This is a genomic window from Parafrigoribacterium soli, from assembly GCF_040227235.1.
In the GTDB taxonomy this organism is placed as follows: Bacteria; Actinomycetota; Actinomycetes; order Actinomycetales; family Microbacteriaceae; genus Parafrigoribacterium_A; species Parafrigoribacterium_A soli.
On record NZ_JBELNZ010000001.1, the window covers coordinates 168,892 to 280,842 of the forward strand.

A 111,951-nucleotide genomic window follows, 5' to 3' on the forward strand; every position below is an offset into this window, starting at 1 on the left:
TCGGCGTCCTCGGGTTCTCGCGAGCGCTCGCCGCGGAGACACGGGGGCAGATCGGCGTCACAACCCTGATTCCCTCCGGAATGCGCACCCGCTTCTTCGACGACCGCCCCGAGAAGTACAAGCCCAGCGACGACTCACGCCTCAACGATCCGGATGCCGTCGCGGCGGCCGTGCTGTTCGCCCTCGCTCAGCCCCGCGGGAGCGAGGTGCGCGAGCTCGTCATCTGTCACGAGGAGGAGGAGTCGTGGCCATGAGTTCCACGACGTCTCCGTAGACCGCCAGGGGCTGCACGTCACTCACGAACGACACGTCGTGTTCGCATCGCTCCGCCGTCCACCCCACCTGCGTGGAATCCCTGCCGCAGATCGGGCAGCTGGTCGTCCAGGAGAGTTGCACGCGGTCGTTGGCGCGACCCAGTGGACCGGCGTTGATCAGGTTTCCGAACCAGTAGATCGCGACGGTCGGCGTGCCCACGGCCTGAGCGAGGTGCCGCGGTCCGCTGTCATTGCCCAGGAAGATGTCCGCGGCCTGCAGCACGGCCGCGAGTTCGCCGAGTCGCAGCCGCCCGGCGAGGGAACGCACTTTTCCGCGCAACCAGGCGGGCAGGAGCGCCCGCGTCTCTTCCACGACGGTGCGCGCCAGCGCGGCATCCGTCGCGTCACCGACGAGCACGACGGTGCAGCCCTCGTCCACGAGTCGCGCGGCGACCTCCGCGAAGTAGATGGCCGGCCAGCGGCGCCTCGGGTCGCTCGCCCCCGGGTGCACGACGATCGTCGGGCTCGACGCCCGCGTGAGCAGCCTCGCCGCGGCCTCCCTGTCCGCCTCGGTCGGCCTGATCGTCGGCGCGAGCGAGACCGGATGCGCCCCGGCAAGCCCGACGATCTCGAGGGCACGCAGCACCTCGCTCTGGTAATAGGCGTACGGCAAGACGCGCTCGAGCGGCGCGGCATCCTGGGTCGCGGCGCCGATGGTGTGGCGCGCGTTCAACCTCAGCAGGAACGGGTTGGAGAACCGTCCCCCGCCGTGCAGCTGGGCCGCAAGGTCGAAAACGCCGTCGAGACGCTCGAAGAAGCGGGCCGTCTCCTCCGGGTCCTCCTCACCCTCGCGTACTCCCTGGCTCGCCGGTACCTCGACCACGTCGACGTCCGGCACCAGGCGCCGGGGCACGAGCTCCGCGTGCAGCGGCGTGCCGAGCAGGGTGATGCGGGCAGCCGGATACGCGGCGGCGAGCGCCTCGATGGCGGGCACGGCGAAGAGGAGATCGCCGAGTCCCCCACCGCGGAGGACCGCGATCTCCTCCACATCATCAAAGAGTTCGCCCACCGGGCCGACTGCCGCCGTCGCGGTCTCGAAAACGTCTGTCATACCCCCACCACTTCCCGTGTTGCGGACCACTCAAACCGAAGCCCAGAGATCGATCAGACTTGGTGTAAGAATTCGGGCAATGGGGTATCGCGTCTGAGTATGACGACGATCACCTCAGACACCGTTTTCGCGATCGATGTCGGCGCGCGCGCCGATGACTCCCTGACCATCCTCGACCCCAGGGATGATGCGGTCGTGGGCTCCCTCGCGATGGCGAGACCCGTAGACATCGATGCGGCGGTCGCGAATGCCCGGGCTGCGTGGGACGCGTGGGCCGCGCTCTCGCCGAGCGAGCGCGCGAGCGCCGTGCGCGGCGCCGCGGAGGCGCTGCGAGAACGAGAGCGAGAGCTCGCGGAACTGAACCAGCGCGAGACCGGACGACCATTCGAGCAGGCGCTCGCCGGCATCCGAGCGGGCGTTGACACGCTCATGCAGGCCGCTGCCGCCGCGCCACACCACACGGGCGCGCTGCTGAGGGGGGCGCCACTCGCCACCGACTACACGATTCCCGAACCGCGCGGCGTCGTCGCGGTGATCACGCCGTGGAATGATCCGGTCGCCGTGGCCTGCGAGGCGATCGGAGCCGCGCTGGCCACCGGCAACACGGTCGTCCACAAACCCAGCGAGCGATGCCCGCACCTCGGCGAAGCGTTCGGTCGAGCCATCGCCGACGCGCTCCCGCCGCACGTCTTCTGCACGGTGACGGGCGACGCGTCCAGGGGCGAACTGCTCGTGTCGGATGCGCGGATCGCCGTCGTCTCGCATGTCGGCTCGACGAGGGCTGGCGACGCGATCGCGCGGGCGGTCGCTCGCACCGGAGCTCACCTGATTCGCGAGAACGGCGGGAACGATGCGCTCATCGTTGATCGCGATGTCGAGCTGCACTGGGCGGCGCAGCAGGCGGCGCTCGGCGCCTTCGCGAACAGCGGCCAGATCTGCACCTCGGTCGAGCGGATCTACGCGCTGCGTGGCATCGCCGCTCCCTTCACGGAGCTTCTCGAGGCCGAGGCCAGACGTCTGCACGCCTCCGGCGAGCTCGGCCCCCTCGTCGACCGGCGGATGCGGGACGCCGTGCACGAGCAGGTGGCTGAGTCGATCGCCATGGGCGCCCTGCTCGTCACCGGCGGAACGGTGCCACAAGGGCCGGGCGCGTACTACCCGCCGACGGTGCTCACCCGGTGCACGAGCGACATGCCCGTGATGCGCGAGGAGACGTTCGGGCCGGTCGCTCCCGTGCAGTTGGTCGGGAGCTTCGAGGAGGCTCTGGACCATGCCGCGGCTGATCGCTACGGCCTCGCCGCGACGGTGCTCACGAGTTCGATGGAGCATGCGCAGCGGGCGATCCGCGCGCTGCCGGTCGGCACGGTGAAGATCAACGCGGTCTTCGGTGGTGCCCCGGGAGGTTCCGCTCAGCCGCGCGCGGCGAGCGGCTCAGGGTTCGGTTACGGGCCCAAGCTGCTCGACGAGATGACGACGACCAAGGTCGTGCACCTGGGCCTCCCCGAGGCGGTGCGGCCGTGACGACTCGGGCACACATCTCGGCCGACCTCCTGGAACAGATCGCGCGAGAGCATCCGACGATCGCGGTGATCGGTGACGTCATGCTCGACGGCTGGTGGATGGGCAGAACCGAACGGATGAGCAGGGAGGCACCCGCTCCGGTCGTCGAGATAGCGGCGCGCGAGATCGCCCCGGGTGGCGCAGCCAACACCGCGATGAACCTGGCCTCGCTCGGCGCACGGGTGCGGATCGTCGGTCTCGTCGGTGACGACGAACCCGGCCGGGACGTCGCCCGGCTGTTGCGCGCCGCGGGCATCGACACCGCCGGCCTGCTCGTCGATCCCTCGATCAGTACCACGACGAAGAACAGGATCGTCAGCGGAGACCAGGTGTTGCTGCGCATCGACGACGTGCCCGCCGAGAAGCGGGATGAGGCGCTCCAGGAGCTGCTCGCAGACGCGGCGCTCACGGCGACCGCGCAGGCCGACGCCGAGATCATCTCCGACTATGGCAGCGGTGCCATCGACGGAATCCTGCGCCAGGCACTGATCGGCAGGCGTTCCCGGCCGCGCCTGACCGTGGTCGACGCCCACGAACTCCGTCATTGGCGGGCACTCGCACCCGACATCGTGACGCCGAACGCCGAGGAGTTCTGCCGGGCCATCTCGGCGGACTTTGCCACAGGGCTGTCCAGGTCGGAGGCAGTGGCAGCGCGGGCAGCGGACCTCCTGGCCGCGACGGGCGCCTCCGCCGCCGCGGTGACTCTCGATCGCGAGGGGGCCGTTCTCGTCGCGGGCGGAGCGGCGCCGTATCGCACCTTCGCACATCCGACCCCAGAGCGGCAGGCGTCGGGCGCGGGCGACACCTTCGTGGCGGCTCTCACGATGGCCAGGCTCGCCGAGCTACCCTTCGAGCCCGCAGCGGAGTTCGCCCAGCTCGCCGCCGACATCGTGGTGCAGCGACGCGGCACAGCGGTCTGCACGCTCGACGACCTTCTCACCCAGCTCGAGCAACCCGTGGTGCCTGCGCTCGATGCGCACGATCTCGCCGAGATGCTCGCGAGGCACAGGAGGGAGGGAGAACGCATCGTCTTCACCAACGGCTGCTTCGACGTTCTTCACCGCGGGCACACCGCCTACCTCAGGCAGGCCAAGCGCCTCGGCGGCGTGCTCGTCGTCGCGGTCAATGACGATGCATCCGTGCGCCGACTGAAGGGGCCCGACCGACCGATCAACCCAGCGCGCGATCGAGCGGCCGTTCTGGCGGCTCTCGAGTGCGTCGACTACGTGACGGTCTTCGACTCGGATACCCCCATCCCGCTCATCACAGCGCTGCAGCCCGATGTCTACGTGAAGGGCGGCGACTACACGCCCGCCATGCTTGAGGAGACGGCCGCGGTGGAGGCGTACGGCGGAGAGGTGCGCATCCTCGACTACGTGCCCGAGCTGTCCACCAGCGCCATCATCGGCAGGATCCGCGACAACGGCAGTGCGAGCGCCAAGGACGTGCCCGCATGAGCACAACCGTCGCCGCCGCGCACGGGAGTCGCCGCTGGTCGGGCGATTGGGCGAGGAGGGAAAGGCAGCGCGCCGTCGTCGACGTGCTCATCCCGACCTCCGGGCGAAGGACCGAGCTGGCCGCGACCCTGTCCGGCCTCGCCGCGCAGGACGATCCCGCCTTCCGCGTGGTCATCAGCGACCAGTCAGAGGATGCGGCGGCGCGCGACGATCCGGTCATCCAGTCGCTGCTGCGCGTGCTCACGGTGCAGGGTCGTGCAGTGGACTACCTGCGCCACGTACAGAGAAGAGGTATCGCCGAAAACAGGCAGTTTCTTCTCGAGCACGCGCGAGCGGACTTCGTGCTGTTCCTCGACGACGACGTGTGGCTCGAGCCCGGGATGCTGGAACGCCTTCATGATGCCATCGAAGAACTCGGCTGCGGTCTCGTGGGGTGCGCCGTGCAGGGGCTCTCGCATCTCGACGATGAGCGGCCGGAGGAACTGCGCACCTTTCGTCCCTGGGACCATCGGGTGCAGCCGGAGCGCATCCGCAGGGGCACCGAGGCCTTCGAACGATGGCCGCTGCACAACGCGGCGAACCTGGTGCACCTCGCCGCGGAACTACACCTGCCGGAGGGCGAATGGTTGCCCTATCACGTGGCCTGGATCGGTGGCTGCACGCTCTACCGGACCACCGCGCTCAGGGATTGTGGAGGCTTCGCGTTCTGGTCCGAACTGCCACCGAGCCACTCCGGCGAGGATGTCGCCGCGCAGTGGAAGGTGATGGAGCGTTACGGGGGCGCCGGCATCCTCCCGAGCGGTGCCGTTCACCTGGAGACTCCGACCACGATCCCCACCCGCGATGTTGACGCCTTCGACGTGCTCTTTCCCTGCTGATCCTGCACCGGATGCACGGCGCGGGTGGTGTGCAGCACCCGGTCGATCTCGAAATGTCAAGTACACTCGCATTCGGATAAATGGGCCGTACGCTTAGCTGGATGGCCCTGTCGGCCCCACTACGCGAAAGAGAAACATGGGCAAGCTTGTCTACGGCGCTGCCGCGGTCGAGGTCGAATTCGACGACCGCGCACTTCTTCACCTTCAGATCGTGATCGCGAACAAGTTGCGCCTCGGTGAGAGCTTCATGTTCAGCTGGCGAGACGACACGTCCATCGGGGACGGCCGGTCGACGGTGTGGATCGACCGGAGCATCCCGCTGCACTTCAAGTTTTACGGCAGCAAGGTGCCCGCCGTGAATCCGGAATGGCTCGAAGCCCTCGGGGCCTCGGCTAACAGCGGCACTGGCCTGCTCTTGACACCCGAGCCGAACGGTCCCGGCTCGTAGCGGTTGGCATCCACCGCTGTAGCAGCGCTAGTTCGGGTATTCGGGCAGCGGCTGGATGTCCGAGGGCATGCCCTTGCCTCCCACGGGAACGAAGGTCGGGATCGGGAACCTCTGCCGCTCCTCCTCGCTGGAGACGCCATCCGCGTAGCCGCTATGCAACTGAGTTGCCGGGCCGAGCAGAATGGTGCGGCTGACGATCTTGCCGTCCTTTTCCAGCACCGGAATCTCGATGCTCACACTGGTGCCCGCACGAATCACGTATTGCGCATAATTGAGGAGTGCGTCCGCAACGGCGCTGCCGGTCAGCAGCACCTCCCCCGCGTAAGTTACACGTCTCATCCACCCAAACTAACGACACTGTGTCAAGGGGCGCCACCCCTTGCGCACACAGGAGGGACGTGTATGAGAAGAGCGGCCCCGCGCTAGACAAACGCTGCCCTCTGCGCCGATTCGCGCGGCCCCCACGCTATTCTGGAGGACACTCGACATCCGAAGGCAGGAATCACATGGGAACAATTTTCTACGGCGACGCGCGGTACCCGGTTCCGGTGGAGGACCGCGCCCTGGCTCACCTGAAAAGTGTGATCGTGGCCAGACTGCGCCGTGGAGAGTCGTGCACCTTCTCGTGGCATCCCGAGGGTCAGGAGCACCGCGAGACCATCTGGCTCGCCCAGTACATCCCGCTCAACTTCGTCTTCGAGACCGCGACTCGTCCGCGTCTGAACCGCAACTGGATCGAGCTCATGATGCAGGCCGCGGCCAGCCCCTCGGGCCTGTATGAGATGCCCGAGCCGCCGGACGACGACGCTCAGGCCTAGTCCGCACCCTGCCGCAGGCTCGACTGTCGGTGGGTGCTCATAGTGTCGTCGTGTCCCATTAGATCGGCCGGCTTCACCAGAGAGACGTTCCATGACCACCTTGGCTTTCGTCGACGACAGTTTCACCCGCACCCCTCTCGTTCGCCCCGGCATCTGCATGCTGCAGGTACACGACGAACTCTGGCGACTCACCAGGCCAGACGGGGATGTGCTCGGCTATATCGAACGCTTCACGGAGCCCCGCGGCGAACGATTCCGCGCCAAGCGGCTGAACTCGCTTCGGCGACGCTTCCTCGTGCTCGGAGAGTTCTGGAGCATCGACGACGCGATCGATTGCTTCCGTTTCAACTGACATAGTTCGAGACTCGCCCCGCTGCTCGCCCTCACTCGGCGACCGCGGGGTTAGTGTGCCCACATGCAGTGGTGGAATAACTTCGTTGACTGGTTCAGTTCTGACGACGGGTGGCGCGTCTTCTCGACCGCGATCCTGCCGTTCATCGCGATCGTCGTGGCGGGCGTCATCGCGGCCGCAATCGGGCGGGCATCCACCCGTCGCGTCATTGCGCTGAGCGATCGAGAGGTGCGGATTGCGGCCGTGACGACGCTGCTCTCGGCGGCACGGCGCGCGTCGATCTGGAACACACTTTCCGCCGGCGAGCAGCCCGCTGCCGACCAGGCTGCGATCGATGCGGAGATCCGCCTGCGCCTGCTCGGAGTGCCCGGGGCGGCCCTCGCTTCGGAGTGGACGGCCCACGAGATCGCCGACATGAAGCGCAATTCCGTGTCGTTCAGCTTCCAGGCCGAGCAGACCCTGCTCGTGGTGCGTGACCGCCTCATCGAGTGGCAGGCGCGCCCGTCGCGGGCCAAACGTCTCTTCAAGAACGACCTCGACACGTGGGCGTACGAGACGTCGCTGAGCGACCAGGATCTCGTCCACCAGCAGAAGGCCTGGTCGGCCCAGCAGACCGCGGCTCCCACCGGCCCGACGGCAACCTCAGCGACCGGCTCTTCGTCCGAGAAGACGTCGAGTTCAAGCGCGCCAACGGCGGCGCCGCGCACCTCACTCGCGCCGTCACTCTCTGAGCCGGAGGTGCGCGCCAGCACGCCATCCGAGCCCGTGCGGGAAGAGTTCGTGTCGCGACCCGTCGCCGCAACCGACGTCAGCAAGCGCATCGCTCCCCCGGAGGAAGACCCGGCTCTCTGAGCCACGGTCTTGGTGCCCCCGGCAGGATTCGAACCTGCGACCAAGAGATGAGAAGCACCGCGAGGTCTCGTGCGTGGTGCCCCCGGCAGGATTCGAACCTGCGACCAAGAGATTAGAAGGCTCCTGCTCTATCCCCTGAGCTACGGAGGCGGGGAAGCGGTTAAGGATACCCCAGGGCCTCGTGTGACCGGCTCAGACAGCCTTGGCGAACGCCGCGAGCACCTGGTTCACGGTGGGCACCCCTTCGGCGCGGAAGACCTCGTCCCCGTCGTCCGTGCAGACGATCACGGTGGGGGTCGATCGGATGCCGGCGCGCTCCGCTTCCTTCGCATCGCGCACGATATCGAGTTCGGCGATCTTCGCGGCGGGCACAAGCCTCGCGGCCTCGGCGAGAGCCGCGCGCGTGATCATGCAGGGTTCACAGAAGGCCGACGCGAAGAAGATTGCTTGCACGATAGGCCTAACCGCTCCCGCCGCCGAAGGATTCCCCTACTGCCTGCCGCCGCGGTCTTCCGGGTCTTCGACGGGCTCGCTGTCGGCAGCGTCGAAGGTGTAGGTCACCTGGTACTGGCCGCCGATTTCGCGCCACTCCCCCGCGTTGTAGTCGATCAGCGTCTCCTTGCCGTCGACAGCGGTGATGACGGTGATCTCGCTGTCCCAGCTGCCGTCCGTGCTGATTCGTGTGTCGGTGCGCCCGTCGTTGGGGCCGCCCTTGTAAAGCACGATGTACTCGTCGCCGCGGGTGAGGGTGGGGGTGTCGTCGCTCATGGTCTCATTCTCGCATTGGATGTCGAGAAGACGCCGACATCGGATACATAACCTAGCTATATAGATTGGTTATATAGTTAAGCAATGGCAAACGTGAACACTCTCATCCACGAGGTCATCGTAGCGGCACATCGACTCACCAGAATCGCGGCCCAGTCCACCGGTAGCACGACGCCCGCGGCCGTGTGGAGCACACTCTCGATCCTCAGCACGGACGGCCCCCTCCGCATAGGCGATCTTGCCAGGGCGGGGCGCGTCAGTCAGCCGAGCATGACGAAGCTGCTGCACCAGCTCGTCGAAGACGAGCTCGTCTATCGAATCGCGGACGTTGACGACTCGCGCGCCTGGCTCATCGACATCGGTCCCAAGGGAATCGCCGCGCTCGAGGCCTGGCGAGTGCGACTCGGCGAGGAGCTCGGGCCGCTCTTCGCAGACCTCAGCCCGGAGGAGACCGCGACCCTGCAAGACGCGGCGCGCATCCTGACCACACGTACGAACACGAACAGGAAGGCGGCCTGATGGCCACGCACGGCACCGAATCGACCGGGAGCATCCTCAAACAGCCGAAACAGGTGTGGGCCGTGGGCTTCGCCTGCGTCATCGCCTTCATGGGCATCGGCCTGGTCGACCCGATCCTCCCGGCGATCGCGGACAAGCTCAACGCAACGCCCACCGAGACGGAGCTGCTCTTTACGAGCTATCTGCTCATCACCGGGCTCGCGATGCTCGTCACCAGCTGGATCTCGAGCCGCATCGGTGCCAAGCGCACGCTGATGATCGGGCTCGCACTCATCGTGATCTTCGCCTTCGCTGCCGCGCTGAGCGGTAACGTCGAGATGATCATCGGCTTCAGAGCCGGATGGGGGCTCGGCAACGCGCTGTTCATCTCGACCGCACTCGCGACGATCGTGGGTGCCGCCAGCGGTGGCACCTCATCCGCGATCATCCTGTATGAGGCGGCTCTAGGCCTCGGCATCGCGATCGGTCCGCTGCTCGGTGGCCTTCTCGGCAGCATCAGTTGGCGCGGACCGTTCTTCGGCACCGCCATCCTCATGGCCATCGGCTTCGTCGCGATCGTCGTGCTGCTAGGCAAGGACGACGCTGCCGAGCGCGTTCCCGTCAAGTTCTCGGCGCCGTTCCGTGCGCTCGGCAACCCGGCCCTCGCCGTGCTTGCCGCGGCCGCGCTGTTCTACAACATCGGTCTCTTCGTGCTGCTGGCGTACACGCCGTTCCCGCTGCACATGAACGCGATCGGGCTCGGGTTCACCTTCTTCGGATGGGGCGTCGCGGTAGCGGTCACGTCGGTCTGGGTCGCTCCCCTGCTCACCGCGGCCATGAAGCGTACGACCGTGCTGGTCGTGGTCCTGCCGCTGCTCGCTCTCGACCTGGTAGCCGCGGGCCTGTTCATCAGTTCACAGCTCGGCCTCGTGATCTCGGTCATCGTGGGAGGCCTGCTGCTCGGCGTGCTCAACACGGTGCTCACCGAGTCCGTGATGGAGGCGACGGACCTGCCGCGCTCGGTGGCGTCATCCGCCTATTCGGCCGTGCGGTTTCTGGGTGGTGCGGCCGCGCCGCCGCTCGCCGCAGAGCTCGCGAAGATCTTCCTGCCGCAGACGCCGTACTACTTCGCCGCCGGATCGGTGCTCGTCGCGACCATCATCGTGCTGTGCGGCGCCAGACTCCTGTCTCGCGTCAACGGCGGTGCTGAGCCCGCGATCGTCGAGGCGGAGGCGATCGGTGTTGGCGATGCGTGACGGCGCCGCGTCGCACGGCGAGGCCCGACGCCGGAGATAGGATCGAAAAATGCCCAACAACACTGACCGTCTCGTCTGGATCGACTGCGAAATGACGGGACTGGATGTGGGGATCGACGAGCTCGTCGAGGTGGCCGTCGTCATCACCGACTTCGAACTGAACATTCTCGATCCGGGATTCGACATCGTCATCAAGCCGGCGCAGGCGGCGATGGACAACATGGGCGAGTTCGTGCGCACGATGCACACCGAGTCCGGTCTTCTCGAGGCGATCCCCGACGGGGTGACTCTGGCCGAGGCGGAAACCGCCGTGCTCGACTACATCAAGACCCTCGTGCCCGGTGAAAAGCAGGCACCACTCGCGGGTAACACGATCGGCACGGATCGCACCTTCCTCGCGAAGTACATGCCGCTCGTCGATGGCCACCTGCACTACCGCAGCGTCGATGTCTCGTCGATCAAGGAACTCTCCCGCCGCTGGTTCCCCCGCGTCTACTTCAACGCCCCGGCGAAGAACGGCGGACACCGGGCCCTCGCGGACATCCTCGAGTCGATCCGCGAACTCGAGTACTACCGCCGCGCCGTGTTCACCGCAGATCCGGGCCCGAGCACGGACCAGGTTCAGGCGATCTCGGCCGAGGTGATCGAGGGATTCGCCAAGCACCTGTGACGCCGCCGCGGGCAGTCACGACAGCGCGGGCACCGCGCCGTGAGAGGGTGACCACAATCACCCTCGGGCTGTATTAGACTCGTCAGGCTGCCTCCTAGAGGTCGGTATGGTGGTCGTAGCTCAGTTGGTAGAGCGCTGGCTTGTGGAGCCGGATGCCGCGGGTTCGAGCCCCGTCGATCACCCCAGTTTTCACCACAGGAATGGCCTCGCTTCGTGCGGGGCCATTTCTCATGTGCGAGCGTCCCGCGCCGAACTCAGGGTCTGCTCGCTCCAGGCCCGGATGGCCTCGACCTGACCGACGGTCGCACGATCAAAGAAAAGGCGACGCACGTTCGTGTCGTGCACGCGAACGGCCGCAGCGGCTATCTCTCTGCCTTCGCGGCTCAGGCTGATGGCGGTTCTGCGACCGGGTGCTCCTGACTCGGCTCGCGAGACGAAGCCGCGTCGCTCCATCCGGCTGAGCAGATGCGAGACGCGGCTCTTCTCCCAGCGGAGAGTCGTGGCGAGATCTCCGACCCGAAGCGTCGCTTCCGGCGCATCCTGCAAAGTGAGAAGGATGCTGAACTCCGCCTTCGACACTCCCACCTCCGCCTGCAGGGAACGGTCGACCTCGGCGGCGAGCGCTCGCTGCGCCTCCATCCAGGTGCGCCACAACTCCCACTCTGATGCGGAAAGTGTGCGCGTCTCGGACATGAGGAGAGTCTAGGCCTGATGAGTTGACACGACAACTCTTGCAACCTAGAGTTGACGCATCAACTCAAGGAAGGCTCCCGTGTCCCCTCGCATCGCAATCATTCTCGGCAGCACTCGGCCCGGGCGTCGTGGCGAGTCGCTCGCCTCCTGGCTCCTGACAGCGGCAAGGAGCCACGGTGGAGCGGACTTCTCGCTCGTGGATCTCGCCGACCATCCGCTCGGCAATCTCGACGAACCGGGCAATCCAGCACACGGTCGCTACTCGCACCAGCACACGCACGACTGGTCGCACCTCATCGACGGCTTCGACGGATTCGTGTTTGTCGTGCCCGAGTACAACCACTCGATTCCCGGGGCGCTGAAGAACGCCCTCGACTACGTGTACCGGGAGTGGAACAACAAGGCTGCGGGCATCGTCAGCTACGGCGGATGGGCGGCGGGGGTGCGCGCCGCGGAGGCGCTTCGACTCATCCTCGCCGAGCTGCAGGTGGCGACCGTGCGGGCCCAGCCGGCGGTCGACACGCACACCGGCTTCGAACCGCAGGGCTTCGTGCCACCCGCGGCATTGCCTGCCGCGGTCGATACGATGCTCGACCAGCTCATCCCGTGGTCTCGCGCCCTCGGCGCGGTGCGGGCGGAGCAGCCCAGCGGATGAGCCACACCGGCCGCCATGTGTCAGGCTGGAGTCATGCCCCAGACTCTCGAGCGCACAGAATTGCGTGAGCAGACGGTCATCGAGACCCCGTGGGTCACGATCGTGTGGAACGACCCGGTCAACCTCATGAACTACGTCTCGTACGTGTTCCGCAGTTACTTCGGCTTCTCCCGCGAGGAGGCCGACCGACGGATGCTGCAGGTGCACAACGACGGACGCTCGGTCGTTGCGACCGGGCCGCGCGAGGAGATGGAACGCCACGTCGAGGCGATGCACGGCTACGGACTGCTCGCGACAGTCGCCAGGGCCGACTCGTGAGGGCATTCCGCCCCGAGCCGGACGGCACGATCTCGGCCGAACTGACCATCGACGAGGTCGCAATTCTTCTCGACCTCGCCTCGCAATTCTCCGAACTGCTGCGCCAGCGCCCCGCGGACGACGCGGCGCTCGACCGCCTGCTCCCCGACGCCTATCCGGATGACGGCGAGGCTTCCGCGGAATTCAGGCGATTCACCGCGGATGGCCTCGTCGATCGCAAACTCGCCACGGCATCCGTGCTGCTCGCGTCGATTCGAGACGCCGTCGCGGAGACGGCGGCGGCGGGAGCCGGGCAGGAGCAGGACACGCTGCTGCGTCTCGACGCGGCAGCCGCGCAGTCCTGGCTGACGGCGATCGGCGACCTGCGGCTGACGATCGCGTCGCGGCTAGGAATCGAAGAGGACGGCGACGCCGGCGATCCAGGCGAGGCGATGACCGAGGTCTACGACTGGCTGGGCTTCGTGCAGGGCTCTCTCGTCGATGCGCTGGATGGTGCATGAGCGTGCACGACGTCGATGCCGAGGAGTTCGAACGGCTCGTGATCGCCGAACTCGACCTGCTGCCCGACGACATGATGGACGGGCTGGAGAACGTGTCGTTCACGGTCGAAGACCTGCCGGACGACGGCAACGAGCACCTGCTCGGGCTCTATCACGGCATCGCGCTCACCGAGCGCGACAACTACGGCTACGGCGAGCTACCCGACCTCATCACGCTCTACCGGGTGCCCCTGCTGGCGGTGAGCCGCGACCTTGAGGAGCTCAAGCGCGAGATACACGTGACCCTCGTGCACGAGATCGGCCACTTCTACGGGCTCGACGACGACGCGCTGCACCATCTCGGCTGGGCCTGAGGCTCACGGTTCCTCGCGCCACACCCTTCGTCGCCGCGTGCGAACTCAGGCGCCGGCGACCGTGCGGCCGTCGACGACGAAGTCGGCGAGAGACCGCGGATGTTCGCGACCGATGAACTCGCGCTCCTGAGCCGCCCAGCGGTCCCAGAACGGCCGGTAGGCCTCTCCGTCGCGGGCAAGCGCACGACGCTTGCGTTCCTGCGAGTCGAGCTCCACCCAGAGAGCGAAACTGGCCAACGCACGATGGGAACGGCTCAGGGCGCCGCAGCCCTCGATGAGCACGGGGCGCGACGCGTCGACCGGGTGCCATTCGGCAGGGGCATCCGCGGTCCAGTCCCAACGCTGCCAGCGCGCCTCTGCGCCGCGCGCGAGCGGCTCGAGCACGTTCTCGCGCAATTGCTCGCTCGCCGCCTCGAGCCCGTCCCAGCCAGGGTAGATGTCCTCCAGGCGCACCAGGGACACCCCGCCCGGATAGGCCGCCGCGATCGCGACGGCGAGCGTCGTCTTGCCCGAGCCGGAGCGGCCGTCGAGCAACACGACGGGGCGGGCGGCGGATGCGGCGATGCGGTGCACGAGCGCGTCGACATCCGCGGGCACGGCATTCGGGTCGGCGTCAGGCAAGCACGAACTCCCAGCTCCCGAGCGAGACCGCGACCGCGATCGCGATCACCGCGATGGCCACACCGATGCCGATCATGAACAGTTCGCGAGCGCCGAAGGGCGACGGGCGGGCCCAACTCCTTGGGATGTCGGAGCCGAAACCCTTCGCCTCCATCGCCGTGGCGAGCTTGCTGCCGCGGCGCACCGCGATGACGAGCAGCGCGAAGGCCTGACCACCGAAGCGGCGTACCCGGCCGCTGTCGCCCACCCCGCGCGCGCGACGCGCGAAGGCGAGCTGCCGCCAGTCCTCGATGAGTACTCCTACGAGGCGCAGCGCGGCAAGGCCGCCGAGGACGAAGCGCGAGGGCAGACGCAGCACCTGGCTCAGCCCATCCGCCAGGTCAGTCGGGTCGGTCGTGGCAAACAGCACGATGCCCGGCAGGCCGATCGCGAGGATGCGCAGCGCGATCGCCACGCCGAGCGTGAGGGAACCGTCGGTCACGCTCACGAAGCCGAGCTGCCACAGGATCGCACCGTCGTCGCGGCCGTACAGCACAGTTGTGATTCCCGCGAGGGGGGCGGCGATCCAGAGCGGTGCGGTGCGCAGGGCCAACGTGCGCAGGCTCAGTCCACCCCAGAACAGCAGAACGGCCTCAAGACCGAGCGCCACCGCCGCCGAAATCCAGTCGATGGAGAGCAGCAGGGCGACGCTCAGGATCACCGCTGCCAGAAGCTTCGCGACGGGATTGATCCTCGCGACCGCAGACGCGGCGATGGTGGGCGTGACCACGCTCATCGGCTGACCACCGCGGCCGTTGCGCCGAGGAACGCCGAGTGCGCCCCGAGTCTCGGTTCGAGACGCAGCTCCACGTCGGCGAGCGCGTCGACGAAGTCGGCATCGTGAGTGACGGCCACGACGGCGCTCCCCGCTTCGAGCAGTTCCGCGAGCAGTGCGACCAGCTCCTGCCAGGTGCGAGAATCCTGCCCGAAGGTGGGCTCGTCGAGCACGAGCACTCGCGGAGCCGTGGCGAGCACGGTGGCCACCGAGAGCCGCCGCTTCTCGCCGCCGGAGAGGGTGAAGGGGTTCGCCCCGGCGAGCGCGTCGAGCCGCAGTCGCGCCAGCAGCCGATCGACCCGCTCGGACACCTCGGCATCGGCGAGCCCCAGGGCTCGCGGGCCTATCGCCAGCTCGGCGCGCACCGTGGCCGCCAAAAACTGGTGCTCGGGGTTCTGGAACACGGTGCCGATGCGGGTGAGCAACTGGCGCGACTTCCACGCGTGCGGGTGCGGTCCCGCGCCGCCGGCGAGCGAGTCACTCGCCTCGACAGAGCCGGATGCCGGCGGCAGCAGTCCCGCGAGCGTGAGAGCGAGGGTGGATTTTCCCGCCCCGTTCACCCCTGTGATCGCGGTGGCGAGCCCAGCGTCGACGGACAGGGCGATGCCCGCGGTCTGGACCTCGGCATCCGGCTGCCTGCGGCGAGCAGGGCGCCCGATGCCGAGGGAGGCCGCGGTGAGGAGGTTGTCACGGGCTGGCGCGGTGCCCGGCACGCGCGAGGGCAGGCGCGGGGGGAACCCGGGCACCCACACCCCGGCGGCGGCGAGCCGCTCCCCCTCGGCGGACAGCACTCTGCCCGTCGGCCCGTCGGCAAGAATGCCGCCGCCGGCGCCCAGCACGATCACACGGTCCACGAGGTCGGCCCACACCGAGACCCGGTGTTCGATCACGACGAGGGTCGTCATCCGGTCCTCGACGGCGCGGGCCACCGAGTCGCGCACCTCCGCGATGCCCTCGGGGTCGAGATTGGCGGTCGGCTCGTCGAGCAGGAGCAGCCCCGGCCGCATCGCGAGCGCGCCCGCGAGGGCGAGGCGCTGCTTCTGGCCGCCGCTCAGCGAGGAACTGGGGTGATCGAGGGGAAGGCCGAGCCCGACAGCGTCGAGAGCGGAGCCGACCCGGCGCCAGATCTCCTCCCGCGGAAGACCGAGGTTCTCGCATCCGAAGGCCACGTCGTCACCGACGCGGGCGAGCACGACCTGCGAGTCCGGGTCCTGCAGCACGAGGCCCGTTCGACCGCGCGCCTCCGCCGGCGGTCGTCCGTCGACCAGAAGTTCGCCCTCCTGGTCTCCGTCGTCGTCTCCGCCGAGTACGCCGGCCAGGGCGCTCAGCAGCGTCGACTTGCCCGCTCCGGATGCGCCGAGCAGCAGCACCCGCTCCCCCGGTTCGATCTCGAAGTCGAGCCCGGAGACGGCGGGTCGCAGCCGCCCAGCGTGGCGCCAGCCCCACCCGCGGGCGCTGACGAGAGCGCCCGCGGAGGGGGAACCGGAAGACGGCACGATCAGACCGCTGCGGTGCTCTCGCGCCCCGCGGCGAATCTACTGAGCGCGCCCGTCTTCGCGAGCCCGCGCACGGCCAGCCAGGAGAGCAACCCCGCGAGGAGGATGCCCGAGACCACCGCCGAGAAGAAGTAGATGAGTTTGAAGCCGAATTCGAGCGCCGCATAGCTCGTGAAGCTCGTGTCGAGGATGCCCACGGCAACCCCGGCGCCCGCGCCCGCGATGAGTGCTGCCCCCAGACGCCAGCTGCCGTAGAGGAAGATCGCGAAGACGAGCTCGGCGCCGAGTCCCTCGATGAAGCCCCAGATCAGGGTCGAGAAGCCCCATTGCGTGCCGATGAGCGCGGAGACGACCGCCGCGACGAGTTCGGTGAAGAGCGCAGCGCCGGGCTTGCGGATGACGAGACCGCCGAGAACGCCCGCGAAGAGCCATCCGCCCGCGAGCAGCCCCTCAAGGCCGGGCGTGAACGAGAGAAGGCCGCTGAGCGGGGTCCAGGCGAGACCCCAGGCCCAGAAGATGATGCCGCTCGCGACGCCGAGCACGCTCGCCACGACGATGTCGACCACCCGCCAGCGGTAGGTCGCGCGTCTCGCGAGAGGGGTTGGCGTTTCGGTGGTTGTGGTTGTGGTTGTCTGCACTTGTCGTGCCCTTTCGGTGAAAGAGGGCACGGGTGCGGGTTGCGACAGGATGTACGCGACCCGGAGAGAATGCCTCCCTGCGCTGGCATGATCCAGATCAGGTTCGACGGTCGAAGCTTGGAGAAGCTTCCTCTCAGCCCGGCTCACCGGACTCCCGTGTTCACTGCCGAGTATAGTCGCGGGCTACTCCACCGGTTCGAGGATGACGACCGGGATCTCGCGATCCGTCTTCAGTTGATAATCCGCGTAATCGGGGTAGATCCCGACCATCTTGTCCCACAGCGCGGGCTTCTCCTCCGCCGTCGCGGTGCGGGCGATCGCCGTCATCACGCGGTCCTTCACCTGGATGCGCACCTCGGGATTCGCCTTCAGGTTGAGGTACCAGATCGGATGCTTCGGGGCGCCGCCCATGGACGCCACGACCAGGTAGTTTCCGTCGACCTCACCGCAGATGAGCGCTGTGCGCTGCCAGAGGCCGGACTTGCGTCCCTTCACCGTGAGGAGCAGCAGCGGGGTTCCGCCACGAAAGTCGGGCTCCTCGCCGTTGGTCTCGAGATAGGCGCTGATCTGTTTCGCCACCCAGGGGGTGGGGCTGTCGATGGGGTTATCCGGGCTGGATCCGGCAGGTTCAGTCATCTTCCCAGCCTAACTTCGTAGTATTGCGCCGGAGGTTCTACCCCCGTAAGGGTGTCAGTTCGACCCTCCCGGACGAGGAGAACGATGGAAACCTGGCCAGGAACCGCCTACCCGCTTGGTGCCACTTTCGATGGCAGCGGCACCAACTTCGCGCTGTTCAGCGAGGCTGCGGAGAGGGTTGAGTTGTGCCTCTTCGACGAAGACCGCACCGAAACCAGGGTGGAACTGCTCGAGGTCGACGCCTTCGTCTGGCACGCCTACCTGCCGCAGGTTCAGCCAGGACAGCGCTACGGCTACCGGGTCTACGGCCCTTACGAGCCCGAGAAGGGCCTGCGCTGCAACCCCAATAAGCTGCTGCTCGACCCCTATGCCAAGGCCACCTGTGGCGATATCGACTGGGAACCGGCGCTGTTCTCCTACAACTTCGGCGATCCGCTCTCCCGCAACGACGAGGACTCCGCCGCGCACATGATGCTCGGGGTCGTGGTGAACCCGTTCTTCGACTGGGCCGGGGACCGGCATCCGCGCGTGCCATACAACGAGAGCGTCATCTACGAGGCGCACGTCAAGGGACTGACCCAGCTACATCCGGATATCCCGGAGGAGCAGCGCGGAAGCTACGCGGGTCTCGCGCATCCGGCCATCGTGGAACACCTGCAACGCATTGGTGCCACGGCGATCGAACTGATGCCGGTGCACCAGTTCGTGCAGGACTCCGGCCTGCTCGAGAAGGGTCTGCGCAACTACTGGGGCTACAACACCATCGGATTCTTCGCGCCGCAGAACAGCTACTCCTCCACCGGCGACCTCGGTCAGCAGGTGCAGGAGTTCAAGGGCATGGTGCGCGCGATGCACAACGCGGGCATCGAGGTCATCCTCGACGTGGTCTACAACCACACCGCCGAGGGTAACCATCTCGGCCCGACGCTGTCGTTCAAGGGGATTGACAACGCCGCCTACTACCGGCTCATGGATGACGACCCGCAGTACTACATGGACTACACGGGCACCGGGAACTCCTTCAACGTGCGGCACCCGCACTCTCTGCAGCTGATCATGGATTCGCTGCGCTACTGGGTCACCGAGATGCACGTCGATGGCTTCCGCTTCGATCTTGCCTCCACCCTCGCCCGCGAGTTCTACGACGTCGACAAGCTGTCGACCTTCTTCGAGCTCGTGCAGCAGGATCCGATCGTCTCGCAGGTCAAGCTCATCGCCGAGCCGTGGGACGTCGGCCCCGGCGGTTACCAGGTCGGAAATTTCCCGCCGCAGTGGACGGAGTGGAACGGAAAGTATCGCGACACCGTGCGCGACTTCTGGCGCGGCGAGCCGGCCACCCTCGACGAGTTCGCGTCACGATTCACCGGATCGGCCGACCTCTACGAGCGGGACGGCAGGCGCCCGGTCGCATCCATCAACTTCGTCACCGCTCACGACGGATTCACCCTCGCCGACCTCGTCTCCTACAACGAGAAGCACAACGAGGCCAACGGCGAAGACAATAACGACGGCGAATCGCACAACCGCTCCTGGAACTCCGGCGTCGAGGGACCCACGGATGACCCTGCCGTGCTCTCCCTGCGCGCCAGGCAGCAGAGAAATTTCCTCGCGACGCTGCTGCTCTCCCAGGGCGTGCCGATGATCCTGCACGGGGACGAGCTCGGCCGCACCCAGCAGGGCAACAACAACACCTACGCACAGGACTCCGAGCTCACCTGGGTGCACTGGGACACGGCTGACCAGCCGCTCATCGAATTCGTCGCGGCGCTCGCGCGACTGCGGCAGGAGCATCCCACCTTCCGCAGGAAGCAGTTCTTCGACGGACGTCCGGTGCGCAGGACAGAGGGCGAACCGCTGCCCGACATCACCTGGTTCACACCGAGTGCCGAGGAGATGGGACCCGAGGATTGGGAGGCCGGCTTCGGCCGCTCGATCGGCGTCTTCCTCGACGGCGAGGGCATCCCCGGCAGGGACGGCCGCGGCGAACGCATCGTCGACGTGAACTTCCTGCTGCTGTTCAACGCGCACGACGACGTGGTCGAGTTCACCCTGCCGCCCGAGGTGTATTCGCCATCGTGGGAGGTCGTGGTGGACACCGCCGGCGTCGCCGCCGATGCGACCCCTCGTGCGGCCGGCGACACGCTGCCGGTTCAGGCGAAGTCGCTCGTCGTGTTGCGCACCTGGGCACGAGTGGAGGCCGAACCCGACCACTCGGTTGCGGCGTCGCTCATCGCACTCGCGAACGGCAGCACCGCTGCCGTTCCGGAGGAGGCCTGATGCGACTCCCCCGCTCCACCTACCGCCTGCAGGTCACGGCCGATTTCGACCTCGGCAAGGTCGCCGATATCGCCGACTACGTGCACCAGCTCGGTGCCGACTGGCTCTACCTGTCGCCGCTGCTCAAGGCTGAGGCGGGTTCGAATCACGGCTATGACGTCATCGACCCGAGCCTCGTCGACCCGGCCAGGGGTGGCCGCGAGGGCCTGGAAACGGTGGCCGCGGCGGCGCGGGAACGCGGGCTCGGCATCCTCATCGACATCGTGCCCAACCACATGGGTGTTGCGAGCGCCGCGGCTAACGCCTGGTGGTGGGACGTGCTCGGCCACGGTCGCGAGTCGCGCTTTGCAGAGGCATTCGACATCGACTGGGAATTCGGGGGCGGCAGGGTGCGCATTCCGGTGCTCGGCAGTGACTCGGGCGAAGAGCTCGACGCGCTCAGCATCGTGGACGGCGAGCTGCGCTACTACGACAACCGCTTCCCCATTGCGCCCGGCACTGCCGACGACGGGGCATCGGCGCGGGACGTGCACGATCGCCAGCACTACGAGCTCGTTGACTGGCGCAGAGCGGATGCCGAGCTCAATTACCGGCGGTTCTTCGCCGTGAACACCCTGGCCGCCATTCGCGTCGAGGTGCCCTGGGTCTTCGACGAGTCGCATGTGGAGATCGCCCGGTGGATCAGGGACGGGCTCGCGGACGGGCTGCGCGTCGACCATCCGGACGGTCTCGCCGACCCCGGTGGCTACCTCGACGCCCTTGCCGAGGCGACGGATGGAACCTTCGTGGTGGTCGAGAAGATCCTCGAGGACGATGAGCGGCTTCCCACCGCTTGGGCGGCAGCGGGCACGACGGGCTACGACGCTCTCGCCGACATCGACCGGCTGTTCGTCGACCCGGCTGGCCAGGCCGGTCTCGATGCTCTCGACGCGCGGCTGCGGGCGAGCGACGAGCCACCCTCGTGGTCCGCGCTCATCCACGACACCAAGCGAGCGGTTGCCGACGGTATCCTGCGCAGCGAGGTTCTGCGCCTCGAGCGCGACCTCGGCGCGAGCGTTTCTGTGGCGAAGGCCGACGCGCACGGTGCCATCTCAAGCACGGCAGACGCCATCGCGGAGCTGCTCGCCTGCTTTCCCGTGTACCGCTCCTACCTCCCGCTCGGGCGCGACAAGCTGACCGAGGCGGCCGAGCTCGCGAAGCAGCACCGGCCGGAGCTCGCCAGCGAGATCGACGCGTTGCTGCCGATTCTCGGTGACCCATCGCAACCGGCGGCCATTCGCTTTCAGCAGACCTCGGGCATGGTCATGGCCAAGGGCGTGGAGGACTGCGCCTTCTACCGCTACACGCGCCTCGGCTCGCTCACCGAGGTGGGCGCGGACCCCGCGGAGTTCTCGATCGAGGTCGACGAGTTTCACCGCCGGCAGGAGCTGCGCCAGGCCGGCTTCCCGGCCTCGCTCACGACGCTCTCCACGCACGACACCAAGCGCGGCGAAGACGTGCGGGCACGCATCAGCGTGCTGAGTGAGATCCCCGAGGAGTGGGATGCCGCACTCATGACGCTGCGCGATATCGCGCCGCTCGGAGACGGCCCGCTCGAGAGCCTGCTCTGGCAGGCGATTCTCGGGGCCTGGCCCGCGAGCCGTGAGCGACTTCACGCCTACGCGGAGAAGGCGGCGAGGGAGGCGGGAGACTCGACCGGCTGGAACGCGCCGGGCGAGGACTTCGAACGCCGGATGCACGCCCTGGTCGACGCCGCATTCGACGAGCCGCGCGTGGCGGAGGTGCTCAACGGGCTGCTCGAGCGCGTGGTCGCGCCCGGGTGGAGCAACTCACTCGCCGCGAAACTCGTGCAGTTGACCGCGCCGGGCATTCCCGACGTCTATCAGGGCAGCGAGCTGTGGGAGCAGTCGCTCGTGGATCCGGACAACCGCAGGACCGTCGACTTCGACCTTCGCAGGCTGTATCTGACCGCGATCGACGAGGGTGATCTGCTGCCGCCGGTGGATGAGACCGGTGCGGCCAAGCTGCTGATCACCTCGCGCGCCCTGCGCCTGCGCCGCGACCGTCAGGAGCTTTTCACGCGTTACGCTGCCCTACCCTCCTTCGGCGAGGCGGCCGGTCATGCCATCGCGTTCGACCGCGGCGACGCCATCACCATCGCCACACGACTGCCGCTCGGCCTCGCGGCCCGGGGCGGATGGGGCGACAGCACGGTGGAAGTCTCAGGCAGGCCGCTGACCGACGTGCTCACCGGGCGCCGCTTCGAGGGTGGAGCGCTACCGCTCGCGGACGTGCTCTCGCGCTACCCCGTCGCGCTCCTCATCCCGAGCACGGAATCGACATGAACGACCCAGGGGGTAATGGCATGGGAACGAACGACACGGGGGTGGATGCGATGAGCATGAACGACACGGACGTGAATGACGCGCACACGAACGGCTTCGAGGTGTGGGCGCCGCGCGCGCGCAAGGTGACGCTGCTCGCGGGCGGACTGCCGCATCCGATGGAGGCCACCGAGGACGGCTGGTGGCGTGCGCAAGCCGCCGGTGACGACTACGGCTTCCTGCTCGATGACGCGGAGAAGCCGGTGCCCGATCCTCGATCGCGGCGGCAGCCGGAGTCGGTGCACGGTCTCTCCCGGATGTTCGACGCGAGCGCGTTCCGGTGGACGGACGGGGACTGGAAGGGACGCCAGCTGGCCGGAGGCGTGATCTACGAACTGCACCTCGGCACCTTCACGCCGGAGGGCACGCTCGACGCCGCCATCGGCAAGCTCGACCACCTCGTGAAGCTCGGTGTCGCCTTCGTGGAACTGCTGCCCGTGAACGCATTCAATGGCACACATAACTGGGGCTACGACGGGGTGCTGTGGTTCGCCGTACACGAGAACTACGGCGGTCCCGAGGCGTACCAGCGCTTCGTCGACGCCTGCCACGCTCGCGGCCTCGCGGTGATCCAGGATGTCGTCTACAACCACCTCGGTCCGAGCGGCAACTACCTCCCGCTCTTCGGTCCGTATCTGCGGGAGGAGAGCTCAAACACCTGGGGCGCCTCCGTCAACCTCGACTCCCCTGAGGTGCGCCGCTACATCCTCGACAACGCGCTCATGTGGATGCGCGACTACCACGTCGACGGATTACGGCTTGACGCGGTTCACGCCTTGGTCGACGAGAGCCCCAAGCACATCCTGCAGGAACTCGCCGAAGAGGCGGATGCGCTGAGCGCCTTCCAGGGGCGCCCGCTCAGCCTCATCGCAGAGTCCGACCTCAACGATCCGAAGCTCGTGACGCCTCGCGAGGCCGGCGGGTACGGCCTCACCGCGCAGTGGAGCGACGACTTCCACCACGCCGTACACGTGGCCGTCACCGGTGAGACGAGCGGGTACTACGCCGACTTCGCGCCGCTCTCCGCGCTCGAGAAGGTGCTCACGCGCGGCTTCTTTCACGACGGCACCTGGTCGAGCTTCCGCGAGCGCGAGCACGGGCATCCGATCGACACGGAGACCATGCCGTCGTGGCGGCTCGTGGTCGCGAATCAGAACCACGACCAGATCGGCAATCGTGCCGCGGGCGACCGACTCACGGCCTCCCTCGACTACGGCCGCCTCGCGATCGCCGCGGTGCTGACGCTCGCTGGGCCGTTCACTCCCATGCTGTTCATGGGCGAGGAATGGGGAGCCTCGAGCCCCTGGCAGTTCTTTACCTCGCACCCCGAGCCGGAGCTCGGCGAGGTCACCGCGAAGGGACGCATCGCGGAGTTCGAGAAGATGGGCTGGGATCCGGCCGTCGTGCCGGACCCTCAGGACGCCGCAACGTTCGAACGGTCGAAACTCGACTGGTCGGAGCTCGAGGCTCCCGATCACGCGAAGCTCCTGGTCCTGTACAAGGCGCTCGCGCAATTGCGCCGCATTCGCCCGGAACTCACGGATCCGCGCTTCGGCCACAACTTCGTCGAGTACGACGCGGATGCCCGCTGGCTCGTGCTGCACCGCGGCGAGGTGTCGATCGTGGTGAACTTCGCCGACGATCCCGCCGCCGTCTCCTGCGCGGGCGCGATACTGCTGGTCACGGATGCCGGGGTCGTAGTGGAGGACGGCACGGTCACCATGCCCGCGCACTCCGCCGCCATTCTCGAGTCCGGTCGCTGAGCTTGTCGAGCGCCCTTCGACAAGCCCAGGTAACGCGGCCTAGTAGTCGATCCGATGCGCGTTCTGCGCGTCTCCGCGCGGCGCCTTGGCCTTGAGCAGCGAGGCGGGACCGAGTGAGCCGCGACCGAACCGCGCGCTGACCGCATCCATGGTGTCTTCGGCCTCTCGCCAGCCGTCGTCGGTCTCCCACAGGCCCAGCTGCTGGCCCGCGGCGGGTGCGAGCTGTTCCATCCGCACGCCGATCAGGCGAATCGGCTCGTCGGAGCCGAGCGCCTGGTAGATGGTGCTGGCCTCCTCGTAGATGCGCCTGCCCAGGTCCGTCGGCTCGGCGAGCGTGCGTGAGCGGGTGATCGTGCGGAAGTCGGAGAAGCGCAGCTTGAGCACGACGGTGCGGCCAACCCAGCCCGCCGTGCGCAGTCGCACCGCCACGGCGTTCGCCTGGCGCAGCAGTTCCCTGCGCAACCGTTCGCCGTCGCGCTCGTCCACCTCGAACGTGACCTCGTGTCCCACGCTCTTCTCCATGACGTCCGTCGTCACGTGCCGAGGGTCGATCCCGTTCGCCAGCTCGTGCAGCTTGCGACCGGAGGCCTCCCCCACGGCGCGCTGCAGCACAGCGAGCGGCGTGGCCGCAATCTCGCCGACCGTGCGTAGTCCCCGTTTGGTCAGCGCCTCCTCCATCGCGGTGCCGACTCCCCACAGCGCACCCACCGGCAACGGGTGCAGGAACGCGAGCGTCTGCTCCTTGGGGATCACGAGCATGCCGTCGGGCTTGGCGCGGCCCGAGGCGAGCTTTGCCACGAACTTGGTCGCGGCGGCACCCACGGAGCAGTTGAGCCTCGTCTCCTCGCGCACCCGGCGTCGCAGCAACTCACCGATCTCGGCTGGAGACCCGAGCAGGCTGCGAGCGCCCGCGACATCGAGGAAGGCCTCGTCGATGCCGAGTCGTTCCACGAGCGGCGTCATGTCGTCGAAGATCGCCATGACCTGATTCGAATAGTGGCGATACTTCTCGAAGTGCGGTTCGAGCACGACCGCCTGCGGGCAGAGCCGCATCGCACGGGAGAGCGGGATCGCCGAACGCACCCCGAACTTCCTGGCCGGATAGTTGGCCGCGGTGACGACGGAGCGCGCAGACCTGCCCGCCACGACCACCGGCACATTCGCGAGCTCAGGGCGGTCGAGAAGTTCGACAGAGGCGAAGAACGCGTCGAGGTCGACGTGCAGGATCGTGGCCGATGAGCTGTCGACGGATGCCGCGCTCACCTGCCGCTGGCTGCCATCCTGTCTGCCCATGCATCGAGGCTAACCCGCGGCACCGACCTCCGGTGCCGGGATTCAGCCGAGCTTCGCGTGCATCCAGGCGAGCGGGTCAACGGCGCGGCCGCCGCCGAGACGAATCTCAAAGTGCAGGTGCGCGCCGGTGCTCGCACCCGTGCTGCCGACGAGGCCGAGCACCTGACCCGCGTCCACCGCGTCGCCGACACGAAGGCGCATGGATCCGGTCTGCATGTGGCCGTACACGCTCGTGACGGCCTGACCGCCGATGATGTGCTGGATCCTCACGTGCACACCGAGCGCCCTGTAGCCGGCGGCGCTGGTCTCGACGACGACCCCGGCCGCGATGGCATGGACCGGTGCACCGTAACCGGCATCGAAGTCGACGCCCTCGTGGTAGCTCGAGCATCCGGAACACGGCGAGACCCGCGGGCCGAAGCCGTCTGCGATGCGGCTGCCGGGATTGACCGGCCATTGCAGGCCCGGAGCCGAGGTGATCGAATATGCGTCACGGCTCACCGCCGCCGCCTCGGCAGCGGCGGGCACCCTGAGGGTCTGCGAGGCGAGCGCGGGAGTACCCTGCGTCTCTTGCCCGTAGGCGGGTGCCGCGTATCCACCGGCAAGCAGCAGCGCCGTCAGGGCGGAACCGAGAGCGACCTTGCGCCGCACCGCTCGCAGCGCGTCGAGCGGACGCGGCAAGCGGAGGCTGCGCGGTGCGCGGCGGCTCTGGGCAGGGAGGATGGCGTCGACGCGTCGACGCGCGTTAATGGTGGCTTGCGGCAAGGGCGGGAATCTCCGATGTCTGTCACACACACCCGGTAGCCGCATGACGGCATACGCACGTCATTGGGTGGGCTCGAATCCGAGCCGCCGCGCCTCTCAGCTGGGGATGTGGCACCCCGACCGTGGCGGAGCACTGAGGACGATCGACTACCCGGTCGGCGGAGTCAACTCGCCCGGGACATAGCTATCGCCTTGTTTCTCTGCGTCCACCCAAGACCATCAACCTTCGGATTCGCTGTGTATCGCCGACGGCCCCGAGTCGGCCGCTCAGCCGAGCAGGGCGGCGATCTTCGCCACGGTGTTGGCGTTCCGCGCCGTGACCGGCGCCGCGAACTGCTTCCAGAACGACTTCGGCACCCTCGACTGCAGGCTGCCCTCCGGGAACCACTGGTAAACCGCGCCGTCGCCGAGCCGCAGCACCTCGGGCAGCAGCGCCTCGGCATCCGGAAGTTCTATGTCTCCGAGCGGCGCGCTGAGAAAGGTCACGAACGACTTGGAACCGTCAGTGGCCACGTCGCCGAGCGGGTCGGCCGCGGCGATCGCCAGAAAGCGGTCGCGGTCGAGCACGAGGACGCTCGATTGCACACCGGTAGCCGCAAACACGGCCGCTTCGATCTCGGATGCCGCGCTCGGCGGCAACGCGCGCTCGGCTTCGAACACCACGTTTCCGCTGCGAAGCAGTGTCGTCACCTCGGAGAACCCGAGCCCGCGGAACACCTCCGCGAGTTCGGCCATCGAGATGGCCTTGGCCGTGCCGACGTTGATGCCGCGAAGGAGCGCCACGTGCTTCATGGCACGAGGCTAGCCGAGCCGCCGCCGTCTCGTCACGCTGGGTGCAGCCAGCTATACCCGGCTCGGGGTGTCAGCGGTAATGACTCCGCCTGACTTGGCTGCTGGGCTGGTGATGATGACCGATGAAACTCGCTCGGAAGGACAAGACCATGACCGTCGACGAACGCACCACTCTCGAACCCCGCTTGCGGCAACGCGGCGTGCGGAGGCTCATCCAGCGCCGCCCCATCGCAAGCTATTTCGTGCTCGCCAACCTGCTCAGCTGGGTCGCCTGGACGCCGTATATCCTGTCGCAGAACGGCCTCGGGGTCTGGGACTACACGTTCCCCAGGATCCTCGGCACCTCCCAGTTGCTTGGCATGCTGCCCGGCGCATACTTCGGGCCGATCACGTCGGCGGTCATCGTCACCGCCATCGCAAGCGGCAGGGCGGGCCTGCGCCAGTGGGGCCGGCGACTGTGGAAGTGGCGGGTCAACTGGCGCTGGTACGCGCTCGCTATCCTCGGCGTTCCCGCCGCCATCACCCTGATCGGTCTCGCCTTCGCTGGCGGCCACGTGCAGGCTCCGTCGCTCATGGTCCTCGCCGCCCTCGTGCCCGGCCTCGTCCTCCAGTTGCTCACCACCGGCATCGCCGAGGAGCCGGGCTGGCGCGACTTCGCCGTGCCGCGACTGCAGGCTCGCTACGGCGCTCTCGCCGGCGCCTTCATCCTCGGACCGCTCTGGGCGCTCTGGCACTTCCCGCTGTTCCTCACCGAGTGGGGCGGATGGCCGCACGCCGACTGGACTCGGCCGCTCACCTTCACGGTGTTCTGCGTGGCCTTCAGCATCATCATGACCTGGGTGTTCAACCGCACGGGTCAGAGCCTGCCGGTCGCGATGCTGTTGCACGTGAGCGTCAACAACTTCATCTCGATCGCGTGGTCAGACATCTTTCCGACCCTCGGTGCCAACGTGGCGCAGTTCGCTCTCATGGTGGGATCGGTGATCATTGCCACCGTCCTGCTCGTCACCACGCGTGGCCGGCTCGGGTACGTTCCCGAGGCACTCCAGTGAATGTTCCCTGATTGCGGCGAGACGGGAATACTCTCCAGGTCTATGCGTTTACATGCACTATGACACAACTCATAGACACTCACCCCGACTACACAATCGGCACCTGGAAGCTCGACCCGGCCCACTCCGAGGTCTCCTTCACCGTCAAGCACATGAAGATCAGCAAGGTGCGCGGCAAGTTCGAGAAGTTCGACGCGACCATCGTGACCGCCGAAGACCCGAAGGACTCCACCATCGAGGCCGTCATCGACGTCGCCTCCGTGAACACCGGCCAGGAGGCACGCGACAACCACCTGCGCACGAGCGACTTCTTCCTCGCAGAGGAGCACCCGCAGCTGACCTTCCGTTCAACCTCGCTCGCGGCCGACGGTGACGACTTCAGCGTCGACGGAAACCTCACCCTGCGCGGCGTGACCCAGCCGGTCACCCTGAAGGGCGAGTTCGGCGGCATCGTGACGGATGGCTACGGCCAGGTTAAAGCCGGCGCGACAGCCTCGACGAAGATCAACCGCCACGACTTCGGCGTGAGCTGGAACGCGGCTCTCGAGGCCGGCGGCTTCACCCTCGGTGATGACGTGACGATCAACCTCGACCTGCAGGTGGTGCTGCAGAAGTAGGCGCACTCAGCGGTGCTGCTCCACCTCGTGCTCCGCGTGCTCGGCGGGCTCGAGCTGGAAGGTCGAGTGGGCGACGTCGAAATGCTCCGCCAGGCAGCCGCACAGCGCATCCAGGATCTCGTCTGTTCGTCCCTCCCGGAACACGGCGGCTTCGACCACGACGTGAGCCGAAAAGACATTCGAGCCCGGCGTGATCGACCAGACGTGCACGTCGTGGAGGGAGACGACCCCCTGCTTGCTCAGCACGTGCGAACGGATGAGGTCGACATCCGTCCCCCTGGGCGCCGCCTGCCCCAGCACCCGCAGCACGTCGCGCAGCAGCATGAGCGCTCGGGGAAGGATGAGCGCCGCGATGGCGAGCGATGCAATCGCATCCGCCAGGTCGAAGCCCGTCAGCAGGATGACGACAGCGGCAACGGCCACGGCGACCGAGCCGAAGAGGTCGCCGAGCACCTCGAGGTACGCGGCGCGCACGTTGATCGACTCCCTTGCGCCGTCGCGCAGCACAAGGAGTGCGGCCACATTGGCGATCGCGCCCACAATCGCGACACCGAGCATCAGGCCGCCCTGCACACCGCCGTGCGGTTCGACGAGGCGCTGAACGGCCTCGACGACGATCGCGATCACCACGACGATAAGGATGACGCCGTTGATCATCGCACTGAGCACCTCGGCGCGACGATGGCCGAACGTGCTGCGGTCGTTTGCCGGGCGCGCTGCCATGAGGGTCGCGACGAGCGCGACGAGAAGGCCGGTGAGATCGGAGAGCATATGGCCGGCGTCCGCGAACAGCGAGAGCGAACCGGAAAGCACGGCTCCGACGACCTCGATGAGGAGAACCGCGCCGACGATACCGATGGCAATGCCGAGCCGCTTGCGATTGCCGACGCCCGCCGCGTGCTCGTGACCGTGCTGCTGTGCGCTCATCGCTCCCTCTCACCTCCACTCTAGGAAACGGTGGGCGCACGGGCCAGTGATCGGCGCAGTTGGTAACGACCACCATTCTCAATGGCCGAAGCATGCACGTCACACGCGGAATCATTTCTGCCTCGCGCGGCTTGACCTCCACGTGCAGAATGGGAGAAACATGGTGACCACCGACGACGAATACGACTGGCTGAGCCTGCAGAAGCAGGCGCACCGCGAGTTCGGGCGTGCCGTCGCGGCGATCACCGACTGGGATGCACCCACGCCGGACGCCGAGTGGAACGTGCGCGATCTCGTGCGCCACGTGGTGCAGGAACAGCAGTGGGTTCCGCAATTGCTCGCCGGGCTCACGGTCCCCCAGGCCAAGAGGCAGCTCGCGCGCCTCGGCGACGACCTGCGCGCCGAGTGGCGCCTCTACTCTCTCGCCGCCACCGCGGCGTGGGACGCGGCGAAGCCGGACACCCTGGTTTCGCTCTCCTATGAGACGGTGCCGGTCACCGAATACCTGCGCGAGCAGACGAGCGATGTCACCATCCATGCGTGGGACCTCGCGCGCGCGACGGGCGCGGATGAGTCGCTCGATCCGCTCCTCGTCGAGGCGGTCTGGACGGTCTTCGAGCCGCAGAAAGAGACCCTCGTGGCGAGCGGGCTCTACGCGAGCCCGGTGCAACTCTCGGGTGATGCCCCGCTGCAGTCGAGACTGCTCGCAATCACCGGACGCGACGACCGCCGATAGCCCGGCTCTACTCGCCCAGCGGCGCCACCACGAGGCTGACACCGAGCACGATCATGGTTGCGGCGATCACTCCGTCGAGGATGCGCCAGGCGAGCGGTTTCGCGAACACTCCGGAGAGCAGCCGCGCGCCGTAGCCCAGGGCGGTGAACCAGATGATGCTGCCGATCCCGGCACCCAGACCGAACCACCAGCGGCCGACATCCCCATGTGTGTTGGCGACGGAACCGAGCAAGAGCACGGTGTCGAGGTAGACGTGCGGGTTCAGCCAGGTGAGCGCGAGCGTGGTGAGCACGATGCTGCGCAGCGCCGACCCGTTGCCGCTCTGCTCGACCTCGAGGCGGCCGCCGAGGAACGCCCGACGAGCAGCGAGCACGCCATAGCCGACGAGGAACGCCGCTCCGAGCCAGCGGATGACCACGAGTGCGGCGGGGAACCGCCCGATCACGAGGCCGATGCCGCTGATCCCCGCGAAGATGAGCACGAGGTCCGACACGGCGCAGATCGAGACGACGGCGAACACGTGCTTCGCGCGGATGCCCTGCCGCAGCACGAATGCGTTCTGCGCGCCGATCGCGACGATGAGCGACAGCCCGAGTCCCAGCCCAGCGGCGAGGGGCAGCAGCACGGTGGCGGGGATGATCACAGCCTCGACGCTACGTCGGGGAGCGTCCTTACTCCAGCTAATGTTTCTACCGCAGCATTAGAATCGCTAATCATGGATCTCAAGTTCGACCAGCTCCGTGCCTTCGTCGCCGTCATCGACAACGGTTCCTTCGAGGGCGCCGCGCGCGAGTTGCGGATCACACCATCCGCCGTCAGCCAGCGGATCAAGGCCCTCGAGACCGGCGTCGGGCGCATCCTCGTGCAGCGCCAGAAGCCTGCGAGTGCGACGGAGTCCGGCGAGGCCGTGCTGCGGCTGGCAAGGCAGCTCGCCCTGCTCGAGAACGACACCATCGCGGCGCTCGACGCGAGCGGTGCGCGCGAGGCCACGAGCATCCCCATCGTCATCAACGCCGATTCGCTCGCAATCTGGGCGCTCCCCGCCCTCGCCGAAGTCTCCGCGAGTCACGGCGCCAGCTTCACGGTGTATCGCGAAGACCAGGACCACTCCACGGAACTGCTGCGCCGCGGCACCGTGATGGCGGCGATCACCTCGATCTCGACGCCGGTGCAGGGCTGCCTGGTGCGCCCCCTCGGGCGCATGCGGTACCGCCCGATGGCCACCCCCGAGTTTGTGGAACGATGGTTTCCGAATGGCGCGACGGCGGAGCGCCTCGCCGTCGCTCCGGTCGTGCTGTTCGATCGCAAAGACGACCTCCAAGACAACTACCTGCGCAGCCGCGGTGCGGCGCTGAACCCGCCACGCACCTACATCCCCGCATCGGCCGAATATGCGAAAGCCGTCGAACTGGGGCTTGGTTGGGGGATGCTGCCCGGCGCGCAGAGCGAGCAGCAGGAATCCGTGGGCAACCTCGTCGTTTTCGACCCCACGGGCATCATCGACGTGCCGCTGTACTGGCAACAGTGGAAGCTGCACTCGCCGCTGCTCACCGCCGTTGCTGACGCGGTTGCACGGGCTGCGGCACGACAACTCAGCTAGTGCTGACAAAGCAAGTGTTCGAAGCTCCGCTCAGTTCCAAGAGCTCCGTAAGCGTTAGTTTCCCAGTTGCGACCTTGTTGCATGGATCTTTTCTTCTCTTGCTGGCCCCGGTTCAACGGGTACCATTCCTTCTACCACCTAGTACCCGAGCAATCCATATATGTGGAGCGGTAGCAGCCTTCATCCGTTCAGCGGAGCACGTCAGCTTGCTTCTCTGGGAAAACAGGAGGGTAACGATGAAATTAGGAAAAGCGACACGACGATTTCTTCTTGGCACGGGGATGGCCGCTGCACTCATCTCCGTTGGCTTGATGATGCCAATGGCCGCCACTGCGGTAGGGGTCTCTATGACGCCCAGCGCAACACTCGCATCAGGTCAAGGCCGTGCTATTCGAGCGGCGTGGGGCGCAAATGCACCATACAAGGTCACCTTCCATTGTAATGTGACCAATTGCACCGATTACGTGACGTCGAGTACAACTTCAACATCCGTATCCCGATACGTAATTCTGTCAACTTGTACAGGAGCAGTCAGAACCTCGCCGATAAGCATCACGGAGACCGGCAGCGGAAGCACCAACGCTTCCACGACGACAACGTGGACGCGGGGTACTGCTTGCTGAGCCGCTCGGCACCGGGCGCGAGACGCTTGGAGCTTAGTCTTACGCCCGGGTCGAACCGCACGGTTCCAGTGCCGGACCGCATCCGGTGATCGGAGCAGTTTCGCGTTGGTGGCGCGCCCGCGCCGATGTCATCGCCACGTTCACGGTTTGTGTCGCGCTCGTCGCTCTAAGCTCACTTGGTGCCAGCGCAACGCTTCGTGTGGATCACGCCCTCGACGCAAACTGGCGCGGGGCGTACGACATTCTCGTCACGCCGCACGGACAGGACTTCGGCGGACAAAGCACCGGTGGCGTCGTTGATTCGAACTTTGTCGCGACAGCAGGCGCGGGTGGTATCTCGCTGGATGAGTTGGCTAAGGTACGCAGGATCGCCAATGTCGACGTGGCTGCTCCCATCGGCAACGTCGGCATTCTGCGGGATCTCGCGATCACACCGTCACTGTACATCTCGGACGACCCCAAAACTGGGCGCACCGACTTACCACCGCGAGCCGAGATGATCCGAGCGACGACGACGCTCACACGCGAGACTTCGACCAGAGTGGAGACGCTGTCGAGGAAGACTGGTCTCGTCGCGCTCGCACGACGCACCTCGGTCAATCCGATGAGCGCCACGGCCTCATCGATGGCGAGCCCGAGCGGCTTTGGCGTACAGACAGATGATTTCAGTTTCCAGGTGCCATTGGGCCAGCTGCCGGCATTTCCCTCGATGGTCATCGCCGTCGACCCGGCAGCGGAGGCAAGGCTGTGGGGCGCTCGCGGCACATTCCTGAAAGCGCTCAGTGCTGCGCCTGCGGATCGAAAAATCCATTCGGCTGCGGCCACTTGGGCGGGCATGATCGATGAGAAGCACTATCCCGTGCAACAAGCGGAGATATCAACGGCGGATAACGACCCTTCGACGGCGAACGGCGAGGTCGTGCCGCTCGTTGTCAACCGGTCGCAGACAGAATCACTCAAACTGAGCGTCACGATCCAGCGTGCCGCGCTACCCGACAACACGCTACCAGCGGATCCTGCGCAGCTCGAGGCTGCGGCGAAGAACGCGACATTCACCCCGTTCGTGACGCTGACAAAGGACGCATCAGCAGTCAGCCAGCCGTTCACAAGCCCGGCACTCGAGGTTCAGTGGCCCGGTTCTCAGCATCCTGTCGGCGACTCTGCCGGTACCTTCTTCTCGACCTCGACTGCGCTCGACCCAATGCTCGTCGGTAGGCCAAGTTACAAGAGGAGTGGCACAACCAGCCAAAACGGCACCCCGAGCTTTCGCCTGGTGCCCCAGGGCAAGATCGGGCCAGACGGGGGCTCTCTCGGAGGAGAGTTCGCGGAAGGCTCCGGTTCCGATCCCAGCGTCGGCGCAACCACAGCGTATCGACTTCCGAAAAAAACACGCGGAACGGGCTTTACGACCGCACTGCCTGCGCCGTTGGGCTCATTTACCGACGCGGAATTGGCAGATGAGGGGGCACAAACGACGTCGTATGCGCCGTCCGGCGTCTACAGCGCGGGCACGACCGTCGTGACCCGTTCCTCACGTCCGGCGATCGCGGACGGCACGACAGTTTCTCCGAACCTTTCCGGGCTCGACTTCATCACCCCCGCCCCCGGGGCGTTCACCGATCTCCAGGGTGGCGAGACGCTGCGTGGATCGACACCAATCGACGCGATCAGGGTACGGGTAGGTGGGATTACGTCATATTCACGATCCGGTCAGGATCGAGTATTCGCTGTTGCAAGCTCGATTGACCGCCTGGGGCTGGAAGCAAAAATCGTCGCCGGGTCCTCGCCGCAGCCAGTCGCTTTATATGTCCCAGACTACTTTCCCAGCGGCGCCGACAACTCCGACCTCGGTTGGGTGCGGCAGGACTGGACGACACTAGGTGCAAGTGTCACGGTCCAATCCGCCATGTCCGGGCTGACAAGATTGCTTGTTATTTTGGTCGGAATCGCGGTCTCCGTAGGACTCCTAATAACCCAATACATCACTGGAATAGCACGATCGCGTGAGGTCGCGATCCTAGGGAGAATTGGTTGGACCAGACGTAGAGTGCGACGACGTATCCTGGCGGGCTATTTGCCCGGCGTCGTCGTCGTGGTGGCGGTCGGCGCCACCTGCATCACCGCCATAGGCAACCAAGACCCGCTGAGCATGACTATGACGCTATCCATCACGGTGTTGTCGTTCGTCGCCGCAACGTTGGGCGCATTTCGCAGCCTCAGCCGTGACCACGATCGGAAAGGCATCATCCGGTCGCCCAAAATGGTGACGTCGGCCCGTGCGATAGCGCTTCGCCATCTCGAACGGTCACCAGGGCTTGCGGTGGCCCAGGTCGCCGGACTCGCCTTGCTTGGACTAACCGTGTCACTCACGAGCGGAGCTCTGGCCACGCAGCGACAAGCAGCAGGTGCCACGCGACTTGCGGGAGTCGTCTTCGACGCCGGTATCGTCGCCCTCGTCGCGCTAGGCTTCGCGGGTGCGCTGGCAGCATTCCTTCTCACCGTCACGGGTCGGCTCAGCGAAATCAAGCGGCGTCACGACGAGACAGCTCTGCTTCGCGCGATCGGATACCGATCCCGCGCCCGGAATGCATCGCACCGATACGAAATTCTGGTCGTAACCGTTATTGCGCTGGCTGCAACAACAGCCTTCGCCACCCCTGCGCTTGCACTGGCACCGATCGGGCTGCACTCGGTGCTGTTCGGTTTGATCGCCACCGTGATGGGAGGATTGGCCATGTCGGCAATGCAGAGCTGGAGAATCGGTTGAGCGATATGGATCCGAACACGGTGCTCTCCGCGGACGAAGTGACGATCACCTACCACGACCCGTCACGGGGACGCACCATCGCCATTGTCGAGGATATGGACATCGCCGTTTCCCGCGGGGACCTGTTCTGCATCGCAGGCCGTAGCGGATCCGGGAAGACGAGCATACTGAAAGTTTTAGCAGGTCTATCGCGGCCGCCAGCAGGCAATGTCCAGTGGCTCGGAAAGCCAATTGGAGAATTGACAGACGATGAGCGCGCAGACCGCCGCCGCCAGCAGGTCGGCTACGTCGACCAGTCTTCGTTCCTCATCGAAGACCTTTCCGCGTTGGAGAACGTCCTCATTCCCGTGGTTCCCGATGGACACCATGCGGTCAAACGCGCTCGGCGCGACGCGACGAATTTGCTTTCCACGCTGGGGCTTGAGCACAGATTGCATCACCTCCCGCATACCTTGTCAGGTGGCGAACGTCAGCGGATTGCATTCGCGCGTGCCTTGATCATGAAACCCCGCATCCTGATCGCCGACGAGCCGACGGCAAGCCTGGACCGCTACTGGGCAGACGTCGTAATTCGCGCACTGGTCGACTTCATAGCGGACGGAGGCGCTGCGGTCGTAGCCAGTCATGATTCGGCTGTGCTCCGTGAAGCGGGCACTGTCATCACTCTGGATTGAGGGGATGGGTCTTCCGCTCGGCTGGCAGCTGCGCTGAAGTCGGCTGCTCCCAGGACCGGGCTAGAAGCCCTCCGAGGCGTGCGGGACGTAGTGCTCGCTCAGGAGCGCGAGCTCGGCATACGACAGCTCGAGCTCAACTGCGGCGACTGCGTCATTGAGGTGGTCCAGCTTCGTCGCTCCGACGATCGGTGAGGTGACCGCGGGTTGCTGGGCCACCCAAGCCAAAGCGACTTGCGCGCGCGAAACCCCGCGGTCAGCCGCGATCACGGCCACAGTATCGGCGACCCGTCGATCCGCTTCCTCTGCCTGCTTGTACAGAGTCTGGCCAAACTGGTCTGACCCAGACCTCGTCGTTGCAGCATCCCACTCTCGCGTGAGCTTGCCACGGGCCAGAGGGCTCCACGGCAGCACCCCCACGCCCTGATCGAGGCAGTACGGGTGCATCTCGCGCTCCTCTTCGCGGTTGATGAGGTTGTACTGGTCCTGCATGGAAACGAAGCGGGTCCAGCCGTTCAGGTCGGCCGCGTGCTGGGCCGTGGCGAACTGCCAGGCGAACATCGAGGATGCCCCGATGTAGCGCGCCTTGCCCGCCCTCACGATGTCGTGCAGCGCCTCCATGGTCTCCTCGATCGGCACCTCGGGATCCCAGCGGTGGATCTGATAGAGATCGACGTACTCCGTGTCGAGCCGGCGCAGGCTCTCGTCGATCGCGTGCATGATGTGCCCTCGACTCAGCCCTCCGCCGTTCGGCCCTGGTCGCATCACTCCGTGCACCTTGGTCGCAATCACGGTCTCGTCGCGCACTGCGAACTCCCCCAGCGCCCGGCCGATTATTTCTTCGCTCGACCCGTTCGAGTAGACATCCGCCGTATCGAAGGTCGTGATGCCCAGTTCGAGCGCGCGACGGACGAACGGGCGGCTCTCCTCCTCGGACAAAGTCCAGCTATGTCCTCCCCGAGCCGGGTCCCCATAGCTCATGCACCCCAGGGTGACGGCCGAAACTTCGAGGCCACTGGTGCCCAACCGTGTGTATTCCATTCCCCCAGTCTGCCCCTCGGGCATACCGTTGTGCGATGGGGTCGAACAGCGAAAAGGAACTGCTCTACTTTCACGCTCCGGCCGAATGGGAGCAGTGGCTGGGCGAACACTTCGCGCGCACAGAAGGGGTACGTCTCAAGCTTCGCCGCAAGAACGGTGCGCTCCCCGGCATGAGCTACGCGGAGGCGCTCGATGTCGCCCTCTGCTACGGATGGATTGATGGCCAGGTCGGTGCGCTGGACGACGATTTTCACCTGCAGGTGTTCAGCCCCAGGCGACCGCGCAGCACGTGGTCACAGATCAACCGCGACCACGTCGCGCGCCTCGTGGCCGAGGGACGGATGCGACCGTCCGGCCAAGCCGCGGTCGACGCGGCCAAGGCGGACGGACGCTGGGATGCCGCGTACCGCCAGGCCACCCAGGAGGTGCCCGATGACCTGCAGCGCGCCCTCGACCTGAGCCCGGCCGCCGCATCGTTCTTCGCGACGCTCAGTGCGCAGAATCGCTTCGCCATCCTGTTGCGCATCGCATCCGTGAAGCGTGAGCAGACCCGAGCGGCCAAGATAGCGACCTACGTGGCGATGCTGGAACGCGGCGAAACCCTGTACCCGCAAAAAGGCTGAGAACGGCCTGAACGCCTCATGGGCACCCCCTGTTCGGGGGCCGTGCGAGCGTACTGTGGAGGACATCCACTACTCCCAAGGAGACCCGCATGAAGGCAGACAAGAAGCTATCCGACAATCTGCAGGCCGTACTCGTCGACCTGATCGAGCTCGGCATCCAGGGCAAACAGGCCCACTGGAACGTCGTCGGCAAGAACTTCCGCGACATGCACCTGCAGCTCGATGAGATCATCGCGGCCGCACGCCTCTCCTCAGACGAGATCGCCGAGCGGATGCGCGCGCTCGAAGTGTTGCCCGATGGTCGTTCGGAGGTCGTCACCAAGACGACGACGCTGCCGAAGCTCCCGCCCGACCAGATCGACACCGCGGACGTGGTCGGACTCATCACCGAGCGCCTGCGCGCCGTGGCAGACACCTGTCGCCGGGTTCACGACGAGGTCGACGAGGCCGACCCGACGAGCGCCGACATCCTGCACAAGGTGATTGAGACGTTTGAGCAGTTCGCCTGGATGGTCAGCGCCGAGCTGCAGAAGCCACGCAAGCGCGCAAGCTGAGTGGGCCACATCGCGACGTAGAGTGGGCGGGTGAGCATCAATACTCCCCGCCCCTGGCTCGAGAGCTACGCTCCGGGTGTTCCGCACGACATCACCCCACCGACGGGATCACTCTTCGACCTGCTGGAAACCTCGGTCTCGACGTATCCGAATCAGGTGGCGCTCGAATTCTTCGGCTCGACCACGAGCTACCGGGAACTCGGCGACCAGGTGTCCCGCGCCGCGGAGGGACTGCGAGCCCTCGGCGTGAAGGCGGGCGATACCGTGGCCATCGTGCTACCGAACGCGCCGCAGCACATCGTCGCCTTCTACGCCGTGCTGCGCCTCGGCGCGATCGTGATCGAGCACAATCCGCTCTACACGGCGCGCGAACTCCGCCACCAGTTCGAAGACCACGGCGCCAAGGTCGTGATCGCCTGGGACAAGGTGGTCGACACCATCAAGTCCTTCCCCGCGGATGTCGCCGTCACGACGATCGTCTCGGTGGACGTCACGCGGACGATGCCGCCCGTCACGCGCCTGGCGCTGCGACTTCCAATCCCGAAGGCACGCGCGGCGCGCGCGACCCTCACCAGCCGGGTCGGCGGAACGGTGCGCTGGGCGAGCCTCCTCAAGAGTTCGCCGGTGGCCGCAGACGTCCCGCGCCCGTCCTCCACGGACGTCGCGGTCATCCAATACACGAGCGGCACCACGGGCAGCCCCAAGGGCGCGACCCTCACACACCTGAACCTCAGCACCAATGCGGCTCAGGCTCGCGCCTGGGTGCCCACGATTGAGCGAGGAACGGCCGTCGTCTACGCCGTGCTGCCCATGTTCCATGCCTACGGACTCACGCTCTGCCTCACCTTCGCGATCAGCATGGGCGCGCGCCTCGTGCTGTTCCCCAAGTTCGACCCGCAGCTCGTGCTCAAGGTGTTGCGCAAGCGGCCGCCGACCTTCCTGCCGGCGGTGCCGCCGATCTACGAGCGCCTCATGGCCGCGGCCGAAGCCGACGGCGTGTCGCTCGCGGGCATCCAGATCGCCATCTCCGGCGCGATGCCGCTCGCCCAGTCGCTCGTCGAGCCGTGGGAGGAACGCAGCGGCGGATACCTCGTGGAGGGCTACGGCCTCTCGGAGACCTCACCGGTGCTCATGGCCAACCCGGTGGCACCGACGCGGCGCGCGGGCACCGTCGGTCTTCCGCTGCCCAGCACCGAGGTCAGGGTGGTCGATCCCGAGAACCCCACCGTCGACAGGGTCGGCGGCGACGAGGGCGAACTCATCGTGCGCGGTCCGCAGGTATTCGGCGGCTACTGGAAGAAGCCCGAAGAGACCGAGGCGGTCTTCGTCGCGGACCCTGCGGGCGGAGCGCCGTGGTTCCGCACCGGCGACATCGTCACGATCGATGACGACGGTTTCGTGCGCATCGTCGACCGCATCAAAGAGCTGATCATCACCGGCGGCTTCAACGTCTCGCCATCCGAGGTCGAGGAGGCGCTGAAGGCGTTCCCGGGCGTCGCAGACGTCGCGGTCGTTGGCTTGCCGAGCACGCACAGCGGCGAGGATGTCGCCGCAGCGGTGGTCATGCAGCCGGGCGTCGCGTTCGACGAGGCGGCCATTCGCGACTTCGCCCGCCAGGGACTCACCGCCTATAAGGTGCCGAGGAGCGTGGTCGCGGTCGAGGAGCTGCCCAAGTCACTCATCGGCAAGACGCTTCGGCGAGTGGTGCGCGAGCGGATGATCGCGGAGGCGACCGACTAGAACCGCGCAGCGGCGGCGGCGCGCCGAGGATCGCGCCCGGCACCGGAGTGTTTCAATCGGATCGTGGCCCAGACGAAAGATCGAGACTCAGCACCCCGGCGTCGAAATGCCAGCACTCGGCTGGCGGTCATGCTGCTCGCCGGCGTGGTCACCGCCGTCATCGTCGGCCTCACCTGGGAATGGCAGTTCGCGGCCGCAATCGGCTGGGTTGCCGCCGCCCTCGTCTACTCGGGGTGGACCTGGGCCATCATCGCGCCGCTCGACGCGGCGAGAACCAAGCGGCTGGCCAGTCGCGAGGACCCCACGCGCGGCATCTCGGACGTGCTCATCGTGCTCCTCAGCATCGCGAGCCTCTCCACCGTGGTGATCACGCTCGTGCAGGCCGCGCACGCGAACGGCGCCGTCAAGGGCGTGCTGGCCGGTGTCGCCCTCGGAAACGTCGCGTTGTCCTGGATCCTGCTGCACACCCTGTTCACGCTTCACTATGCGCGCATCTTTTACATCGATGGCGGCAAGGGCGTCAATTTCAACCAGGAGGATCCACCGCGCTACCTCGACTTCGCCTACCTGTCGTTCACCATCGGGATGACCTATCAGGTCTCCGACACCAACCTCACGACCTTCAACGAGCGAGCGATGGCGCTGCGGCACGCGCTGCTGTCGTTCCTGTTCGGGTCGATCATCCTCGCCACCACCATCAACCTCATCGCGAGCCTGACGAGCGGAGGCTGATCGCGCGGAGCGCTAGGCGGTGACGAAGTCGATGAGCTGCTCGACGCGACCAAGCAGCGCCGGTTCGAGATCGGCAAAGGTGCGCACCCGACCCAGGATGCGCTGCCACGCCCTCGCAATGTCCGCCTGGTCCTCGTGGGGCCAGCCGAGCGCATCGCAGATGCCGTGCTTCCACTCGATCGAGCGCGGCACGGTCGGCCACTCGCTCATGCCGAGTCGCGCCGGCTTCACCGACTGCCAGACGTCGACGAACGGATGCCCGACCACGAGCACATTGGCGCCGTAGGGTCCGCGAGCCACGGCATCCGCGATTCGGCTCTCCTTGGAACCGGGCACGAGGTGATCGACGAGCACACCGACCCTTCGACCCTTCGCCGGGGCGAAATCCCGGATGACCGCATCCAGGTGATCGACGCCCTCCAGGTACTCGACGACCACGCCCTCCACTCGCAGGTCGGAGCCCCACACCTTCTCCACGAGCTCGGCGTCGTGCCTGCCCTCCACGAAGATGCGGCTCGGAAGCGCCACCCTCGCCTTGTGCTCGGCGACGGCGAACGAGCCGGATGCGGTGCGCGCTGTGCCGACGGGACGCTTCGCAGGAGCCACGAGAACCACGGGTTCACCCTCGAACAGGAAGCCCGCGCCGAGCGAAAAGACCCGCACCTTGCCCCTGAAGTCCTCGAGCTGCACGAGCTTGTTCTCGATGCCGAGGACAGCACCGCAGAACCCGGTCTCGACCTCTTCGATCACCAGGTCGCGAGTGGCCTCGATCTGGCGCACGACGGATCGACCGGCGCTGCGCCAGTCCCCGGCGAGAGCGTCGGCTCCGTAGCGGTCCGGACCTAAGTCCTGGCTCATCGCTTGCTGTAGCGCACGATGCGATAGCGGATGCCCGACGTCGACACTGCCCAGCCGTCCGCGGGTTCCGCTGACTCGCGCTCCCACTCCGGGCCCAGGGTCGGCGCGAAGGCATCTCCCTCGACGCTGAGCTCCAGCTCCGTCACCACGACCACATTTGCCACGCCGACGGCATCGACGAAGACCTTCTCGCCGCCGATGATCCACACCTCATCGTCGTCGTCCGCCGCGTCGAGCGCGGCCTCCAGCGAGCCCACCACGATCGCGCCGTCGGCGTGCCAGGACGGGTTGCGCGTCAGCACGATGTTGTCGCGGCCCGGCAGGGGTCTCCAGCGCTCCGGCAGCGCATCCCAGCTCTTGCGGCCCATGATCACCGGGTGACCCATGGTGACGCGCTTGAAGTGGGCGAGGTCCTCTGGCACGTGCCACGGCATCCCGTTGTCTTTGCCAATGACACCGGCGGGCGTCTGTGCCCAGATGAGCCCGATGAGCCTGGATTCCACGCGCGCGTCGGACTCGCTCATACCGCCACGGGCGCCTTGATCGCCGGGTGGTGCTGGTAGTTCACGACCTGGATGTCGTCGAAGGTGTAGTCGAAGATCGACTCGGGCTTGCGGGCGAACTGCAGCGTCGGGTACGGATACGGCTCGCGCGAGAGTTGCAGTTCGACCTGCTCCACGTGGTTGTCGTAGATGTGGCAGTCACCGCCGGTCCAGACGAAGTCGCCGGGTTCGAGGTCGAGCTGGTGGGCGACCATGCAGGTGAGCAGCGCGTAGCTCGCGATATTGAACGGCACGCCGAGGAAGAGGTCGGCGCTGCGCTGGTACAGCTGGCAGGAGAGCTTGCCGTCGGCGACGTAGAACTGGAAGAAGGCGTGGCACGGCGCGAGGGCCATCTGCGGGATGTCCGCCACGTTCCAGGCAGACACGATGTGCCTGCGGGAGTCGGGATTGGAGCGCAGGTTCTGCATGAGTTCTGCGATCTGGTCGATGTGGCCGCCATCCGGAGCGGGCCAGGATCGCCACTGCACGCCGTAGACGGGGCCCAGTTCGCCCTCCGGAGAGGCCCACTCGTCCCAGATGGTCACGCCGTTCTCGTGCAGGTAGCGCACGTTCGATTCCCCGCGCAGAAACCACAGCAGCTCGTGAACGACCGACCTCAGGTGGACTCGCTTCGTGGTGACGAGCGGAAAGCCCTCGGCGAGGTTGAAACGCAATTGGCGGCCGAAGACGCTGCGCGTTCCGGTGCCGGTGCGGTCGGATTTCGGGGTACCTTCGGCGAGTACATCGCGGAGCAGGTCTTCATACGGCGTGTGCACGAGTCCACCCTATGTCTCGCGACCGACACCGACCGGACGCCACACGAGCCCGGAGGTGCTTCCCCCATTCGGGGGTCATTCCCAGCGAAGGTTCGTAGCGTCGAAGGACGACAACCGACTACCGAAGGAGACTGCCATGACTGACACCACCGCAAGCGTCGAGGTCAACGTCCCGGTGCGAACCGCCTACGACCAGTGGACCCAGTTCGAGTCGTTCCCGCACTTCCTCAGCTTCGTCGAGGAGGTCACCCAGCTCGACGACACCCACACTCACTGGCGCGTGAAGATCGCCGGGGCAGAGCGCGAGTTCGATGCTGAGATCACGGAACAGCATCCGGACGAGCGGGTCGCCTGGAACAGCACGACCGGCGACGTGAATCACGCCGGCGTCGTCACCTTCCACCGCCTGAGCGACAGCACCAGCCGGGTGACCGTGCAGTTGAGCTGGGATCCGCAGAACCTTACCGAGAAGGTCGGCGCGGTGCTCGGAGTGGACGATGCCGCCATCAAGAAGGACCTCGACAACTTCAAGGACTTCATCGAGGATGAGGGCAGCGCAAACGGTGCCTGGCGCGGGAACGTTTCCTGAGACCGCGACGGCACCGACCACCTCGTGGAGGCAGTATGACCGGCGAGATCAGCATCCGTCTGAATGAACCCGAGAGTCTCTACGAGCTCTCGATCGATGGCGAGCGGGTGGGCGAACTCGTCTATCGCAATCACGCCGATACCCGGGTCTTCCTGCACACGGAAGTGGATCCGGCGCACAGAGGCAAAGGCCTCGCCACGCGCCTCATCGCCTGGGCGCTCGACGACACACGTGACGCCGGAAAGCATCTGCGAGTGGAGTGCCCGGCCGTGACCGAGTATCTCAAGAATCACCCGGAAGCCGACTTCCGCTAGTCGCGCTGTGCCTGGCAGTGGTGCACCCTGCGGCGAAGGCCTAGCGGTCGACGCGCTTCATGACGTGCGCCGGGATGGCGACGGCCACAGCGATGGCGAGAATGCCGCCGATGAACATGAAACCCGGGCCCGCGATGTCCGGTCCGAACGAGTAGCCCATGAGAAGCAGGCCAGCCACGAAGAACAGGAAGGAGATCACGAAAGCGACGATGTGCATACTCGAACTTTAGCAAGCCCGCCGCGCGATTATCGCTCGATCGGGGCGAGCAGGATCCCGGTGTCGAGGAGTTCGCGGATGCTCGGCAACAGTTCCGCACTGAGCGATGCCTCATCGGCCTCCAGCAGTTGGGCCAACGCCGCGCAGATGGCGCGCACGCTCAGTTCTCCGTCGCAGGCGCCGACGAGTGCGGCGAGCGCCGTGCCGGCCTCGACCGAACGAGCGAATCCGCCGCCCTGTCGCAGCGTGATGACGGCGGGGTGCTCGTCGCCCGGCCAGTAATGGCGCTCCTCGGTCACGTCGCTCGCGACGACGAGCGTGGCGAGGCCGAGCGACTCGTCGCTGAGTGAGGACTGCCAGTCGTGGGCCGCGAGGCAGTCGGCCAGGTGCTCTCCGAGCCCCGCGGGATTGCTGCCGACCGCCTCGTGCAGACGTTCGAACCGCCGGAAGGGCGCGGAGCCATCCGCCCGCCTTCGCAGCAGGAGGTACCCGAAGCCGACGCTCTCGACGCCGCGCGCCTCGAAGTCGTCGAGCCAGGCTGCGTAGAGCGCATCGAACTCGGCGGTCGCGGGCTTCGTACCCCCGTCGCGGATCCAGGTCTCCGAATAGCTCGCCGCATCCTGCACCTCGCGTTCGATCACCCAGGCATCGAGGACCCGACCGTCAACCGTGGCAGCATCGACCCAGGCCGCGGCGCGATCGAGGCCGTCCTCGGCGGCACGGTACTCCCAGTTGCCGAGCAATTGCGCGATTCCACCGGGCACAAGCCTCGACGCGGCACCCCGGATGACCTCGGCCACGAGCGCATCGCCCATCATGCCCCCATCCCGGTACTCGTATTCCGGCACGACTCCGCCGCGAGGGGTGATGACGAAAGGCGGGTTGGAGACGATCTGATCGAAGCGCTCGCCGTCCACGGGCTCGAACAGGTCGCCCTGGCGAAACTCGATGTTCGAGAGCTCGTTGAGCTCCGCGTTGAACCGCGCCAGGGCGATGGCGCGGTGCGAGATGTCCGTCGCCACAACTCGCCGGGCGTGCCGCGAGGCATGCATCGCCTGGATGCCGCAACCCGTGCCGAGGTCGAGCACCGACTCCACCGTCTCGGCGATCATCAGGCCACTGAGCGTCATGGATGCGCCGCCCACCCCCAGCACATGATCGGGTCTCAGCGCGGCGCCGCTCGAGAGCTCGCCGAGGTCGCTCGCGATCCACCAGTGGCCCGCGCCGCGCCGATCGGTGAAGCCGTAGGGCCTCAGGTCGATGAGAGGCCGCACCACCTCGCCATCCGGTGCCGCAGGCTCGATGAGCCCGAGTTCAATCGCGCCGTCAATGCCGAGTGACGGCAATGCCGAGGCAACGGCGTCACGCGGCTGCGGCATCCCGAGCATGAGAAGCGATGCGAGCACCGCCGGGGCCGCGGGTTCGCGCCCCGCCACACGTTTCGCCTGAATCTCGCGCTGTGCAGGCAGCCGCTGGCCACGAAACAGCGCGGATGCCGCCCGCGCGCCCCAGAGCGAGTCGAGCGTCTCGACGTCGAAGTGCGCGGCACTGAGGTCGGATCTCAGCCTGTCGATGAGTGCGGATGTCACCGCCCCATTCAAGCGGACTTCAGCTGCCCTTCAGGACGGAGAGCACATTTCCTGCGGGATCCCTGAACCAGGCGATGTCGGGACCGCGGCCGCGAGAAATCCCCTTGGCATCGGTCGGGAAGTCCGCGTCCTCGTAGATCTTGGTCACCACTCCCCTGCCATTGAGGTCGTCGACCGCGGCTTCGACGTCGTCGACCTCGAAGTTCAGGATGGTGAAGGTCGCCGGCACGTGATTCGGCTTCCCGTAGACGATGACCGTCGCGCCGCTGCCGAGTTGCAGCTCGAGGATGCCCATGTCGTTCTCCGCGACGTCGAGCCCGAGCGTCTCCGCATAGAACCGCTTGGCGGCGGGTACGTCATCGACAGAGAACCCGCTGAACGCCTTGACCGGTGAGAACATGATGTGCTCCTTCGCACGCAGCACGGTGCTTCAGCACGGTCGTGCTGCCGCGTGCACCATCGTCACACCGCCGCCCCGTTCGCGCAAGAGCGGTCGCCGCTGCCGCCCACGCGATCAGGAAAGTCGCTCGCGCACGAGGGGAACCACCTCGCGTCCGAACAGCTCGATCGAGGTCATGAGCCTCTCGTGCGGCATGGTTCCGTTCGAGTACTTGAGATCGAATCGCGCGAGGCCAAGTCCCTTGACGGCGCGCGCGATCTTCGCGGCAACCGTCTCCGGCGAGCCGACGAAGAGCGCGCCCTCCGCCGCCTCCCTCTCGTACTCCTCGCGCGTCATCGGCGGCCACCCGCGTTCCTGTCCGATGCGATCGCGGTTCGCCTTGAAGTGCGGCCATAGTTCCTCTCGCGCCTGCTCATCGCTCGACGCGACGTGGCCGGGCGAATGGGCCGCGACCGGCAGTTCGGCCCGCTCGAACTGGTCGAGCGCCCTCTTGTAGAGGTCGACGTAGGGTGCGAAGCGCAGGGGATCTCCACCGATGATCGCGAGCACGAGAGGAAATCCGAAGCGGGCGGCCCGCACGACGGATTCGGGGCTGCCGCCGACACCGACCCAGGTCGTGATCGATCCGGACTCCGTCGGTGGATAGACGGATTGCTCGCTGAGCGCGGGTCGTGTCTCTCCGCTCCAGGTGACCGGCTTCTCCTTGAGGAGCTCTGCAAACAGCTCGATCTTCTCTTCGAAGAGCTGGTTGTAGTCGGCGAGGTCGAAGCCGAACAGGGGGAACGACTCCGTAAACGAGCCGCGGCCCAGGATGATTTCTGCACGCCCGTTCGACAGGGCGTCGAGTGTTGCGAAGCGCTCGAAGACACGCACCGGGTCGTCGGAGCTCAGCACGGTCACCGCCGAACCGAGATGGATGCGCGAGGTGCGGCTCGCGATCGCGGCGAGCACCATCTCGGGAGATGACACCGCGAAGTCCGCCCTGTGGTGCTCACCGATCCCGATGAAGTCGAGCCCCACCTCCTCGGCGAGCACGGCCTGTTCCACGATGTTGCGGATGCTCTGGGCGTGGGACAGCATCGATCCGTCCGCAGCCTCGGTCAGATCACCGAACGTGTCCAGCCCGAATTGCAGCGCCATGACGTCACCATTGCCTTCCTCAGGTTTCGCGAGCGTGAGCGCCCGCACCAACCTTGATACTGGCCGAACCGGCCCCACGATCACGATATTCCGAAGACGCGCCGATGGAGGGTGCGTCAGGCGGACTACTGGCGTAGTGTCAGCCCTATTGAAGCCGTTCGTGCTTCCGAGGGAGGGATGCCCTATGGCAGACAAATCGCCCAAGAAGAGCAGCGCCAAGACCGTGGCGGCCAAGTCTCTGAAGGAAAAGCGCGCCGATAAGAAGGCGAAGGCTGGATCCAAGAGCACTAGCGCCTGAGCTGTGTAGAGCAGTGCCGACAGGCACTACTGCGAGCACCGCGGCCAACAGTCGCACCTTCGGGAGCCGGACCCTCAGGGTCCGGCTCCTTTCGCTTGCCCCCGAGAAGTGCCCCTCGAAGTGCCCGCTCGAAGTGTCCCCCATTCAGGGGTAGACAAGTGTGCGCTGCCTGCTAATCTGAAGAGATCACCGAGGGGGGGGTGGTCGCTATGGAGGAAGCATCGGAAGGTTCGGTGTTCAGAACGATCGGCCTGCTCCTCTTTGGCCTTCTCGCCCTCACGGGATGCGCGATTCTCGCGCTCGTGATGAGCGTTCCCTCAGCCTCCGCGGCCGAGAGTCCCGAGACCGCGGCGCCACCGTCTATCTCCTCGCCAACAGCCCCGCAGTTCGTGCCGTCGCTGCTCGACGGGTCCCTCGACCAGGCGCAACGGGCGCTGTCAGCCACGGTGGATGCGGTTGCCTCACCGGTGCGCCAGACCGCTGCAACGGTACTGCCGCATACAAGCGCCACGGTGGAGCACGCGGTAACCGCGGTCGTCTCGGGCGCAATCGCCACCGTGACTCGGATTGTCGACACGGCGCCGTCGGTGGCACTGCCGACCGCGATCGAATCGCCGCTGCTCGAATACGCGGCGACTGCGCCGGCCGACTCGACATCCGCAACAGACGCCGCATCCGTTCCCGCGACGTCGGCGCGATCGACGGCGACGGTGGATCTGACGAAGGTCGAGCTCGCCGAGCCGGCGACCACTTTGCCGGAGCCACCGTCGCGCCCGGGCAACGACACGCCCGCGACCCCACCCGCAACGACACCTGGGCCCGCGCCGAGCGGCTCGAGCACCGACGCACCGCCCGCCGTCCTCGGCGAGCGCTGGGGCATCGTACTCGCGGTCGGCCGCGCCAGTTTCGAGAGCGACGCCGTTCCCGGCTCGCCGAGCTTCGGATTCGATTCCACTCCTGATTGATGGTTGTGGGCTGCCCCTGCGCGCAGCACGACGATCAGCGCTCCACTCGGAGCACTCACACCATCAATTCAAGGAGTATGAATCATGAAACGCATCATTTCGCGAGGGCTCTGGGGAGTCTTCTTCGTCGCCGGACTCTCGGTCCTCGGCGCAACCGCGGCGAACGCCGCGGAGACCAGCGGTCAGAACGGAACCGCATCGGGCAGTCAGGCGGTCGTCTCGCTCGGTGCGCCGATCGAGATCGGCGGCAACGCCATCTCGGTTCTCGGCGATTCGTCGAGCTCGGGTGCCACCTCGGGCACGACGACATCCGCGGCACCGTCAACGTCACCTGCACCGTCAACGACCTCAGGGGCCAATGCTCTGCTGGGAGGCACGCAGGCCATCGTCACCGGCGTCGTGCCGATCACCGCGCGGGGAAACGCGGTGTCGGTGCTGGGCGACAGCAGCAGCTCGAACTCGGGATCAACGACAACGACGCCCGCGACAAGCGGAGCATCCGGGTCGACGACCTCGGGCGAGAACGGCACCGCGAGTGGCACGCAGCTCGTGCCAGCGGTCACGGCACCGATCGGGGTGAGCGGCAACGCGATCTCCGTGCTCGGCAACAGCGACTCGACCGGGAGCACTACGGGCGCGAGTGAGCCGGCAACGGTGACGGATGCCAGCGGTACGACCGCCGGCAGCACCACCGGCGAGAACGGGCTCGCCAGCGGCACGCAGGTGATGCCGCTGCTGATCGCACCGGTGGGGGTCAGCGGCAACGCGATCTCCCTCCTGGGCGACAGCCGGTCGACCGGCGGAGACTACGGAATGACGGCCCCGGCAACGGGAACCGATGGCACGACCACGGGCGGTGCGGGTACCAGTGACACCACAACGGGTGCGGCTGGTACGGCCAGCGGCACCCAGGTGTCGCCCACGCTCGTAACGCCGATCGCCCTGAGCGACAACGCCATCTCCGCGCTCGGCGACAGCGGTGCCCCCGGGGTCGGTGACGCCGGGATCACTCCGGTGACGCTGCCGACGACAGCGGTCGCTGCAGGGCCGGCAGCCGTCGTCCCGGTCGGCGAAACGATGCTCGCATCGCTTGGCACGACCCGCTTGGCCTACACGGGCACGGACACCGCACCCGCACTCGGCGCGGCCGTCCTGGCACTCCTGACGGGGCTGGCAGCGACCGCGTGTGCACGGATCAGGCAGCGCACCCTGTAATCCCAACAACAGCAGTGACGGGGCGTCGCCGGCCAGTCCGGCCGGCGACGCCCGCAGCGCTGTGCCGCGAAGACCGAGGGTGTGGACCTCGGAGGTTTGGATGTCGGACGCTGGCGGAATAATCAGTCACGATTCTGCGCTTTCTTTGCAGTAGTTTCTCGCGCCCCCTTTCCCCCTTCTCGACAGGACTCACATGACCGAGAACACGTCCGCCACCTCCGCGCCATCCACGCCAGCTACCTCAGCACCCACCGCCACCGGATCGGTCTCCGCCACGGAGGCACGGGAATCGCGCAACCGCCTCGTCATCACGCTCCTTCTCGTCTCGACCTTCGTTGTCATCCTGAATGAGACGCTCATGGGCGTGGCTCTGCCGCACCTCATGCGAGACCTGTCGATCTCGGCGTCCGCGGCCCAGTGGCTCACCACCGCATTCATGCTCACCATGGCCGTGGTCATCCCGATCACCGGGTTCCTGCTGCAGCGCTTTCATACCCGGCCCGTCTTCATCGCCGCCATGACGCTGTTCAGTGCAGGCACGCTCATCGCCGCCGTTGCCCCGGGCTTCGAGGTTCTGCTGGTTGCACGCGTCGTGCAGGCCACCGGCACCGCGATCATGGTGCCACTCCTGTTCACGACCGTGATGACGCTGGTGCCGGAGCACTCTCGCGGACGCACCATGGGCAACATCTCGATCGTGATCTCGGTCGCACCGGCGATCGGACCGACCATTTCCGGCTTCATCCTCAACGTGCTCGACTGGCGCTGGATGTTCATCCTCGTGTTGCCGATCGCGATCACCGCGCTCGTCGTCGGGGCGGTGCGCGTTCCCAATGTCACCGAGCCGCGGGTGACCCCCATCGACGTGCTGTCCGTCATCCTGTCGGCATTCGGCTTCGGCGGCATCGTGTACGGGCTCAGCAACCTCGGCAGCCCCGGAAGCGGAATCACGACCGTGTCTGGATGGCTGCCGCTCGCCGTCGGTGCGGTGGGGCTCGCGCTGTTCATCTACCGGCAGCTTCGGCTGCAACGGCGCGACGAGGCGCTTCTCGACCTGCGCACCTTCCGCGCCTCGAACTTCAGCTACGCCATCGGGATGATCGCGATCAGCATGGTCGCGCTCTTCGGCACGATCATCCTGCTGCCGATCTATACCCAGAACGTGCTCGGGCTGGATGTGCTCGCCACCGGACTCCTGCTGCTGCCCGGCGGCCTCCTGATGGGCATTCTCGCCCCGTTCGTGGGACGGCTCTATGACCGCTTCGGGCCTTCCCCGCTCGTCGTGCCCGGTGCCATCATCGTCAGTGCCGTGCTCTGGTCACTCACCCTCCTGGGCGAACGCACGTCCTTCTGGTGGGTGCTCGTGGCGCACGTCGCGCTGAGCCTCGGCCTCGCGCTGCTCTTCACACCGCTGTTCACCGCCGGTCTCGCCGCGCTCAAGCCGGAGCTCTACTCGCACGGCAGCGCCATCCTCGGAACGATCCAGCAGGTGGCGGGTGCCGCGGGCACCGCCCTCTTCGTCACCGTGATGACCGCACAGGCTACCGGACTGCTCGCCGAGAACGCGTCCCAGTCGGCCGCGACCGCGGGCGGAATCCACTCGGCTTTCATCTACGGCGCGATCATCTCGCTGTTCGCCATCCCTGTAGCGTTCTTCATCCGCAAACCCGCGGCGACCGAGGCCGTCGTCGCGCGCTGACCCCGTTGGGTGTGTGCCCGAGCGCTCGGTACTGCTTGCTCAGTACTGGTTGCTCAACATCGTCGGCTCGTGCTCGATCGCCGGTGCGTGACGTGCCCTCTTGCCGAAGACGTATCCGGTCCAGCCCGCGATGAGAGCGATCCCCAGCGTGATCGAGATCTGACCGCTGAAACTCGCGTAGCGAGCGGGCGAGAGCGCCGCGCCGTGCAGCATGGATTCCGATGCCGGAAGCCCCGGATAGAAGGCCATTCCCGACAGCGGCGCGTACGAGGCCCAGCCGAATGCGAGCGTCGAGCCACTGACGAGAATAGCGAGACCAGCCAGGAAGAAGATGCTCCCGACGATCAGAATGGCCCAGCGTCGCGCGAATGGAGCAAAGGTCATGTCCACACGCTACAGCATGCCGTGAACCGTTCGGTACACGCGTCGACGCTCCACGCGAACGCGCTGCGCGCGGCGATGGGCACGCGCTCCTACGCCTCCACGGCCGGTTCCCGCCAGTACCTGCGGCGCAGCACCGCGCGTTCGAGGAGCGTCCACGCCGTCGTCGTGACAAGGTAGAGCGCCGCGGCCAGCGGCACGAACGCGGCGAACACCACGGTCATGAAGGGCAACCAGCTCAGGATGCCGGCGAGTCCCGCGAGCGGCGCCGCGGCATCCGTCGGCTGTACGGGACGAGCGAGCCGCTGTGCGGTTCGGCGCGAGAACCAGGCCGTCGTCGCCATGATCGCGAAGAGTGCCGCGTAGAGCAGCACGCCGGAGCCGCCGACGCTCCCCGAGACGAGGTGCGCGAACGAGGTTCCGAGGGGCACGCCGAAGAGGTGCTCACCGAGCAGCGCGTTGTCGTGTCCGTCGACGGTGCCGCGAAGAAAGAGCGCGTACACGAGCGACAGCACCGGCGCCTGGGCGAGCGTCGGCAGCATCCCGGCAAACGGGGAGGTCTTCTCGGCCCGATAGAGCGCGAGGGTCTTCTCCTGCAGCAGCTGCGGGTTCTTCTTGTACTTGCGCTGGAGTGCCTGCAGCCTGGGCGCGAGCCTGCGGCGAACCCACTCTGCCTTCACCTGCGAGGCGCCGACGGGGATGAGTGCCGCGCGCACGATCATGGTGAGCGCGACGATCGCCACCGCGGCACTCGCGGTGCCTGCGATGGGGTTGAACAGTGTGGCCAGGCCTTGAACGAGCGCGTAGGCGGCGTCGAAGACAGCGGCGACGGGAGGAAGGGCGAAGAGGTCCACGAATTGAGTCCTTGCGGTGAGAGCGGATGGGTGGCCGTGTGGCCACGCGGTCTCCGCTCCCCCGCTTCCCGGACTGAATCAGAGGGAAGGCTGAATCAGAGGGAAGGCTGGGGCGAGTTGAACTGTCGCGCGGCCGGGATCGACCGCGAGGGTGCTCTCGTACGCGGGCGCCCAGCAGTCGCCGGATGCGATGGTGCGGGCATGCCGCTGAGCGCTTCCCGGTGGGCGTGGGCGCGCCTGCCGACCACGAGCTCGCGCGAGCCGGCCACGAGAGCGGCGTAGCGCACGGCGACGATACCGGCGATCGCGACGGCGGCAATGCTTGCGATGAGAACGCCGGTCTGCCCACCCTGCGCGACGGCGAGCGCGACGAAGAGCATGGTCGAGACCATGAGCATCCGCCTGTGCAGTGCACGCATGGCTTCGACGCTACAACACCGGATGGGTGAGCCCCATACACCGGCCAGAGTATTCGCTCACGGCGGAGTCAGCGCGCCGCCGGGTACAGGGGACTTTCGGCTGCCCTGAGGTGCTCCGGAGGCGCCGGTTACAGTTCCTTGCGCCGGAACAGCACGGCCGCGAGCGCGACGAGCACGATCCAGAGCGCGAGCGACGTGGTGACCGGCCACAGTGACGACGGTGTTGTGGTGTGCGCCGCGAGGGATGCCGCCTGGCCGGGCAGCCCCGCCGGAGAGTACTCGCTGAGCGGCTTCCAGATCGACGCGATCGAGAGCAGCACGTAGGCGCCGATCCCCGCACCGGCCGCTCCCGCGGCCGACGGGATGAGCACCGAGAACAGCGTCATCAGCGCGACGAACAGCACGCCGTAGACGAGCCAGACTCCCGCCGCCGACCACAGTGGCCCACCCGGCGCCGTGCCGAAGACGATCGCCGTGACCGCCCAGGTGAGCAGCGTTCCGACCACCACGAGGACCGCGACGAACACCGAGTGCACGACGGCCTTCACGACGACGAAGGCGCTGCGCGAGACGGGCTTCGTGAGCACAAGGATGGCCGTGCCGCTCTTCGTCTCTGAGGAGACGATGCCGCCGTAGATGATGATGAGCGCGAACAGGGTGATCTGCGAGAGATTCTTGACCCAGCCGGAGTATGCGTCGAGGTAGCTGGGGGTCGGGATCTCCATGTGACCGAGCTGGCTGCCCGCGAGAGCCCCGATGATCTCGGGAGTGAAGCGGGCGAGCACCGGCCCGCTCAGCGCGAAGAACACGATGATCGCGGGCAGCACCCAGATGCGCCAGGTGCGCAGGATCTCGCTCAGCTCCTTGCGGGCGAAGATGCCGTAGCCGTTCACGACGCACCGCCTCCGACGAGTTCGACGAAGACCTCTTCGAGGCCCACCTCGCCGGCGTCCATTCTGGACAGGCCGGCGCCGAGTGCGCTGACCATCGTGGGGAGTTCGCGTTGGGCGGCAGCGACATCCGTCACGGTCACCTCGATCGAGCCGTGCGAACCCCGAGTGACGGATGCCGCCCAGTCTCGCAGCGCGATGGCTGCGGCAAGGTCGTCAGCGCGCTCGGTGACCTCGATCAGCACCTTCTGCTTGCCGTAGCGCTGCTTCAACTCGTCGATGCCCGCCTGCGCCACGACGCGGCCGTGGTCGAGAATGGCGACCGAGTCGCAGACGCGCTCGACGTCGCCGAGGATGTGCGTGGAGAAGAACACCGTCGTGCGCCCGCGCAGAGAGACGATCATGTCGAGCACGTCCTTGCGACCCATCGGATCGAGCGCGCTCGTCGGCTCATCGAGCAGGAGCAGCCGCGGGGCGTTGATCAGCGCCTGGGCCACACCGAGTCGCTGCTTCATGCCACGGGAGTAGCCGCCGATCCTGGAGCCGACGTCGCTGAGGCCGGCGAGATCGAGCAGCATGGCGGTGCGTTCGGTCAGGAGGGAACCGGAGATGCCGAAGAGACCGCCGGTGAAGCGCAGGAAGTCCTCCGCCGTCATCCACTCATAGAAGGCGGGCACATCGGGCAGAAACCCGATCTGCGCGCGCACGACGTTGCCGGCGGCGGCGACGTTCTGACCGAGCACCTCGATGGAGCCCGCGGTGGGTCTCGCGAGCCCGGTCATGAGGCGCAGCATCGTGGTCTTGCCGGCGCCGTTCGGTCCGAGGAAGCCGAAGATCGAACCCTCCTCCACCGAGAGGTCGATCGCGTCGAGCGCGCGCTTCTGGCCGTAGGACTTGGTCAGGCCGGTCGCCCTGATCGCTGGGGTCACGGGTGATTCTCGTCGTCGCGACGCCCATAGAGGCGGTCCGCGATGCCCTCGGGGTTGCTCGCTGCGCTCTGAGCCGGGCCTTCGACCGGCGCGGCGGCCTTCCGCCCGATCGCGAAGTACAGGATGGGGCCGATCACGTTCAACAGGATGATGATCGCGACCCACACCCACTTATTACCGAGCGCGACCTGTTCCACCGGCCGCCGCACCAGGCTGACGAGCGCGATCACGGCGAGGGTCACCTCCGCGAGCAGCAGCACCCCGAGCCCGATGAGAACCGCCGGTGGCAGGGTGGAAAGATCGAAGTTCGTCACGCGGCCTCCTCGATAGATGCGTGCTTCACTGCGAACTTATCAGGATGTGCTGCCCTGGACGGCGGTGGCGTTGCCTCGACGCTCGCGCGGCATCCGCAGGGCGTAGAGGGATGCCGCGAGCATCAGCACGACACCGGAACCGAAGGCCGCCGGGAACGAGATCGAGTCGACCAGGGCACCTGCAACGAGAGGACCGACGACCGCACCGAGGTCGGAGAAGGCCGAGAAGATGGCGACGGGCTGGCCGCTGCGACCGCCGGCATCGCCCACAGCGGCGGCAGGCGCCGTGCCCATGAAGGCCGCCGCGATGCCGTAGACGCAGAGGAGGACGATGAGGGTCCAGATGTCGCCGACGAAAGGCATCGCGAGCAGCATCGCGGCGCCGAGCGCATGGGCACCGACGATGGCGGGCCTGCGGCCGATCTTGTCGACGAAGGTGCCAGCGGGCCCGAGCGCGAGGGTTTGTGCGACGGCGGCGATGGCGAAGGCGATGCCGGTCCACAGTTCGGGCTTGTGCAGCATCTCCACCACGAGCACCGGGATGAGCGCGCTGCGCACGCCGAGAGATGCCCAGCCGGAGGCGAAGTTGGCCAAGCACGCGGCTCGGAATCGACGGTCGAGGATCACGACGCGGAATGGAATTGCCGGGGCAACATCCGTACTGCCGTCGTTCTTGTGCTTCGACACCGGCCGCAGGAAGGCGAGCCCGACGACGCCGGCGATGACGAGGGTGGCGGCGTAGAAGAAGAACGGGGCGCGCAGCGAGATGATGGCGAGCACTCCCCCGATCGCCGGCCCCGCCATGCCGCCGATGAGGAAGCCGCCCTGGTAGAACCCGACGGCGCGACCGCGCATCGATGGCGCGGTGGTGCCGAGCAGCAGCGTCATCGCCGAGATCGAGAACATCGCCGAGCCGATGCCTCCGGCGCCCCGCAGCACCAGCACCTCGACGTAGGTCTGTGCGAGGCCCACCATCGCGCTCGAGACGGCGACGATACCGATGCCGATCGCGAGGATGGTGCGCTCACCGATCCAATCGATGAGCTTTCCCACGAAGGGGCTCACGGCGAGGCGCATGAGTGCGAACGCCGAGACGACCGCGCCGACCTCGGTATATCCCACGTGGAAACTGCGCACGAACACGGGCAGCACGGGGATCACGACGCCGAATCCGACCATGACGAAGAAGGCGATGATGCCGAGCACGATGACCTCGCGGGACAGGCGAGGCTTCAGCGTGGGAATCGACACCACATCAGGCTACGGGGTGGCAGCGACTTCGGCCGTCTCAGGGGATGAGCGCGAGCTTTCCGCCCGGATGTCCGTCCTGAAGGAGGCGCAGCGCCTCGAGCGCGTCGGACAGCGGGAAGGTGCGCGCCACGGGCACGACGAGTCGCCCCTCGGCGGCCAGCTCGATGAGCCGGCCCCGCACCGAATCGCGGTAGGCCGTGCTCTCCGGCCCGCTGACGAGCTTGAGCCCGGATCCGCTGGCGCGCTGCTGCGCCGCGGTCGTCACGATGCGTGCGCGGTCCTTCACGAGCGCGAGCGAGACATCCACGGCCTCGTCGGTGCCGACGGTGTCGAGCGCGACGTCCACCCCTTCGGGCGCGAGAGCGCGCACTCGTTGCTCAAGTCCGTCGCCGTAGCTCACCGGTTCGGCGCCGAAGCGCTCGAGCAGCCCGAAGTTCTTCTCGCTCGCGGTACCGATCACGCGAGCGCCGAGCATCTTCGCCTGCTGGATGGCGCTGACCCCGACGGCCCCGGACGCGCCATGAACGAGCACCATCTCCCCCGCCCGCACGTCGGTGACCCGCAGGGCGTCTGCCGCGGTCGTGCCCGCCAGCAGCAGGTTCGCGGCCTCGGGCCATCCGAGGCTCGCCGGCTTGGGGAACACGTCCTTCGCGGGGACGTTGACACTGGACGCGTAGCCGCCCCGAATGCGGAAGGCGAGCACTTCATCGCTGACCGCAACGGTGCCGCTCTCGTTGCCGGGACCCACCGCCGTGACTCGGCCGGCCACCTCGTAGCCGATGGGCACAGGCAGGTTCGCGGGGTCACCGGTTCGGATGTGCTTGTAGTCGGCGGGATTCATGCCGGCCGCGCGCACCTCGATGGTGACCTCGCCGTGACTGGGCGCCCTGAGTTCCGCTGTCTCGAAGGCGAGCACGTCGAGTCCACCGAACGCGCGGGCGACCCACCTCTGCACCGTGTCGGTCGTTCGTGCCTCAGACACCCTTCAGGCCCCGAGGAAGAACTCGGTCAGTATCGGCGCGAGAACATCCGCTGCCGCTCCGTGGGCCTGCTCCTCCACGGTATAACGCCGAGCATCCGGAACGGCGGCGACGACAGCGTCCGAAGCGCGACCCGCCCAGACGGCGCTCGCACCACCATCGAGCACGAGCACGGGAATCGAGATACGACCGAGTCGCTCCACCGACACCCGGCGATCGCCCGTCACGGCGAGGTCATACGCGGTCGTCGGGGCGATGGCGACCATACCCGGCCAGTAGGCAGCCTGGCGTGTCCAGGCGATGACGCTGTCGTCCGCGCCGGTGAGTCGCATGAACGCCTCAACCGCGGCGTCATGGTCGCCCGCGTCGAGCGCGGCCAGCACAGCCTGCCCCTCCGGCTCACCCTGCTCTGGGTCAGCGGGGTCGTAGGTGAATGGTGGCTCGTAGACGGCCAGTCGCTCTATCGGCAGGCCGCGTGCCGCAGCCTCGAGCGAGAGGATGCCGCCGGAGGAGTGTCCGTAGACGTAGACCGGCCTGCGATCGGCACCCGCGACGGCAACGAGGGCGGCGATGTCTTCTATCTCGCGTTCCACGCTGTACGGCTGCGTATCGGTGCTGTCGCCGCGACCGCGCCGATCCACCTCGTACACGGTGAAGCGGTCGGCGAGCACGTCCCTCAGGCCGTAGCCGCCCTGTCTGACGCTGAACGCCCCACCGATCAGGATGAGCGCGGGTCCGCTCCCCGCGCGCTCGTAGGCGATGAGCGTGCCGTCGGCGGACCGCACTGTGTCGAACGGCCCGGCCGGGATGAGTTTCGACTCGGACACCACCGCCTCGAACTCCTGCGGATCGATCAGCGCATCAACCTGCGCGAGATCGGATTGCACGCCATCTGAGTGCGTAGCGTCGGACATGTGGCCCCCTGTGTGCTGCGGATTCTGCTCCGAAACACGCTACCCGAGTCGACGGCGTGCCGCGATGACTACGCGAGTCCCATCGCGCTCGCGGTCAGTTCGACCGAGCGCAACCTGTCGGCGATGAGCGGTGACTGGTGGGCGATGATGAGTTCATCCGCTCGCGCGGAGGCCGCGAAGTTCTGCAGGAAGTCGCGCACCTCATCCGCTGTGCCGACCGCGGAGTACCGCATCATGTTCGCGATCTGACGACCCTGCGGCGTGGTGAGAAAGGCGTCGATCTCGTCGTCGCTGTAGTTCGGCGTGGCTTGGCTCGCGCCGCCGAGCTCCACGGCCACGGGGCCGCGCGAGATCATGCCGCGCACCCGCGCCCTGCGCGTCGTCTCGAACTGGCGCACCGCATCCGCCCCGTCGTCTGCGGCGATCACGTTGACCCCGGCGATCACGTACGGCTCGGCGAGCTGTTCGGACGGCTGGAAGTCCCGCCGGTAGGTCTCGACGGCCTCGAACAGGGCGTCGGGCGCGAAGTGCGAGGCAAAGGCATAGGGCAGCCCGAGGGCGGCCGCGAGGGTTGCGCCGAAGAGAGACGAGCCGAGGATGTACAGCGGCACGTTCGTGCCCGCACCGGGAACCGCGCGCACTCCCGGGATCACGGACTGCCCGCGCAGGTAGCCCTGCAGCTCGAGCACGTCCTGCGGGAACTCGTCTGCAGAGGCGGGATTGCGACGCATCGCGCGCATGGTGTTCTGGTCGCTGCCCGGCGCCCGGCCGAGACCCAGGTCGATGCGGCCGGGGAACATGCTCTCGAGCGTGCCGAACTGTTCTGCAATGGTCAGCGGCGCGTGGTTCGGCAGCATGACGCCCCCCGCACCCAGGCGGATGGTCGAGGTGTGCGCGGCCACATGACCGATCAGAACACTCGTGGCCGAGGATGCGATCGTCGGCATGTTGTGGTGCTCGGCATACCAGACGCGCGTGTAGCCATGCTCTTCCGCGGCTCTCGCGAGAGCGATGCTCGACTCAAAGCTGTCCTTCGCGGTCTGCCCCTCGGCAATAGGGGCGAGGTCGAGGATGGAGAGTGCGATGGTCATCTACAGGCTTTCGTGTTGGCGCTCGGCCGGCATGCACCGGCTCCTGTCAAGTCAACAGCACGCGCCTGATTATCGTTCCCAGCCCACGGTTGCGCGGTGCCCGTGCGGAAGCGAGCATAAGAGAATGCCGACCCGACTGCTCATGCTGGCGGACACGCACGTGCCCAAACGTGCGCGGCGCCTGCCCGACGAGGTGTGGCGCGAGGTCGAGAAAGCGGATGTTGTCGTGCACGCGGGCGACTGGGTCGAGGCCTCGCTGCTCGACGAGCTCGACGCACGCGACGCTCGCGTCCTCGGAGTGTGGGGCAACAACGACGACGCGGAACTGCGGGCGAGATTGCCGGAGGTCGCCCGCGAGACGATCGACGGCATCCGCTGTGCCGTTGTCCACGAAACGGGCGCGGCGGCCGGTCGCGAGGCCCGCTGCGAACTCGCCTATCCAGACGCCGACGTGCTCGTCTTCGGCCACAGCCACATCCCCTGGGACACGGTCACCCCGCGCGGGCTGCGCCTGCTGAACCCGGGCTCCCCCACCGACCGCCGCAGGCAGCCGACGTGCACGTACCTCACCGCCGTCGCCGATGCAGGCGAACTCCGCGACGTGCGCCTGAGGGCGATCGAACGGCGCTGAAGGCGCGTGGCACGTTTGCACCGGCTCAGCCCACCGGTAAGACTGTGAGTAACGACCAACGAGACGAGTTCCGGATGCCAGAAGAATCAGAAGGACGCGTCGCGGTCTACATCGACTTCGACAACATCGTCATCTCCCGCTACGACCAGAAGCACAAGCGCGGTCGCGGCAGGCAGGACAGCCTGCGCGAGATAACCCAGGAGTCGCTGCGCGCCGACCCGGCGCTGGCGGCTCGACTGGCCGAAGCGCGGGTCGATCTCGGGGCGGTGCTCGACTTCGCCTCCTCGTTCGGCTCGATCACGGTCAGTCGTGCCTACGCAGACTGGTCGATCGAGGTCAACGCCGCCTACCGCGATCAGCTCATGGACCGCGCGGTGGAACTCGTGCAGCTCTTCCCGGCGGTCCGGCCAGCGAAGAACGGCGCGGACATCCGCCTCGCCGTCGACGTCGTCGAAGACCTGTTCCGCCTGCCTGACATCACCCACGTCGTGATCGTCGCGGGCGACTCCGACTACATCGCGCTCGCCCAGCGTTGCAAGCGGCTCGGGCGCTATGTGGTCGGCATCGGCGTCGCCGGTTCCACAAGCAAATTCCTCGCCTCCGCCTGCGACGAGTTCGCCGACTACGACGCGCTGCCAGGCGTCACGGACGACGAGGATGACGAGGCCGAGGCCGCGCAGGAAGCGCCCGCGGTCGAGGCAAGCTATGAGCCCGCCAAGGCGGGACGCAGGGCGACTCGTGCGGCCGGTCCATCCGAGTCAGCGCAGGGTGGCCCGAAGCCGGCGGCTGTGAAGGCCGCGACCGACCTGCTGCGCCGAGCGCTGCGACTGGCCCAATCGAAGGAAGACGTCGACTGGATCACGAGCTCGGTGGTGAAGAACCAGATGCTGCGCATGGACCCCTCGTTCCAGGAGTCGGCCCTCGGCTACAAGACCTTCACCGACTTCGTGAAGTCGAGGCAGAACGTGGTCGAGTTGAAGGAGGACGGCCAGCTACGCAAGCTGCGCCTTCGACCGACGACGTCGGAGAAGCAGTAGCCGCACCCTGCCAGCTTTGCTCCGTCGGCGGCACGCCGTAGTCTCGCAGGCATGCCTTCGGAAGCGCCAGCCACACAGCCGCTACCCGGTGTGTTCAGTCGCGGGTACCTGTGGGTCACCGTCGGCTCCTGCGCTCTCGTCTTTCTCTCCGCCTTCGAGTCGCTCGCCGTGACGACCGTGATGCCGATCGTCAGCGCCGACCTCCACGGCTCGAGCCTCTACGCGCTCGCCTTCGCCGGGCCGCTCGCGACCGGTGTCATCGGCATGGTCGTGGTGGGCAACTGGTGCGATCGCATCGGACCGGTCACTCCGCTCTACACCTCCACCGTGCTGTTCACGGTGGGGCTCATCGTCGCGGGCGTGGCAAGTACGATGCCGATGCTCGTGGGCGGTCGTCTTCTGCAGGGTCTCGGCAGCGGCGGCACGACGGTCGCGCTCTACGTCGTGGTGGCGCGCGTGTATCCGGCCAGGTTGCATCCGTCGATCTTTGCCGGGTTCGCCGCGGCCTGGGTCATCCCGTCGCTCGTCGGCCCGGTTGCCGCGGGCTTCGTTGCGGAGACCTGGAGCTGGCACTGGGTGTTTCTCGGAGTCGTCGGGCTCGTTCTCCTCGCCACAGGGATGATCGTGCCCGCTCTGCGTGGGCTCGAGCGGGGCCGCGGAGACGCACCCTTGGCGCCGTGGGCCGCGGACCGCATCGTGTGGTCCGTCATCGCCGCTGGATCCGTGCTTGCGCTCGACCTGCTCGCGGACATCCCGACGATCGGCGGTGTTCTGGCGGTGGCGGCCGCCGTGCTCGCGGTCGTGGCGGTGCGCCCGCTGCTGCCGCGCGCGACCCTGCGTGCGAAACGCGGACTGCCGAGCGTCATCCTGCTGCGCGGGCTCGCTGCGGCCACCTACTTCGGCGCGGAGGTGTACCTGCCGTACCTGCTCATTGCGGACTATCAGTTCTCGGCGAAGCTCGCTGGCCTCGCGCTCACCCTCGGTGCCGTCGCCTGGGCAGGAGCCTCGTGGCTCCAGGGCCGAATGAGCGAGACCATGCGCCACGCAACGTGCACGGTCATCGGATGCGCACTCGTCATTGTCGCGATCCTCATCGCCTTCGTCACGGCGCTGTTCAGACTCGACCCCATGATTGCGATCGTGGGCTGGGCGATTGCGGGCGGTGGCATGGGGCTCATGTATCCGCGCATGAGCACGCTCACGCTTGCCTTCTCCTCGCCAGGAAACCAGGGGTTCAACAGCTCGGCGCTGACGATCGCCGATTCCCTCGGAGGAGCGCTCGCGCTCGCCTTCACGGGTCTCGTGTTCGCGAACAACTCCTTCGCCGGGGTGTTCGCCTTCACCGCCGTAATCGGCGTGCTCGCGCTCGTGATCGCACCGCGCGTCTCTCCCCGTCGCGGTGTCCGCGCAGGGGTTCCCATGAGCAACAGCGTCGCGCTCGACTGACTCCTACTGCTGTGCGCGCTCCAGCACCAGTTCGCGCACCCTCGCTGCGTCCGCGGTGCCCTTCATCGCCTTCATGACGGCGCCGATCACGGCACCAGCGGCCTGCACCTTGCCGTCGCGGATCTTTTCCAGCACGTCAGGCTGGGCGGCAAGCGCCTCGTCGATCGCGGCGATCAGGGCGCCGTCGTCCGATACGACCTTGAGCCCGCGCTTGTCCACGACCTCCGAGGGAGTGCCCTCCCCCGCGATGACGCCCTCGAGCACCTGACGTGCGAGGCGGTCGGTCAGTTCACCCGAATCAAGAAGAGCGATGAGCGCGGCCACGTGCTCCGCCGAGACAAGGGATGCAGCGTCTACGCCGGCCACGTTCGCGAGCCTCGCGATCTCACCGGTCCACCACTTGCGCGCCTGGGCCGGGGTGGCACCGGCCGCGACCGTCTGCTCGATCTCGGTGAGTAATCCGGAGTTCTGCACATCCTGGAACTCCAGATCGGTGAAGCCCCACGCCTCCTTGAGGCGGCGACGACGGATGGCCGGAGCCTCCGGCAGCGCGGCGCGCAGTTCCTCAATGAGCGCCACGGATGGCTCGACCGGAAGCAGGTCAGGCTCGGGGAAGTAGCGGTAGTCATCGGCATCGCTCTTCGGCCGGCCAGCCGAGGTGACGCCGGTGTCCTCGTGCCAGTGGCGCGTCTCCTGCGTGATCGTGCCACCCTTGGCGAGGATCGCTGCCTGGCGCTGGATCTCGTAGCGAATGGCGCGCTCGACGCTGCGCAGGCTGTTGACGTTCTTGGTCTCGGTGCGCGTTCCGAGCTTGCCGGAACCGCGCGGCGAGAGGGAGATGTTGGCGTCGCAGCGCAGGTTGCCGCGCTCCATCTTCGCCTCGGAGATGCCGAGCGAGACGACGATGTCGCGAATGGTCGACACGTAGGCCTTCGCGAGCTCGGGGGCGTCGTGCTCGGCGCCCGTGATCATGTTCGTCACGATCTCGACGAGCGGCACACCGGCGCGGTTGTAGTCGACGAGCGAATAGTCCGCACCCTGGATGCGGCCGGTTGCGCCGCCGACGTGGGTGAGCTTGCCCGCGTCCTCCTCCATGTGCGCGCGCTCGATCGACACCTGGAACACCTTGCCGTTCGGCAGCTCGACCTCGACGTTGCCGTCGTGCGCGATCGGCTCATCGAACTGGCTGATCTGGTAGTTCTTGGCGAGGTCGGGGTAGAAGTAGTTCTTGCGCGCGAAGCGACTCGACGGCGCGATCTCGCAGCCGAGCGCGAGGCCGAGGCTGATCGAGTAGCGGATCGCCTGCTCGTTGACCACCGGCAGCGAGCCCGGCAGGCCGAGGTCGACCGGCGTGATGTTGGTGTTCGGGTCGCCACCGAAGAAGTTCGGCGCATCGCTGAACATCTTGGTGCGGGTGCTGAGCTCCACGTGCACCTCGAAGCCGAGCACCGGCTCGAACAGTTCGAGCGCCTTGTCGAAGTCCATCAGTTCTGCCTTGGCCATCAGGCACCCACCTTCAATTCGGGCGCCCGGCTGATCAGCGAGTGCCCCCACCTGTCTTCGAGCAGTGCCTCGAGGGCCGCGCCCACCGAGTAGAGCCGCACGTCCGCCCGAGCCGGCGCCATCAGCTGGATGCCCGTGGGCAGCCCGTCCTCCGGCGCAAGCCCCATGGGCAGTCCCATTCCGGGCACTCCGGCGAGGTTCGCCGGAATCGTCGTCACGTCGTTGAGGTACATGGCCAGCGGATCTTCGAGCTTCTCGCCCAGCTTGAACGCCGTGGTCGGCGCGGCCGGGCTGATCAGCACATCCGCCTGCTCGAAGGCCGCGTCGAAGTCGCGCTGGATGAGCGTGCGCACCTTCTGCGCGCTGCCATAGTAGGCGTCGTAGTAACCGGCGCTCAGCGCGTAGGTGCCCAGGATCACGCGGCGCTTGACCTCTGGGCCGAAGCCGGCCTCGCGGGTCGCGGCCATGACATCCTCGACCGTTCCGCCGCCGGGTGGGTTCACCCGCAGACCGAAGCGCACCGAGTCGAACTTGGCAAGGTTGCTCGATGCCTCGGCTGGCAGGATCAGGTAATACGCGGCGATCGCATACTCGAAGTTCGGCGCGCTCACCTCGACGATCTCGGCCCCGGCATCCGCGAGCACCTCTAGCGACTCCGCGAAGCGACTGCGCACACCCGCCTGGAAGCCCTCACCGTTCAGCTGCTTGACCACACCGACCCGCACACCCTTGAGCGAGCGGTCGCGCGCGCCCTCGCGGGCCGCGTCGGCGAAGGAGGGCCAGGCATCCTTGAGCGAGGTGGAATCGCGCGGGTCGTGACCGCCGATAACGTCGTGCAGGAGCGCGGCGTCGAGCACCGTGCGCGTGACGGGACCAACCTGGTCGAGCGAGGAGGCGAGCGCGATCGCGCCGTAACGCGAGACGCCACCGTAGGTCGGCTTCACGCCGACGGAACCGGTGACCGCCGCGGGCTGACGGATCGAGCCGCCCGTATCTGAACCGAGGGCCAGAGGTGCCTCGAAGGCCGCAACGGCCGCCGCGGAGCCACCGCCCGAGCCGCCGGGGATGCGATCGAGGTCCCACGGGTTGTGCGTCGCGCCGAACGCGGAGTGCTCCGTGGAGGAGCCCATGGCGAACTCGTCCATGTTCGTCTTGCCGAGCGGCACGAGGTGCGCCTCGCGAAGCTTGCGCACGACGGTCGCGTCGTAGGGCGGCACCCAGCCCTCGAGAATCTTCGAGCCGGCGGTGGACGGCATGTCGATCGTGCAGAGCACGTCCTTAATCGCGATCGGAACCCCGGCGAGCGCACCCAGCGGTTCGCCGTCCCCGCGACGTGCGTCGACATCCGCCGCCACTTCGAGAGCGGTGGATGAGACGTGCAGGAAGGCGTGCACGTCACCGTCGACCGCGGCGATGCGGTCGAGGTGTGCCTGGGTGACCTCGACGCTCGAGACCTCCCGCGCCTGCAGTCGCGCGCCGAGCTCGGCCGCAGAGAGTCTCGTCAGATCACCCATCACTGCTCCTCCCCCAGGATCGCGGACACCTTGAAGCGCTGCCCATCGTGCTCTGGCGCACCGGCAAGCGCCTGTTCCGCCGTGAGGGTCTCGCCCGGTACATCGGGCCGGAAGACGTTGACCAGCCTAATCGGGTGGCTGGTGGCCGGCACATCGGCCGTGGCCACCTCGGACACCTTCGCGATCGAATCGATGATCACACCGAGTTCACCCGTCAGCTTCTCGATCTCCTCCGGGCTGAGGGCGATCCGTGCCAGGTTCGCGAGATGCGCGACCTGCTCGGTGGTGATCGCTTCAACAGGATCAGGACTGGTTTCAGACATGCGGCTCCGTGCTCAATACGTGGCGGGAATGGCCCAATTCTAGCCGGTGGCCGCCGCGCGCCTTCTGCCCGAGCCGACCGCGACACGCGTCAGTCGAGCGTGCGGCTCGCATCCATCGTCGTGCCCTGGGTGACCAGAGAGCCCCGGTTCAGGCCGATGAGCGCGAGATTGCGCATCGACTCCGAGCCCGGTTCGAAGTAACCGAGGTGGCCGGCAGACGCTGTCAACGCGTGATGCGTGATCGGGTCAACGCCGCCAGCCACACTCATCCTGTTGGCGCCGAAAGCGCCAGATCCCGGGTCGCTGCCGTAGAACGCCGAGTTGACCACCGGATCCCACGCTGCCTCCCCCACAAACACATTGCCGTTCGGCACGCCAAGCTCCGATGCCGACTGGGCAGCGCTTCCCGGCGAGCCGATCAGCGCCAGCGCGTCCACGTGCATGCCGCCCTTGGCAAGCTCGATCATCGCCGCCGTTGAGCCGTAGGAATGCCCGATGACCGTGACGAAGGGTTCGGAACCGGCTCGCACGGCCTGAACGCCATCGATGGCGTGGCCAATCAGCTCGGCGCCCTGATCGGCGAGGGCGAGCGAGGTGACACCGGTTATTCCGGGAGTCTGGTAGCCGATCCAGGCGACCGTCGCCACGGTCTTGCCCTTCATCGTCGGGTCGGATGCGGCGAGCACGGACACCCACTTCGACTGCTCGTCGTTGAGTTCGGTCGCGACCCTGGTCCAGGTGTTCAGCGCCGTGTCGACCGAGAAGAACATGCCGGGCACAAGGTAGCTGACGTAGTCGGCCGTCGAGACGTCGCCGACCGCGATCGCGGCACGGCCGGACTGTGTGGCATCGAAGGTGAGAAGCGACTTCGGCTGGCCGTCTCGAGAAGGCTTCAGCGCAGCCCGAACCTTTTCGAGCATCTGCAGCTGCAGTCTCGCGGACACAATCTCGCCGCGACCGAGCCCCTTCATGGAGGCCTTCATCTCGCCGATCGACTGCTTGAGCGAGTCGCGGTTGGCGCTGTTGCGCACGTCGAATGGCACGCCGGAGAGGTTGCCGACAAGGGTTGGCGCGGTGGCGACCAGTGACCTGCGTCCCGCGGGTGGTGCAGATGCCCACCATGCCGAGACATCGCGCGCGGACGGCGGGTCTGCCACGAGTTGCTTCAGCGCGCTGGGCTTCTCGGCGATGAAACGAGCAAGGTCATTGCGCGGAAGGAGCGCGAGCTGATCGAGCAGGGGCACCCCGGTGAGCCGCGGGAGGAGGGCGAGATCGACGCGCGCCGCGCCCGAAGCCGCCTGCGCCGCACCATTCTTCGACGTGCCGGCGTCGGGCACGATCATCCCGGAATTACCGGCTGGCGTGCCCATGACCGAGGTCGGAATGGCCCAGGGGAAGACCGTGTTGATGCCGTCGCCCGTGGCCGACTGCGGCGCGGCCGCGCCGAGCGTGAGCCCCGCGACGGAAGCGAGAGTCTCGGGAAGTACGGGGACGGAAGCCGAGACCACCTGCTGCCCGATTTCATGCGCACCGAAGGCCTCCGCGACACCACTAACGGCACCAGGGGAGGTAACTAGAGCTGCGACTAGGAACAGCATTACGGCCTAACTGATCGTCACCAGCACCGCGGGGGGACGGCACTGCAACGCTACATCCGTGCACCCCCATAATAGGGGTGTTGTTACCGCTCACCTAGGAATTCCATGAGAAATATATGCAAATATTTCGCGGCTCCGGAGCGGGCGAACGGGCTGTTCCAGCCGTCTTAGTCGAGCGCTGCGGGACCCTCGGAGACCAGGAGCGCGAACTGGGCAGCATCGATGATGCGGACGCCGAGTTCTTCTGCCTTGCCGAGCTTCGAGCCGGCGCCGGGCCCCGCCGCCACGAAGTCGGTCTTCTTCGAGACGCTCGATGCCGCCTTTCCGCCCGCCGCGATGATGGCCTCGAGCGCCCCCTCGCGGGTGAAGCCCTCGAGGCTTCCGGTGGCGACCACGGTGACCCCGTCGAGCACTCCGCCGCCGACGGCGGCCGCCCCGGGGCCCGGGTGACCCGGTATTGAGAACTGCACCCCGGCATCCGCCCAGCGCGTGATGATCTCGTCGTGCCAGTCGACGGCGAACCAGTCGAGCACGGCGTCGGCGATGATGCCGCCGACGCCGTCGACCGCCGCGAGTTCCTCCCTTGAGGCTGAACGGATCGCATCCACCGAGCCGAAGTAGGCGGCAAGCGCGCGCGCCGCGACGGGGCCCACGTGACGGATGCTGAGGGCGACGAGCATGCGCCACAGGTCTTTCGACTTGGCGAGTTCGAGTTCGGCGAGCAGCTTGGTGGCCGCGGTGGACGGCACAAAGAACTCGTCGCCCGCGAACTCCGCAGCCTCGGGGTCGAAGGTGGGATCGGACTTCTTGCGCTGGCGCTTGAACGGCGACTGGGTATCCGGGGTGCCATCGGGGTTGAGTTTCAGGTGCCCGTCTTCCGTGTCGCGCACAGTGACGCGGATCGGGAAGATGTCGGCCATGGTGAGCGAGAACAGGCCCGCCTCGGTGACGAGTGGCGGTTGCTCGGGGAAGTCGGGCTGGGTGAGAGCGGCCGCGCCGACCTCGCCGAGGCCCTCGATGTCGAGGGCGCCGCGGCTGCCGACGTGCTCGACCCTGCCGCGAACCTGTGCCGGGCAGCTCCTGGCGTTGGGACAGCGCAGGTCGACGTCGCCCTCCTTGGCCGGCGCGAGGGCCGTGCCACACTCGGGGCAGTGGGTCGGCATCACGAATTCCCGCTCGGTCCCGTCGCGCAACTCGACGACCGGCCCGAGTACCTCGGGGATGACGTCGCCGGCCTTGCGCAGCACGACGGTGTCGCCGATCAGCACGCCCTTGGCCTTGACCACGTCCTGGTTGTGCAACGTGGCCTGTCGCACCTCGCTGCCCGCGACGCGAACCTTCTCCATCACGGCGAACGGGGTCACGCGACCGGTGCGGCCGACGCTCACGACGATGTCGAGCAGCTTCGTGTTGACCTGCTCGGGCGGGTATTTATAGGCGATGGCCCAGCGCGGGGCGCGGCTCGTGGCGCCCAGTTCCTCGTGCAGCGCCAGCTCATCCACCTTGACGACGATGCCGTCGATCTCGTGCTCGACGCTGCCGCGGTGCTCGCCGTAGTGCTCGATGAACCCGGAGGCCTCCTTGGCCGTCTTCACGACTCGGTAGTGGCTGCTCGTCGGCAGGCCCCACTCCTTCAGCAGCGCGTAGGTCGCGGACTGCGAATCGACGGGTGGATTCGCCCAGGCGCCGATGCCGTGCACCAGCATGCTGAGCCGGCCGAGGCGACGGTACATGCGCTCGAGCTGTGCCTCGGTCTTCTTCTCCTTGACCTGACGCAGGCTGCCGGATGCCGCGTTCCGCGCATTTGCGAACACGCGCTCCCCTGCGGCGACCTGATCGGCGTTGAGCTGTTCGAAGATCGCGGACTCGAAGAATACCTCGCCGCGAACCTCAACGATGGGCGGATGCCCCGTGCCGGACAGCCTGGTCGGGATGCTCTTCACGTGCGCGATGTTCTCGGTCACGTCTTCACCGACGACGCCGTCACCGCGCGTTGCCGCGGTCGTCAGCACACCGTTCTCGTAGCGCAGGTTGATGGCGAGACCGTCGATCTTGAGCTCACACAGGTAGTCGACGCGGCGGCCGGAGTTGCGCTCGACCTTCGCCGCCCACTCCTCGAATTCTTCGATGGAGAAGACGTTGTCGAGGCTCAGCATGCGCTCGGCGTGGCGCACGGGTGCGAACAGTGTCGAATCAGCGCGGCCGCCCACGGTCTGGGTGGGGGAATCCTGGCTCTGCAGTTCGGGGAACAGACGCTCGAGTTCCTCGAGCCTGCGGATCATGAGGTCGTATTCCGCGTCGCTCACGAGCACTTCGTTGCGCTCGTAATATGCGTCTCGCAGCTCGAGGATGCGCGTGGTGAGGCGCTCCCCCTCGGCGGCGGCCTGCTCCAGGGTGAGACGCTCGGTCGCGGTTTCGGAGTCGGCTGCGCCGCTGATTTCTGCCACGAACCAAGTGTAGGCAGCGCCTCCGTCATCCGTCTGTACGGCTTAGATCAAGCGGCGCCGCGCCGGCGGCTGCCGTGTGTCGTGACGGCTGCCGTGTGAGCGGGCGCCGCCGCGATAAACGGCAGCCCTCGCGTGGGAGGGCGATCAGGCGTTGGCGGCGACCGGCAGATCGGCGCTCACCGTGGCGTCGATCGTGCACTGCCCGAGCACGCGCGTGCCGACGTAGATGACGGCGGTCTGCCCGGTGGAGACACCGTTGATCGGGCTCTCGGGCGTGATCACGAGTTCGCCGTCGCGCACCACAGCGGTCGCCGGCACCGGTTCGGAGTGGGCGCGCACCTGCACGTGGCACTCGAAGGGGGTTTCGGCGTCGAGCGGAGGCTGGCCTGCCCAGCTGAAGCGGCGCCCGGACAGCTGCGCGAGATCGAGTGCCTCTCGCGGGCCGACGACGACCTCGTTGCTCGATGGCTTGACCTCGAGTACGAAGCGGGGGCGACCATCCGGGCTGGGGACGCCGAGGTTGAGGCCCTTGCGCTGGCCAATCGTGAAGGCGGCCGCACCCTCGTGGCTGCCGACGATCTCGCCCGAGCGATCGCGGATGACGCCCTTCTCGGCGCCGACCCGCTCGGCCAGCCAGCCTCGCGTGTCGCCGTCGGGGATGAAGCAGATGTCGTGGCTGTCGGGCTTCGCCGCGACGCTGAAGCCACGGGCGGCGGCCTCGGCGCGCACCTCCGCCTTCGAGGGCGTCGCGCCGAGCGGGAACATGCTGTGCGCGAGTTGTTCGGCAGTGAGCACTCCGAGCACGTACGACTGGTCCTTGGCCCAGGCAGCGGCCCTGTGCAGCTCGGGATGGCCGTCGGCATCCGTCACGATGCTCGCGTAGTGGCCGGTCGCCACGGCGTCGAAGCCGAGGTCGAGCGCCTTCTCGAGCAGCGCGGCGAATTTGATGCGCTCGTTGCAGCGCATGCACGGGTTCGGCGTGCGGCCGGCCGCGTACTCGGCGATGAAGTCGTCGACGACGTCGAGCTTGAAGCGCTCGGAGAAGTCCCAGACGTAGTACGGGATGCCGATGATATTGGCCGCTCGCTGGGCGTCCATCGAGTCCTCGATGGTGCAGCATCCGCGGCTTCCCGTGCGGAGCGTGCCCGGCATGCGGCTGAGTGCCAGATGCACACCGACCACCTCGTGGCCCGCATCAACGGCGCGTGCCGCGGCTACTGCGGAGTCGACCCCGCCACTCATCGCCGCCAAAACCTTCACCGCATAAGTGTACGCGGGCCGCTCGCCGCCTTCCTTCCGCGCCGAGCGTGCCCGTTCCAGCCGGCACGCTCGGCGCGAACGAGCACCGTCGGCGACAAGGGACGGCCGCGAAAGCGCCAGTCAGGGGATGTCGGTGAGGGTCTTCTCGACCGCGCCAAGTCGGGCGTCGATGCTGTCGAGCTTCTCGAGCAAGGCCTTATTGACGATGCTGTTCTCCTCGATCACACGCTCGAGCCCGCTGTCTCCTCGCTTGGAGCGGCGGTAACCTGTCGCTCCGATAATGACCATCGTGGCCCATCCGATCACTCCGATGATGGCGATCCACGCGTACCAGGGCATGTTGTCCATGATTCAGTCCTCTTTCCCACTTGGGCTTGTGACCGCGGTTTCGGCTGCCACGGCGGCGACGAGCATTTGTGCATCGATAGTGATGCTGAACGGCACGACCTCGAAGAACTTGAGGGCCTTGCCGTCGTCGGAGAGTTCGAGGTGACCGGCGACGAAACCCGCCTCCTCGAGCTTGGTGAGATGCATGTACAGCAGCGCCCGCGACATTCCCACTCGCCTGGCGAGCTCGCTCACGTGGAGCGGCTCACCCGTGAGCATGGCAAGGATGCGCATGCGCTGCGGACTGGCGATCGCGCCGAGTCTGCCACTGAGCGCTGTAGCATCCATCGTCACCACCCCTTGCACCTGTCATAACTATATGACAGGTGCAGCATTACTGCAACTCGGATAGGCGGGCGATGCGCAGACGGACGCGCGGGGCACGGCGGGGCGAACGCGCGGAGCGGGCAGGGACGGATGCGCGGGCGCTAGCGGGTGACGTCGCGGGCCGCGTAGCCCGCGCGCGCCGCCCGAGCGACGGCGTCGGGCAGTGCGGCGAGGAAGGCGTCGACGTCCGCATCCGTCGTCGAGTGCCCGACCGTGATGCGCAGGGCCCCGAGCGCCTCCTCGTCGCTCAGCCCCATGCCGAGCAGCACGTGCGAGGCCTCGGGGATGCCCGCCTGGCAGGCCGAGCCCGTGCTGACGGAGACGCCGGCGGCATCCAGGAGAAAGAGCAGCGAGTCACCCTGACAGCCGGGGAACGTGAAGTGCACGTTGTTGTCGACGCGATCGATGGGATCGCCGCGCAGCACAGCTGTCGGAACGGCAGCACGCACGCCTGCGATGAGGCGCTCGCACAGGGGTCTCAAGAGCGGCATCGGATGCTGCGCCGCGACCCCGAAGCCGACGGCGGCGGGCGCATCCTGGGTTCCCGATCGCACCTGGCGCTGCTGTCCTCCCCCGTGGATCAGCGGCACGACCGTTGCGCGTCGAGACAGCGCGAGCGCACCGATGCCGAGCGGGCCACCGATCTTGTGGGCCGAGACGCTGAGGGCGGCGAGTCCCGACGCCGCGAAATCGATAGGCAGGTGCCGGTACGCGGACACCGCGTCCGCATGCACCGGGATGCCGTGGGCACCGGCGAGCGCGACGACCTCGGCGACCGGCTGGATCGTACCGACCTCGTTATTGGCCCAGAGCAGGGTGACGAGCGCGATGTCATCCGGATGCTCGAGCGCCGCCGCGAGCGCGTCGAGTCGGATGCGCCCGAGTTCGTCGATCGGCAGCCACTCGATGACGGCACCCTCGTAGCGCTCCAGCCACTCGACCGTGTCGACCGTGGCGTGGTGTTCGCCGCGAGGCACGAGGATGCGGTTTCGTCCGGGATGCTCGGCGCGGGCCCAGTACAGCCCCTTGATCGCGAGGTTCACCGCCTCCGTGCCGCCGGACGTGAAGACGACCTCGATCGGATCGCAGCCCAGGGAGGCGGCGACCTGCTCGCGGGCCTCCTCGAGCATCCGCTTCGCGTTCTGACCCTGGCTGTGGATCGACGACGGGTTGCCCACGAGATCGAGTGCGTCGATGTAGGCGGCGCGCGCCTCCGGCAGCATGGGGGTCGTCGCGGCGTGATCAAGGTAGACGACCATGCAACCCCTCCCGAGCACGCGTGGCGAGCGGGCACTCGCGCAGTCATTACTCTAGAACGCATGCCTGACGCCGAAACCGCTCCCAACGAGCACGACCCGCTGCGGGATCTCGGCGTGCGGGCCAATGGTGACGGCGGCGAGATCCGGGTGTACTCGGCGAGCGCGACATCGATCGAGCTGTGCCTGCTCAACGACAACGACCCGGACTGGGTCTCCGAGCGAGTGCAGTTGAGCAAGGATGCCGATGACGTTTGGTCAGGCACCTCACCGAACCTCGTGCCCGGCGCCCACTACTCGCTGCGGGCCGACGGACCGCTCTCCCCCACCAATCGCTTCGACCCCACCCTGCACCTGCTCGACCCGTACTCCCGCGGCCTCGCGCGCACCGTCACCGGCGAGTGGCGTTCGTACGTGCAGGAGAACAGCTTCGACTGGGCCGGCGTGAGCAAGCCGAACATTCCGCTCGACCACACCGTGATCTACGAGGCGCACGCCAAGGGCATCTCCAAGCTCAACCCCGCCGTGCCCGAGGAGCTGCGCGGCACCTACGCGGGGCTCGCTCACGACACGGCGATCGCCTACCTCAAGGATCTCGGGGTCACCGCCATCCAGCTGTTGCCGATCCACCAGTTCGTAAGCGAGCAGCGACTGATCAAGCAGGGCCTCAGCAACTACTGGGGCTACAACACCCTTAGCTTCTTCACTCCCCACGCCGCCTACGCCTCGCGTTCCGCCCAGTTCGGCGGCACCGGTGCCGTGCTGCGCGAGTTCAAGGGCATGGTGCGCCTGCTGCACGACGCCGGAATCGAGGTCATTCTCGACGTCGTCTTCAACCACACGGCCGAGGAGGGCGTCGAGGGCCCGACCTCGAGCCTGCGCGGGCTCGACAACGCGAGCTACTACCGGCAGGACGCCAAGGGCAACTACATCGACGTGACCGGATGCGGCAACACCGTCAACTTCGCGAGTCCCGTCGCGCAGCGCCTCGTGCTCGACTCGCTGCGCTACTGGGCGAACGAGGTGCAGGTCGACGGCTTCCGCTTCGACCTGGCCGTGACGCTCGGGCGCGACGCGTCCGTGGAATTCGACCCACAGCATCCGCTGCTCGAGGCGATCGTCACCGACCCGCAGCTCGCCGGCGTCAAGATGATCGCCGAGCCGTGGGACGTCGGTCTTGGCGGATGGCAGGTCGGCGGGTTCCCGAAGGGGTGGTCGGAGTGGAACGACGACTATCGCGATCGCGTGCGCAACTTCTGGCTCACCGACATCGCGACGGCGCGCGCCACCGGCTCAGCCCCGATCGGCATCGGCCAGCTCGCGTCGAAGCTCGCGGGCTCGGCGGGCACCTTCTCGCAGGAGCGTGGGCCGCTCGCGAGCGTCAACTTCATCACCGCCCACGACGGCTTCACCGCCGCAGACCTCGTCTCGTACAACCAGAAGCACAACCTCGGCAATGGCGAGAACAACCGCGACGGCACCGACAACAACCACTCCTTCAATCACGGCGTCGAGGGGCAGAGCCACGATCCGGGCATCATCGCCTCGCGCGAGAAGGCGATCCGCAACCTGCTGGGCACGCTGCTGCTCTCCGCCGGGCTGCCGATGATCACGGCGGGCGACGAATTCGGCCGCAGCCAGCACGGCAACAACAACGCCTACTGCCACGACAGCGGCCTCACCTGGCTGCCCTGGGAGCGCGAGGACTGGCAGGACAATCTGCTCGCCGTGTCGAGAACGCTGCTGCGACTGCGGCGCGAGAATCCGGCGCTGCGGCCCGTGCGCTTCGGCGTCTCGGGCGAGTCCGTGCCCTCGGCGAGCCAAATGGACTGGTTCAACAAAGACGGCGTCTCGATGTCCATCACCGACTGGGACTCGCCTGCCGAGCGAACGCTGCAGTACCTCGCGGCCTCGACGCCCGAGTTCGAGGAGTTCAACCGCATCCTGCTCGTGGTGCACGGACTCGAATCAGAGGAGACCGTCACGCTCCCGACGCACGAGGGCGTGACGTCCTACCGACTGCTCTGGAACAGCGCCGCGGATGACGCCCCAGGCGAAGAGCACGAGCCTGGCACCAGACTTGCGATCGCCGGCACCTCGATGCAGCTCTTCCAGGCACACTGACCCCGCGCTGAACTAGATCCGGCGCTCGTCATTTCGCCGAGCGGCCGGCCGTCGGCGCGCAGAGCCGCTCGATGAGCGTCTGCCAGCTGTCTTCGAGGGAACCCACGCTGCGGGCGGATGCGGGCGGCGGACTGTAGAACGCCAGCAGCAGCGGTCCCTCGAGCGCGAGGGTCAACTGCACGGCGAGATTGTCGAGGTCGGCGATGCCGAGTTCGGCCTGGGCGAGCAGCATCCTGATGTGGATCTGCGAGAACTGCACGCCCGAGGCGGGAACGGGGGCTTCGGGTTCCAGGGTGGCCCGCATGACCTCGAGATGATCCATGAGGAAGGTGCTGCGCGCCCGGCCATACGCGATCAGTCTCTGCACCGGCTCTGCGCCCGGCCCGAGCGGCGGTTCACCCCCGAGAACCCGGGCCTGGAAGGCGACCTCGTCGGCGTGGAGAAGCGCGCGGAAGATGCCTGCCCTCGTGCCGAACGCACGCACGACAGTGCCCTTGCCGAGGCCCGCCTGCTCTGCGAGCCCATCCATCGTGATGCCCTTGGCACCGCCTTCGGCGAGCGCATCGCGCGCCACCGCGATGAGTCGGTCGCGATTGCGTACCGCGTCCGCACGCTTTCGGCGTGGGCCGCCGAGCGGCACGAGGGGAAGGCTCACGCGCCCAACCTACGCGGAAAGTGTGCGCGCATCCGTCGGGCGCTCGCGTCCAAAGCTTTTTTGCTCACACGGGAATACTAACCGGGGGATGGTCCGTTTGACCCTCCCATAAGCACAACTCGAATCGACAGGGAGAACATCATGAGCAGCATCAGCATCATTGGAACCGGCGGTATGGGAACCACCATCGGCAGCCTCGCGGCCAAGGCCGGACACAGCGTCGAGTTCATCGGTCGCGACAGCACGAAGGCACAGACCGTGGCCGACCAGATCGCCGGCGCAACGACGGTGGGCACCTACGGCGCCACTCCCACGGGTGACATCGTGGTGCTGGCCGTCCCGTACGCCGGAATCTTTGACGTCGTAAACGAGTTCGGTGCCAGCCTCGCGGGCAAGACCATCATCGATATCTCGAACACTTTCACGGCGGATGCCACGGATGTGGTCACCCCGGCCGGCACGTCCGGCGCGGAGGAACTCGCCAAGGCCCTCCCCGCGGATGCGCGCGTCGTGAAGGCGTTCAACACCGTGTTCGGCCACATTCTGGCCAAGGGGCGACCGATGGACGTCTTGGTCGCGGGCGACGACGCACCGGCCAAGGCCAGCGTTTCCTCGTTCATCCAGAGCCTCGGACTGCGCCCGCTCGATGTGGGCGGCCTCGGCATGGCGCGCTGGCTGGAAGGCGTCGGCCCGCTGCTGATGGGTCTCGCCCGTCACGGCATGGGCACGTTCAACCTCGCCCTCGAGATCAGTACCCGCGACTGATCGCGGCGATTCTTCTCGACCGGCACGACGCAAGGCAACACAACACGAGGAACAGAAGCATGCAGGTTTTCATCACGGGCGGTACCGGCCACTCCGGTTCGCACATCATCCCCGAACTCGTCGCCGCTGGGCACCGGGTGACTGGCCTGGCCCGCTCGGACGCGTCCGCTGCGGCCCTGTCGGCGCTCGGCGCCGACGTGCGACGCGGTTCGCTTGACGATGTTGACACGCTCCGCGAGGCGGCCGCGCGGTCCGACGGAGTCATCCACGTCGCCGGACGGGGAGAGCTGCTTCCCAGGGGCGGGATCGACGCGGTCGCCGAAGCGGAACTGGCCACCATCCGCACCTTCGGCGAGGCGCTGGCCGGAACGGGAAAGCCGCTCGTCGTGGCGGGAAGCATCGCCTCACCAACTCTTCCGGCCCCGGGCGAGGTGCATCGGCCCGCCGCGAGACCCGCCACCGAGGAGGATCCGGCCTTGCCCGGCGGCCCCAACTTCGCCCGGACGATGCGGGTGCGCAACCTCGTCGACACGACGGTCATCGGCCTGGCGGAGGAGGGGGTGCGGTCCGCGATCGTACGGCTTCCCCCGATCGCGCACAGCACCACCGACACCACGGGATTCCTCGTGCAGCTCATCGCCATCGCGAAACGATCGGGCGTCGTCGGCTATCCAGGGGACGGATCGAACCTGTGGCCGTCCGTGCACATGCGCGACGCGGCATCTCTCTTCCGACTGGCACTCGAGAAGGGAGACGCGGGCCGATACTGGCACGCCGTGCACGACGAGGGCATACCGGTGCGTGAGATCGCCGAGGCCATCGCAAGCAGGCTTAACCTGCCCGCGGTCAGCATCCCCGCCGACGTTCTGATGCTGCCCGGATACTTCGGCGTCCTGGCGAACCTCATCACGCTAGACCTGCCGGCGTCCAATGCAAGCACTCGCGACCTGCTCGGATGGGAGCCCGTCGAGGCGGGTCTCCTCGACGACCTCGACAACGGCCACTACTTCGCGGCGGCCTGATGTGCGTGGCGCCGCCCTACGGGCGGCGCTGCCAGACTGAAGGCATGGCACTCGGTACTCCCGCGACGGTCGCGCTCGCTGCCGCGGGCATCCACTTCACCGCGCACTCCTATGAGCACGACCCCGCAAACCGCAATTTCGGAACTGAGGCGGCGAGCGCTCTGGGGCTCGATCCGGAGCGGGTGTTCAAGACGCTCGTGACCGATGTCGACGGGCGCCTCGTGGTCGCCGTCGTCCCGGTCACCGGCAAGCTCGATCTCGGCGCCCTCGCCGCGGCGGTGCACGGCAAGCGCGCGACGCTCGCGGACCCGGCCGTCGCGCAGCGGAAGACCGGCTACGTCGTCGGCGGCATCAGCCCGATCGGGCAGAAGTCGAAGCTCGAGACCGTGCTCGACGAGACTGTCGAACTGTTCGACACCGTCTTCGTCTCGGGTGGCAAGCGCGGCTTCGACCTGGAACTCGCGCCATCCGACCTCGTCGCCATCACCGCGGCGAGGATCTCGGCCATCGCGCGCGACTGACGGCGGCCCCGCACCCCTCCGCGGCCGGATTGTTCGCCTCCGGACGGACCGGAAGAACTCAGGAGGCGCCGAAGCCCGGGCGCACGTAGTCGAACAGCACGCTCGTGTTGGTGTCCGAGACCTCGGGGCGCACGCTCAGGGTCTCGGCCACGAGCTCGCGGAGTGCCGCGGAGTCCTCCACCGCGACGTGCACGAGAAAATCGCGCTCCCCGGTGACGAAGTAGATGCTCTCGACGCTCGACAGCGAGGCGAGGTAGTCACTGAATGCCGCGATCTTCGGGCGTGCGTGCGAGTGCAGCCGAATCGAGATGAGCGCCTGCAGGCCGCGACCGAGCGCAACCGGGTCGACATCCGTGTGAAAGCCGCGGATGACGCCCCGCTGCCGTAGCGAGCGGATGCGAGCGAGGCAGGTCGAGGCCGCAATGCCGAGCCGCGCCGCGATCGCGTTGTTCGGCATCCGTGCGTCTGCGGCCAGGAGAGCGAGGATGCGGCGATCGGTCTCGTCGAGGGGCCCTCGAACTTCGTTCGGCTCTCGCGCCGCGGAACCGCTACCGGCCGTTGAAGTGCTCATGCAGCGCATCCTACACAGAATTATCTGCGGCGCGTTTGAGTAATAGCGCAATCATCTTCAGAATGATGGGGAAATCGTCTCGTGCGACACAGCCGTCGCACGGCGCACAAAGCACACAACCACGAAGCACAGAAGAGAGCAAGCATGAGCGCCGTCGCCGTCGCACCGCCCAAGTCCGCCGTCGTCGTGGGCGCCGGAATGGTGGGCCTCGCGACCGCCTGGCACCTGCAGGAGCACGGCGTCGAGGTGACCGTGCTCGACAAGGCGGGGGTCGCGAGCGGATCATCGTGGGGCAACGCGGGCTGGCTCACTCCCGGCATGGCCATGCCGCTGTCCGACCCCTCGGTCTGGAGTTACGGGCCGAAGGCCCTGCTCGACCCGAACGCGCCGCTGCACGTTCCCTTCCGCGTCGACCCCAAGCTGTGGAACTTCCTGCTGCGCTTCGTGAGCCGGGGCACCCAGCGCGCCTGGGATCGCACCATGGCGGCCCTCACCCCCATCGACAGAATCGCGCTCGAGTCCTTCGATCAACTCGGTACCGGTGGCGTGGAGTCCCTGACGCACGAGGGCCCGTTCATCATCGGCTTCGAGCACGAGCGTGAGAGCCACGCGTTCATCCACGAGCTCGAGAACGTGGCGAGGCACGGGCAGACCGTGCCGCTGCACCGGCTCGACGATCCGCGCTCGCTCGCACCGCAGCTCTCCGACCGCGTCTCGACGGTGTTCGCCCTCGAGGGGCAGCGCTTCATCGAGCCCGGCCCCTACGTGGCTGCGCTCGGCCGCGCGGTGGTCGCCCGGGGCGCTCGCATCGAGAGTGCGGCATCCGTCACCTCGGTCACCCCGCAGCCCGGTGGCGGGGTCGTCGTCGGCATCGATGGCGGCGAGACCGTGCAGGCGGATGTCGCTGTGCTGGCTACGGGAGCCTGGTTGCCGAAGCTCGCACGCGCGTTCGGCGTGCGCACGCTCATCCAGGCCGGCCGCGGGTACTCGTTCAGCGTTCCGACCGAGCAGCCGACGAAGCATCCGGTGTACTTTCCCGTGCAGCGCGTCGCCTGCACGCCCTACGAGGGTCGATTCCGCATCGCGGGAACGATGGAGTTTCGCAGGCCGGATGAGCCGTTCCAGCCGCGGCGCGTGGAGGCGATCCTCTCGGCGGTGCGCCCGCTGTTCACCGGCATGGACCTCGACGACCGGCAGGACGAATGGGTCGGTTCACGCCCCGTCACGCCCGACGGTCTGCCCGTGATCGGCCGCACGAAGGCGCCGGGCGTGTACGTCGCCGGCGGCCACGGCATGTGGGGCATCGTGCTCGGTCCCGCGACCGGCAGGCTGCTCGCGCAGCAGATCGTGACTGGCGAAGTGCCCCCGGAGCTGCGCCCCTTCGACCCGCTGCGCTGACGCGGCACGAGACACCGCGCTTCGACAAGCTCAGCGAACGATAGGGCTCAGCGGCCGAAGCGGCTCAGTGCGCGAGGACGATGAGTCCGAGTTCGGCGACCGAGGCGAGCAGCGGATGCTTCGGTACCACTCGCACGTTGTAGCCGAAGCTGCCCGCGCGCTCCAGGGTGACGGTTCCGGCGAACTGCATCGCACCAGTGTGCTCGGAGCTCGCTGAACCCTCCACCGGCGCGAGGTCGGTGTACTTCGGTGCGAGGAGTTCGTCTCCCGCTCCGGTGCGACCGTGCGCGACCTGCACCAGCACGTCCTCCGGGCTGAGCCCATCGAGGTTCACGTGCGCGCGCACCTGCAGGGTCTCCCCCACCTCGGGAGCGGAATCCACCCCGCCAGACTCGACGTACGGCACAGACACTGACGGCCACGCCCTGGTCACGCGCGCCTTCCAGGCGGCGAGATCACGCGCTCCGGCGTAGGAATCGGCGGTGACGGCTCGAGCGGAATGCGCCGCCGGGCGATAGAGCCGCTCGACGTACTCGCGCACCATCCGATCGGCCGAGAGTGCGGGTGAGAGCGTCGACAGGGTGTGCCTGATCGACTCGACCCAGCGGGTGGGCACGCGATCCTCGTCGCGATCGTAGAAGCGTGGCGCGATCTGGTGCTCGATGAGGTCGTATAGCGCCTCGGCCTCGAGCTTGTCGCGCTCGGCCGAGTCACCGGCGGAATCGGCGCTGGGGATCGCCCAGCCGTTCTCCTCGTCGTAGAACTCTGCCCACCATCCGTCGAGAATCGACAGGTTGAGCGAACCGTTGAGAGCCGCCTTCATGCCCGAGGTGCCGCAGGCCTCGAGCGGTCGAAGCGGGTTGTTGAGCCAGATGTCGGTGCCCGGGTAGAGCTGCTGTGCCATTGCAATGTCGTAGTTCGGCAGGAACACCATGCGACCGCGGATGTCGGGCTCCTGCGAGAACTCGACGAGCTGCTGGATGAGGCGCTTGCCCTCGTCGTCCGCGGGGTGCGACTTGCCCGCGATCACGATCTGCACCGGGTGCTCCTCCGAGAGCAGGATCGAGCGCAGCCGGTCGCGGTCGTGCAGCATGAGCGTGAGCCGCTTGTAGGTGGGAACTCGTCTCGCAAAGCCGATGGTGAGCACGTCGGGGTCGAGCAGTTGCCCGTACCACGCGGGCGCCGCGACGCCCGGGTTCTGCTCGGCCCAGGCGGCCGTGACGCGTCGGCGGGCGTCGGCGACGAGCGCGGCCCGCATCCGGTTGCGCACGCCCCACAGGTCGAGGTCGCTGACCGCGGGCGAGGCCCAATCGGCCGTGGTCGGGTTGTCGGAGCCGAGGGTGGATGCCGCGAGCTGATACAGCTTCGGGTCGGTCCAGGTGGGCGCGTGCACACCGTTCGTCACCGAGGTGATCGGAACCTCGTCCTCCTCAAATCCCGGCCAGAGCGCGCCGAACATGTGCCGGGAGACCCTGCCGTGCAGCTGGGAGACGCCGTTGGCGCGCTGACCGAGCCGCAGTCCCATGACCGCCATGTTGAAGGTGTCTGCGGTGCCACCCTCATAATTCTCGGCGCCGAGCTCGAGCACCTGGTCAACCGAGACGGCCGGCAGCAGTTCGGTGGCGAAGTAGCGCGCGATGAGGTCGGCGGGGAAGCGGTCGATGCCGGCCGGAACCGGCGTGTGCGTCGTGAACACGGTGCCGGCCCGCACCACCTCGAGCGCCTCCCCGAAGCTCAGTCCCGCTCCGATCAGGTCGCTGATGCGTTCGAGACCGAGGAATCCGGCGTGGCCCTCGTTGGTATGGAAGACCTCGGGGAACTCGGCGTCGCTGAGCTCGACGAGCAGCTTGATCGCGCGCACGCCGCCGATGCCGAGCAGCAGTTCCTGTAGCAGTCGGTGCTCTCCCCCGCCGCCGTAGAGACGGTCGGTCACCGAGCGCAGCGACTCCTCGTTGTCGGGGATGTCGGTGTCCAGCAGGAGCAGCCGGATGCGGCCGACCGCGACCTGCCAGATCCTCGCGTAGAGCGTGCGGTCATCCGGCAGCGACATCGCGATCCTCGCGGCCGTGCCATCCGGATGCCGCAGCACCGTGAGCGGAAGGCCGTCCGGGTCGAGAACCGGATACGCCTCCTCCTGCCAGCCGTCGGGCGAGATGGACTGGGCGAAGTAGCCGGCGCGGTAGAACAGGCCGACCGCGATGATGGGCACGCCGAGGTCCGAGGCGCTCTTGAGGTGGTCGCCGGCGAGGATGCCGAGGCCGCCGGAGTATTGCGGAAGCGCGGCGGCGATGCCGAACTCCGGTGAGAAGTAGCCGATCGAGCGCGGAGCGCCCTCGGGCAGCGACTGGTACCAGCGCGGCTCGGTGAGGTAGGAGTGCAGCTCCGCCAGCAGCCGATTCGCCGTGTCGACGAAGTCCGCGTCGCCGGCGAGCTCCTCGAGTCGCGACGGTTCGACGGCGCCGAGGAGGCCGATCGGGTCGTGCCCGATCGCGTCCCAGGTCTCCGGAGATATCCGCTCGAACAGTTGCCTGGTCGGCACATGCCACGACCAGCGAAGGTTCGTGGCGAGTTCCTCGAGCGCGACGAGAGACTCTGGCAGGACGGTACGAACGGTAAATCTACGTATGGCCTTCACGATCCTCCAGCCTAGGCGAGCATTCCGTCCGCAGTCGATCCGAGCGGAATCCATGAACCTTGGAGGTGCACGCGCTACGGTCGGTAAGTGGCTACCGCGTATGAACCGAAGCTCGGACGCATCCCGCTTCGACACCTGTCTCCGCAGCAACCCGAGAACCTCTGGCCCGCAAAGGCCTTCGTAGGTGAGGTCGTGCCCTTCCAGGCCACGGTCTTCAAGGAGGGGCACGACGCCATCGGCGTCGACCTTCTACTCACCGATCCGAGCGGCGTGCAGTCCGTGCACCGGATGTCGGAATTCGGCGAGGGCACGGACCGCTGGCAGGTGGAGGTGCTGCTCGATTCTCCCGGCGAGTGGATCTGGAGCGTGCAGGCCTGGCAGGACGAGTGGGCCACCTGGCTGCACGTCGCCGAGATCAAGGTGCCCGCGGGCATCGACACGCAGTTGACCCTCGTCACCGGTGCGCAACTGCTGGCCAGGGCATCCGCGGCGGCGCCCGAGAACAAGGTGCTCAAGGATGCCGCGAAGGCCATCGCGAGTAAGAGTCTCGCTCCGGCCGCACGGCTCAAGGTCGCGGCCGACGCCCGGGTCACCGAGGAGATCGAGCGCCAGCCGCTCGCAACGTTGCTGACCCTCGGCTTCCCGCTCACGCTGCGCGTCGAACGCACCCGCGCCGGAGTCGGGAGCTGGTACGAATTCTTCCCCCGCTCGGAGGGCGCCAAGCGCGCCAAGAACGGCACCTGGACAAGCGGCACCTTCCGCACCGCGGCCCGTCGCCTGCCCGCCGTTGCGGGAATGGGCTTCGACGTCGTCTACCTGCCACCGATCCATCCGATCGGCACGAGCTTTCGCAAGGGACCGAACAACTCGACCGAGGCGGCTGCGGGCGACCCCGGCTCCCCCTGGGCCATCGGCTCGGCGGAGGGAGGCCACGACGCCATCAACCCGGAGCTCGGCACGGTCGAGGACTTCGTCGCCTTCCTCGACACGGCCAAGAAGAGCGGCATCGAGATCGCGATCGATCTCGCGCTGCAGTGCTCGCCCGACCACCCCTGGGTGCGCGAGCATCCGGAGTGGTTCAGCCATCTGCCCGACGGCAGCATCGCCTACGCGGAGAATCCGCCGAAGAAGTACCAGGACATCTACCCGCTCAACTTCGACAACGATCCGATCGGACTCCGCGAGGAGATCCTGCGGATCGTGAAGTACTGGATCGGCCTCGGCGTCATGATCTTCCGCGTCGACAACCCGCACACCAAGCCGCTGCGCTTCTGGGAGTGGCTGCTGCACGAGGTCAACGCGGAGTTCCCGGATGTCGTCTTCCTGGCGGAGGCCTTCACGCGGCCGCCGATGATGCACACGCTCGCCCAGCTCGGCTTCCAGCAGTCGTACACGTACTTCACCTGGCGCAACACCAAGGAGGAGCTCGCCGACTACCTCACCGAGCTGTCGCACGAATCGAGCGACTTCCTGCGCCCGAATCTCTTCGTGAACACCCCGGACATCCTGAGCGAATACCTGCAGTTCGGCGGTCCTGCCGCCTACAAGGTGCGCGCGGCGATCGCCGCGACCGCTTCCCCCAGCTGGGGCGTCTACGCGGGCTACGAGCTGTTCGAGGATGTCGCCCGGCAGGGCTCCGAGGAGAACATCGACAACGAGAAATACGAGTTCAAGGCGCGTGATTTCGCGGGAGCGGAGGCCGCGGGCCGCTCGCTTGCTCCGTATCTCACGACCCTCAACCGCATCCGTGCGGAGCACCCGGCACTGCGTCAGCTGCGCAACCTCGAACTGCACTGGAGCGACGACGACTCGATTCTCGTCTACAGCAAGTTCCTCGACGGCAAGCACACCAGGTCGGGCCGCAGCGACGCGATCATCGTCGTCGCCAACGTCGACCCGCACTCCGTACGCGAGACGACGGTGCACCTCGACCCCGCGAAGTTCGGCATCGAGCCGGGCGAAGCCTTCGAGGTCACCGACCTCGTGACGAGGCAGAAGTTCACCTGGAGCATCGACAACTACGTGCGACTCGACGCCTTCGTCGAGCCGGTCCACATCCTGCGGGTCGAGTTTCCGAAGGGAAAATGATGACCAAAGCGAAGAAATCGAACAAGGCCAAGTCCAGCGAGCCGAAGGCCACGAAGTCCAAGGCGGCACAGCCGGACACGTCGAAGGCGGTCACGCCGGGGGCCGGTCCGGTGCTGCCGGAGTTGCACCCGGGCCTCGTGACCGCGATCGCGAGCGGCAGCCACCCACAGCCGCACGCGACGCTCGGGCAGCATCCCGTCGACGGCGGTTTCGTCATCCGAGCCCTGCGGCCCCTCGCGGCAACGGTCACCGCGTTACGGGCGGATGGCACACGCGTCTCCCTCGAGCACGTCGCCGAGGGCCTGTGGCAGGGCTTGGTTCCCGCGCCCGGCCAGGCATACACGCTCGAGACGAGCTACGAGAACGGTCCGAGCTGGATCACGGATGACCCCTACCGCTTCGTGCCGTCGGTCGGCGAACTCGACCTGTACCTCTGGGGTCAGGGGCGCCACGAACAACTCTGGCAGGTGTTCGGCAGCCACTATCGCCCGCACGAAGACGTGGCTGGCACGAGCTTCAGCGTCTGGGCGCCGCACGCCACGGCGGCGCGCGTGATCGGCGACTTCAACGACTGGAACGGCGTCGGCCATGCCATGCGCAGGCTCGACGACAACGGAGTCTGGGAGCTGTTCATCCCCGGGCTGCAGCCGGGCAGCGCCTACAAGTTCGAGCTGCGCACGCAGAGTGGCGAATGGGTGCGGCGCGCCGACCCCATGGCTCGCTTCACCGAAGTGCCGCCAGCCACGGCCTCGATCGTCGGCACGACGCAGTACGAGTGGGGCGACGCCGAGTGGCTGACCAAGCGTGCTGCGACCGACCCGCACAACGCTCCGATGAGCGTGTACGAGATGCACCTCGGCTCCTGGCGTCCTGGCCTCGGCTACCGTGAGGTCGCGGACCAGCTCATCGAATACCTGCGGGAGACCGGCTTCACCCACGTCGAATTCATGCCGCTCGCGGAGCACCCCTTCGGCGGGTCCTGGGGCTACCAGGTCACCGGCTACTACGCGCCCACCAGCCGCTTCGGGCATCCGGATGACCTGCGCTACCTCATCGACCGCCTGCACCAGGCCGGCATCGCCGTGATCATGGACTGGGTGCCGGCTCACTTTCCCAAGGACGAATGGGCACTCGCAAACTTCGATGGGCAGCCGCTCTATGAGCACAGCGATCCGCGCCGCGGCGAGCAGCGCGACTGGGGCACCCTCGTCTTCAACTTCGGTGACTCGCAGGTGCGCAACTTCCTGGTCGCGAACGCACTCTACTGGCTCGAGGAGTTCCACATCGACGGCCTTCGTGTCGACGCCGTCGCCTCCATGCTCTACCTCGACTATTCGCGGGAGGCGGGCGACTGGGAGCCGAACAAGTTCGGCGGCCGGGAGAATCTCGAGGCGATCAGCTTCCTGCAGGAGGCGAACGCGACCGCGTACAAACGCAATCCTGGCATCGTGATGATCGCCGAGGAATCGACCTCGTGGCCTGGCGTGACCAAGCCGACCTCGGCATCCGGACTCGGCTTCGGTCTCAAGTGGAACATGGGCTGGATGCACGACACCCTGCAGTACATGCACGAAGACCCGATGTATCGCTCGTATCACCACAACGACATCACCTTCAGCTTCCTCTACGCGTTCAGCGAGAACTTCCTGCTGCCGATCAGCCACGACGAGGTCGTGCACGGCAAAGGCTCGCTTCTCGGCAAGATGCCTGGCGACCAGTGGCAGAAACTCGCCAATGTGCGCGCCTACCTCGCGTTCATGTGGGCTCACCCTGGCAAGCAACTGCTCTTCATGGGCAGCGAGTTCGGGCAGCCGAGCGAGTGGAGCGAAGAGCGCGGCCTCGACTGGTGGATCCTCGACCAGCCGGTGCACCAGGGACTCCTGCGCCTCGTGAGCCAGCTCAACCGGGTCTACCGTGACAACGGCGCGCTCTGGCAGCAGGACAACTCCGAGGCGGGCTTCGAATGGCTGGAAGCCGGCGACGCCGAGCACAACGCGATCGCGTTCCTGCGCTGGTCGAGCGACGGCCAGCCGATCGCGGTGATCCTGAACTTCTCGGGAACGCCCGTCGGGCCGTACCGCGTCGGTCTCCCGTTCGCCGGGGTCTGGGACGAACTGGTCAATACGGATGCCGTCGACTTCGGCGGTTCGGGCGTCGGCAACTACGGCAGCGTGACGGCGAGCGACATTCCGTGGGCCGGGCGCCCCGCATCCGCGGAGATCACCCTGCCGCCCCTCGCGGGACTGTGGCTCAAGCTGCGCCGCTAGGCCTCAACTGAACTGCACGTTCGTGAAGGCGGTGCTCGCCGCATCCAGAACCTTGGCAATCGAGATCGACACCGACAGCACGAACACGGCGATCATGATCCAGATGGGAAGCAGTCCCCTGCCGGAGCGACGCTTGACGACGACCGAGCGGCCGATGATGTACACGGTGCTGCCGAGAAATGCCCAGGCCCAGTGGAACGGGCGCACGAAACCGTCGCGACCGAGCCGCTTGGCATCGAAGTAGGCCAGGAGCACCGTCACGAGGTAGATGAGCCAACCGCTGAGCACCAGGGTGAGGTATGCCGGTGAGAACATCATTGCGGCGCTCGAGGACGAACTCTGCACCATGTGGGATAAGTAGTCGCTCAAATCGAACGTGACGAGACCCGCGATCGACAGGAGCGGTAGCAGCACGATCAACCAGATGAACGCGTTGTACACGGGCGTGCCGGCGCTGACGACCGGAGTGGCCTGCGCACCGTAGACCTCAAGCGCCGGGTCGTGCAGGTTTTCGGTCCACTGCGTGCCGTCCCACCAGCGCTTCTGCCCCGACCCGGCCGGGTCGTCGTACCAGCCTGCTGCTGCGCCTGCTCCTGTGCCGCTCACGTGTCTCCCTTGATCGGTGCCGCGTTCAGCCTAGTTGCGCCCGCTCAGTACAGCAGCCCGGTGAGGCGCCGACGCGCGGCAACGACCCGCGGGTCGTCGGCTCCGGTGATCTCGAAGTAGTCGAGCAGGCGCGTGCGCACCGCATCCTTGCCCTGCTGATCGAGCGTGGGGAAAAGCGCGAGCAGGCGATCGAAGGCGTCGTCGAGATGCCCGCCGCTCACGTCGAGATCGGCGACGGCGAGCTGCGCCTGCACGTCGGATGGTGCTGCCGCAGCCGCCTCCCGAACGTCGCCCGCCACCAGGTTCTGCAGTCGCGCGAGCAGCGAGACCTGCGCGAGGCCCGCCACGGCGAGCTGGTCCCGGGGGTCCTGCGCAATGGCTGTCTTGTACTCCGCGATCGCCGCGTCGAAGTCACCCCTCGCCATGGCGTCGTACGCCTCCTGGTGGTGCGGTGGCAGCGGCTCCTCCACTGGCTCCGCCTCGGCATCTGCCGCGGCATCCGGTGCCTTGGCCCTGCCCGTCACGCCGTTCTGTACAGCAAGGGTGGAGAGCTGCTGCAATACGGCAAGCACCTCTGACTCGGCAACGTCTCCCTCGTAGAGGGCGATCGGCCTGCCGCCGATGACCGCGGCGACCGTAGGCACTGCCGCGACCTTGAACGCCTGCTGCAGTTGCGGGTTCGCCTGCACCTCGACCGTGGCAAGCACGAAGCTGCCGCCCTGCTGCTTCACCACCCTGCCAAGTGTCGCCGACGGCTCGCCCATATAGAACTCGACGATCACCGGCACGGAACTCGACAGTTCCAGGATGCCGGTGAAGTTCGCATCGGTGCCGTCGAGCACCAGCGAAGGGACATCCACCTCGGCCGCGCCGGCGCCCGCCTGACCGGTGCCACCCGGAGCTCCGGCCGGAGCACTCGCCTGGCGCACGAGGGACGAGAGGTCGACTGCGCCGCGAAGGTTGGCAGAACTGGGTGGAACACTGGTCACGGTTTCTCCTTCGCTGAGATGATGCCTTCCACGGCACCGAGCAGCACGATCTTCTGGTTGCTGCCGGCCTTGGGTACATAGAAGAGCAACTGATCGCCGTAGTACGTGACGAGACCCTTGAGCGTCGACGTGATGCCCGTGAGCGTCTTGACGAGACTGCCGGAGTTCAACGACGCACCCGCCTCGGTGGGGATGGCGGTTTCTATCTGGGTGAGATTCGTCGCCACGATGGCGCCGGAATTGTTGGTGCCGAACGCGATGGTTTCACCCGCGCCGGCCTCGTTCGAGAAGTCGATGCCGACCTTGGCCGGCATTCCTGCCTTCCTGGCCTTCTTCGCCTCCACTCCCTGAGTCTTTTCGAAGTGGTCGTTGCTCGTGTCGAAGTACTTGGCGAACTCGCTGTCGGGACCCTTGAGCAGGAGGTCACCATAGGCCGTGCCGATCTTGCCCGGGGGGAGCAGTTCGAGCTTGTTGTCGGGCAGCAGGCGCGGCGCACCGACCTCCTTCGCAGCCAGGTGCGGCAGCACGATCTTCGGCTCGAGGCCGATCGCGTAGCTGATCTTGTAGTTATCGCGCGGGGCGGCCTGCTGCAGCATCAGCGCCATCGGTGAGACCGTCTTGTCTTTCGGGTTCACCAGGACCGTGAACACGGTGCGCGGCCACCCGTCACTCTGCTGCGGGAGGGCGATCTCGACCTCGCTCTGCGGGATCGCCGCTGGGGCCGCAATGGTGCTGTCCTTCTTGCGCAGCTCATAGTTCGTCTTGCGAAGCTCGAGCGCCGGCCCGGCGAACCGCGTCTCAAGCAGAGCGGTATCCAGGGTCTCGTCCGCCTTGGCCGCGGTCGTTGAAGCCTTGGCGACGATCTGCTTGAGCTGGGGGAAGGTGACAGCCGGTTGCTGCTGGTTGCTCGTCACGTCGGGCTTCGCCGTCGCTGTAGGGACCGGCTTATTCCCGCTGCCGCCCAGGAAGGCGGGCCAAGCATCCGGCGAACAACCGCTGAGCGCGAGCGACGAGATCACGAGCACCGGCACGACCGCGATCATGCGGCGATGGGTGGATCGACGCCTTCCGTTGCCGCTCACGGGCGGCACGGTGCGACGCGGCTTGTAGCGCCTCTGCCTCGGAACCTTGGGCATCTTCGGGCTCTTGCGGCGAGGCCCGCGGGCCTTACGCAGGTGGTACAACGCCCAGAGATATAGGCCGAGCCCGATCAGCAGGAGCAGCACGCCCGCGATGACGAGCGGGCCGGACCACGGCGTGCGGTTGTCGAGCGGCCAGCGGACGGCGACCTTGCTCGGCGCGGCATGGCTGCCATCGGAGGCGATGATCACCGAAATGCCCTTCGGCACGTTCATGGTGTACTCGAGGACGGAGTCGCTGCTGCGCTCGTCGAGCCACAGGTCGGAGCCGTGCGGGTCGGGAACCCGCAACTGTGCGTTGGCGGTCGTCTTGCTCGAGTCGCTCTTGCCTGAATCGACACTGCCCGAATCGGCAGTGCCCGCGTCGGCGCTGCCCGGTGCTGGCGTGCTTTCCTGTGGCGAGCTCGTGGCAGGTGCACCCGCGTCCGATGTGTTCGAGTCTGGCGTGCTGGCGTCGGGCTTGCCCGTCACCGTGGTGCTGGTGAGTACCTGTTTGTCGGAGTTGAATCCGATCCTGTTGTAGCTTGCATTGCCCACCCAGGCGTGCACATCCTGCGTGCGGCCGTAGGCGGCGAAGATCTTGGACGCACCGGAGATCTCGACGGTCTGATGACCGGGCTTCGCGTTCAGAATCGTGCCATCGATGACCGTGACCGGTGCCTTCGAATCGATCGACACGCTCGCGGTGACGTGATCGGGTCCGGCGAAGATGGTGCGCTGCGCAACGCCGTATCCGATGAGGACAAAGGCGAGAACGAAACTCACGATGGCAAAGACGAATCGCAAGTCATAACTCCTCTCGTGTTGCCCGGCCGAGCGACGACCCGGCGTTCCCGGTTACGGCTGAGCCGACCACTCGCACTAGGGAACGAGGCCAGGATGTGGCGGAGCCGCCACCGGTAGCAACAGACAAAGACATTCCAGAATAGCGCAAAGACCCTGTGAGCTTCCCTGTGCGGCGGCTCCGCTGGCCTTGCCACCGCCGGTCGCGCGGTCTGCGGCCGCAGTGCAAGGGTCATAGCCACGCTAAACTCGGATGGTTCGGCACTTTCACCACTGTCCCAACACACTCACTCAGGGAGAAACCGTGGCCACTGACGACGAAGCTTTCACCACCGCGATGCGCGGGTACAACCGCGACGAGGTCGACAGCGCCATCCAGGATCTGCGGCGCGAACTGATCAGGGCGAACACCGATAAGGCGGAGTCTGCCAAGGAGATCAAGCGCCTCACAGCGACGGTCGAAGACCTGCAGGCCGAGATCGAAGAGACCGGCAGCCCCACCTACAGCGGGCTCGGCAGCAAGCTCGAGAACATTCTGCGCGTCGCCGAGGAGCAGTCGACTCGGCTGATCAGTCAGGCCGACATCGACGCGGAGAAGCTGCGCAACAGCGTGCAGGGCGAGATCCACACGCTGCGGGTGGAAGCGATGGAGGCCGCGGAACGCATCGTCGCGGAGGCGCAAGCCAAGGCGAGTTCGATCATCGAGACCGCCCGCGCGGAGGCAGCGGAACTGCTCGAGGCCAGCGAAGAAGAGAGCGAGACTGTCACGCAGGACGCTCTGCACGAGGCCGCGGCCATCCGCGGAGCCGTTGCGACGGAGGCCGCCGAGGCCCGCGCGACGGCGAAGCGTGAGGCGGCGGCGGTGCGCGCTGAGGCCGAGCGCGAGGCAACGGAACTCAAGCTGGTTGCGAGCCGGGAGGTCAGTGAGGCGCGTGAGCGGGCTGCGGCGCTGGCCCGTGAGACCGAGCAGGGTCGAGCGGAATTCACGAGCGAGGCGGAGAAGCAGTGGGGCGACCTCGCCCGCGACGTCGAGCAACAGCGCACAGACCTTGCCAGGGAGATCGAGGCGGGCAAGATCGAACTCGAGCAGGAGAAGGCCGCCGCCCGCGCGAGGCTCGAGCTCGAGGCATCGGCGGCACGCGCTGCGCTCGAGCAGGAGACGGCGGAGGCCAGGGCCGACCTTGAGGCCGAAATCGCGGCCGAACGCTCGCTTCTCACGCAGGAGATCGACCAGCAGCGCGCCGATCTCGAGCGGGAAATCGAGTCGCGCCAGGCGGAACTGACCAGGGAGACAGAGCGTGTGCGCGCTCAGATCGCGCACGATCTCGACGAATCTCGCACCACGCTGGAGCGCGACGCCGAGCAGGGCCGCCTCGACTTCGAGGTGGAGCTCAAGGCTCGGCGTGACGAGACCGAAAAGGAGTCGCTCGCCAAGCATCAAGAAGCAGTCGCCCAGACGCAGAAGTACCTCGATGAGGCGCAACTGCAGCTTTCCGAGGCAAACCGGCGTGCCGCCGAGAAGCGGCACGAGGCGGAGACCATCGAGGGCGAGGCCCGGGCCGAGGCCAAGGCCTCTCGAGAGAAGGCGGATGCCGAAGCGGCCGAGATCCTCGCGAACGCGGAGGCTCGGTCCAAGGCGATGGTGCGCGAAGCCGAGAAGCGCACGGCCAAGCTTGTCAAGGACGCGGAAGAACGACTTGCCCAGATTAGGATTGAGCGCGAAGCAGTCGCGGGCTACTTCGAGAGTCTGCACTCCGTGCTCAACCAGGCGGAAAAGGTCACCAGCGAGAGCTGAGCGACCGGTCAGCACTCGCAACCCGCTTCCCAGGCCGATACCCGGCGCAGTTACGAGAAGGGCACCGCGGTGAAGATCCAGAACGCATTCAGGATCGGCCTTCTCGGCGGATTGGGCGTGCTCGTCGCGCTCGCCATCGGTGGCGCCGTCGCGACGCTGTCCACCATCCTCACCTACGTCGGCGCCGCGCTCTTCCTTGCCCTCGGCCTCGATCCGGCAGTCTCCTGGCTCGAGAAGCACAAGTTCCCGCGCTGGACCGCCATCCTCACCGTCCTGATCGGTCTCCTCGCGATCATCGCCGGCCTCGTGCTCTCGGTCGTGCCGGTCATCGTGGGGCAGATCAACAAGCTCATCGATCAGGTGCCGACCGTCGTGAAGGTCATGTCTGACCCGCACCTCATCAGGAACATTCAGGCTTCGGTTCCCGACTTCATCGACGTGCAGGCCGTGGTCGACTCGGTGGACAAATTCTTCCAGGACCCCGGTAACCTCACCACGATCGGCGGCGGTGTGCTGCAGGTCGGCCTGGGTATCGCCAGCGGCATCGCCGGCGTCATCATCGTTCTCATCCTGACGCTCTACTTCGTCGCCTCGCTCAACGGGATGAAGCGGGGACTCTACCGTCTGGTGCCCGCGTCCAAGCGGGCCGGCTTCGCCGACCTCACCGAGCAGATCAGCACGGCCGTCGGTCGCTACGTGATGGGACAGGCCACGATCGCGCTCTGCAACGGAATCGCGAGCTTCATCTTCCTGACCTTCATCGCCAAGGTTCAGTACTCCGCACTCTTCGCCTTCATCGCCTTCCTCTTCGCGCTCGTGCCGCTCGTGGGAACCCTGTCGGGGTCCGTGATCATCACCCTGGGCTCTCTGCTCTTTGGCGGCCCGGTGACGGCCCTCTGGGTGGCGATCTACTACCTGGCCTACATGCAGGTCGAGGCCTACGTCATCAACCCGAACGTCATGAAGCGTGCCGTGAAGGTACCGGGTGCCATCGTTGTCGTCGCAGCCCTCGCCGGCGGCGTGCTGCTCGGCATCCTGGGCGCGCTCGTCGCCATCCCGTTCGCCGCTGCCGTGCTCCTGATCGTCGATCAGGTGGTCATTCCGCGGCAGAACGAGCTGTAACGGCCTAGGACGCCTGCGGCCACTCTGTCGGCAGCGGAAGCGCGGCGGGATTCACACGCGCAACGATCTCACTGAGAACGCGCCGCGTCTGCTTCTCCCCCACCCAGAGGTGCCTGCCCTCCTCGACGTCGACGAGTTCGGCGCCCGGCACCACGGCGAATCGCTCGGCCGCCGCCGCCGGACGCAGGTAGTCGTCGAGTTCGGGAATGATGGCGACCAAGCGTCTGCTGTCGCCCGCCCACGCGGCGAGCTCGGCATCAGAGGTGCGATGCAGCGGCGGCGAGAGCAGGATCGCGCCGTCGACCGCCTGCTCACGGCCGTACTTGAGCGCGACCTCGCTGCCGAACGACCAGCCGACGAGCCACGGATGCGGGAGAGACTCGCTCGCGACGAGATCCATCGCCGCCGCGAGGTCGAACCGCTCGTCGTCGCCTTCGCCGAACACCCCCTGCGACGTGCCGCGCGGCGACGAGGTGCCACGGAAGTTGAAGCGCAGCACGGCGAGATCCGCGAGCGCCGGCAGCCGCGCGGCTGCCTTGCGGATGATGTGCGAGTCCATGAAGCCGCCGGCCGTCGGGAGCGGATGCAGCGTCACGAGCGTCGCAACGGGCGGCACCGTCAGCGGTAGCGCGAGCTCGCCGACCAGGGTGAGCCCGTCGGACGTGTGCAACTCGATGTCCGTGCGCCGAGCCGGAAGCTCGATCCCCGCCCTGATGTCTGTCATCCGCCGATCCTCGTTCTCGCTACTTGATGCGCCAGCAGTGGGAATGCCAGTGGCGCCTCGCGGCGAGATCGTCGGCCTCACCCATCAGGCCATCCGCCCGCCACGCCACGATGTGTGCGGTGCCGGGGGCGATCTCCTGGCCGCATCCGGGGCAGGTGTAGTACTTGACCGCCGCGGTCGGAGCGAGCGGCTGAACGCTCCAGAGGCCGTCGCGTTTCGACTCGGTGTGCAGGGTTCCGTAGAGCGCCCTCGCGAGGTCCGCCGACTCCTCGTCGCCACTTCCGCCAGCCGAGCGCGCTCGACGCGGGCGATTGGACCTTGGCATGCCCCCAGCTTATGCGGGGCTAGTACCAGCCGCTGGACTGGCTGTGCGACCACGCGCCGCACGGAGTGCCGTAGCGAGCGGCGATGTAGCCGAGGCCCCAGGTGATCTGGGTGCGTGGATTGCTCTGCCAGTCGGCGCCGGCCGACGCCATCTTGCTGCCGGGAAGCGCCTGCGGGATACCATAGGCGCCGCTCACCGGGTTTCCCGCGTAGACGTTCCAGTGAGACTCGCGGTTGAAGAGTGAGACGAGGCAGCTGTACTGATCCTCGCCCCAGCCGCGGGCCATGACGAGCTCGTGGCCGATCGCCTGCGCGCTGCCCGGATCGGGGACTCCCGCTATCGGGGCCGCACGCACGATCTTCTTTGCGGTGACCGTATATTCGTCACGCAGCATCGCCACCACGACGTCGCCCTGCACCGACTTGCCGCCGGTGGCCGCCGCCGAGACCACGAGCGTTTGGCTGTTCACGGCCGCGGATGACGCCGGCTCGACGGCCGCGCTCGCGGGCGGATTCGGGGCTATCGCCGCGACGGCGAGGAACGCGGCCGCGGCAAGAAAGGCGAACGCAGAGACGGAACTGCGGTTGCGAATGCGCCATCCAAAAGGCTCGACCCCGGCAGCCGTTTTCGACGCCTGCGGCGATTCGTCGTTCGTATGCTTGCCCACAGTGACTCGATTTTAGCCGAAAAGGCTGAGTCCTGCCCGGAAGGCGCTACCGTACGGCGAGCATCACGTCCACGACGGTGTCGAGGAGCAGGTCTACCTGCGACTCGCGGTACCCGCCCTTCTGCCGGCGGAAGGTCGTCGTGCGCACCTCTTCGACGCTCAGCGAGGTGCCATCCTGGAAGTACTCGACGAGACGTGAGGCGAAGGCGTCGACGTCCTTGCGGTGATAGCCCTCGCTCAAAAAGCCGGCCCGATCAAAGCGGTGGCCGACCGGTCGGGACAGCCGGTCCAGGATCTCCTGCGCGGTCGAGCGTGCCTGCGTGTACCAGGCCTCGTCACCCGAGCGCTGCAGGGCGAGCTCCCGCTCGCGACTCGCGAAGGCATCCTCGAGTCGCTCGAGCGCCGCATCGACGTGCACCGGCGAGTATCCGCCCTTTTGCATCGCGAAGGCGGTGGTGCGGATGTTCGCGGCATTGACCACCGTCGGGGTGTTCGCGTCTGCGGCGTATGCACGCCTGGCGTCCTCGAGGAAGTCTTCGACCTGGTCGACGTTGTAGCCACGGTGGGACTTGCGGGTACGCGGAAAGGTTGTGCTCACGACACTATTCTGCACTACGCCCGCGAACGCGGGCCGTCAGTCAGCGCCCGCAACCGGCTAGCGCCCGGGTTTCGTCAGCTTTGGCCGAAGATGAGAAACAGCGCGTATGCCGCCGCCGCGCTCGGCAAGATCGAATCGAGTCGGTCGAGGAGCCCGCCGTGACCGGGGAGCCAGGTGCTGATGTCCTTGATCCCGAGATCGCGCTTGATGAGCGACTCGGTCAGGTCGCCCGTCGTTGCCGTGAAGGCGATCACGGCGCCGAAGATCAGGCCGAACCACCATTCCTGCTGCAGCATGAACACCGAGAGCAGCACGCCGCCGATGAGCGCAGTCACGACGGAACCGGCGAGACCCTCCCAGGTCTTCTTGGGGCTGATCCGCGGGGCCATCGGATGCTTGCCGAACAGCAGGCCGCTCGCGTAGGCGCCCGTGTCGACGGCGATCACGAGGATGAGGAAGGCGAGGGTCCACCACTCCCCTCCCTCTTTGCTGTCGAGCAGAACGGCGAAGCTCGCCAAGAACGGCACGTAGACGAGCACGAGGGCGCCGGCGGCGAGGTCCTGACCCAGTTCGCGCGCGGAACCGCGGTGGGAACGGGCGCCCAGCTCGGCCACGCGCCACAGCGAGACGAGGAGGATCGCGGCCAGCAGCGCGAGCCAGTGCCCTCCATCGCCGAGGTAGAACGCCGGCGCCACCATCGCGACAGCGGCGACCGCGGTGGGCCAGCGGGGAATGTCCCGCCCGGCAAAGCGCAGCGCGCTGGCGAGCTCGAACGCGGTGAAGCCGACGATGGCGCCGGCGAAAATCATGAACAGCCACTTGTAGACGATGAGGCTGAACAGCATCACGAGCCCGAGCCCGAGCCCGATCAGGATGGCCAGCGGCAGGTTACGTCCGGTGCGCGCCTCGATCTTGACGTTCGCGGCATCGATCTGCGCCTTGGTGGCCTTCAACTCCGTCTGAAACTCACTCTTGAAGGCGTTGGCGCGCGCTTCGAGTTCTTCCCGACGCTTCAGGAACCTTCGCTTGCCCGGTGAGCGCTCTGATGGATCCGACATCAGACCTCGAGGAGCTCGGCTTCCTTCTTCTTGAGCGCATCGTCGATCGCGTCGATAGCCGACTTGGTGATCGACTCGAGCTCCTTCTCGGAACGCGCGACCTCGTCGTCGCCGACCTCCGTCTTGAGCGCGTCGAGGTCATCCTTGGCCTTGCGGCGGATGTTGCGCACCGAGACCTTGGAATCCTCGCCCTTCGAGCGCACGATCTTCACGAACTCGCGGCGACGCTCCTCGGTGAGCTCTGGCAGCGTGACCCGCACGAGGGTGCCGTCGTTGCCCACGTTGGCGCCGAGGTTCGGCGCGTTCACGATGGCCCGCTCGATCTCCTTGAGTGCGCTCTTGTCGTAGGGCGTGACCACGAGGACTCTCGCCTCGGCGTTGGTCATTCCGGCGAGCTGGCCGAGCGGTGTCGGAGTGCCGTAGTAGTCGACCATGATCTTCTGGAACAGCGCGGGATTCGCACGGCCGGTACGGACATTCGCAAAGTCGTCCTTGGCAGCCTCGAGAGATTTCTGCATCTTCTCTTTGGCTTCGGCGAGTACGTCGGAAATCACGGGGGCTCCTTTGGGGTTGTACAACCGTTTTGAGTTTACCGGGGCGCGACCGGCTAGTTGGAGACGAGGGTGCCGATGCGGTCTCCGCGCAGCGCCGCGGCAACGTTGCCCTCGGGTGCCATACCGAAGACGACCATCGGCATCTTGTTGTCCATGCACAGGCTGAAGGCGGTCGAGTCGACAACCTTCAGGCCCTTCACGAGGGCCTCCTGGTAGGTGACCTCCTCGAGCTTCCAGGCGCTCGAATCGGTGCGAGGATCCGCGGAGTACACGCCGTCGACGCCGTTCTTGGCAACCAGCACGACATCCGCGCCGATCTCGAGCGCACGCTGCGCGGCGACGGTGTCCGTGGAGAAGTACGGGAGACCGGCGCCGGCGCCGAAGATGACGACCCGGCCCTTTTCGAGGTGACGCTCGGCGCGACGCGGGATGTATGGTTCGGCAACCTGTGTCATCGAGATGGCCGACTGAACGCGCGTTGCGGCGCCGGCCTGCTCGAGGAAGTCCTGAAGCGCGAGGGCGTTCATGACCGTGCCGAGCATGCCCATGTAGTCAGCACGACCACGGTCCATGCCGCGCTGAGAGAGCTCGGCGCCCCGGAAGAAGTTGCCACCGCCGGTGACGATGGCGATTTCCACGTCCTGCGCCACCGAGGCGATCTCCCTGGCCAGGGAGCTGACGATGTCGGGGTTAACGCCCAACTGGCCGCCCCCGAAGGATTCTCCGGAAAGCTTGAGCAGAACGCGTCGTCTACCGGTCGCTGTTGTCATCGTCTCTCCTTGGGTTCGGCTGCATACAGGCTATCGTTTGGCCGGGCGGCGCCAGCCGTGAAAATGGGGCCAGGACCGCTCTCGCGTCCCTGGCCCCATCGTCGTGGTATTGCTTGCGGCGACCTACGCGCCGACCTTGAAGCGAACGAACTGGTTCACCGTGAGGCCTGCATCCGACAGGACCTTGCCGACGGACAGCTTGTTGTCCTTGGCGTAGTCCTGCTCGAGCAGGGCGACCTGCTTGATGAAGGCCGTGAGGCGACCCTCGATGATCTTCGGCAGGGCGGCCTCTGGCTTGCCCTCGCCGCGGCTGATCTCCTCGACGATGCGACGCTCGTTCTCCACATCAGCGGCCGGAACATCCTCGCGGCTCAGGTACTGCGGGTCGGCGAAGGAGATGTGCTGAGCAACGCTGCGCGCGGTGTCAGCGTCGTCTCCCGAGTAGCCGACGACCACGCCGACCTGCGGTGGCAGGTCTTTGTTGGTCTTGTGCAGGTAGATCGCGAACTTCTCGCCGGAGACGAGGGCGACGCGGCGAAGCTCAATCTTCTCGCCGAGGATCGCTGCCTCGTCACCGATGAGCTCGGCGACCGTCTGGCCTGCTGCAGGAGCGGCGAGCGCCTCCTCCACTGTCGATGCACCGGCCGCGGCGACCGCGTCGAGCACGTTATTGCCGAGCGTGACGAACTTCTCGCTCTTCGCGACGAAGTCGGTCTCGCAGGCGAGCTCGATCAGCGTCGTGGTGGCGCCGTTCTCCTTCGCTGCGACGAGTCCCTCGCTCGTGGAGCGGTCGGCGCGCTTCGCGTTTCCCTTGGCTCCCTTGAGGCGCAGGAGTTCGGTGGCCTTGTCGAGGTCACCGCCCGCCTCGACGAGCGCGTTCTTGGTCTCGACCATGCCGGTGCCGAGGCGCTCGCGCAGGGTCTTGAGGTCATCCAGGCTGAAATCTGCCATGGGCTCTTTCCTTCTCTTTGGCTCGGGTTACTTCGCGTCCGCTGCGGTCTCGTCAGCGGTGCTCTTGGCGGCGGCCTTCGGCTTCTTCTCGGCGTCGGTTGCCTCGGCCTCGATCTTGGCCTCGGCGGCGGCGTCAGACTCCACCCTGTGCTCGGGAACGACGGTCGCATCTGCTGCGGCCTCGTGCTCTGCCGCCACGGCATCCGCGTCGTTCTCCTCGGCGGGAACCTCCGCTGCCACGACCTCCGCGACGGCCTCTGCAGCAGCAGGGGTCTCGGTGGCGGACTCGACGAGCCCATCAACGGACTCGACCTTCTCGGCCTCGGTGGACGGGGTTTCGGAGGCACCGAGCAGCTCGGCCTCCCACTCGGCGAGCGGCTCCACGGCGGAGACGTTGCCCTCCTCCGCCTTCTGGTGACGCTGGATGAGACCCTCGGCGGCAGCATCCGCGACAATGCGGGTCAGCAGGCCGACGGACCGGATGGCGTCGTCGTTACCCGGAATCGGGTACTGCACCTCGTCGGGGTCGCAGTTGGTGTCGAGGATCGCGATGACCGGGATACCGAGCTTGCGCGCCTCGTCGATGGCGAGGTGCTCCTTCTTGGTGTCGACGATCCAGATCGCGGACGGGGTCTTGGTGAGGTTGCGGATACCACCGAGCGAGCGCTGCAGCTTGATGAGCTCGCGGCGCTGGATGAGCAGCTCCTTCTTGGTGTAGCCCTTGGTGGTGTCGTCGAAGTCGACCTCTTCGAGTTCCTTCATGCGAGCGAGGCGCTTGGAGACCGTCTGGAAGTTCGTGAGGAGGCCACCGAGCCAGCGCTGGTTGACGAAGGGCTGGCCGACGCGCTGCGCCTGCTCTGCGATCGAACCCTGCGCCTGCTTCTTGGTGCCGACGAAGAGGATGGTGCCGCCGTGCGCCACGGTGTCCTTGACGTAGTCGTAGGTCTTGTCGATGTAGGCAAGCGACTGCTGCAGGTCGATGATGTGGCTGCCCGAACGCTCGGTCAGGATGAAGCGCTTCATCTTCGGGTTCCACCGACGAGTCTGGTGTCCGAAGTGAACGCCGCTGTCGAGCAGCTGGCGGATGGTGACAACGGCCATTGCCGTCTCCTTTTCTGGCACCGGCACGCACTGCTCTGCAGCAGTGATCGGCGGTGCACACTCAGTTGTTATCGCACCGGTCGGTGCGAATCCTGGTGCCCGGCTCGCATCCGACCCGGCACTGTACTGCTCTCGCAGTGGTGATGGGACTGAGTGGATGCGGTGGCGCGATGGGCCGGAACGACTCGGCTGGCGAGAGAACCGGCTACGCAACGGGCACGCGTAGTCACCCCGCGGAGCGGGATGCTGCGAAGAGTCTACCATCCGGCGGGCGGCATCAGGCACGCGAACCGACCTCTCCCTCCCAGCGCGAAAGCGTCGGCAGCTGTCAACAGTATCGACGCTTCCGGGCCGGGCGGATGCCGCCGGCTGGCATCCTGCACGGGTGCTGCTCTCGCCTGCTCCCCGGTCGACCCGACTCATCGGCCTGGTGCTGCTCACCCTCCTGATGACGTCGCTCTTCCCTGCGTCGGCATCGGCGATCGCGAGCCGGGCGGCGGGAGCAGCATCCGAATGGGGGTGGCCGATCGCGCCGCCGCGGCGGGTCGTGCAGACCTTCGTCGCGCCCGAGAGCGAATACGGAGCGGGTCATCGCGGCATCGATGTCGCGGCAACGGCCGGCACCGTCGTTCTCGCTCCGGCGGATGGGGTGGTGCACTTCTCCGGGATCGTGGTCGACAGGCCCGTGCTCTCGATCGAGCACGGGGGCGACCTCATCTCGAGTTTCGAACCGGTGTTCTCCGACCTCACGCCGGGCACGGTAGTTCGTCGCGGGCAGCCGGTGGGTCTCGTCGCCGCAGGCGGCCACTGCAGCTCCGTATGCCTGCACTTCGGCGTGCGACTGCACGGACAGTACGTGTCGCCCCTCAACTACCTCGGCGGCATCCCTCCCCCGGTGCTCCTGCCGACGCGGCCGCTGCCGTGACGCGACTACGCGAACTCGACGAGGCCGGATCGGAGGCGGCCGAAGGGAGTGACGGCTTCGCTGGTTAGGCTGACGACATGTCCACCCCAGCGGCCCCCGCCGAGACCACGGCGCACACGCCTCTCACGCCGGTCTTCATCGGGCTGTGGGTCGCGCTGCACAGCGTCTTCATCGGTTTGGGCGTCTTCGTCGTCGTGCACGCGATGGTCGCTCCGTCCTCGCACGCATCGTGGATCATCGCACTCGGTCTCGTGCTGCTTGTCGCGTACGCGATCGGCGCCTTCATCATCCGCTCGACCCGCAGTACCCCCGTCGCGCTCGTCTGGCTGGCGGTGCTGGCCGCCGGCGCCATCCTGCTCATGGTGCTGACGCCAGACGCGACCTTCCTCGTGTTTCCGCTGTTCTTCCTCTACCTCCACCTGCTGCCGTTCCGCTGGGGCATCCCGGCCGTCTTCCTGACGACGGCGCTGACGGTGATCGGGTTTGCGAGTCACAACGGCTGGACGGCCGGCGGCGTCCTCGGGCCGCTCATCGGCGCGACGGTCGCGGTCGTGATCGGGCTCGGCTATCGGGCGCTGTATCGCGAGGCACAGCAGCGGCAGCAGCTGATCGAGGAACTCGTGCGCACGCGGGAGGCGCTCGCCACTCGCGAGCGCGAGTCTGGCATGCTCGAGGAACGTGCGCGCCTGGCCAGAGAGATTCACGACACGGTCGCGCAGGGGCTGTCGAGCATTCAGATGCTGCTCCACGCCGCCGAGCGTGAGGGCACGGGGCCGGCCGCCCTGAAGCACGTGACGCTCGCGCGCGAGACCGCCGCAGACAACCTCGCCGAGGCCCGCCGCTTCATCCGCGAACTCACCCCGCCGGCGCTAGAGGGACGGTCGCTCGGCGGCGCCCTCGCGAGGCTCGCGACGTCGAGTTCGGGCCGCGACACCGTCGTGAGCTTCCACTCGAGCGGCGAGGCCTTCCAACTTCCCATGCGCCTCGAAACCGCCCTGCTACGAATCGCGCAGGAGGCGCTCGCCAACGTGGCTCAGCACGCGGCGGCGAGCCGCGCAGAGGTGACGCTGAGCTATCTCGACGACTGGGTGGGGCTCGATATCGTCGACGACGGCAAGGGCTTCGCGCCACCTTCGGGGGCAGCCGCGGGCACTTCCTTCGGCCTGATCGCTATGCGACAGCGCGTCGAGCAGCTCGGCGGCACGCTGACCATCGAGTCGCGCGAGGGCGCCGGCACGGCCATCGGTGTCGGATTTCCGCTCGCGGAGGCGTCGAGTTGATCCGCCTGCTCATCGCCGACGATCATCCGGTGGTGCGCGCGGGACTGCGCGCGCTCTTCGCGGCCGAACCCGACATGGAGGTCGTGGGAGAGGCATCCGCCGCGGACGAAGCGGTGCGGAGGGCACGCGCGCTCGATGTCGACCTCGTGTTGATGGACCTTCAGTTCGGCTCAGGTCATCAGGGCGTCGATGCAACCCGGATGCTGCGCGGCGAAGAGCGCGCCCCGCGCGTGCTCATCCTGACCAACTACGACAGCGACGCGGACATCCTCGGCGCCGTCGAAGCGGGAGCCAGCGGCTACCTGCTCAAGGACGCCCCGCCCGCGGAGCTCATCGCGGGGGTGCGCGCGGCAGCGGCCGGGGAAACCGCGCTCGCACCCGCCGTGGCCGATCGCCTGGGCGCGCGAGCTCGCTCGGTCGAGCCCGGACTCAGCGCCCGCGAGATCGAGGTGCTCGGACTCGTCGCCTCCGGCAACTCGAACCGCGACATCGGGCGCGCCCTATTCTTGAGCGAGGCGACCGTGAAGTCGCACCTCGTGCACATCTTCGGCAAACTCGGCGTGAACTCGCGCACCTCGGCCGTCGCACGGGCGAGGGAGCTCGGCGCAATCCGGCCATAGGCAATTAGGCAACGGCCACACACGACAAACTTTCGACGGATGTGCCACGCGTCGTGCTCACCGAGGCTGGGAGCATGAAACGACTCTTTTACGCTGCGTGCGTCTACCTGGTACTCGGCCTCGGATCCGGCATGTTCTATCGGGAGTTCACGAAGGCCAACCACTACACGGCGGCTGATGGATTCACCCAACTTTCCGTGGTGCACACGCATGTGCTGACGCTCGGCGTCATCGTGCCGTTGATCGTGCTCGTTCTGGAGAAGGTGTTCGTCCTGTCCCGCAGCCGTGCCTTCGGCTGGTTCTTCTGGCTGTACAACGTGGGCCTCGTGATCGCGGCCGGGTCCATGGTGGCGAACGGCATGCTCCACGTGTTGGGAGAAAAGACCGGGCCAGCGCTGGCGGGCATTGCGGGATCGGGGCACATCATCCTGACCGCCGGGCTCGTCCTGCTGTTTGTGGCACTCGGCAAGCGCGTGCTGGCGAAGCCCGCCGCTCCGGCCGTTCCTGCCGCGTGATTCAGACGCCGTCCACTCAGGCCCTCGGGTGTGCGGCGGCATAGCTCGCCTTGAGCCTTTCGGCCGAGACGTGCGTGTAGATCTGCGTCGTGCCGAGGCTCGCGTGTCCGAGGAGTTCCTGCACCGCACGCAGGTCGGCGCCGCCATCGAGAAGGTGCGTCGCAGCGGTATGCCTCAGGGTGTGGGGTCCGGATGGTCCGGTGCCGGGGATGCTGGCGAGAAGCGACGACACGAGCGTGTAGACCGTGCGGGTGCCCAGCCGCCTGCCGTTCGAGCCGAGGAATAGTGCATCCGTCCGGCCGGTCGCCATGGCACCGGGCTTCGCGGAACGCTCCGCGGCGGCCGCCAGGAGGGCGGGACGCGCGGTGTCGAGGTAGCTCGCGAGCGCGTTCTTCGCCGGAACTCCGAACGGCACGACCCTCTCCTTGGCCCCCTTGCCTACGACGCGCACCGTGAGCCGGTCGAGGTCGACGCTGCCGAGGTCGAGGCCGGTGAGTTCGCTCACCCGAAGCGCGGACGCGTAAAGCAGTTCGATGACCGCCGAGTCCCGGAGGGCACCGGGGTCGCCGGTGTCGGCCTTCGCCGAGAGTCCGTCGAGAATGCCCTCGAGTTGTGCCCGCGTGAGCACCCGCGGCAGGTGGTGCTCGGCCTTCGGTGCCCGCAGCCTGGTCGCCGGGTCGCTGGGTGCATCACCGACCCGATTCAGCCAGGCGGTGAAGCTGCGCGCGGCCGCCGACCGTCGCGCGAGCGTCGATTTGGCGAGACCCTGCTGGGACCCCGCCCACAGCCAGTCGCGAAGCAGCTCAAGAGAAAGCTCGTCTGTTGCGGTCGCGCCGTTGTCGTTCGCAAAGTGCACGAGTGCGCCGAGGTCGGAGCGATAGGAACGGACGGTGTGCTCGCTATATCCGCGCTCGGCCGAGAGATAGACGGTGAAGTCTTCGATCGCACGCGGGAGTAGCACCCCTCTATCGTCGGCCCCGGCGCACGGATGCGCTGGATTGCCGCGTCGCGAGTCCGCGAAGCTCAGGCGGGAAGCGGTGCGATGCTGAGCGAGAAGTCGAGGTTGCCCACCCCGTTATTCGCGAGCCCTACCGTCACGACGCCCGCACCCTCGAGCCAGTGGGCCATCGTGAGTCCCCCGGCATCGAGGGCACGCAGCCCGAGGCTCTCGATGAAGGTCGATACAGTCGCCTTGGCGTGCGCGCTGTCGCCAGCAATGAAGACATCCGGCTGACCGTTCTCCAAGACGTTCCGAAAGATCGTGTTGAATCCCTTCACCACGCTGGCGCCGGCGGGTGCCACCTTGGCGACCTCCGCCGCGATCGACGTCTGCTCGCGGTGCGCAAGCCCGTCGAACGTGGAGTTGAACGGGTTGCTGATGTCGACGAGGATCTTGCCCGCGAGAGCATCTCCGAACTGGGAGACGGACGGGACGACACCGTCGTAGAGCAGCGCCAGGATGACGATATCGCCGGCCGGAGCGCTGCCCCACGCTGCGGAGGTACTGCCGCCGCCCAGTGTGCGCGCCAAGCCGTCGGCCTTGGCCTGATCGCGGCCGATGACCTGCACGTTGTTTCCGCCTGCCACCGCTCTCGCACCGAGAGTGCGGGCCATATTGCCGGTTCCGATGATGCTGATGGTGCTCATTGTGTCCTGCTTTCGTTGTGTTTGTTGGTTCAGAGAGCGGTGGTGCCGCCGTCGGCGACGAGCTCCATGCCGTTGATGTAGCTGGAGTCGTCCGAGGCAAGGAAGAGTGCTACTGCGGCGATTTCGTCGGGGTGGCCCATCTTTCCCCGTGGGATGAGTGACTCGAACTGGAGCATGGTGGCCTCATCGAACACCTCCTGCTGCTTGGCTGTGGCGACCTGACCGGGCGTGAGTACATTGACGCGGATGCGACGATCCCTGAGTTCGTTGAGCCAGACGCGCGCCCAGGCCTGCTGCACGGCCTTGCTCCCCGCGTAGACGCTCCAGCCCGGGAATGCGCCGAGCGATGCGTTGGAGCCCGTCATCAGAATGGATCCACCGTCGTTGAAGAGCGGGAGCGCCTTCTGCACGGTGAACAGCGTGCCGCGGGCGTTCAGCCCGAATGCGGCGTCGAAGTGCTCCTCGGTGATTTCACCGAGGGGCGCGGATTCGCCCATGCTGGCGCTCGCCCACAGCACGTCGATGCTGCCCTTCTCGCGTTCGACCGTCTCGTAGAGGCGGTCGAGGTCATCCAGATTCGAGGCGTCGCCCTGGACTCCCGTGGCGTTGGTCCCGATCTGCTTCACGGCATCATCGAGCGCGTCTTGCCTGCGGCCGGTGATGAAGACGTGCGCTCCCTCTTCGGCAAACCGCTTCGCCCCGGCCAACGCCATGCCGGTAGTGCCGCCGGTGACGACCGCGACCTTGCCATCAAGCTTTCCCATGGTGCTCCTTTGAGTCGGTGGTGCTGTGCGCACTCGTTATTCGGCATTATGTACACCGTGTTGTTTGGTTAAGCTACTCGGCGCATCGACGCGGCGCAACTAAGTACACCGTTTGTTACCGTGTTCGAGTAGAATGGGGTCATGACGGATGTGGAGAAGGGCCCTCTGGGCCTGCGACGCGGTCGGGGTGCGCGCGAGCGGATTCTCGGGGCGTCCCAGCGGCTGTTCCGCGAGCAGGGAATCAACCGCACCGGCATGGACCAGTTGTGCGCGGCTGCACAGGTGTCGAAGCGAACCGCGTACCAGCACTTCGGCACCAAGGATGAACTCGTTGCCGAGTACCTGCGTCGCTTTGATCCCTCGGTACTCTCCTACGTTTTCGACCGCCCCGATCTGACTCCGCGCGAGCGAATGCTCGCCGCCTTCGATATCCCACCCAGCACTCCCCTGTGCCCGTTCATCGGTGCGGCAGTCGAGCTCCGTGACCCCGAGCACCCGGCGGCGCAGTATGCGCACGACTACAAGATGGCCGTCGCCGCACGGTTCGCGGAAGCGGCGCGCGAAGCCGGCGCCGCCGATCCTGATCAGCTTGGGGAGCAGCTTGCGCTTCTGGTCGACGGTGCCGCCGCGCGCACCCGCGTCCTCAACTCCGACTCCTTCCCCGCGGCTGCGGCCATTGCGGCCGTGCTTATCGACAACGCGATCCCGGCCACGGCCGTTTAGGTACGCGAGACCACCTTCACCCAGCCGCCCTCGCGCTCGGTCACCGCACCCTCGAGTTGCAGAGCACCGAGCGCTGACTGCACCTCGCTCACCGAGAGGCCTGCCCGACGGGCTATCTCGTCGACCGGCCTGGTGGACCTCGGTGCGAGGGCATCGAGCATCCGCACTCGCAGGCGGTCGCCGCCGGACGCATTCCGCGGCGTCTCGGCCGGAACGGGAGCATCCTGCATCGGCGCAAGTTCCGCCATTTCGTCGGCGTTCGTGACGCAGCGGGCATCGAAGTCACGAATCAGCCGGTGACAGCCCGCGGATGCCGCCGACGTCACCGGGCCGGGCACCGCACCGAGCGGCCTTCCGATCGCCGCGGCGTGGCCAGCCGTGTTGAGCGAGCCCGATCGCCAGCCCGCTTCCAGCACGACGGTGGCCTGACTCGCCGCGGCAATGAGCCTGTTGCGTTGCAGAAATCTCCACTTGGTCGGCGGCTGCCCACACGGCAGCTCGGAGACCACGGCCCCCTCCTCGACGATGCGAGTGAGCAGCGCCTCGTGCCCGCTCGGGTAGAAGCGGTCGACGCCTCCGGCGAGAAAGGCGATCGTTGTGCCGGAGCTCGCGAGAGCGGCGCGGTGGGCCATCCCGTCGATTCCGTAGGCGGCGCCCGAGACGATCGTGTAGCCACGATCGACGAGCCCGGCGGAGGCCTCCATGGCGACATGCTCGCCGTATCCGGTGGCGGCACGGGCGCCGACCAGAGCTATGGAACTCGGCAGCGTCGCGAGGGTGGACGCGTTGCCGCGGGTCCACAGTGCGAGGGGTGCGTGTTCGCCGAGGTCGGCGAGGCCGAGCGGCCAGCACTCGTCGCCGGGCACGATGAGTTGCACGGAGTAGCGCGCCGCCTGCTTGAGCGAGGTGAGCGCGATGCTCGACCTCAGCCGAGGCGCCCAGCGATCGAACGCCGCGCCAAGTTCCTCTTGCTCCACCGCGTCCACTCCCGCCGCAATAATGCCGGCGAGGACGCGCTCGACGTCCCAATGCTCAACCAGCGTCGTGAGCGCATCCGCGGCGCCGAGGGCCGCGACGAGCGCACCTGCGATGCGGTCACCGGGTTCGGCGATGCCGGTCCAGGCCGCGCGAGCGAACCGCTCGGGCAGTGCGGCGGTCGACACCTCCTCCCCTACGACGGCTCGCAGTAGCGGTGCGACCACCGCCTCCTTCAGCCCGAACATCGTCATGACATGGCCCTTCTGAGGTAGAGCGCGCGACCGACGTGGTCGGCGCTGGGTGACGGAACGCCCTCGAGATCGGCGAGCGTCCAGCTGAGGCGCAGCACTCTGTCGTAGCCGCGCATGGTGATCCCGCCGCGCTCGAGAGCCCGGTCGACGGATGCTGTGGCCGCCGGAGCGAGTCGCCTCGCCCCGCCGCGAAGCCACGATCCGGGCACCTCGGAGTTGAGGCGCCACGGGGTGTGCTCGAGTCGCGTTGCGGCCGCGGCTCGCGCCGCCTGCACGCGTGTTCTCGCCTCGGCGGTGCTCAGTCGGTTCGAGTCGTGGGACAGCCGCAGTTGTGCCGCCGTGATCCTGGCCACCCGCAACTGGATGTCGATGCGGTCGAGCAGCGGGCCAGAGATGCGGGCGAGGTAGCGTCGCCTCGCGTTCGGCGGGCAGGTGCATTGCGAATCCCTCGCGCCGTACTGGCCGCACGGGCACGGGTTCGCGGCCATCACGAGCTGAAACCGTCCGGGAAAGTGCGCCACCGCATTGGCGCGGTGAATGCTGATCACGCCGGACTCCAGCGGCTGGCGCAGCGCGTCGAGCACGGAGGAGTGAAACTCGGGGGCCTCATCCAGGAAGAGCACTCCGTGGGAGGCTCGAGCGGCGGCTCCCGGACGAATGACGGAGCTGCCACCTCCCACGAGCGCGGCGGCCGTGGCTGTGTGGTGCGGCGATTCGAGCGGCGGGCGCGTGGGCAGGGTGGTGCCGACGGGAAGTCCGGAGAGCGAACGGAGCGAGCTCACTTCGAGGGCGGCCTCGGCATCCAGTTCGGGCAGGAGGCCCGGCAGGCGGGCGGCGAGCATGGTCTTTCCCGCTCCGGGTGGCCCGAGGAGGAGAACGTGGTGGCCCCCAGCGGCGGCGACGAGCATCGCCTCGATCGCGTCTTCGTTGCCGACGACCTCCGAGAGATCGAGCGTTTCCGGCGGTGCCTCGACGAGCGGCGGCCCGGGGATCGGCTCGACGGGTTCCGGTTCGAACTCACCGCCGTGCCAGATCGCGGCGTCGCGAAGGGAAGCCACCCCGACGATGCGGATGTCGGGCACGAGAGCGGCCTCATCCGCGTTGCCGCTCGGCACCATGACGGTGGTCGATCCTGCGCGGGCAGCGGAGAGCACGGCGGGCAGGATGCCAGCGATCGGCCTCAGTCGGCCGTCGAGTCCCAGCTCGCCCAGGTGCACCACGCGATCGACGGACTCGGCCGTCACGGAGCCAGCCGCCGCGAGCGCGGCCATCGCGATCGCCAGGTCGAAACCAGAGCCATGCTTGGGCAGGGCGGCCGGGGAGAGATTCACCGTGAGCTTGCGGTTGGGCAGCGCGCATCCGGAGTTCGTTGCCGCCGCGCGCACGCGGTCTCGGGCCTCACCGAGTGCCGTGTCGGGCAGCCCGATGATGACGAAACCGGGGAGGTTGGCCGAGATGTCGGCTTCGACCTCGACGAGCGCACCCGTGAGACCGAGAAGCGCCACAGCCTTCGTGCGGCCGATGGGCATCAGAACACCCGCTTGAGGTGTTCGAGCTGCGGTGCGGCGCCGCGTGGCACGACGACGGCGATGGCATCGATGCGGATGCGATCGTGGTTGCCGGGGTGCGCCTCGCACCACGCCGCCGCGAGTCGCCGCAGGCGCGCAAGCTTCTGCACCGTGATGGCCTCGAGCGGATGCCCGAATGCGACGCTCGACCGCGTCTTGACCTCGATGAACACGGTCTCCGCGCCGTCGAAGGCGACGATGTCGATCTCCCCCTGTGGGCAACGCCAATTCCGGTCGAGGATGATGTATCCCTCGCCGCCGAGGAACGCCGCGGCGAGCTCCTCACCCCGACTGCCCAAAACATCTTTCGCGGCCATGGCCACCTCCGGCTAAGAGGATGGCAAGGCGCGAGGGGGCCGCGAGGCTGGAACCGTCAGTCTGCGGAGAAGCCGCTCAGGCGGGCACCGGTGCAGGAGAGGTCACGGCGCGGGAGGTCTCGATACACTCGCTGCGCGAGCACTCGACCCACGAACGGAAGCGGGTTGAGTAGGCCGGCTACGGCCGTATCGAAACCGAGGTGCGTGTCAGAGCGCCTGGCGCTCGTCGAGCACGGGGCAGCTGAAGACGTCCTTTTCGCCGAGGCCGACCCGGTCGATGTAGCGGCGCACGATGCCGTAGGACTGCCACGCGGTCGTCTCAACGTAGGGCACGCCTCGCTCGGCGCAGTAGGCCGCGACCACGGGAGCCGCCCTGCGCAGGTGCGGCCTCGGCATGTTCGGGAACAGGTGGTGCTCGATCTGGTAGTTGAGCCCGCCCATCATGAAGTCGACGAGAAAGCTGCCCCGGATGTTGCGGCTCATCATCACCTGCCTGCGCAGGAAGTCGAGCTTCATGTCCTTCGGCACGATCGGCATGCCCTTGTGGTTCGGCGCGAACGCCATGCCCATGAGGAAACCGAACAGGCACACCTGCACCGCGAGGAACAGCACGGCCTTGAGCGGCGACAGCACGACGAACACGATCGTGAGGTACGCGACGTGGTGGATCGCGAGCGCCGTGATCTCGAACGTGCGATGCTGCAGCCGGTCACGGCCGAAAGCTCGGTGAATGCTCGAGAGGTGCAGCGAGATCCCCTCGAGCATGATCACCACGAAGAAGAGCGAGCCCTGGTTCGACATGATCCAGCGGAGGAGCGGGTTGCGCTGCTGCGCGATTCGATCGCGCGTGAACGGGATGACCGGAACCTCGTCATCCGGGTCCAGCCCCGTCTTGTTCGGATCCTGATGGTGACGCGTGTGGCGGTTCTGCCACCAGCCGTAGCTCATGCCGATGAAGAGATTCGCGATGACGAGGCTCGCGGCGCTGTTCCAGCGGTCGGAGCGGAAGATCTGCCGGTGCGCCGCATCGTGACCGAGGAACGCGGTCTGCGCGAAGATGAGCGCAAGAAGTACGGCGAGACCGAGCTGCCACCAACTGTCGCCGAGCAGCACGAAGGCGGTGAAGAAGAGCCCGTAGACGACGGGCAGCGCAATGAGCCGCGGCCAGTAGTAGTCGTAGCGTCGGCGCAGGAGGCCGGACTCCCGAATCTGCCGGGCGAGCGGCGCGAAGTCGCCCGGTGCCGCGCTCGTGAGTCGCACCCTCGGCGCTGCGAGACGGGCCGAGTTTTCGGGCACCGTAGCCGACTCATCCACGGACGCATCCGGAGAACTCATGTGCGGGCCTTTCAGAAACCGGTCCGCGCGTCAGCGGAAGGCGAGAACGGCTGCCGGCGGGGGTAGATCGGGCCGTCCACCCAAGGTACAACCAATCGCGGAGGAAAACGCAACAACCTCGTCGAGCGACGGGCGGCTACTCGTCGAGCGCGAGTTCCTTCGGAAGCTCGAGTTCCTTGGCCGAGAGCTCCTCGACGTTCACGTCTTTGAAGGTGAGCACCCGCACGGACTTCACGAAGCGGTCGGAACGGTAGACGTCCCACACCCAGACGTCGTTCATGGTCAGCTCGAAGTAGAAGTCGTGCTCCGTGTCCTGCCGCACAAGTTCGACCTCGTTGGCAAGGTAGAAGCGACGCTCCGTCTCGACGACGTAGCGGAACTGGGACACGACGTCCCGATATTCGCGGTACAGCGCCAGCTCGACCTCGCGGTCGTAGTCTTCGAACTCGTCTTCTTCCATTGCCGTTCAATCCTAGTTCGAATGGGCTGGAGCTGCTCCGGGAGAAACTCGGGCTGCCCCTTCGACAAGCTCAGGGAGCGACGGCGGCGAGTTCCAGTTCGAGCTCGGGCTGCCTGAGCCAGCTGCGGCGGTGGAAGTCGGTGGCGCCGAGTTCGGCGATAGCGGCGAAGTGGCCCGCACTGCCGTAGCCCTTGTTGCCCGCCCAGCCGTAGCCGGGCGTCACGGCATCCGCCTCGATCATGAGGCGGTCACGATGCACCTTCGCCACCACGGATGCCGCTGCCACCGACGCGCAATCACGGTCGGCCTTGATGCGGGTCGTCACCGCGACGCGAGAGGAGAGCGCCGGGTTCAGCCAATCGAAGTGGCCATCGAGAAGCACG

116 protein-coding genes and 2 tRNA genes (2 of these 118 cut by a window edge) are annotated in these 111,951 nt (G+C 67.1%); 51 read left to right on the forward strand and 67 right to left on the reverse strand.

What is annotated here, in order from left to right; all coding sequences use genetic code 11:
- Positions 1-254, forward strand: the 3' portion of a protein-coding gene (locus ABUA37_RS00815) for an SDR family oxidoreductase (RefSeq protein ID WP_349897203.1). The gene continues 448 nt to the left of window position 1, outside the view; 254 of the gene's 702 nt are visible here — the last part of the coding sequence; its start codon lies beyond the left edge, outside the window; the stop codon is at positions 252-254.
- On the opposite strand, the gene ABUA37_RS00820 is transcribed toward ABUA37_RS00815, so the two are convergent.
- On the reverse strand, positions 220-1,365 hold the full coding sequence (locus ABUA37_RS00820) for a glycosyltransferase family 9 protein (protein WP_349897204.1): 1,146 nt from the start codon (positions 1,363-1,365) through the stop codon (positions 220-222). The two genes, ABUA37_RS00815 and ABUA37_RS00820, sit on opposite strands and share 35 nt — an antisense overlap.
- A 99-nt stretch (positions 1,366-1,464) precedes the next feature.
- Between ABUA37_RS00820 and ABUA37_RS00825 the strand changes: the two genes are divergently transcribed.
- From ABUA37_RS00825 to ABUA37_RS00840, 4 genes are all read left to right on the forward strand, one after another.
- The gene (locus ABUA37_RS00825) at positions 1,465-2,886 is read left to right on the forward strand and encodes an aldehyde dehydrogenase family protein (RefSeq protein WP_349897205.1); all 1,422 of its coding nucleotides are present in this window, start codon (positions 1,465-1,467) and stop codon (positions 2,884-2,886) included.
- On the forward strand, positions 2,883-4,382 hold the full coding sequence (gene rfaE2, locus ABUA37_RS00830) for a D-glycero-beta-D-manno-heptose 1-phosphate adenylyltransferase (RefSeq protein ID WP_349897206.1): 1,500 nt from the start codon (positions 2,883-2,885) through the stop codon (positions 4,380-4,382). Before ABUA37_RS00825 ends, rfaE2 begins: the two co-directional genes overlap by 4 nt.
- Complete coding sequence (locus ABUA37_RS00835) at positions 4,379-5,260, forward strand: glycosyltransferase family 2 protein (protein WP_349897207.1); 882 nt, start codon at positions 4,379-4,381, stop codon at positions 5,258-5,260. Before rfaE2 ends, ABUA37_RS00835 begins: the two co-directional genes overlap by 4 nt.
- Positions 5,261-5,396: 136 nt before the next feature.
- On the forward strand, positions 5,397-5,708 hold the full coding sequence (locus ABUA37_RS00840; protein ID WP_349897208.1) for a DUF7882 family protein: 312 nt from the start codon (positions 5,397-5,399) through the stop codon (positions 5,706-5,708).
- Positions 5,709-5,735: 27 nt separating this feature from the next.
- Here the strand turns inward: ABUA37_RS00840 and ABUA37_RS00845 are convergent, their stop codons facing one another.
- A complete protein-coding gene (locus ABUA37_RS00845; RefSeq protein WP_349897209.1) occupies positions 5,736-6,047 on the reverse strand; it encodes a hypothetical protein in 312 nt (103 codons plus the stop codon).
- 167 nt (positions 6,048-6,214) lie between these two features.
- Between ABUA37_RS00845 and ABUA37_RS00850 the strand changes: the two genes are divergently transcribed.
- The 3 genes from ABUA37_RS00850 (at position 6,215) to ABUA37_RS00860 (ending at position 7,730) form a co-directional block, all read left to right on the forward strand.
- Positions 6,215-6,526 carry a DUF7882 family protein gene (locus ABUA37_RS00850; protein ID WP_349897210.1) on the forward strand — a complete coding sequence of 104 codons (312 nt, stop codon included), beginning with the start codon at positions 6,215-6,217 and terminating at the stop codon, positions 6,524-6,526.
- 91 nt (positions 6,527-6,617) lie between these two features.
- Positions 6,618-6,878, forward strand: coding sequence for a hypothetical protein (locus tag ABUA37_RS00855; protein WP_349897211.1), 261 nt, complete (start codon positions 6,618-6,620; stop codon positions 6,876-6,878).
- Positions 6,879-6,941: 63 nt separating this feature from the next.
- Complete coding sequence (locus ABUA37_RS00860; RefSeq protein WP_349897212.1) at positions 6,942-7,730, forward strand: hypothetical protein; 789 nt, start codon at positions 6,942-6,944, stop codon at positions 7,728-7,730.
- A 74-nt stretch (positions 7,731-7,804) separates the two neighbouring features.
- Here the strand turns inward: ABUA37_RS00860 and ABUA37_RS00865 are convergent.
- From ABUA37_RS00865 to ABUA37_RS00875, 3 genes are all read right to left on the reverse strand, one after another.
- Positions 7,805-7,880: transfer RNA gene (locus tag ABUA37_RS00865), tRNA-Arg, on the reverse strand.
- A gap of 42 nt (positions 7,881-7,922) precedes the next feature.
- Positions 7,923-8,183 carry a thioredoxin domain-containing protein gene (locus ABUA37_RS00870; protein ID WP_349897213.1) on the reverse strand — a complete coding sequence of 87 codons (261 nt, stop codon included), beginning with the start codon at positions 8,181-8,183 and terminating at the stop codon, positions 7,923-7,925.
- 36 nt (positions 8,184-8,219) lie between these two features.
- Positions 8,220-8,498, reverse strand: a complete 279-nt coding sequence (locus ABUA37_RS00875) for an oligoribonuclease (protein ID WP_349897214.1) — start codon at positions 8,496-8,498, stop codon at positions 8,220-8,222.
- An 84-nt stretch (positions 8,499-8,582) separates the two neighbouring features.
- Between ABUA37_RS00875 and ABUA37_RS00880 the strand changes: the two genes are divergently transcribed.
- From ABUA37_RS00880 to ABUA37_RS00895, 4 genes are all read left to right on the forward strand, one after another.
- A complete protein-coding gene (locus ABUA37_RS00880; RefSeq protein WP_349897215.1) occupies positions 8,583-9,017 on the forward strand; it encodes a MarR family winged helix-turn-helix transcriptional regulator in 435 nt (144 codons plus the stop codon).
- Complete coding sequence (locus ABUA37_RS00885; protein WP_349897216.1) at positions 9,017-10,252, forward strand: MFS transporter; 1,236 nt, start codon at positions 9,017-9,019, stop codon at positions 10,250-10,252. The genes ABUA37_RS00880 and ABUA37_RS00885 overlap by 1 nt, the downstream gene beginning before the upstream one ends.
- A gap of 49 nt (positions 10,253-10,301) precedes the next feature.
- Complete coding sequence (gene orn / locus ABUA37_RS00890; protein ID WP_349897217.1) at positions 10,302-10,922, forward strand: oligoribonuclease; 621 nt, start codon at positions 10,302-10,304, stop codon at positions 10,920-10,922.
- Between the two features lie 109 nt (positions 10,923-11,031).
- A tRNA-His gene (locus ABUA37_RS00895) sits at positions 11,032-11,107 on the forward strand.
- Positions 11,108-11,150: 43 nt separating this feature from the next.
- Here the strand turns inward: ABUA37_RS00895 and ABUA37_RS00900 are convergent.
- Positions 11,151-11,615 carry a MarR family winged helix-turn-helix transcriptional regulator gene (locus tag ABUA37_RS00900; RefSeq protein WP_349897218.1) on the reverse strand — a complete coding sequence of 155 codons (465 nt, stop codon included), beginning with the start codon at positions 11,613-11,615 and terminating at the stop codon, positions 11,151-11,153.
- A 79-nt stretch (positions 11,616-11,694) separates the two neighbouring features.
- Here ABUA37_RS00900 and ABUA37_RS00905 point away from each other — a divergent pair, with 79 nt between their 5' ends.
- The 4 genes from ABUA37_RS00905 to ABUA37_RS00920 are packed head-to-tail and all read left to right on the forward strand — an operon-like array spanning position 11,695 to position 13,441.
- Positions 11,695-12,270 (forward strand): NADPH-dependent FMN reductase, encoded by a 576-nt coding sequence (locus ABUA37_RS00905; protein ID WP_349897219.1) that lies wholly within the window; start codon positions 11,695-11,697, stop codon positions 12,268-12,270.
- 33 nt (positions 12,271-12,303) lie between these two features.
- Positions 12,304-12,588 (forward strand): ATP-dependent Clp protease adapter ClpS, encoded by a 285-nt coding sequence (gene clpS / locus ABUA37_RS00910; protein ID WP_349897220.1) that lies wholly within the window; start codon positions 12,304-12,306, stop codon positions 12,586-12,588.
- Entirely contained in the window at positions 12,585-13,088 is a 504-nt protein-coding gene (locus ABUA37_RS00915) for a DUF2017 family protein (protein WP_349897221.1), read from the forward strand. Before clpS ends, ABUA37_RS00915 begins: the two co-directional genes overlap by 4 nt.
- Positions 13,085-13,441, forward strand: coding sequence for a metallopeptidase family protein (locus tag ABUA37_RS00920; protein WP_349897222.1), 357 nt, complete (start codon positions 13,085-13,087; stop codon positions 13,439-13,441). Before ABUA37_RS00915 ends, ABUA37_RS00920 begins: the two co-directional genes overlap by 4 nt.
- Positions 13,442-13,486: 45 nt before the next feature.
- On the opposite strand, the gene ABUA37_RS00925 is transcribed toward ABUA37_RS00920, so the two are convergent.
- The 5 genes from ABUA37_RS00925 to ABUA37_RS00945 all read right to left on the reverse strand — a co-directional run bounded on the left by ABUA37_RS00925 (position 13,487) and on the right by ABUA37_RS00945 (position 17,646).
- A complete protein-coding gene (locus ABUA37_RS00925; protein WP_349897223.1) occupies positions 13,487-14,062 on the reverse strand; it encodes a nucleoside/nucleotide kinase family protein in 576 nt (191 codons plus the stop codon).
- On the reverse strand, positions 14,055-14,837 hold the full coding sequence (locus ABUA37_RS00930) for an energy-coupling factor transporter transmembrane component T family protein (RefSeq protein WP_349897224.1): 783 nt from the start codon (positions 14,835-14,837) through the stop codon (positions 14,055-14,057). The genes ABUA37_RS00925 and ABUA37_RS00930 overlap by 8 nt, the downstream gene beginning before the upstream one ends.
- A complete protein-coding gene (locus ABUA37_RS00935; protein ID WP_407075339.1) occupies positions 14,834-16,375 on the reverse strand; it encodes an ABC transporter ATP-binding protein in 1,542 nt (513 codons plus the stop codon). Before ABUA37_RS00935 ends, ABUA37_RS00930 begins: the two co-directional genes overlap by 4 nt.
- Positions 16,375-17,010, reverse strand: coding sequence for an ECF transporter S component (locus ABUA37_RS00940; protein ID WP_349897227.1), 636 nt, complete (start codon positions 17,008-17,010; stop codon positions 16,375-16,377). Before ABUA37_RS00940 ends, ABUA37_RS00935 begins: the two co-directional genes overlap by 1 nt.
- A gap of 183 nt (positions 17,011-17,193) precedes the next feature.
- The gene (locus tag ABUA37_RS00945; RefSeq protein ID WP_349897228.1) at positions 17,194-17,646 is read right to left on the reverse strand and encodes a nitroreductase family deazaflavin-dependent oxidoreductase; all 453 of its coding nucleotides are present in this window, start codon (positions 17,644-17,646) and stop codon (positions 17,194-17,196) included.
- A gap of 84 nt (positions 17,647-17,730) precedes the next feature.
- Here ABUA37_RS00945 and glgX (ABUA37_RS00950) point away from each other — a divergent pair, with 84 nt between their 5' ends.
- Genes glgX (ABUA37_RS00950) through treZ form a run of 3 tightly spaced genes read left to right on the forward strand, consistent with a single transcriptional unit; the run spans position 17,731 to position 24,070 of the window.
- Complete coding sequence (gene glgX / locus ABUA37_RS00950) at positions 17,731-19,923, forward strand: glycogen debranching protein GlgX (RefSeq protein WP_349897229.1); 2,193 nt, start codon at positions 17,731-17,733, stop codon at positions 19,921-19,923.
- Positions 19,923-22,268: a malto-oligosyltrehalose synthase gene (treY, locus tag ABUA37_RS00955; RefSeq protein ID WP_349897230.1), complete on the forward strand. Its 2,346-nt coding sequence runs from the start codon at positions 19,923-19,925 to the stop codon at positions 22,266-22,268. The genes glgX (ABUA37_RS00950) and treY overlap by 1 nt, the downstream gene beginning before the upstream one ends.
- 56 nt (positions 22,269-22,324) lie before the next feature.
- Positions 22,325-24,070 (forward strand): malto-oligosyltrehalose trehalohydrolase, encoded by a 1,746-nt coding sequence (treZ, locus tag ABUA37_RS00960; RefSeq protein WP_349897869.1) that lies wholly within the window; start codon positions 22,325-22,327, stop codon positions 24,068-24,070.
- Positions 24,071-24,109: 39 nt separating this feature from the next.
- Here treZ and dinB read toward each other — a convergent pair whose 3' ends face one another.
- The 3 genes from dinB to ABUA37_RS00975 form a co-directional block, all read right to left on the reverse strand.
- Complete coding sequence (dinB, locus tag ABUA37_RS00965; protein ID WP_349897231.1) at positions 24,110-25,363, reverse strand: DNA polymerase IV; 1,254 nt, start codon at positions 25,361-25,363, stop codon at positions 24,110-24,112.
- Between the two features lie 42 nt (positions 25,364-25,405).
- Positions 25,406-26,044, reverse strand: a complete 639-nt coding sequence (locus ABUA37_RS00970) for a M23 family metallopeptidase (RefSeq protein WP_349897232.1) — start codon at positions 26,042-26,044, stop codon at positions 25,406-25,408.
- 351 nt (positions 26,045-26,395) lie between these two features.
- Positions 26,396-26,920 (reverse strand): DUF1697 domain-containing protein, encoded by a 525-nt coding sequence (locus tag ABUA37_RS00975; RefSeq protein ID WP_349897234.1) that lies wholly within the window; start codon positions 26,918-26,920, stop codon positions 26,396-26,398.
- A 149-nt stretch (positions 26,921-27,069) separates the two neighbouring features.
- Here ABUA37_RS00975 and ABUA37_RS00980 point away from each other — a divergent pair, with 149 nt between their 5' ends.
- Together ABUA37_RS00980 and ABUA37_RS00985 are read left to right on the forward strand one after the other, a co-directional pair.
- A complete protein-coding gene (locus ABUA37_RS00980; protein ID WP_349897235.1) occupies positions 27,070-27,972 on the forward strand; it encodes a CPBP family intramembrane glutamic endopeptidase in 903 nt (300 codons plus the stop codon).
- A 59-nt stretch (positions 27,973-28,031) separates the two neighbouring features.
- Complete coding sequence (locus ABUA37_RS00985; RefSeq protein WP_349897236.1) at positions 28,032-28,589, forward strand: YceI family protein; 558 nt, start codon at positions 28,032-28,034, stop codon at positions 28,587-28,589.
- Positions 28,590-28,595: 6 nt separating this feature from the next.
- On the opposite strand, the gene ABUA37_RS00990 is transcribed toward ABUA37_RS00985, so the two are convergent.
- Positions 28,596-29,516, reverse strand: coding sequence for a cation diffusion facilitator family transporter (locus ABUA37_RS00990; RefSeq protein WP_349897237.1), 921 nt, complete (start codon positions 29,514-29,516; stop codon positions 28,596-28,598).
- Between the two features lie 160 nt (positions 29,517-29,676).
- On the opposite strand from ABUA37_RS00990, the gene ABUA37_RS00995 reads away from it, so the two are divergent.
- Positions 29,677-30,252, forward strand: a complete 576-nt coding sequence (locus tag ABUA37_RS00995) for a TIGR03086 family metal-binding protein (protein ID WP_349897238.1) — start codon at positions 29,677-29,679, stop codon at positions 30,250-30,252.
- A gap of 7 nt (positions 30,253-30,259) precedes the next feature.
- Here ABUA37_RS00995 and ABUA37_RS01000 read toward each other — a convergent pair whose 3' ends face one another.
- Entirely contained in the window at positions 30,260-30,892 is a 633-nt protein-coding gene (locus ABUA37_RS01000; RefSeq protein WP_349897870.1) for a LysE/ArgO family amino acid transporter, read from the reverse strand.
- Between the two features lie 75 nt (positions 30,893-30,967).
- Here ABUA37_RS01000 and ABUA37_RS01005 point away from each other — a divergent pair, with 75 nt between their 5' ends.
- The 3 genes from ABUA37_RS01005 to ABUA37_RS01015 all read left to right on the forward strand — a co-directional run bounded on the left by ABUA37_RS01005 (position 30,968) and on the right by ABUA37_RS01015 (position 35,916).
- The gene (locus tag ABUA37_RS01005; protein WP_349897239.1) at positions 30,968-31,852 is read left to right on the forward strand and encodes a LysR family transcriptional regulator ArgP; all 885 of its coding nucleotides are present in this window, start codon (positions 30,968-30,970) and stop codon (positions 31,850-31,852) included.
- Positions 31,853-32,560: 708 nt separating this feature from the next.
- Positions 32,561-35,242, forward strand: a complete 2,682-nt coding sequence (locus ABUA37_RS01010; RefSeq protein ID WP_349897240.1) for a hypothetical protein — start codon at positions 32,561-32,563, stop codon at positions 35,240-35,242.
- Positions 35,243-35,247: 5 nt separating this feature from the next.
- Complete coding sequence (locus ABUA37_RS01015) at positions 35,248-35,916, forward strand: ABC transporter ATP-binding protein (RefSeq protein WP_349897241.1); 669 nt, start codon at positions 35,248-35,250, stop codon at positions 35,914-35,916.
- Between the two features lie 60 nt (positions 35,917-35,976).
- Here the strand turns inward: ABUA37_RS01015 and ABUA37_RS01020 are convergent, their stop codons facing one another.
- Positions 35,977-36,954, reverse strand: a complete 978-nt coding sequence (locus tag ABUA37_RS01020; protein ID WP_349897242.1) for an aldo/keto reductase — start codon at positions 36,952-36,954, stop codon at positions 35,977-35,979.
- Between the two features lie 35 nt (positions 36,955-36,989).
- On the opposite strand from ABUA37_RS01020, the gene ABUA37_RS01025 reads away from it, so the two are divergent.
- The 4 genes from ABUA37_RS01025 (at position 36,990) to ABUA37_RS01040 (ending at position 40,603) form a co-directional block, all read left to right on the forward strand.
- Positions 36,990-37,577 carry a YdeI/OmpD-associated family protein gene (locus ABUA37_RS01025; RefSeq protein ID WP_349897243.1) on the forward strand — a complete coding sequence of 196 codons (588 nt, stop codon included), beginning with the start codon at positions 36,990-36,992 and terminating at the stop codon, positions 37,575-37,577.
- An 89-nt stretch (positions 37,578-37,666) separates the two neighbouring features.
- Positions 37,667-38,131, forward strand: coding sequence for a Dps family protein (locus ABUA37_RS01030; RefSeq protein WP_349897245.1), 465 nt, complete (start codon positions 37,667-37,669; stop codon positions 38,129-38,131).
- A gap of 30 nt (positions 38,132-38,161) precedes the next feature.
- A complete protein-coding gene (locus ABUA37_RS01035) occupies positions 38,162-39,871 on the forward strand; it encodes a long-chain-fatty-acid--CoA ligase (RefSeq protein ID WP_349897246.1) in 1,710 nt (569 codons plus the stop codon).
- Between the two features lie 63 nt (positions 39,872-39,934).
- Positions 39,935-40,603: a DUF1345 domain-containing protein gene (locus ABUA37_RS01040; RefSeq protein ID WP_349897248.1), complete on the forward strand. Its 669-nt coding sequence runs from the start codon at positions 39,935-39,937 to the stop codon at positions 40,601-40,603.
- Positions 40,604-40,615: 12 nt separating this feature from the next.
- Here the strand turns inward: ABUA37_RS01040 and ABUA37_RS01045 are convergent, their stop codons facing one another.
- The 3 genes from ABUA37_RS01045 to ABUA37_RS01055 are packed head-to-tail and all read right to left on the reverse strand — an operon-like array spanning position 40,616 to position 42,779.
- The gene (locus tag ABUA37_RS01045; protein ID WP_349897249.1) at positions 40,616-41,461 is read right to left on the reverse strand and encodes a DUF3097 domain-containing protein; all 846 of its coding nucleotides are present in this window, start codon (positions 41,459-41,461) and stop codon (positions 40,616-40,618) included.
- Complete coding sequence (locus ABUA37_RS01050) at positions 41,458-41,985, reverse strand: dihydrofolate reductase (RefSeq protein WP_349897250.1); 528 nt, start codon at positions 41,983-41,985, stop codon at positions 41,458-41,460. The genes ABUA37_RS01045 and ABUA37_RS01050 overlap by 4 nt, the downstream gene beginning before the upstream one ends.
- Positions 41,982-42,779, reverse strand: a complete 798-nt coding sequence (locus ABUA37_RS01055; protein ID WP_349897251.1) for a thymidylate synthase — start codon at positions 42,777-42,779, stop codon at positions 41,982-41,984. The genes ABUA37_RS01050 and ABUA37_RS01055 overlap by 4 nt, the downstream gene beginning before the upstream one ends.
- A gap of 136 nt (positions 42,780-42,915) precedes the next feature.
- Between ABUA37_RS01055 and ABUA37_RS01060 the strand changes: the two genes are divergently transcribed.
- Both ABUA37_RS01060 and ABUA37_RS01065 read left to right on the forward strand, forming a co-directional pair.
- The gene (locus ABUA37_RS01060) at positions 42,916-43,368 is read left to right on the forward strand and encodes an SRPBCC family protein (protein ID WP_349897252.1); all 453 of its coding nucleotides are present in this window, start codon (positions 42,916-42,918) and stop codon (positions 43,366-43,368) included.
- A gap of 35 nt (positions 43,369-43,403) precedes the next feature.
- Positions 43,404-43,682, forward strand: coding sequence for a GNAT family N-acetyltransferase (locus tag ABUA37_RS01065; protein ID WP_349897253.1), 279 nt, complete (start codon positions 43,404-43,406; stop codon positions 43,680-43,682).
- Positions 43,683-43,722: 40 nt separating this feature from the next.
- On the opposite strand, the gene ABUA37_RS01070 is transcribed toward ABUA37_RS01065, so the two are convergent.
- The 4 genes from ABUA37_RS01070 to ABUA37_RS01085 all read right to left on the reverse strand — a co-directional run bounded on the left by ABUA37_RS01070 (position 43,723) and on the right by ABUA37_RS01085 (position 47,028).
- Positions 43,723-43,899 (reverse strand): hypothetical protein, encoded by a 177-nt coding sequence (locus ABUA37_RS01070; protein WP_349897255.1) that lies wholly within the window; start codon positions 43,897-43,899, stop codon positions 43,723-43,725.
- A gap of 29 nt (positions 43,900-43,928) precedes the next feature.
- Positions 43,929-45,488, reverse strand: coding sequence for a DUF7059 domain-containing protein (locus tag ABUA37_RS01075; RefSeq protein ID WP_349897256.1), 1,560 nt, complete (start codon positions 45,486-45,488; stop codon positions 43,929-43,931).
- Between the two features lie 19 nt (positions 45,489-45,507).
- A complete protein-coding gene (locus tag ABUA37_RS01080) occupies positions 45,508-45,888 on the reverse strand; it encodes a VOC family protein (protein ID WP_349897257.1) in 381 nt (126 codons plus the stop codon).
- A gap of 114 nt (positions 45,889-46,002) precedes the next feature.
- The gene (locus ABUA37_RS01085) at positions 46,003-47,028 is read right to left on the reverse strand and encodes an LLM class flavin-dependent oxidoreductase (RefSeq protein WP_349897258.1); all 1,026 of its coding nucleotides are present in this window, start codon (positions 47,026-47,028) and stop codon (positions 46,003-46,005) included.
- 507 nt (positions 47,029-47,535) lie between these two features.
- Between ABUA37_RS01085 and ABUA37_RS01090 the strand changes: the two genes are divergently transcribed.
- From ABUA37_RS01090 to ABUA37_RS01100, 3 genes are all read left to right on the forward strand, one after another.
- Positions 47,536-48,291 carry a hypothetical protein gene (locus tag ABUA37_RS01090; protein WP_349897259.1) on the forward strand — a complete coding sequence of 252 codons (756 nt, stop codon included), beginning with the start codon at positions 47,536-47,538 and terminating at the stop codon, positions 48,289-48,291.
- Positions 48,292-48,375: 84 nt separating this feature from the next.
- On the forward strand, positions 48,376-49,506 hold the full coding sequence (locus ABUA37_RS01095; RefSeq protein ID WP_349897260.1) for a hypothetical protein: 1,131 nt from the start codon (positions 48,376-48,378) through the stop codon (positions 49,504-49,506).
- Positions 49,507-49,699: 193 nt separating this feature from the next.
- On the forward strand, positions 49,700-51,205 hold the full coding sequence (locus ABUA37_RS01100) for an MDR family MFS transporter (protein WP_349897261.1): 1,506 nt from the start codon (positions 49,700-49,702) through the stop codon (positions 51,203-51,205).
- Between the two features lie 39 nt (positions 51,206-51,244).
- Here the strand turns inward: ABUA37_RS01100 and ABUA37_RS01105 are convergent, their stop codons facing one another.
- The 10 genes from ABUA37_RS01105 to ABUA37_RS01150 all read right to left on the reverse strand — a co-directional run bounded on the left by ABUA37_RS01105 (position 51,245) and on the right by ABUA37_RS01150 (position 59,228).
- On the reverse strand, positions 51,245-51,589 hold the full coding sequence (locus ABUA37_RS01105) for a hypothetical protein (RefSeq protein ID WP_349897262.1): 345 nt from the start codon (positions 51,587-51,589) through the stop codon (positions 51,245-51,247).
- Positions 51,590-51,678: 89 nt separating this feature from the next.
- Positions 51,679-52,440 (reverse strand): YidC/Oxa1 family membrane protein insertase, encoded by a 762-nt coding sequence (locus tag ABUA37_RS01110; protein WP_349897263.1) that lies wholly within the window; start codon positions 52,438-52,440, stop codon positions 51,679-51,681.
- Between the two features lie 95 nt (positions 52,441-52,535).
- Complete coding sequence (locus tag ABUA37_RS01115; protein ID WP_349897265.1) at positions 52,536-52,859, reverse strand: hypothetical protein; 324 nt, start codon at positions 52,857-52,859, stop codon at positions 52,536-52,538.
- 128 nt (positions 52,860-52,987) lie between these two features.
- Positions 52,988-53,752: an ABC transporter permease gene (locus ABUA37_RS01120; protein ID WP_349897266.1), complete on the reverse strand. Its 765-nt coding sequence runs from the start codon at positions 53,750-53,752 to the stop codon at positions 52,988-52,990.
- Positions 53,749-54,678: an ABC transporter ATP-binding protein gene (locus ABUA37_RS01125; protein ID WP_349897267.1), complete on the reverse strand. Its 930-nt coding sequence runs from the start codon at positions 54,676-54,678 to the stop codon at positions 53,749-53,751. Before ABUA37_RS01125 ends, ABUA37_RS01120 begins: the two co-directional genes overlap by 4 nt.
- Positions 54,675-54,992, reverse strand: a complete 318-nt coding sequence (locus ABUA37_RS01130) for a PLD nuclease N-terminal domain-containing protein (protein ID WP_349897268.1) — start codon at positions 54,990-54,992, stop codon at positions 54,675-54,677. The genes ABUA37_RS01125 and ABUA37_RS01130 overlap by 4 nt, the downstream gene beginning before the upstream one ends.
- A 39-nt stretch (positions 54,993-55,031) precedes the next feature.
- Complete coding sequence (locus ABUA37_RS01135; protein WP_349897269.1) at positions 55,032-56,243, reverse strand: MFS transporter; 1,212 nt, start codon at positions 56,241-56,243, stop codon at positions 55,032-55,034.
- 37 nt (positions 56,244-56,280) lie between these two features.
- Positions 56,281-57,225 (reverse strand): NADP-dependent oxidoreductase, encoded by a 945-nt coding sequence (locus ABUA37_RS01140; RefSeq protein WP_349897270.1) that lies wholly within the window; start codon positions 57,223-57,225, stop codon positions 56,281-56,283.
- 3 nt (positions 57,226-57,228) lie between these two features.
- A complete protein-coding gene (locus ABUA37_RS01145; protein ID WP_349897271.1) occupies positions 57,229-58,137 on the reverse strand; it encodes an alpha/beta fold hydrolase in 909 nt (302 codons plus the stop codon).
- Between the two features lie 68 nt (positions 58,138-58,205).
- Positions 58,206-59,228: an LLM class flavin-dependent oxidoreductase gene (locus ABUA37_RS01150; RefSeq protein WP_349897272.1), complete on the reverse strand. Its 1,023-nt coding sequence runs from the start codon at positions 59,226-59,228 to the stop codon at positions 58,206-58,208.
- Positions 59,229-59,352: 124 nt separating this feature from the next.
- Here ABUA37_RS01150 and ABUA37_RS01155 point away from each other — a divergent pair, with 124 nt between their 5' ends.
- The 3 genes from ABUA37_RS01155 to ABUA37_RS01165 all read left to right on the forward strand — a co-directional run bounded on the left by ABUA37_RS01155 (position 59,353) and on the right by ABUA37_RS01165 (position 62,342).
- Complete coding sequence (locus tag ABUA37_RS01155) at positions 59,353-59,859, forward strand: metallophosphoesterase family protein (RefSeq protein WP_349897273.1); 507 nt, start codon at positions 59,353-59,355, stop codon at positions 59,857-59,859.
- 74 nt (positions 59,860-59,933) lie between these two features.
- Positions 59,934-60,896: an NYN domain-containing protein gene (locus tag ABUA37_RS01160; protein WP_349897274.1), complete on the forward strand. Its 963-nt coding sequence runs from the start codon at positions 59,934-59,936 to the stop codon at positions 60,894-60,896.
- Positions 60,897-60,947: 51 nt separating this feature from the next.
- Positions 60,948-62,342 carry an MFS transporter gene (locus tag ABUA37_RS01165; RefSeq protein ID WP_349897275.1) on the forward strand — a complete coding sequence of 465 codons (1,395 nt, stop codon included), beginning with the start codon at positions 60,948-60,950 and terminating at the stop codon, positions 62,340-62,342.
- Positions 62,343-62,345: 3 nt separating this feature from the next.
- Here the strand turns inward: ABUA37_RS01165 and gatB are convergent, their stop codons facing one another.
- The 9 genes from gatB to ABUA37_RS01210 all read right to left on the reverse strand — a co-directional run bounded on the left by gatB (position 62,346) and on the right by ABUA37_RS01210 (position 72,960).
- The gene (gene gatB / locus ABUA37_RS01170) at positions 62,346-63,845 is read right to left on the reverse strand and encodes an Asp-tRNA(Asn)/Glu-tRNA(Gln) amidotransferase subunit GatB (RefSeq protein WP_349897276.1); all 1,500 of its coding nucleotides are present in this window, start codon (positions 63,843-63,845) and stop codon (positions 62,346-62,348) included.
- Complete coding sequence (gatA, locus tag ABUA37_RS01175) at positions 63,845-65,359, reverse strand: Asp-tRNA(Asn)/Glu-tRNA(Gln) amidotransferase subunit GatA (RefSeq protein WP_349897277.1); 1,515 nt, start codon at positions 65,357-65,359, stop codon at positions 63,845-63,847. Before gatA ends, gatB begins: the two co-directional genes overlap by 1 nt.
- Positions 65,359-65,682, reverse strand: coding sequence for an Asp-tRNA(Asn)/Glu-tRNA(Gln) amidotransferase subunit GatC (gene gatC, locus ABUA37_RS01180; protein WP_349897278.1), 324 nt, complete (start codon positions 65,680-65,682; stop codon positions 65,359-65,361). The genes gatA and gatC overlap by 1 nt, the downstream gene beginning before the upstream one ends.
- Before the next feature lie 89 nt (positions 65,683-65,771).
- Positions 65,772-67,190 carry an alpha/beta hydrolase gene (locus tag ABUA37_RS01185; protein ID WP_349897279.1) on the reverse strand — a complete coding sequence of 473 codons (1,419 nt, stop codon included), beginning with the start codon at positions 67,188-67,190 and terminating at the stop codon, positions 65,772-65,774.
- A gap of 257 nt (positions 67,191-67,447) precedes the next feature.
- Entirely contained in the window at positions 67,448-69,718 is a 2,271-nt protein-coding gene (gene ligA, locus ABUA37_RS01190) for an NAD-dependent DNA ligase LigA (RefSeq protein WP_349897871.1), read from the reverse strand.
- Between the two features lie 153 nt (positions 69,719-69,871).
- Positions 69,872-70,987, reverse strand: coding sequence for a tRNA 2-thiouridine(34) synthase MnmA (gene mnmA / locus ABUA37_RS01195; protein ID WP_349897280.1), 1,116 nt, complete (start codon positions 70,985-70,987; stop codon positions 69,872-69,874).
- A 120-nt stretch (positions 70,988-71,107) separates the two neighbouring features.
- On the reverse strand, positions 71,108-71,335 hold the full coding sequence (locus ABUA37_RS01200) for a hypothetical protein (RefSeq protein WP_349897281.1): 228 nt from the start codon (positions 71,333-71,335) through the stop codon (positions 71,108-71,110).
- A gap of 3 nt (positions 71,336-71,338) precedes the next feature.
- The gene (locus ABUA37_RS01205) at positions 71,339-71,662 is read right to left on the reverse strand and encodes an ArsR/SmtB family transcription factor (RefSeq protein WP_349897282.1); all 324 of its coding nucleotides are present in this window, start codon (positions 71,660-71,662) and stop codon (positions 71,339-71,341) included.
- Between the two features lie 140 nt (positions 71,663-71,802).
- Complete coding sequence (locus tag ABUA37_RS01210; RefSeq protein WP_349897283.1) at positions 71,803-72,960, reverse strand: cysteine desulfurase family protein; 1,158 nt, start codon at positions 72,958-72,960, stop codon at positions 71,803-71,805.
- A gap of 60 nt (positions 72,961-73,020) precedes the next feature.
- Between ABUA37_RS01210 and glgX (ABUA37_RS01215) the strand changes: the two genes are divergently transcribed.
- Entirely contained in the window at positions 73,021-75,081 is a 2,061-nt protein-coding gene (glgX, locus tag ABUA37_RS01215; protein WP_349897285.1) for a glycogen debranching protein GlgX, read from the forward strand.
- 28 nt (positions 75,082-75,109) lie between these two features.
- Here the strand turns inward: glgX (ABUA37_RS01215) and ABUA37_RS01220 are convergent, their stop codons facing one another.
- Positions 75,110-75,736 (reverse strand): TetR/AcrR family transcriptional regulator, encoded by a 627-nt coding sequence (locus ABUA37_RS01220; RefSeq protein WP_349897286.1) that lies wholly within the window; start codon positions 75,734-75,736, stop codon positions 75,110-75,112.
- 141 nt (positions 75,737-75,877) lie between these two features.
- Between ABUA37_RS01220 and ABUA37_RS01225 the strand changes: the two genes are divergently transcribed.
- The 3 genes from ABUA37_RS01225 to ybaK are packed head-to-tail and all read left to right on the forward strand — an operon-like array spanning position 75,878 to position 78,044.
- On the forward strand, positions 75,878-76,501 hold the full coding sequence (locus ABUA37_RS01225; RefSeq protein WP_349897288.1) for an NADPH-dependent F420 reductase: 624 nt from the start codon (positions 75,878-75,880) through the stop codon (positions 76,499-76,501).
- A 59-nt stretch (positions 76,502-76,560) separates the two neighbouring features.
- Positions 76,561-77,523, forward strand: coding sequence for an SDR family oxidoreductase (locus ABUA37_RS01230; RefSeq protein WP_349897290.1), 963 nt, complete (start codon positions 76,561-76,563; stop codon positions 77,521-77,523).
- Positions 77,524-77,567: 44 nt separating this feature from the next.
- Positions 77,568-78,044 carry a Cys-tRNA(Pro) deacylase gene (gene ybaK, locus ABUA37_RS01235; RefSeq protein ID WP_349897292.1) on the forward strand — a complete coding sequence of 159 codons (477 nt, stop codon included), beginning with the start codon at positions 77,568-77,570 and terminating at the stop codon, positions 78,042-78,044.
- Between the two features lie 58 nt (positions 78,045-78,102).
- Here ybaK and ABUA37_RS01240 read toward each other — a convergent pair whose 3' ends face one another.
- Positions 78,103-78,615, reverse strand: coding sequence for an Lrp/AsnC family transcriptional regulator (locus tag ABUA37_RS01240; RefSeq protein WP_349897294.1), 513 nt, complete (start codon positions 78,613-78,615; stop codon positions 78,103-78,105).
- 144 nt (positions 78,616-78,759) lie between these two features.
- Between ABUA37_RS01240 and ABUA37_RS01245 the strand changes: the two genes are divergently transcribed.
- Positions 78,760-80,013, forward strand: coding sequence for an NAD(P)/FAD-dependent oxidoreductase (locus ABUA37_RS01245; RefSeq protein WP_349897296.1), 1,254 nt, complete (start codon positions 78,760-78,762; stop codon positions 80,011-80,013).
- A 64-nt stretch (positions 80,014-80,077) separates the two neighbouring features.
- Here ABUA37_RS01245 and glgP read toward each other — a convergent pair whose 3' ends face one another.
- On the reverse strand, positions 80,078-82,648 hold the full coding sequence (gene glgP / locus ABUA37_RS01250; RefSeq protein ID WP_349897297.1) for an alpha-glucan family phosphorylase: 2,571 nt from the start codon (positions 82,646-82,648) through the stop codon (positions 80,078-80,080).
- An 87-nt stretch (positions 82,649-82,735) separates the two neighbouring features.
- Here glgP and ABUA37_RS01255 point away from each other — a divergent pair, with 87 nt between their 5' ends.
- Positions 82,736-84,736 (forward strand): alpha-1,4-glucan--maltose-1-phosphate maltosyltransferase, encoded by a 2,001-nt coding sequence (locus tag ABUA37_RS01255; RefSeq protein ID WP_407075327.1) that lies wholly within the window; start codon positions 82,736-82,738, stop codon positions 84,734-84,736.
- Positions 84,736-87,003 (forward strand): 1,4-alpha-glucan branching protein GlgB, encoded by a 2,268-nt coding sequence (gene glgB / locus ABUA37_RS01260; protein ID WP_349897299.1) that lies wholly within the window; start codon positions 84,736-84,738, stop codon positions 87,001-87,003. The genes ABUA37_RS01255 and glgB overlap by 1 nt, the downstream gene beginning before the upstream one ends.
- A gap of 3 nt (positions 87,004-87,006) precedes the next feature.
- Here glgB and ABUA37_RS01265 read toward each other — a convergent pair whose 3' ends face one another.
- Genes ABUA37_RS01265 through ABUA37_RS01275 form a run of 3 tightly spaced genes read right to left on the reverse strand, consistent with a single transcriptional unit; the run spans position 87,007 to position 90,523 of the window.
- On the reverse strand, positions 87,007-87,609 hold the full coding sequence (locus ABUA37_RS01265) for a DUF2510 domain-containing protein (RefSeq protein ID WP_349897300.1): 603 nt from the start codon (positions 87,607-87,609) through the stop codon (positions 87,007-87,009).
- A gap of 44 nt (positions 87,610-87,653) precedes the next feature.
- Positions 87,654-88,598: a tetratricopeptide repeat protein gene (locus ABUA37_RS01270; protein ID WP_349897301.1), complete on the reverse strand. Its 945-nt coding sequence runs from the start codon at positions 88,596-88,598 to the stop codon at positions 87,654-87,656.
- Positions 88,595-90,523, reverse strand: coding sequence for a hypothetical protein (locus ABUA37_RS01275; protein WP_349897302.1), 1,929 nt, complete (start codon positions 90,521-90,523; stop codon positions 88,595-88,597). Before ABUA37_RS01275 ends, ABUA37_RS01270 begins: the two co-directional genes overlap by 4 nt.
- 301 nt (positions 90,524-90,824) lie before the next feature.
- Here ABUA37_RS01275 and ABUA37_RS01280 point away from each other — a divergent pair, with 301 nt between their 5' ends.
- Entirely contained in the window at positions 90,825-92,315 is a 1,491-nt protein-coding gene (locus ABUA37_RS01280; RefSeq protein ID WP_349897303.1) for a DivIVA domain-containing protein, read from the forward strand.
- Between the two features lie 69 nt (positions 92,316-92,384).
- Positions 92,385-93,437 (forward strand): AI-2E family transporter, encoded by a 1,053-nt coding sequence (locus ABUA37_RS01285; RefSeq protein WP_349897304.1) that lies wholly within the window; start codon positions 92,385-92,387, stop codon positions 93,435-93,437.
- Between the two features lie 4 nt (positions 93,438-93,441).
- Here ABUA37_RS01285 and ABUA37_RS01290 read toward each other — a convergent pair whose 3' ends face one another.
- The 9 genes from ABUA37_RS01290 to rpsB form a co-directional block, all read right to left on the reverse strand.
- Positions 93,442-94,161 (reverse strand): alpha/beta hydrolase, encoded by a 720-nt coding sequence (locus ABUA37_RS01290; RefSeq protein WP_349897305.1) that lies wholly within the window; start codon positions 94,159-94,161, stop codon positions 93,442-93,444.
- A gap of 19 nt (positions 94,162-94,180) precedes the next feature.
- Positions 94,181-94,486, reverse strand: coding sequence for a hypothetical protein (locus ABUA37_RS01295; RefSeq protein WP_349897306.1), 306 nt, complete (start codon positions 94,484-94,486; stop codon positions 94,181-94,183).
- 19 nt (positions 94,487-94,505) lie between these two features.
- Complete coding sequence (locus tag ABUA37_RS01300; RefSeq protein ID WP_349897307.1) at positions 94,506-95,153, reverse strand: aggregation-promoting factor C-terminal-like domain-containing protein; 648 nt, start codon at positions 95,151-95,153, stop codon at positions 94,506-94,508.
- Between the two features lie 46 nt (positions 95,154-95,199).
- Positions 95,200-95,751, reverse strand: a complete 552-nt coding sequence (locus ABUA37_RS01305) for a DivIVA domain-containing protein (protein WP_349897308.1) — start codon at positions 95,749-95,751, stop codon at positions 95,200-95,202.
- A gap of 74 nt (positions 95,752-95,825) precedes the next feature.
- Entirely contained in the window at positions 95,826-96,809 is a 984-nt protein-coding gene (locus ABUA37_RS01310; protein WP_349897309.1) for a phosphatidate cytidylyltransferase, read from the reverse strand.
- On the reverse strand, positions 96,809-97,363 hold the full coding sequence (gene frr, locus ABUA37_RS01315; protein ID WP_349897310.1) for a ribosome recycling factor: 555 nt from the start codon (positions 97,361-97,363) through the stop codon (positions 96,809-96,811). Before frr ends, ABUA37_RS01310 begins: the two co-directional genes overlap by 1 nt.
- Before the next feature lie 53 nt (positions 97,364-97,416).
- Entirely contained in the window at positions 97,417-98,133 is a 717-nt protein-coding gene (gene pyrH / locus ABUA37_RS01320) for a UMP kinase (protein WP_349897311.1), read from the reverse strand.
- Positions 98,134-98,256: 123 nt separating this feature from the next.
- Positions 98,257-99,084: a translation elongation factor Ts gene (gene tsf / locus ABUA37_RS01325; RefSeq protein ID WP_349897312.1), complete on the reverse strand. Its 828-nt coding sequence runs from the start codon at positions 99,082-99,084 to the stop codon at positions 98,257-98,259.
- Positions 99,085-99,111: 27 nt separating this feature from the next.
- Positions 99,112-100,185: a 30S ribosomal protein S2 gene (gene rpsB / locus ABUA37_RS01330; protein WP_349897313.1), complete on the reverse strand. Its 1,074-nt coding sequence runs from the start codon at positions 100,183-100,185 to the stop codon at positions 99,112-99,114.
- 385 nt (positions 100,186-100,570) lie between these two features.
- On the opposite strand from rpsB, the gene ABUA37_RS01335 reads away from it, so the two are divergent.
- From ABUA37_RS01335 to ABUA37_RS01350, 4 genes are all read left to right on the forward strand, one after another.
- Positions 100,571-101,110, forward strand: a complete 540-nt coding sequence (locus tag ABUA37_RS01335; RefSeq protein WP_349897314.1) for a M23 family metallopeptidase — start codon at positions 100,571-100,573, stop codon at positions 101,108-101,110.
- 77 nt (positions 101,111-101,187) lie between these two features.
- Positions 101,188-102,390: a sensor histidine kinase gene (locus tag ABUA37_RS01340; RefSeq protein ID WP_349897315.1), complete on the forward strand. Its 1,203-nt coding sequence runs from the start codon at positions 101,188-101,190 to the stop codon at positions 102,388-102,390.
- Positions 102,387-103,010 carry a response regulator transcription factor gene (locus tag ABUA37_RS01345; RefSeq protein WP_349897316.1) on the forward strand — a complete coding sequence of 208 codons (624 nt, stop codon included), beginning with the start codon at positions 102,387-102,389 and terminating at the stop codon, positions 103,008-103,010. Before ABUA37_RS01340 ends, ABUA37_RS01345 begins: the two co-directional genes overlap by 4 nt.
- Positions 103,011-103,084: 74 nt before the next feature.
- Positions 103,085-103,525: a DUF2871 domain-containing protein gene (locus ABUA37_RS01350; RefSeq protein WP_349897317.1), complete on the forward strand. Its 441-nt coding sequence runs from the start codon at positions 103,085-103,087 to the stop codon at positions 103,523-103,525.
- Positions 103,526-103,541: 16 nt separating this feature from the next.
- Here the strand turns inward: ABUA37_RS01350 and ABUA37_RS01355 are convergent, their stop codons facing one another.
- The 3 genes from ABUA37_RS01355 to ABUA37_RS01365 all read right to left on the reverse strand — a co-directional run bounded on the left by ABUA37_RS01355 (position 103,542) and on the right by ABUA37_RS01365 (position 105,936).
- Entirely contained in the window at positions 103,542-104,486 is a 945-nt protein-coding gene (locus ABUA37_RS01355) for a tyrosine recombinase XerC (protein WP_349897318.1), read from the reverse strand.
- Between the two features lie 62 nt (positions 104,487-104,548).
- Positions 104,549-105,172 carry an NADPH-dependent F420 reductase gene (locus tag ABUA37_RS01360; protein ID WP_349897319.1) on the reverse strand — a complete coding sequence of 208 codons (624 nt, stop codon included), beginning with the start codon at positions 105,170-105,172 and terminating at the stop codon, positions 104,549-104,551.
- Positions 105,173-105,201: 29 nt separating this feature from the next.
- Positions 105,202-105,936: an SDR family NAD(P)-dependent oxidoreductase gene (locus tag ABUA37_RS01365; RefSeq protein ID WP_349897320.1), complete on the reverse strand. Its 735-nt coding sequence runs from the start codon at positions 105,934-105,936 to the stop codon at positions 105,202-105,204.
- 141 nt (positions 105,937-106,077) lie between these two features.
- On the opposite strand from ABUA37_RS01365, the gene ABUA37_RS01370 reads away from it, so the two are divergent.
- Positions 106,078-106,659 (forward strand): TetR/AcrR family transcriptional regulator, encoded by a 582-nt coding sequence (locus ABUA37_RS01370; RefSeq protein WP_349897321.1) that lies wholly within the window; start codon positions 106,078-106,080, stop codon positions 106,657-106,659.
- On the opposite strand, the gene dprA is transcribed toward ABUA37_RS01370, so the two are convergent.
- From dprA to ABUA37_RS01400, 6 genes are all read right to left on the reverse strand, one after another.
- Entirely contained in the window at positions 106,656-107,888 is a 1,233-nt protein-coding gene (gene dprA / locus ABUA37_RS01375) for a DNA-processing protein DprA (protein ID WP_349897322.1), read from the reverse strand. The two genes, ABUA37_RS01370 and dprA, sit on opposite strands and share 4 nt — an antisense overlap.
- Positions 107,885-109,417 carry a YifB family Mg chelatase-like AAA ATPase gene (locus tag ABUA37_RS01380; RefSeq protein WP_349897323.1) on the reverse strand — a complete coding sequence of 511 codons (1,533 nt, stop codon included), beginning with the start codon at positions 109,415-109,417 and terminating at the stop codon, positions 107,885-107,887. The genes dprA and ABUA37_RS01380 overlap by 4 nt, the downstream gene beginning before the upstream one ends.
- Positions 109,417-109,773, reverse strand: a complete 357-nt coding sequence (locus ABUA37_RS01385) for a YraN family protein (protein ID WP_349897324.1) — start codon at positions 109,771-109,773, stop codon at positions 109,417-109,419. The genes ABUA37_RS01380 and ABUA37_RS01385 overlap by 1 nt, the downstream gene beginning before the upstream one ends.
- A 207-nt stretch (positions 109,774-109,980) precedes the next feature.
- A complete protein-coding gene (locus tag ABUA37_RS01390) occupies positions 109,981-111,108 on the reverse strand; it encodes a fatty acid desaturase family protein (RefSeq protein WP_349897325.1) in 1,128 nt (375 codons plus the stop codon).
- 136 nt (positions 111,109-111,244) lie between these two features.
- Positions 111,245-111,568, reverse strand: a complete 324-nt coding sequence (locus ABUA37_RS01395) for a DUF2469 family protein (RefSeq protein ID WP_147783863.1) — start codon at positions 111,566-111,568, stop codon at positions 111,245-111,247.
- 70 nt (positions 111,569-111,638) lie between these two features.
- Positions 111,639-111,951, reverse strand: the 3' end of a protein-coding gene (locus tag ABUA37_RS01400; RefSeq protein WP_349897326.1) for a ribonuclease HII. Its footprint extends 362 nt past the window's final position; the window shows 313 of its 675 coding nt (coding positions 363-675); its start codon lies beyond the right edge, outside the window; its stop codon occupies positions 111,639-111,641.

Coding starts and splice junctions, on each gene's coding strand:
- ABUA37_RS00820 (WP_349897204.1), bottom strand. CDS start 1,365: ATGACAGACGTTTTCGAGACCGCGACGGCGGCAGTCGGCCCGGTGGGC.
- ABUA37_RS00825 (WP_349897205.1), top strand. CDS start 1,465: ATGACGACGATCACCTCAGACACCGTTTTCGCGATCGATGTCGGCGCG.
- ABUA37_RS00835 (WP_349897207.1), top strand. CDS start 4,379: ATGAGCACAACCGTCGCCGCCGCGCACGGGAGTCGCCGCTGGTCGGGC.
- ABUA37_RS00840 (WP_349897208.1), top strand. CDS start 5,397: ATGGGCAAGCTTGTCTACGGCGCTGCCGCGGTCGAGGTCGAATTCGAC.
- ABUA37_RS00845 (WP_349897209.1), bottom strand. CDS start 6,047: ATGAGACGTGTAACTTACGCGGGGGAGGTGCTGCTGACCGGCAGCGCC.
- ABUA37_RS00850 (WP_349897210.1), top strand. CDS start 6,215: ATGGGAACAATTTTCTACGGCGACGCGCGGTACCCGGTTCCGGTGGAG.
- ABUA37_RS00855 (WP_349897211.1), top strand. CDS start 6,618: ATGACCACCTTGGCTTTCGTCGACGACAGTTTCACCCGCACCCCTCTC.
- ABUA37_RS00860 (WP_349897212.1), top strand. CDS start 6,942: ATGCAGTGGTGGAATAACTTCGTTGACTGGTTCAGTTCTGACGACGGG.
- ABUA37_RS00875 (WP_349897214.1), bottom strand. CDS start 8,498: ATGAGCGACGACACCCCCACCCTCACCCGCGGCGACGAGTACATCGTG.
- ABUA37_RS00880 (WP_349897215.1), top strand. CDS start 8,583: ATGGCAAACGTGAACACTCTCATCCACGAGGTCATCGTAGCGGCACAT.
- ABUA37_RS00885 (WP_349897216.1), top strand. CDS start 9,017: ATGGCCACGCACGGCACCGAATCGACCGGGAGCATCCTCAAACAGCCG.
- orn (WP_349897217.1), top strand. CDS start 10,302: ATGCCCAACAACACTGACCGTCTCGTCTGGATCGACTGCGAAATGACG.
- ABUA37_RS00900 (WP_349897218.1), bottom strand. CDS start 11,615: ATGTCCGAGACGCGCACACTTTCCGCATCAGAGTGGGAGTTGTGGCGC.
- clpS (WP_349897220.1), top strand. CDS start 12,304: ATGCCCCAGACTCTCGAGCGCACAGAATTGCGTGAGCAGACGGTCATC.
- ABUA37_RS00920 (WP_349897222.1), top strand. CDS start 13,085: ATGAGCGTGCACGACGTCGATGCCGAGGAGTTCGAACGGCTCGTGATC.
- ABUA37_RS00930 (WP_349897224.1), bottom strand. CDS start 14,837: ATGAGCGTGGTCACGCCCACCATCGCCGCGTCTGCGGTCGCGAGGATC.
- ABUA37_RS00945 (WP_349897228.1), bottom strand. CDS start 17,646: ATGACTGAACCTGCCGGATCCAGCCCGGATAACCCCATCGACAGCCCC.
- glgX (WP_349897229.1), top strand. CDS start 17,731: ATGGAAACCTGGCCAGGAACCGCCTACCCGCTTGGTGCCACTTTCGAT.
- treY (WP_349897230.1), top strand. CDS start 19,923: ATGCGACTCCCCCGCTCCACCTACCGCCTGCAGGTCACGGCCGATTTC.
- treZ (WP_349897869.1), top strand. CDS start 22,325: ATGAACGACACGGACGTGAATGACGCGCACACGAACGGCTTCGAGGTG.
- dinB (WP_349897231.1), bottom strand. CDS start 25,363: ATGGGCAGACAGGATGGCAGCCAGCGGCAGGTGAGCGCGGCATCCGTC.
- ABUA37_RS00975 (WP_349897234.1), bottom strand. CDS start 26,920: ATGAAGCACGTGGCGCTCCTTCGCGGCATCAACGTCGGCACGGCCAAG.
- ABUA37_RS00980 (WP_349897235.1), top strand. CDS start 27,070: ATGACCGTCGACGAACGCACCACTCTCGAACCCCGCTTGCGGCAACGC.
- ABUA37_RS00985 (WP_349897236.1), top strand. CDS start 28,032: ATGACACAACTCATAGACACTCACCCCGACTACACAATCGGCACCTGG.
- ABUA37_RS00990 (WP_349897237.1), bottom strand. CDS start 29,516: ATGAGCGCACAGCAGCACGGTCACGAGCACGCGGCGGGCGTCGGCAAT.
- ABUA37_RS00995 (WP_349897238.1), top strand. CDS start 29,677: ATGGTGACCACCGACGACGAATACGACTGGCTGAGCCTGCAGAAGCAG.
- ABUA37_RS01005 (WP_349897239.1), top strand. CDS start 30,968: ATGGATCTCAAGTTCGACCAGCTCCGTGCCTTCGTCGCCGTCATCGAC.
- ABUA37_RS01015 (WP_349897241.1), top strand. CDS start 35,248: ATGGATCCGAACACGGTGCTCTCCGCGGACGAAGTGACGATCACCTAC.
- ABUA37_RS01020 (WP_349897242.1), bottom strand. CDS start 36,954: ATGGAATACACACGGTTGGGCACCAGTGGCCTCGAAGTTTCGGCCGTC.
- ABUA37_RS01025 (WP_349897243.1), top strand. CDS start 36,990: ATGGGGTCGAACAGCGAAAAGGAACTGCTCTACTTTCACGCTCCGGCC.
- ABUA37_RS01030 (WP_349897245.1), top strand. CDS start 37,667: ATGAAGGCAGACAAGAAGCTATCCGACAATCTGCAGGCCGTACTCGTC.
- ABUA37_RS01045 (WP_349897249.1), bottom strand. CDS start 41,461: ATGAGCCAGGACTTAGGTCCGGACCGCTACGGAGCCGACGCTCTCGCC.
- ABUA37_RS01050 (WP_349897250.1), bottom strand. CDS start 41,985: ATGAGCGAGTCCGACGCGCGCGTGGAATCCAGGCTCATCGGGCTCATC.
- ABUA37_RS01060 (WP_349897252.1), top strand. CDS start 42,916: ATGACTGACACCACCGCAAGCGTCGAGGTCAACGTCCCGGTGCGAACC.
- ABUA37_RS01065 (WP_349897253.1), top strand. CDS start 43,404: ATGACCGGCGAGATCAGCATCCGTCTGAATGAACCCGAGAGTCTCTAC.
- ABUA37_RS01070 (WP_349897255.1), bottom strand. CDS start 43,899: ATGCACATCGTCGCTTTCGTGATCTCCTTCCTGTTCTTCGTGGCTGGC.
- ABUA37_RS01080 (WP_349897257.1), bottom strand. CDS start 45,888: ATGTTCTCACCGGTCAAGGCGTTCAGCGGGTTCTCTGTCGATGACGTA.
- ABUA37_RS01085 (WP_349897258.1), bottom strand. CDS start 47,028: ATGGCGCTGCAATTCGGGCTGGACACGTTCGGTGATCTGACCGAGGCT.
- ABUA37_RS01090 (WP_349897259.1), top strand. CDS start 47,536: ATGGAGGAAGCATCGGAAGGTTCGGTGTTCAGAACGATCGGCCTGCTC.
- ABUA37_RS01095 (WP_349897260.1), top strand. CDS start 48,376: ATGAAACGCATCATTTCGCGAGGGCTCTGGGGAGTCTTCTTCGTCGCC.
- ABUA37_RS01100 (WP_349897261.1), top strand. CDS start 49,700: ATGACCGAGAACACGTCCGCCACCTCCGCGCCATCCACGCCAGCTACC.
- ABUA37_RS01105 (WP_349897262.1), bottom strand. CDS start 51,589: ATGACCTTTGCTCCATTCGCGCGACGCTGGGCCATTCTGATCGTCGGG.
- ABUA37_RS01115 (WP_349897265.1), bottom strand. CDS start 52,859: ATGCGTGCACTGCACAGGCGGATGCTCATGGTCTCGACCATGCTCTTC.
- ABUA37_RS01145 (WP_349897271.1), bottom strand. CDS start 58,137: ATGTCCGACGCTACGCACTCAGATGGCGTGCAATCCGATCTCGCGCAG.
- ABUA37_RS01150 (WP_349897272.1), bottom strand. CDS start 59,228: ATGACCATCGCACTCTCCATCCTCGACCTCGCCCCTATTGCCGAGGGG.
- ABUA37_RS01155 (WP_349897273.1), top strand. CDS start 59,353: ATGCCGACCCGACTGCTCATGCTGGCGGACACGCACGTGCCCAAACGT.
- ABUA37_RS01160 (WP_349897274.1), top strand. CDS start 59,934: ATGCCAGAAGAATCAGAAGGACGCGTCGCGGTCTACATCGACTTCGAC.
- ABUA37_RS01165 (WP_349897275.1), top strand. CDS start 60,948: ATGCCTTCGGAAGCGCCAGCCACACAGCCGCTACCCGGTGTGTTCAGT.
- gatB (WP_349897276.1), bottom strand. CDS start 63,845: ATGGCCAAGGCAGAACTGATGGACTTCGACAAGGCGCTCGAACTGTTC.
- gatA (WP_349897277.1), bottom strand. CDS start 65,359: ATGGGTGATCTGACGAGACTCTCTGCGGCCGAGCTCGGCGCGCGACTG.
- gatC (WP_349897278.1), bottom strand. CDS start 65,682: ATGTCTGAAACCAGTCCTGATCCTGTTGAAGCGATCACCACCGAGCAG.
- ABUA37_RS01200 (WP_349897281.1), bottom strand. CDS start 71,335: ATGGACAACATGCCCTGGTACGCGTGGATCGCCATCATCGGAGTGATC.
- ABUA37_RS01205 (WP_349897282.1), bottom strand. CDS start 71,662: ATGGATGCTACAGCGCTCAGTGGCAGACTCGGCGCGATCGCCAGTCCG.
- ABUA37_RS01210 (WP_349897283.1), bottom strand. CDS start 72,960: ATGGTCGTCTACCTTGATCACGCCGCGACGACCCCCATGCTGCCGGAG.
- glgX (WP_349897285.1), top strand. CDS start 73,021: ATGCCTGACGCCGAAACCGCTCCCAACGAGCACGACCCGCTGCGGGAT.
- ABUA37_RS01225 (WP_349897288.1), top strand. CDS start 75,878: ATGAGCAGCATCAGCATCATTGGAACCGGCGGTATGGGAACCACCATC.
- ABUA37_RS01230 (WP_349897290.1), top strand. CDS start 76,561: ATGCAGGTTTTCATCACGGGCGGTACCGGCCACTCCGGTTCGCACATC.
- ybaK (WP_349897292.1), top strand. CDS start 77,568: ATGGCACTCGGTACTCCCGCGACGGTCGCGCTCGCTGCCGCGGGCATC.
- ABUA37_RS01240 (WP_349897294.1), bottom strand. CDS start 78,615: ATGAGCACTTCAACGGCCGGTAGCGGTTCCGCGGCGCGAGAGCCGAAC.
- ABUA37_RS01245 (WP_349897296.1), top strand. CDS start 78,760: ATGAGCGCCGTCGCCGTCGCACCGCCCAAGTCCGCCGTCGTCGTGGGC.
- glgB (WP_349897299.1), top strand. CDS start 84,736: ATGACCAAAGCGAAGAAATCGAACAAGGCCAAGTCCAGCGAGCCGAAG.
- ABUA37_RS01290 (WP_349897305.1), bottom strand. CDS start 94,161: ATGACAGACATCAGGGCGGGGATCGAGCTTCCGGCTCGGCGCACGGAC.
- ABUA37_RS01295 (WP_349897306.1), bottom strand. CDS start 94,486: ATGCCAAGGTCCAATCGCCCGCGTCGAGCGCGCTCGGCTGGCGGAAGT.
- ABUA37_RS01310 (WP_349897309.1), bottom strand. CDS start 96,809: ATGTCGGATCCATCAGAGCGCTCACCGGGCAAGCGAAGGTTCCTGAAG.
- pyrH (WP_349897311.1), bottom strand. CDS start 98,133: ATGACAACAGCGACCGGTAGACGACGCGTTCTGCTCAAGCTTTCCGGA.
- tsf (WP_349897312.1), bottom strand. CDS start 99,084: ATGGCAGATTTCAGCCTGGATGACCTCAAGACCCTGCGCGAGCGCCTC.
- rpsB (WP_349897313.1), bottom strand. CDS start 100,185: ATGGCCGTTGTCACCATCCGCCAGCTGCTCGACAGCGGCGTTCACTTC.
- ABUA37_RS01340 (WP_349897315.1), top strand. CDS start 101,188: ATGTCCACCCCAGCGGCCCCCGCCGAGACCACGGCGCACACGCCTCTC.
- ABUA37_RS01350 (WP_349897317.1), top strand. CDS start 103,085: ATGAAACGACTCTTTTACGCTGCGTGCGTCTACCTGGTACTCGGCCTC.
- ABUA37_RS01360 (WP_349897319.1), bottom strand. CDS start 105,172: ATGAGCACCATCAGCATCATCGGAACCGGCAATATGGCCCGCACTCTC.
- ABUA37_RS01365 (WP_349897320.1), bottom strand. CDS start 105,936: ATGGGAAAGCTTGATGGCAAGGTCGCGGTCGTCACCGGCGGCACTACC.
- ABUA37_RS01370 (WP_349897321.1), top strand. CDS start 106,078: ATGACGGATGTGGAGAAGGGCCCTCTGGGCCTGCGACGCGGTCGGGGT.
- dprA (WP_349897322.1), bottom strand. CDS start 107,888: ATGACGATGTTCGGGCTGAAGGAGGCGGTGGTCGCACCGCTACTGCGA.
- ABUA37_RS01380 (WP_349897323.1), bottom strand. CDS start 109,417: ATGCCCATCGGCCGCACGAAGGCTGTGGCGCTTCTCGGTCTCACGGGT.
- ABUA37_RS01385 (WP_349897324.1), bottom strand. CDS start 109,773: ATGGCCGCGAAAGATGTTTTGGGCAGTCGGGGTGAGGAGCTCGCCGCG.
- ABUA37_RS01390 (WP_349897325.1), bottom strand. CDS start 111,108: ATGAGTTCTCCGGATGCGTCCGTGGATGAGTCGGCTACGGTGCCCGAA.
- ABUA37_RS01395 (WP_147783863.1), bottom strand. CDS start 111,568: ATGGAAGAAGACGAGTTCGAAGACTACGACCGCGAGGTCGAGCTGGCG.